The organism is Segetibacter sp. (assembly GCF_025963695.1).
In the GTDB taxonomy this organism is placed as follows: Bacteria; Bacteroidota; Bacteroidia; order Chitinophagales; family Chitinophagaceae; genus Segetibacter.
This window is the reverse complement of sequence record NZ_JAOQAH010000021.1, coordinates 1-90579: the sequence shown is the minus strand read 5'-3', so window position 1 is coordinate 90579 and position 90579 is coordinate 1. Positions and strand designations below refer to the sequence as shown.

Genomic DNA, 90579 nt, shown 5'->3' with positions numbered 1-90579 from the left:
TACCTTTTAGCCTGAAATTTTTCCGCGGCTGCCATGTTGTAGAAAGCCCAACCATATTAGTTTGGTAAGCATCTTTTTCCTGTCCCTGGAAGGCTATATCGACAGCGATATTTTGTGTAAATAAAGGAGAGAACACAGCAGAAGATAATTTGCTTTCTTCAGGAAACAGGTTGAATTTGCTCCTGGAAATATTTGCCAACACCTCAAAAAGCCACTTACTGTTTGGCCGGTAAGTTACCAGCGCCTGCATGTCTGAAGAGGAAGGAATGTAGTTTCCTTTGGTGTCCTGGCTGCTTACCAAATTTCTGTTACTACGGTTGCGGAACCCCACGAGATACGTTACTTTGTCGTTGTTAGCGGTTCCTTCGAAATGCAAACCTTGCTCGAGCAATCCAATATAAGCAGAACCCGAAAATATTCTCGGTCGCTTATAAGTAATGTCAAGCACGCTGCTCATCTTATCACCGTACTTTGCCTGGAAGCCGCCGTTGTAAAATTTTACGTTCTCCGTCATCTCGGGGTTTATAAAACTCAAACCTTCCTGCTGCCCGCTACGGACAAGATATGGGCGAAAGACTTCGAAATCATTTACATAAATAATGTTCTCATCATAACTTCCACCACGCACATTATATTGACTCGTTAATTCATTATTACTGCCGGTAAAGATTTTAATAAGACTTTCAATATTTCCTAAAGGCGAAGGATTAAGTATGGCAACGCTTGGATCAATATTTATTCTTCCAGCTTCGGTTCTGGCCCTGTTATCTTTTACGGTGACACCTTCCAACACATTTTGCTGCAACTGCATTTGTATTGCTATGATTTCATTTTCACCTTCTGATAAGTTGAAGTTTCGTTGTACGTTTTTATAACCGGTAAAAGAAAAAACAAGTGCAATGGGTCTGCCGGGAGTAACTGTTATCGCAAAGCTGCCAGAGTCATTAGTAGTTGTGCCTTTCTCTTTACCTAATATATTAATGTTAACATGAAAGAGGGGTTTGTCGTTTTCGTCGACCACCTTTCCGGAAACAGTAGCGTTCTTACTTTGACCAAAAGCTGAAAAGGTATATAGTATAGAAAGAAGTAGCAGGTGTTTGAATTTCATTATTCCGTCTCGTTAAAAACGCGCTCAAGATACAACTTGGTTTGAATTTAGCTCACGCCACACGAAGAGGCCTGGTGTTGGTTGAAAAAAAATATCAACTGCAATTAGAGTCGCAGAGTAGACATCAACCCGCTTTGAATTTTTCTCGTTTCAATATCTCAAGGACGTCCTTGTAATTTACGGGCAGTTGATTTATTGCTATGTCCCAAATGATTTCGTAGTCTTCCCAAAATATTCATGGGAAATGCGGTTTCGCAAACAGGACATTTCCTCCCAGGGAATATGAATATAACTGTCTTTGACAAGTGTTGGTAAGTTTTTAGAAGCTTCTCCGATAATCTCAAAATTTCGGATGAGAGCAACAACTGTTTTGTGGTCAGATTGGAACGGTGAAAATCAAGATCATATATATATTCCTGCACTCTTTTCATTGAAAGTATAATATCTTCTAAATATAAAACCGGATTTCCTTCGCTGGGTTTCAAACGTACACTTGATTAAGTATTGTTTCTTTGATTCTTTCCTTCAGCGCGTTTATTGTCACTAAATCCACTGGAAGACCCAACGCCTGTTCCAGAAATCTTTCTAATGTAAAAAAAACCCAGCCTGCCGGCTGAGAAAATTAAACAAGCAAGTCCAGGTCACTACTATTAGTTTGCTGTCCGTTCACATAGGAGCTAAAGTAGCCAATCCTGCTAACATGAAATTTATCAACTAGTACAGGTTGTATTTGCTGCAATCTATTTTCTATTTCCGTCTTCGAAAGCATGCCTGGTAATTAATAATTTAAAAATTAGGGCTGTTCTTTTTGTATTAACAAAATAACCGAATGCCTGAGAAAGTAGTCGCACAGTCATTTGATTTCCTTATGGGGTTACCGCTTTTTTTCTATGGTATTTCACAAGGCCGGACGAATAGAAGAAATAATGGTACAAACGTTCTTATTTGCATGACGAAGAAACAATTGTATTAGCATGTAATATGACAGGTGGGCAAATGGCAAGCAAATTCTTTCAGTTCCCAAAAACCGGTTAAAAATAATGGGTCTAAACTTTCCATTTTCGGTTTTCCTCTTTTTAAGGTAGGTTTGCCAGTCTTTTTTAAAAAACCAAAACACAGGTGAATAACAGGTTGCTTTTAAAAGCATAAAACCATTATTCAAAATCTTATTTAAAATTAAAAAAACCAATGAATTTCAACAGGATCAACAACATTGTTGGATGGATTGTTTGTGTTATTGCGTGTACCACATATATTCTTACCGCTGAGGCCGGTGGAAGTCTATGGGACTCGGGCGAATTCGTTAGTAGTGCTTTCAAGTTACAGATCCCGCATCCCCCCGGAGCTCCTTTATTCGTTTTAATGGGCCGGTTTTTTATTATTCTGTTTGGTGATAACCCAATGACTGCTGCTAAGGCTGTGAATGTAATGAGTGCACTCGCCAGTGGTTTTACCATTTTGTTCCTTTTTTGGACGATTACTCACTTTGCACGTAAAGCTGTTCAAAAAGTGGGTGAGGCATTAACTAACAACGAAATTTTTGCAATAATGGGAGCAGGCGCTGTAGGCGCACTTGCATATACATATAGTGACTCATTCTGGTATTCTGCAGTTGAAGGTGAGGTGTATGCCTTAAGTTCTTTTTTCACTGCTATTGTTTTTTGGGCAATATTAAAGTGGGAAAATGCGGTAGATCATGAGGCTGCAACAGGTATTAATGCCGATCGTTGGATTATTTTTATCTTCTTTTTAATGGGTCTCTCCATAGGTGTCCACTTATTAAACCTGCTGACAATTCCTGCGATTGTTATAGTGTATTATTACAAGCGTTATAAAACAACTACAAAAGGCGTTTTATGGGCATTTTTAATTGGTTGCCTTATTACAGGATTTGTACAAAAAGCAGTTATTCAGTACACTATCAATGGCGCAGGTTACCTCGATATTTTTATGGTGAATAGTATGGGCCTGCCATTTTTTAGCGGCTTTGTTATTTTCTTTTTATTACTCGCTGTTGCTATTTGGTATGGTTTAAAAGTAGCACAACGAAACAACTGGGGCTTTCTGCGCCTTGGTTTATGGTCGATTGCTTTTATGCTAATAGGCTATAGCACATACATTACAACAATGATCCGCAGTAATGCCGATCCTGCTGTCGATATGTATAACGTTGATAATCCAATGAGTCTTGTCGGTTATTTGGGCCGCGAGCAATACGGAGACTTTCCTTTGTTGTATGGTCAAAAGTTTACTGCACAGCCCATTGATTACAAAGAGACCTCTACCAAATATATTAAGGCAAACGGTCATTATATAGAAAATGGAAAAGATGGGCATTATGTTTATGAGCCTGACAAGATGATGCTTTTTCCAAGGGTTTGGGATGCCAGCAACGACCAGGGACACGGAGATTATTATGCACAATTCTTAGGCATAGGAAAACAACAGGATGGCACTTACGAAAGAGATCCTGACTTTGGCGATAATATAAAGTTCTTCGTATCATATCAAACTTACTGGATGTACTTCCGCTACTTCATGTGGAATTTCTCCGGTAAACAAAATGATGTGCAGGGAGTATGGAATGGCAATCTGAGAGATGGTAACTGGATAACCGGCATTCCTTTTATTGACAATATCTTATACGGCGATCAAAGCTTGATGCCCGACAGCAGTAAAGAAAATAAAGCACACAACAAGCTGTTTTTGCTTCCTCTCATTCTTGGAATTTTAGGTATTATCTATCAAAACAGAACTGATAAGCGGGACACGTTTATTGTGTTTCTTTTGTTCTTCTTTACCGGGATGGCAATAGTCTTATACTTGAACCAGGCCGGCAATCAACCTCGTGAAAGGGATTATGCTTATGTAGGTTCTTTTTATGCTTTTGCCATCTGGATCGGGTTAGGCGTATTGCAGGTTAGAGAGTGGTTATCTAAATATATAAGCAGAGGTGTTGCAACCAATCTTGCTACAGTTATTTGCCTGCTAGCGGTGCCTGTACTAATGGCAGCACAAGAGTGGGATGATCACGATCGTAGTAAAAAAGTTCTCGCCAGAGACCTGGCAAAAAACTATCTCGAAAGTTGTGCTCCTAACGCGGTATTATTCTCTTTTGGCGACAACGATACATATCCTCTCTGGTATGCGCAGGAAGTAGAAGGCATCAGGCCAGACATCAGGGTAATCAACTATAGCCTGCTCGGTATCGACTGGTACATCAACCAACTTCGCTACCGGGTAAATCAAAGTAACCCTATTGATGTAATCTGGACGGCCGACCAGATACAGGGCCGTAAGAGGGACTACATCAGGTACAATGAAAAATCTGGTTTGCCAACTAACCAGTATTTCGACTTGTATGATTTGATGAAAAATTATGTCGGCAGCGACGATCCAGGTAAAATGGCTTCTTCAGGTGGAAATGATATGATCAATACTTTCCCTGTTAGAAAAGTTTCTGTACCTGTAGATCAAAACATGGTAAGGCAAAATGGCACAGTAGGTATTACCGACAGTATTGTGAGCGAAGTAAGGTTTGAGATTCCGAAAACAACCCTTATGAAAAATGACCTCGCTGTCTTAAACATCATTGCCGCTAACAAATGGCAAAGGCCTATCTACTTCACCTCGGCTTTCGATGAGCTGGGTTTTGGCCCTTATTTGCGTAAAGATGGCTTAAGCTATCGCCTCGTTCCCGTAATGAACCAACAGGTAAATACCGATTGGATGACCGACAAGTTGATGAATAAGTTTGCTTATGGCAATGCAAATGTGCCAGGAGTTTATTTTGATGAAGAAAACCGCCGGCATCTAAATACCATTCGTACTGCGTATGCTGAGTTAGCCTTTGACTTATCTTCAAAAGGCAGAAAAGAAGAAGCACGCAAAGCCCTGCAAAAAGCAGACAAAATGATGCTGCAGGAAAACTTTTCTTATGGCATGATTAGCCGGGGCAATATGCACAATCGTAACAGTATCGCTTTCCTTGAGGCTTGTTATCGTTCTGATGACAAAGCTTTAGCTACTAAAGTGCTTAATTCTGTCAGAAAAGATTTGCAACAACAAGTGAAGTTTTATAATTCGCTGAGTGAGACAAAAGCTGAGTGGATGGCTTATGACAGAAAAACGGCCGAGGACTATTTGCAAGCGTTAGGCAGCCTGGAACAAATGTTTGGAAAAGGAGCTGCTGCTGAGGATGGCAGAAATATAGTAAACCCTGTTGTTCCTACCGATAGGCCCGATGGAACCAGCACCGATACCAACCCTGCAAAAAAGATGGCTCAATAAAGCAATACTTCAATCTAAGTTTTTCCCCGTCACAAGTAAAAGTGGCGGGGATTTTTGTTGTCTCGTATTTATCCCTTTGGTACCAACATTTGTTTTTCATAAACATCATCGTTGCGTCGCATTCCGTTAATCTGTAAATCGTTTGGCAGCTATTCTTAGTCACTATTATTAAGCCCTCGTTCCTAAGATTTCCTCTTGAAAAGAGTGCCTTTTAAAACGATACGCAAAAACTTTTTTAAACCTATCTTCGCGGCCGCTTTCTAAAACCGATTTTCGACGAAGAATACCTTGTCTTAATATTTAAAAATTTAACTGCTGATGAGTTTTACAAAACGGCTTGAAGAAATTTTTGTGGCAGCGGAGGATATACCAAAAGAATTTGCGCTTCCTTCTGAGGTACATCAAAGAACTTATTTGTCTAACGGAAAAATGCATCAGTGGGATGGGGATGTGCACGAAGTGTATTCACCTGTTTGTGTTCGCACAGCGGAAGGACTAAAAAGAAAGCTGATCGGAACTTATCCCGTATGTACTCCTAATGAAGCAATGGCTGCATTAGATGCTGCTGTATCTGCTTACAATAATGGCCGTGGAGAATGGCCAACAATGGGCGTGGCAGATCGGATTGCTTGTGTAGAAAACTTTACAAGGAAAATGATCGAGCAAAAAGACATTGTAGTAAAGCTGATTATGTGGGAGATAGGCAAATCTTATGCAGATTCTATAAAAGAGTTTGACCGTACAGTTGAATACATCTATGCAACTATTGATGCTCTTAAAGATATTGACAGGGATTCTTCCCGTTTCGTGATTGAACAGGGGATTGTAGCGCAGGTGCGTCGGTCTCCGCTTGGTGTAGTACTTTGTATGGGGCCGTTCAACTATCCGTTGAACGAAACATTTACGACGCTTATTCCCGCCATCATTATGGGCAATACTCTTTTGTTTAAACCTCCGAAACATGGTACTTTATTACACTATCCTTTGTTAGAGGCTTTTAGAAGCTGTTTCCCAAAAGGGGTTGTAAATACCATTTACGGTCGTGGCAATGCCATCATTCCCGACTTGATGAAGTCGGGCAAAATAAACGTGCTTACCCTTATTGGTTCAAGTAAAGTGGCAAATGAGCTTAAAAAATTGCATCCAAAAATAAACAGGCTGCGAGCTATCCTCGGCCTTGATGCAAAGAATGCTGCCATCATAACCAGCCACGCCGACATAAAACTAGCAGTGCAGGAAACCGTGCTCGGCTCGCTTTCTTTTAACGGTCAACGATGTACAGCTTTAAAAATCATCTTTGTTCATAAATCTATTGCTGATGAGTTCTTAACACAATTAACAGCGGAAGTATCAAAACTGAAATATGGGATGCCTTGGGAAAAAGGTGTTTCACTTACCCCTTTGCCAGAGCCAAATAAGCCTGCATACTTAAAAGAATGTATTGATGACGCAATACAACATGGAGCTTCGGTAGTAAATGAAAATGGCGGAGCAACGGTTGAGTCTTTTTTTTATCCTGCTATCGTTTATCCAGTCAACAGTAAAATGAAGCTGTATCGTGAAGAGCAGTTTGGTCCTATCATCCCGGTTATTCCTTATGAAAGTATGGAAGAACCAATTGAGTACCTCATAGAATCAACCCACGGTCAGCAGGTCAGCATTTTCAGCAACGATAGCCATGAAGTCGCTTCATCTATTGATATTCTTGTAAACCAGGTTAGCCGGGTCAACATCAATGCACAGTGTCAACGCGGGCCCGATGCATTTCCTTTTACCGGGCGTAAAGATAGTGCTGAAGGCACTTTATCTGTGGTAGATGCATTACGTTCTTTCTCTATCCGTTCGCTGGTAGCCACAAAGTTGAATGATAACAACAAACACCTGTTAAACGAAATTGTCTCCGGTCAAGACTCAAACTTCTTAAGTACTAAGTTTATTTTTTAGGTTAAATAATCATGGTTAAAAACCTGCTCAAAAGGTCATAAATAAATAACCCGAATGCTTTGTTTGGGTTATTTATTTATAACCTTCTGAGCAAATATTTAGAATATTTCAGTTTGCACAAAAACTGCTGAAACGACGAAACTGTACAAATGTGCGACGCAAGAAAAGCCTAATAGTAGTATGTCCGCCGGTTTAACACAATTACTCCTTGTTGTTTTGCTTGACAAAAAAAGGTGCTTTTATATTGAATATTAATGGCCTGCTGGTGCATTGTTTTGTTTTAATAAACCCATGCTTATTTTTACTTTTTATTCTTTTGCTCCATTTAATTAGCGTAATAATTCCTTAACTAACACATGAGGTTGATGGTCCTTGTCATGCTTACTCAGCCGCTGATACTGGCATATCAACAGGACGAGGATTTAGCTCAATACAAATTTCAAAAAACGGTAATGAAGTCTCACAGCTACTCTTACCTCAAAGCGGGCGAAATCTGTGACTAGTACGGCAAATGCTTTGGGATAAACATTACGTGAGCGTTTCTAATCCTTAACAATCGACTTGCTTCATCTTTTGAATTTTATTTTCTTCTAACTTTCTTCGTCAATCATTGTAATCCTACATCGGCCGAAAGAGAAATACTCCTAACGTTTCTCATAAAAAGATATAAATACCAGTGGCAAGCCATTTGTATTTATATAAAAAGCAATCTAAAAATGACAGTTTATTCTACCATTGTTATTCTACAAATATTTACACATGAAAATCGTTATCATAGGAGCAGGTTTTGCAGGTCTTAAATTAGCTCAAAGCTTAGATAATAAAGCAGGGTTTGATGTTCTTTTGATTGATAAATTTAACTTCCACCAATTTCAGCCGCTATTTTACCAGGTAGCGACAGGAGGTTTAGATGCGAGTAATATTTCTTTTCCTTTGCGAAAAGCATTTCATAAAAGTAAGAACGTGAGGATCAGGTTGACTAAAGTACTAGGTGTTGTACCTGCAGAAAATAAGATCACAACAGAAGTAGGAGATATTGAGTATGAACAACTGGTAATTGCAGCGGGAGCAGACACCAACTTTTTTGGGAATCAAAAATTAGTAGAATTTGCTTTTCCCATGAAGTCTACAATTGAGGCGCTACAGTTGCGGCATCGTTTGATAGAGAATTTCGAAAATGTAGTGATTTCGAATAACGAGGAAGAGAAGCAAAAACTGATGACAGTCGTAATCGTAGGGGGTGGACCAACAGGCGTGGAGCTTGGCGGAGCTATTGCAGAAATGAAAAAATACACACTTCCTAGAGATTATCCTGAGATTGATTTCTCTAAAATGAAAATCTTTTTGCTCGAAGGTACGGGGGCAACACTGGGACCAATGAGTAAAAGATCGCAGGAGCAGTCTCAGAAGTACCTAGAAAAGTTAGGGGTAACGGTAGTACTAAATACGGTTTTAAAAGATTATAACGGTGAGATAGCGACCTTAAGTAACGGTGAAACGATAGCGACCGCTACAGTAATCTGGGCTGCAGGAGTTAAAGGAAATGTACCTGAAGGAATTGACCCGTCACTAGTCGTACGAGGAAACCGGATTAAAGTTGACAGATATAATAAAGTATCTGGGCTGGAAAACGTGTATGCATTGGGCGACGTAGCCTATATGGAAACTCCAAACTATCCCAAAGGCCATCCACAGGTAGCCAACGTGGCTATTAACCAGGCAAAAAATTTAGCAAAAAATCTTCTCAGGCTCGAGATGAAGTCGAAGAACGCACAGCTGCTTGAAGAGTTTGAATACAAGGACAAGGGCAGTATGGCGACTGTTGGACGAAACCTGGCAGTTGTAGATATACCAAAACCGAAGCTGCATTTTGGCGGGTTCTTAGCGTGGTTGATTTGGATGTTTTTACACCTTGTTCTAATTCTGGGAGTAAAAAATAAATTACAGGTGTTTATCAACTGGATCTACAATTATGCGACCCACGATCAAAGCCTGCGTTTAATATTTAAGGTTTTCTATCGTCCACGAACTCAACAAAAAGAAATTCAGTATATAAAGACTTAGGACCGTTTTAATGACAGTTTTTTCCAAAATGACTTCAGTTTCTTTTTTTCCTATAATTGATATTATGTTAAGTAGAATGAGAATCTGAAAGCGCTACCGTATGCATCTTCTCTTTAAGAGCTTTAAGCTTTACATCAGCCTTTTTATAAACTTCATAAACCTCTCTCTCACTCTCTTACAGTCCGAAACCAACGCTGTTTGCAAGAGATGTTATCTGTTTTACGATACCGAATCTGTACGGGTTTAAGAAGTCATAAAAAAAGCCATCCAAAATGGATAGCTTTTTTCAACGAATAAGTGAGAGAAATTATTTTGCGAACTTACCGTGCAGACCGTCATAGTATTTGCTCTTAACGTCGTACTTGTCGTAATCTTTTGGATTTGCACCACGGCTTCTGTTTTTCTTATATTCGTACAAATTGTACAAAAGATCTGTTGATTTGCTCAAACAGTTTCTTTCAATATTAGAACGGGCCGCTTTAGAAGACAGCGTTGCGAAAGCCTTTTCTAATGCCTGGATGCTTTTATCTGCAGCGGCATCTGCAACTTTATCTGCCTGGCCCTGCTTTGCTTTTATATCAGCAGTTGTTCCTTTAATTTTCATCCTAGCCTCACTTGCATCTTCAAACATGGTATAGGCAGCTACTCCCGCGTTATAACTTGCTATTCCATTTGCAGTATCAAGCTCGGCAGCTTTTGAAAAAGAATAAAAAGCTTTATTAGTAAACTCGCTTCTTTTAGCAGGTTCTAAGTCTTTAATTTTCTTATTGTTAATGAAGTAATCGCCGTAATCGAGATAATTGCTGGCAGTCATTGATTTTGCAGCATCGTCTGTTTCAAACTTCTTTACAACATCTTCTACGGCCGAATTATCTGTTGTGTTCGCGAAAGCAAGGTCATTCCATAAAGTGTTTTTTGGATAAGCCTCTTTAGCCAAAGCGAGGTACTTGGTAAACTCAGCTTGATTATTTGTATTTAAATAATGCTTCACCAAAAAGTCATAAATACCCTCATAGTCAGCTCCTACAACTTTTCTTTCAGCTATTTTTCCATAATATTTAGCAGCTTCATCATTCTTCTTTGAATTCTGGGCTGTTACTCCAGCGTACAAATATGAGGTTGTATCAAATGCTGATGTTGACCACTTTCGCGTGGTGAAAAGATCGCCCAATTCAGCCACTACTTTAAACTTAGCGTAAGCAGAGTCCCAGTTTTTTGCATTGTAATCTTTTACCCCTGCAGAAAAAAGAGAGCTATAAATGCTATTAACACCAAGGTATTTGTCTTCTTTTAATTTAGCCTCGGTAGGATCCATCTCTAGATACTTTTTGAGCGCCTCGTATCCTTCCACATCAGCGTTTGGGTACTTTGCCTTAAGCGTATTATTTGCTGCTATTGTTCCGTATACCTCCGTTTTTAGCAAGTAGGCTTCGGGATTGCTTTGCGCTTTAGGATCAGCAAGTGCTTTATCCAGCTCTGTTTTTGCCTCTTCAAGCTTCTGATCCCCTCCAGCTCCTACCTGGGCAAGAAGCATTGCATTTCTTACTTTTTTAAAATCCTGTGCGTTTGCTGCTGTTCCAATAAAAATTAGTAGCAGGGCACCAATCGTTATTCTTTTCATGTTATTTGTTTTAATTGTTGTTTAATCGTTATCGTCAAGGGCATCTCCGGGAATTTCACTTTCAGAAGATCCCTGGCTTGTGTCTTTGTCTGTATCGGGAAGCGTTTCGCCTGTTGCCGGTTCAACTTCTTCTTCACCCAGCTTTTCTATTGCTTCTGCTTCGGCCTCTAATGAAGCTTCTGCCAATACAATTGCTTCCTCTTGTTCCTGAATTTTAGAAATGGCTGCAATCTCATCTCCTTCGTCAATTCTAATCAATTTTACCCCTTGCGTCGCCCTACCTGCCTCCCTTATATCTGCCGTACTCGTACGGATTGTTATACCAGACTTACAGGTTATGACAAGATCTTCTTTTCCATTTACGTCCAAGATCCCGACAAGATTACCGGTTTTCTCAGTAACATTAATTGTTTTAACTCCTTTTCCTCCCCTGTTTGTGATCCTGTATTCGTCAATGTTCGTACGCTTTCCAAACCCTTTCTCACTAACTACCAAAATATTTCTGCTGACGTCGTCCTTATTTACACAAACCATACCAATTACTTCATCTTTTTCGTCATCGAGGTCAATGCCGAAAACACCAATTGCACCACGGCCAGTAGCTCTTACCTTATTCTGTGGAAAGCGAATAGCGCGACCGGATTTAATGGCAAGCATAATTTCGCAATCCTGGTCACACAAACGCGCTTCCAACAGCTGATCACCGTCGTTAATATTTATGGCATTTACACCATTTGCGCGAGGACGACTAAAGTCTTCCAAATTAGTCTTCTTAATTATTCCTTTTTTAGTGCAAAGAATGATAAAATGTTTGCTTAAGTACTCCTTATCTGTAAAGTCCTTTATGTCAATGATCGCTCTTACCTTATCATCATTTGGTAATTGCATTAAGTTTTGTATTGCACGCCCTTTGGTGTTTTTATCACCTTCGGGTATTTCATAAACCTTAAGCCAGTAGCATCTTCCCTTTTCAGTAAAGAACATCAGCGTGTGGTGGGTAGAAGCAACAAACAGATGTTCAACGAAATCTTCGTCTCTTGTCTTTGTTCCCATTGATCCGCGTCCGCCCCTTTTCTGCTGACGATATTCATCTGAAGACGTTCTTTTAATGTAACCGTAATGTGAAATAGTAATTACAACATCTTCTTCTTCAATGAGATCTTCAATTCTCATCTCATTTGATAAATAAGAAATCTCTGTCTTTCTTGCATCTCCGAATTTCTCTTTTACCTCCAGCAATTCGGTTTTTATCAGTTCGTATCTTAATGCTTCACTTGCCAGTAACTCCTGCAAGCCTGCAATTATTTTCATTAAACCGTCAAACTCTTCTTTAATCTTCTCGCGCTCCATGCCCGTCAAACGCTGAAGCCTTAATTCAAGAATGGCCTTAGCCTGGATATCATCTAATCCCCATCCGGCAGACATCAGGTTTTCTTTAGCTATATCAGGGGTTGATGAACTTCTTATCAAACGAATTACTTCGTCAAGGTGGTCCAGTGCAATTAAATATCCTTCTAAAATGTGGGCTCGTTCCTGCGCCTTTCTTAGTTCAAATTGGGCTCTACGGATCACCACCTGCATCCTGAAATCAATGAACTCAACTATGAGCTCTTTCAGGTTCATTGTTTTTGGTCGTCCTTTCGTCAGTGCTACGTTGTTTATTCCATAACTAGTCTGAAGTTCTGTAAACTTGTATAACTGGTTAATGATCACATTGGCAACGCCATCTCTCTTTAAGTCAATTACGATTCTTGTGCCTTCCCTTTTGTTACTTTCATTGTTTACATGTGCAATTCCTTCAATGGTCTTGTCATTAACCAGTTGACCAATCTTATCCGTCAACATATCCCTGTTTACCTGGTAGGGTACTTCGGTAATAATAATCTGCTCTCGGCCACTCGGTTTGGTTTCCACCTGGCACCTTCCGCGTAAAACAACCCTGCCCCGGCCTGTCATCAAACCCTGCTTCACTCCTTCCATTCCATAAATAATACCGCCGGTAGGAAAATCAGGAGCTTTTACATGCACCATTAATTCTTCTATTGTAGTCTCCCGGTTTTCAACATAAGCTACACAACCGTCTATTACTTCGCTTAAATTATGAGGAAGCATGTTTGTCGCCATTCCAACAGCAATACCGCTACTTCCATTTACCAGCAATTGAGGAATACGTGTCGGTAGCACAGTAGGTTCGCGCAAGCTGTCGTCGAAGTTGAACTGAAAATCCACCGTATCTTTCTCAATGTCTTCCAACATCATTTCTGCAATCTTCTGCAGACGAACCTCGGTATAACGCATTGCCGCAGGAGGGTCGCCATCCTGGTTTCCAAAATTACCTTGTCCGTCTACCATTATATACCTCATCGTCCAGTCCTGTGCCATCCGCACAAGTGTGTCGTAGATCGACGCGTCTCCGTGCGGGTGATATTTACCCATCACTTCTCCGACTATACGAGCCGACTTTTTATAAGGCCGGTTACTATAATTCGCCAACTCATTCATGGCGTACAGCACGCGACGATGAACCGGTTTAAATCCATCACGTGCGTCAGGTAATGCACGACCTACTATAACCGACATTGAATAATCAATGTATGCGGTCTTCATTTGCTCTTCAATATTTACCAGTATTACCCGGTCATTATCGCTGGTCTGGAGGGGTTGTAAATTGTCTTCCATTTATCTTTTTAAATCCTTTGCGGGAGTAATTTTCTTTACTTTTTTTAAGTGAAATAAAGTGTGGGCAAATGTAACTTTTTTAAGGCAAAAAAAAGGGTTAAAACAATTGATTTTTAAAGGCTTTATCCACAGAAAGGGAGTTAGTACGATGTTATAAATTCAGTCATTTTATTAAATATTTCATTACTGTTTATTATCATGTAATCATTCAATAAATAAATGGTTTCTTTTAGTTTACCGGCTGTATAATTAATGTTTTACATTCTTGCGTCGCACACTTTTACAACAAATCTTTATTGAACTTTTTCCGGCTGTTAACGAAAATTAAAACAGAGTAGTGCCCGTCATTAATTCTATTGTCAGCCATTTATTCGCCCTTTAGTCTTTCTCCTATCTTTGCCATCTTTAATTGTAATAAATGAAGGTTTTCAAGTTTGGAGGTGCAAGTTTAAACAGCGTGGAAAGAATTCAGAACGTAGCAGAAATTCTTAAAACTTACGAAGGTGAGCCTTTGATGCTGGTTATGTCAGCTATGGGAAAAACGACAAATGCGCTCGAAAAAGTTGCTGAAGCATTTTATGCAGGTAACAAAGAAGATGCGCTTAATTTATTCAACCTGGTAAAAGAAAATCATCTTACTACAGCAAAATACCTGCTTGTTACAACTTATAATATAACCTTCGATCTTTTAAACTCATTTTTTACAGAAGTCGAATGGTTACTGCACGACAAGCCAGTTCAGCCTTTCGATTATTATTACGATCAGATAGTGTGTATTGGAGAGTTGCTTAGCAGTTGTATTGTCAGTGCTTACTTAAATGAAAAAGCAATTACGAATAAATGGATGGATGTAAGGGATATTATAAGAACCGATAATAATTTTAGGGAAGCAAACATTTGCTGGGACGATACAATCAAAAATATTAAGCGTGCCGGTATTAATGGCAAAAGTACTATTTACGTAACGCAGGGTTTTATTGGCGCCACTGATCAAAACGAAAGCACAACGCTAGGCCGGGAAGGAAGCGATTTTACTGCTGCCATTTTCGCCAATGTATTGGAAGCTGAAAACCTGACCATTTGGAAAGATGTAGAAGGTGTAATGAGTGCTGATCCGAAAATTTTTCCTGGTGCCTGTTTGATTAGCGAACTAAGTTTTAACGAAGTTATTGAAATGGCTTTTTACGGTGCGCAGGTTATTCATCCAAAAACGATAAAACCGTTGCAAAACAAGAGGATTACGCTACAGGTTAAAAGCTTCCTCGACCCCTCTCTGCCCGGAACAACAATCAGCAATAAAGCAAGCAAAAATTTGCCACCCGTTATTGTGCTTAAAAACAAACAAGTGCTCGTTCAGTTACAAACAATGGATTTTTCGTTTATCGGCGAACGACCAATGAGTTTGCTATATCATTTATTTGCCGAATTAAATATTAAGCCTAATCTCATTCAAACTGCTGCCATTAACGTACAGTTCTGCCTCGATGACAGGGAAGAGAAAATTCAGCAACTGGCAGTTAAGGCAAGCGAAATTTTCGATGTTCAGATAGAAAGAGATCTTACTCTTCTTACCATCCGGCACTACGATGATACTACTTTAGCACAGCTGTTGAAAGGAAAACAAGTTGTGCTAACGCAAAAAACAAAAACGACTTTACAAGCACTCTACCATTAGGAAAACTTTTTGTTAGTGTCAATTATTACTCTGATACTTGTGTGTACGGTAGCTCTAGCCCAACTAGCGCGGTTGTAAACCAGCTTAGCTACTTAACCTGCACTTATTCACATTGTTTTTTGCTGGTTTTTCTTTACCATCAAAGCGAGTATTTTTGTCGCAATGAGTAAGACCAGTGCTGAGACTCCGTTGATGCAGCAACACAAGGCGATTAAACAAAAGTATCCTGATGCTATATTGTTGTTTCGCGTAGGAGATTTTTATGAGACTTTTGGCGAAGATGCCATTATTACCAGTAAAGTGCTTGGTATTACCCTTACAAAAAGAAACAACGGTGCAGCGTTCAGCAGCGAGCTTGCTGGTTTTCCTTACCATGCACTAGATACTTACCTTCATAAATTAGTGAAGGCTGGCTACCGCGTGGCGATCTGCGACCAACTGGAAGATCCCAAACAAGTAAAGGGAATTGTGAAGCGGGGTGTTACAGAAATGGTGACGCCAGGAGTTGCTACGAGTGATAAATTGCTTGAACACAACAGCAACAATTTTTTGGCCGCTGTACATTTTGCAGATGATAAAGCCGGTATTGCCCTGCTTGATATTTCTACCGGCGAGCTTTTTGCCAGCGAAGGAAATTTCGAATACATAGATAAACTTCTCCAAAGCCTCAAACCTGCGGAAGTTATCTTTCAACGCAATTACCAAAAGCATTTTAAAGAAACCTTTGGAAGCAAGTTTTATACTTACACGCTTGACTCCTGGATTTTTGATGAAGCATATGCTACCGAAAGTCTTCTGAAGCATTTTCAAACACATTCCTTAAAAGGATATGGAGTTGAGGCTATGCAGCTGGCAATTATTGCAGCCGGGGCAATCTTCCATTATTTAAAAGATACCGAGCACCCGAACCTACAACATATAACTTCTATACAACGCCTCGAAAGGGAAGACTATCTGTGGATGGACAGGTTTACAATACGTAATCTTGAACTGCTCGGCAGTGGAGTTGAGAATGGACAAACATTGCTTAAGGTGCTGGATAGTACCGTTAGTCCTATGGGTGCAAGATTGTTAAAGCGATGGATCGTTTTACCATATAAAGACCTGGGCAAAATAAATGAGCGGTTGGACTTAGTGGAATTCCTGATAAAGGATGTTGACCTTCGGACGAAGTTGACGCAGCACATTAAACAAGCCGGCGACATAGAAAGACTAGTCAGCAAAATACCCCTTAGAAAAATTAACCCACGTGAAGTTTTACAGATTGCGAGAGGGTTGCAACATGTAGATGCAATTAGAAATGAATGTTTATATGCATCAAATGATTATTTAAAAAGACTCGCTGATGCCCTAAATCCTTGCCTTTATATCCTGGAAAAAATATTAAAGGATATCGTTGAAAACCCACCGGTACTTATTTCGAAAGGAAGCGTGATTAAAGAAGGTGTACATGCTGAACTGGATGAATTGAGAAACATTGCCAGTATGGGCAAGAACTACCTGGTACAGATGCAACAAAAGGAGTGTGAAGCAACCGGTATTTCATCTTTAAAAGTTGGTTTTAATAATGTGTTTGGTTACTACCTCGAAGTGACCAATATGCATAAAAGCAAGGTGCCCGAAACCTGGATGAGGAAGCAGACACTCGCTAACTGCGAGCGCTACATCACCCAGGAATTAAAAACATACGAAGAAAAGATCGTTGGTGCTGAAGACAAAATTCTTGCCATTGAACAGGAACTATATGATAAACTGTTGCTTGAGTTGCAGGACTATATAGCACCAATGCAGATCAATGGCAACGTTCTTGCGATCCTTGATTGTCTTAGTTGTTTTGCTCAGAATGCGTTGCAATACAATTATAAAAAACCCACGCTGCACCAAGGGTTAGAGTTTGACATAAAAGACAGCCGTCACCCGGTCATTGAAAGAAATCTTCCTGTTGGTGAAAATTATATTTCCAATGATATTTCATTAGACCCTTCGGCACAGCAGGTAATTATTTTAACGGGACCGAATATGAGCGGTAAGAGCGCTTTGCTTAGGCAAACTGCACTGATTACCTTAATGGCACATATGGGCAGTTTTGTTCCGGCAAGTGCTGCAACTATTCCGATCACAGATAAGATTTTTACGCGCGTTGGCGCAAGTGACAACCTCAGTGGCGGCGAAAGTACTTTTATGGTCGAGATGAATGAGACTGCCAGCATCATAAATAATCTCACTGCCAGAAGTTTGATCTTATTGGATGAAATCGGTCGCGGTACCAGCACATATGATGGCATTAGTATTGCCTGGAGCATTGTTGAATACCTTCACTCCTCTCCTCATGCGCCAAAAACTTTGTTTGCAACCCACTACCATGAGTTGAACGAATTGGAGAATAAATTGCCAAGGGTTAAAAACTACCACGTCACCAACAAAGAAGTTGGAAACAAAATTATCTTTCTTAGGAAACTGGCACCAGGCGGAAGTACTCATAGCTTTGGTATTCATGTAGCGAAAATGGCGGGGATGCCGCCTAAGTTGATAGACAGGGCAAATGAAGTTTTACTGCAATTGGAAAGCAAGCATGTAGATGAAGACGCTTCTTCGCCAAAGACTGAAGATCTGTCTGCTAATATCAAAAAGCTTTCTGCTCCCAAACTTCAACTAAGCATTTTTGATATGCATTCCGAGACTTTTGACGAAATAAGAACGATGCTAAATGACATCGATATTAATCGGCTAACGCCTGTTGAGGCTTTAATGAAGCTGAATGAGATAAAGCAGAAAGTGAAGTAATCCCTCCCCGAACATCCAACTCTTGGGGAGAAGTACGTAATCTAAAAATTTATTTCTACCTGTAGCATTTTAGTTATCAATCTACCTATTTCAGTAGGTTTTTAAACGTATTGCCTATTGTCCAAACAGTAAGAGAGAACCTGCTTGTTATTGCGGTTAACAATGAAATATTCATTTACTCCAAATGCCTCATACACAGATTTTTTCTTTATTAGGTCTGCGTTTTTATTTCCTGGTGACAATACTTCTATAATTATGTCTGGGGCTGTTAACGGCAAATAGTAGGAATTATGCAAACGGGACAATTAGAATAAAAGAACTAAATAGTTTAAAACTTCTTAGTGAATAATAAATGCTGAAACTCTTGTTGGGTAATGGTGAAAACAGTTCCATGGCGAGCGCCTTTTGGAAAAGTGACCTTATCAGAAATGTCTTGCCAGTTTATAAGATCTGTTGATGAAACAGCGCCGTATTTGGCCATTGTGTATTTATCAAAATACACAAGCCACTCCTCGCCTATTTTCATTGCGGTTGGTCCTTCAGCCCAGTAACCTCCTGTAATTGATTTACCTGGTGTGCTATAAGGGCCAGTTAGTTTTTTAGAAAAAGCGACACGAATATTTTTCTCAACGGGAAAACGTGTTTCATTTTTTAAAAACATCACATAACGGTTATTGTCTTGCTGAATGGTTGCGTCAATAATGCTAAAGGAGGGTTCGATTAGTAGTCTGGTTTTTTTGAACTTTACAAAATCTTTTGTGGTAGTATAATAGATGCGGTGATTGTATTTACTTTCTGCGGCTGTATCGGTTGATACAAATCGTCCTTCAATTGTTGAAGCCCAGTAAACGATGTAACGCTTTTTCCTGGTATCATATGTAATTTCTGGAGCCCAGCTATTTCTTACCTTTTCTTCGTGTGCCATAACGGGAAGAAACTTTTGTTCTGACCAGCTTATGAGATCAGTGGACGATGCATATCCAATACCTTTATCATTCCAGCTAACAGTCCAGACCATATGAAATTTTCCGTCGCCTCCACGTATGATGCATGGATCGCGCATCAACTTATCCTTACTTACGGTAGGTTTTAAAACAGAACTATCGTTGAATAAAGATTTCCAGGTGTAGCCATCGTTGCTGTAGGCTAAATGAAGACCGTCTTGCCCATTGTCTTTAAAATAGCAGAACATATACACCTGGCCAGTATCGGGTTGCGAATAAGTTGTCTGAAAAACAAACAAACAAAGCATTAGAAAGAAAATTTTCTTCATGAATAGAATTTATTGCAAAAAACGAAACAAGCTGATAAAAGATTTGCCGTACAAGGGAGTGACACAAGGATGTTGCTATGAAAAACTACTGGCGGCAACAAATAAAAAGAGCAGTGATTGATATTGCACAATGAACTGCTCCTTTAATATAATTCCAGATTTTATTTGACTTAACGCTCTTTTTAGAAAAGCTTTACTTTAATTTATCTAAAGCATCTTTAATTCGTGAAAAACCTTTTTCAATATTTTCCATGCTGTTAGCAAAGCCAATACGAATGCAATTTGGGCTACCAAAAGCGGAACCAGTTACGGTAGATACGTTAGCTGTATGCAACAGGTACATACATAAATCTTCTGCGTTTTCTATTTTAGTTTCACCATTTGAAGTGCCAAACAAACTGCTGATATCGGGGAAAATGTAGAAAGCACCTTCGGGAACATAACACTTAAAAGAAGGAATGTCGCAAACCAGTTCCTGTACGCGGTTTTTTCTTCTTTCAAACTCTTTAACCATTTCATAGGTAGGATCGAGGCTTGCAGTCAAAGCAACAACCCCTGCCTTTTGAGCGATTGAATTGGGGCCACTTGTAAACTGGCCTTGCAGCTTTTCGCAGGCTTTAGCAATCTCAGCAGAAGCGGCAATATATCCAAGTCTCCAACCGGTCATTGCGAAACCCTTACTTAAGCCATTTACAATAATTACCCTGTCTTTTATTTCATCGAATTGTGCAATGCTTTCGTGTCCACCGACAAAATTTATGTACTCATAAATTTCGTCGCTCATGATGTAGATGTTCGGGTACTTTACAAAAACGTCGGCCAAACCTTCTAACTCTTCTTTGCTGTACACCGCCCCGGATGGATTACATGGTGAAGAGAACATGAACAACCTTGTCTTCTCGGTAATGGTTGCTTCAAGCTGGGCAGGCGTAATTTTATAGTTGCTTTCGATTGTTGTTTCTATTGGAACGACAATGCCTTCGGCGATTTTAACCAGCTCAGAATATGTAACCCAGTAAGGAGTGGGAATAATAACTTCGTCGCCTTTGTCGACCACCGCCAAAATCAGGTTGGCTATGCTTTGCTTAGCACCGGTTGAGGTAACAATATTTTCAGGTTTATAATCAAGATTGTTATCACGTTTAAGCTTGTGGCAAACGGCTTCTTTTAAATCTAAATAACCACCAACAGGAGTATAATGTGAGTAATTGTCGTTAATGGCCTGGATAGCAGCCTGCTTAATGTGGACAGGGGTATCAAAATCAGGTTCTCCAAGACTAAGGTCAACAACATCTTTTCCCTCGCTTCTAAGTTGACGGCCGAGTTTAGCCATTTTAAGAGTTTCTGGTTCGGCAAAGCGATCTAAAATACTTGATAAAGGCATGAGGTTTTTTATTTTGAAGCGCAAATGTAGGGAAAAAGCTGTGAGGTATTAGCTGCGGGCTGCGAGCTAATTTTCCCGCTTCGAACTGGCGGACTTCGAATTTACACTGCACCCTTCGCTTCGCGCTTTCCTTAGCTCACCATCTTCACCACCATCTCTTTCATGAGGTCAGCATCTGAAGTGCCTGCATCGTGAATGCCAATGCTCCTTAAATTATATTGGTGCAGGAGCAACAGTATTTTTTCTACACCGGAAATCCCGAAAGTTTTGGCGGTGGCAAGTGCATCTTTTGCCGCGTAAAAGTTATTGCTAAAAAGACCTTTTACGCCATTTTCGCTTTTATCGTCCATTCCAAAAATGCAGTAAACTTTGCTGAAGTAGGAATAGACAGCCGGAAGTATTAATTGAATGGGTGCAGCTTTTGGATTGGCCTTGAAATACTGGATGATGCGAATAGCCTTCGCCAAATCTTTTTTGCCAATAGCAGCCTGTAACTCGAATGCATTAAACTCCTTACTGATACCTACGTACTTTTCAATCGCACTCTCATCAATTGTTTTGGTGTTACCGAGGTTTATCCAAACTTTTTCAACCTCGTTCTCTAGCCTGTTCAGGTCGTTGCCGATGTTGTCAATTAGTAGTTGTAATGCCTGTGGTGTAATATCATATCCTTTAGATTGAATCATACCCCGCGTCCAGTCCGGCAACTGATTTTCAAAGATTTTTTTACTTTGAAACAGTTCGCCGTTTTTTTTAATAACCTTCGAAAAGTTGGTTCGGCCGTCCATCTTTTTATCCTTATAGGCTACCACAAAAATGGTAGAAGAAAGTGGTTTACTCACATATCCTTCCAGCTTTTCAATGTCTTTCATATGCTGGGCTTCCTTAAGCAATACTACCTGCCGGTCGGAAAACATCGGGTATCGACGGCAGGCATTTACAACAGCAGTCCAATCAGCATCCCGACCATAAAAAACAGTGAGGTTAAAGCCTGCTTCGCTTTCATTTAAAATTTTGTGTTCTGCATGGTCCACGATTTTATCAATAAAATAAGGCTCCTCTCCTTCCAGCCAATAGATAGGTTTGTATGCACCGATCTTCCACTCAGATAGTATTTTTTCTACAGACATGCTTTTTAAATATACAGGAAACGCAAGATAAGGCTGATGAAGGAAATTTATGAAAACTGCTACCGCTGGCCAGAAAGTACGATTAGACCAAAAATGTAAACCACAATCTGAAGAACAAATTTTACTGACCGGACAAGCATCTATTTGCAGCTCGACTCAGTCTTTATTATTTATTCTACCTTATATGATTCTGAACGCAATTATATTTTTCCTGTCATTCCTATTATTTATATTAATAGTAATCACTCTCCGATCGATGTTTGAAAAGTTCTTTGAAGAAGACTAAGCAATTGTCTTTATTACATCAGCTCTATTACCATTGCACTAGCTCCGCCACCGCCGTTACAAACTGCCGCGGCACCATATGTACCGCCGTTTTGTTTTAAAACGTTTATCAACGTAACCAGTATTCTTGCTCCGCTACATCCAAGCGGATGACCAAGAGATACTGCACCTCCGTGTACATTTACTTTGGCAATATCCAGCTTCATTCGTCGGATGTTTTCAATTCCAACAACAGAAAAAGCCTCATTCAATTCAATGAAATCGATATCTTCCATTTGCAAACCTGCTCTTTCAACCGCCTTGGGTAAAGCAAGTGACGGTGTTGTGGTAAACCACTTAGGATCTTGTTCTGCATCTGCATAACTTAATATTTTTGCAAGGGGTTGCAGACCCAGTTCTTCCATTTTGCCTTTGCTTATTAAGACCAATGCGGCAGCTCCATCGTTCATAGTAGAGGCATTTGCGGCAGTTACCGTTCCCTCTTTACTAAAAGCAGGACGCAATTCGGGTATTTTATCAAACTTTACATTAAATGGTTCATCGTCTTTATTTACCAACAGCGGCTCTCCTTTACGCTGAGGAATTTCTACGGTAACCACTTCATCAGAGAACTTTCCTTCATTCCAGGCAGCCTGGCTGCGTTTATAGCTTTCTATTGCAAATTCATCCTGTTCTTGGCGGCTAATGCCACATTCCTTCGCGCAGAAGTCGGCCGCATTACCCATTGCCAAACCATCATATACATCAGTTAAACCGTCCTTCGCGATGCCATCAATCAGCACACTATTTCCATACTTATTACCCCATCGCATATTTTCTACATAAAAAGGCACGTTGCTCATGCTTTCCATTCCTCCAGCTACAACAATGTCGGCTTCCCCCAAAGCAATACTTGCCGCTCCTTGCGAAACTGCTTTCATCCCGCTTGCGCAAACTTTATTTACAGTTGTACAAATAACTTTATCGGGCAGCGCCGACGCCTTACATGCTTGTCTTGCCGGTGCTTGTCCAAGGCCCGCCTGAAGGACGCTCCCCATTAATAATTCATCCACCTGCCGGGGCATAATTCCTGCTTTTGCAACAGCACCATCAATTGCAATGGCACCGAGTTTAGTAGCGCTTACCTCTTTTAGCGACCCGCCGAAACTTCCGATGGGTGTACGTACTGCAGAAACGATATAGACTTCTCTTGTATTCATAATTTCACAATCGTATGGTAAATTAAAACGGCTTCAAAGATAAGGGGTAAGTGAAGCGGGGGAAAGATGAATTCGTTGCAGGCAAATAGTTTAACAGGTTTATATTAAGCCAGCCGCCGGGCTTTATTCAACATCCTTGCGTCGCACCCTGGTGCTTTTTATTCATGCCCAGCTTTGTGTGTTGTTACTTTAAGAATCATCGGGCAATTTCGTTTTAGCTTGGCGCTGGTTTATACCCGCAACTCTCAAAGTTCCTTCTTAAGGAGCCAATCTGTTTGAGGATCTCTTCCAACCATAAAAACGTGTTCACCAAATTTTGTAAAGCAAAACCTGTCGTAAAAGTTGATGGCTTTCTTATTATGTTCCCAAACCCCCAGGTAAACTGTTTTTTTATTGAGCTGCTTTGCAAAAGAAATGGCAAATTCCAGTAGCGCTTTACCCACACCACTTCCCAGCTTTTCTTTCACCACATAAATTCTTGCTATTTCTAAAACTTCCCCATCAATTTCATCAGATACTGCAGTGGAAAGTTTTAAATACCCCACTATTAAATCAGCCTCTTTTGCAAAAAAGAAATGATTGTCCGGCTCAGACATTTCCTCTCGCAACTTTTCAGGATTTAAGGAACTTTTCAGAAAAAGGTCCATATCCTCCTTTTTATTCTGCCCGCTAAAAGTATCGTAGAAAGTTTCGCGGCTTATTTTTACCAGGTCGTTTAAATCCTCCCTTCCTACCCGTTCAATTTTTAATGACATTAGTGCAATTATAAAAACAACTCCCGATACTTTTTATTTTTCACTTCCCAAAACTCTTTACCATCTGATGCTTTCGTTAATTGAATAGTTACAGTTTTGTACGGCATCTCAAATTCTCGCACTTCCATCGACCGCTATTGGCGGCCGGCTCACCCCGAAGGGATAAACCACATCTGTTGTCGCGCGGGCAGCAGTGACAATTTGCTATCACCCACTTCAACTGAAGACTCTAATTTTATTTTCTATTCTTTATATTTGGCTTCTTACTATCATCTAACTATTAACGCTATGCGAAAATTCCTGCTTGTCACTTCACTGTTTTTTTCCTTTTATTGTTCGGCCCAGGATTTTTATTTGCTTGTTGGAACTTATACGCAAAAAGGCAGTAAAGGAATTTATGTTTACCGCTTCAATACCTCAACAGGCAAAGCAGAGTTGATCAGCAATACCGACAGTGCGGCAAATCCATCTTTCATTGCCATTGCCCCTGATAAAAAACATTTGTATGCTGTAAGTGAAACAGGCGGAAAAACTCCCTCTAAGGTTAGTTCATATGCTTTTGATAAAACTACCGGCAAATTATCGTTGATAAATCAACAACCGGCAGGTGGCGACGGACCTTGTCATGTAGCTGTTAGTAAAAATAATAAATGGGTAACCGTGGCAAATTACAGTGGTGGAAGTTTGGCCGTATTTTCAGTTAATAATGATGGTTCGTTAAATCCATATAGTCAGTTAATACAGCACGAGGGGAGCAGTGTAAATAAACAACGCCAGGATAAGCCTCATGTTCATCAAACGGTCTTCAGCCCTGCGCAAGATTATTTATTTGCACCCGATTTAGGAACCGACAAAGTAGTGGCTTACCAGTTTAATTCAGCTTCTTCAAAACCGCTTAGCCCGGCATCCACGCCGTTTGTTAAAGCTAACCCGGGTAATGGCCCTCGTCACATCACCTTCCATCCCAACGGTAAGTTTGCTTACGTAATAGAGGAAATGAGCGGAACAGTTGGCGCTTATAGCTACAGTAAAGGCAGACTAACCTCACTGCAGAACGTAGCCACACATCCTGATGACTTTAAAGGGCAACCAGGAAGTGCGGAGGTAGACCTATCTCCTGATGGTAAATTTTTATATGCCTCTAACCGTGGCCAGGAAAATAATATCGCTATTTTTTCGGTTAATCCTGCAAACGGAAAATTGCAGTTAAAAGGGTATCAATCTACGCTGGGCAAAGCTCCCCGTCATTTTATTATTGACCCTTCGGGAAATTATTTGCTTGCAGCAAACCAGGATAGCGACAACATTGTAATTTTTAAAAGAAATAAACAAACCGGAATGCTTCAGGAAACAGGTGAGCAAATCAAAGTGTCAATGCCTGTTTGCCTGCAATTACTTAAGTAAAAGGTTTTAATTAGCTTAACCTACTTTAATGGAGAACAAAGAAGAAATTTTAGAATTGGTTCGTCAGTACCTTAAAAAATTCCGGGATGAAGACAGCGATGTCCACCCACTTATTCAATTTTTAAAAGACCATGAAGGAGAAGCCCTTATCAACAGGAAAAACTTCTCGGGGCACATAACTACCAGCGCTTTTATCATAAATGAAAGTGCCTCACATCTTTTATTACTAAACCATAAATCATTAAACCGCTGGCTTCAACCCGGCGGGCATGTTGATATTACAGATCCTTCACTCCATGCATCTGCGATCCGCGAAGCATGTGAAGAAACCGGCCTGGCGGCGGAAAACTTGGTACTACTTTCAAGGGAGGTTTTCGATATAGACAGCCATCACATTCCTGAAAATTACAAAAAGCAGGAGCCAGCGCACACGCATCACGATATACGATTCCTTTTTAAATGTTCTAATGCACAATCGCTTAATATTTCATTAGAAGAGTCAACTGATAGCGAATGGGTTCCTTTCTCCGAATTAAAAACCAATCATGATTTTTTTTGGGTTGACGAAAAGATAAAAAGTTTTGAATAAATTTTTTGTTTCAGGCATTTGTTCTCCGTTTTACATTGTTGTGTCACTCACTTCAACGGTAAATCTTTGAGCATCTTTTTTCGCATATGATTTTTCATTCAGTATAAATAATAGCCGAGGTGATAGGTATAACTTTTGAACTGTTAAGGCATGAGATTGCCACCACCATTTATAGAAGGAACTAATCATATTAATGCAATTGTAGAAACCCCAAAAGGAAGTTGCAACAAGTATGTTTACGAAGAAGCACATGATATAATCAAGCTAAAGAGGGCCTTACCAGCAGGCATGGTATTTCCTTTTGATTTTGGCTTTATTCCTTCTACCATTGCCGAAGATGGCGATCCAATGGATGTGCTTGTTCTCACTGACGCACCAACTTTTCCAGGATGCCTGGTAGAAAGTAAAGTACTTGGGATAATAAAAGTAGAGCAGGAAGAAGATGGCGAAAGAGTACGAAACGACAGGGTAGTTGCAGTACAACTACAGTCCAGAATGTATGCTTCCGCTAACAACATTGATGATCTTCCGGAAGGACTGGTAAAAGAGATCGTAAATTTTTTCGCTTCTTATAACCAGGTAAGTGAAGATGTGTTCAATCCCCTTGGGAACGACGGTCCCGACGTAGCCGTAAAACTTATTCATACGAGTATAAAGAAAGCATCCCAAAACAATAATTCTTGAACCACAAAAAAGGAAAGGCGATGGCGTTAGGTGAAGATTTACAGAAAAAATTATCTAAAAAGTTTGAACCCTCGTCGCTTGTTGAAATGAAATACAAAGGCTACGACCTTTCATTTAAAACAGATGATGAAGGAAATGCTATACTGCTATTTATAGGTAAAAAAACAGAACAAGGCACAATCAAGGGAGAACGGTATGGACGGACCTTAAAAAAAGACCGCGAAGGCAAGATCTTCAAAGATCACTGGGAGCTAAAAGGGAAAGCAACGTAAGCAAAGCTGCCAGCTGTTCGTTTCAAGCTGCGAGCTTTTATGTTTTGCTATATAAGTAGTATTTGACAAATTGACTAAACTCGCTTTAATAAGCTGGCAGCTTATAGCTAACGGCTCGCAGCTTACTTCCCCAACTTATCCAGCTCCATTTCAAATCTTTGCTTAGGTATCTGCTCGCCGAAGAACTGGTAATATTTTGTAGCGTTATTTACAAATATAGAAGCTGGAATTGCTCCTTTCCATTTGGGTTCAATAGTAGCAATGTATTTATCCGCATCTGTTTCATCAAGGTATAATACTTCGCCTTTGTACCCACGCTTCTTCACAAAAGCCGCCAATTTCGAATATTCCGATTTATAGTCAAGGCTAACTAAAACAAGTTTAACGGTAGAGTTTTTCTCAGTCATAATACTATCAAACCACGGGATCTCTCTAATACACGGTCCGCACCAGGTGGCCCAGAAATTTACAATCATAGGCCCCGTACTATTGTCGATCATTTTTTTAACTTCCTTCGCAGACACCTTTTTAATGGCAGTAGAGGAACCAGACTGGGCGCAAGCGTTTATAGATAAAATGCTGACCATTAAAGCCGCTAAAACAAATACTTTTTTCATATAATTAGTGTTGTTCCTTTTCAGCAACGTCCTGTTGTTTGAGCCCCCATTCGTTAAAAAGCTTGTGCATTCTGTCGTTTGACAAATGTTGTTTTTGATAATGACCCGCTTTCTCTTTCTGCCTGTAAGCCTCGTACAGGCTTACAGCACAGGCCACAGAAATGTTTAGACTTTGTACCATTCCCATCTGAGGAATTACAAAATTCCCGTCCGACATAGCTCTAACCTCCTCACTCACTCCAAACCACTCGTTGCCAAAAACCAATGCAATGCTTTGGGTAAAATCAATATCGTATACACTTACGGAATTTGTGCCAAGGTGAGTCGTTAATATCTTACTATACCTGTTTTTCAATTCCTTAAAGCATTCTTCGGCATTAGTGAAATCGTGAACTGTAAGCCACTTCTTGGCACTGCCGCCACTTCTGAAACCCACTGCCCTTTTGGGTGGCTTCCTGTTATTTATAATAAAAATGTCTTGTATGCCTACCGAGTCGCACGTACGCATTACTGCAGACTCGTTGTGCGGGTCCAAAACGTTTTCCAATACTACGGTTAAATTATTTTGTCGTTTCTGTAGAACAGTCAATAATTTGTCTTCACGTTCAGGTGTCATGCAGATTTAAAGGGGCAAGTTGTCTAGTACTTTAATACCATTTAAAAATATTTTTTCCGGTCGTTGTAACTGTAACCACCCACGGGCGGGGCGTCAATAAAAAACCTCCCCGGTACAAAGGAAGGTTCGTGTATTACTTCAGTTAAATCAAATTCAAATTATTTTCCACCTTGCTTTTGTGGCTCACCCGACTTACCACCACCGACTCTTGAACCCGAACCTTGTCCATGAATGCCACTTGCCGAGGTGCTATCGCCCATAACGCTATTTAGTGCCGATGTGTCGCCGGTCTGTTGTACACTATCAAAAGCCTTTTGCGCACTATCTCCTCCTACAGTACCGGATTCACTATTTCCACCTCCGCAAGCTGTTAAACTTGCTGCTATTATAACAATTGACAATACCTTTTTCATTTACTAGTATTTAAATAAGTGGGATAAATAATATTAGAATTATTAGCAATTCTTTTGCCACCTACTTTTTCCTGAAGAAGATTCTGATTGGTACACCGGTAAACTTAAAGTTCTGCCTTAGTTGATTTTCAAGGTAGTTTTTATAAGGCGCCCGTATATCATCAGGGTAATTTGTAAAAAATGCAAACGACGGAACGTGTGTTGGAAGTTGCGTAACATACTTTATCGTAACAGCATTTCCTCTAACAACCGGCGCATGGTAAGCTTCCACGGCTTTCAGCATAATATCATTAAGCTTCGAAGTAGCCACTTTTTGTGTCTTATTTTCATACACCTCAAGTGCAACTTCCATCGCCTTCATAATCCTGGTTTTTTCTTTTACCGATATAAAAAGGATCGGCACATCAGTAAACGGAGCAAGTTTCTCTTTTAACCTTTTCTCGTAGTCCCGGGCAGTGTTCGTTTCTTTTTCTACCAGGTCCCATTTATTCACCAGCACCACCACTCCTTTACCTTTCTTAACAGCAAGGCTAAAAATGTTTAGGTCCTGGGCAGTGATACCATTTGAAGCATCGAGTATTAACAAGCAAACATCGGCTTCATCCATTGCTCTTATCGCACGAATTACCGAATAAAATTCCAGGTCTTCACTCACCTTAGTCTTGCGGCGGATACCGGCTGTATCAATAAGGATAAACTCCTTTTGAAACATGTTATAATGCGTATGTATCGTATCGCGGGTTGTACCGGCAATATCACTTACAATTGTTCGCTCCTGCCCTACCAATGCATTTAGCAAAGAAGATTTTCCAACGTTTGGTTGACCGATAATTGCAAACTTAGGTAAGTCGTTATTCTCTAATGCATCCTCAGATGATTCGGGAGTTATTAACTCAGCAACAGCATCCAAAATTTCGCCCGACCCGCTACCACTGATGCTGCTTACAAAAAATATTTTTTCAAAACCAAGGCTGTAAAACTCTGTGGCCTCTAACATCCTTTGGCTATTATCTACCTTATTAACGCACAAAAAAACCGGCTTTGTACTGCGTCGTAAAAGGTCCGCCACAGACTGATCAAGGTCAGTTATACCGGTAGTTACATCTACCATAAAAATGATAGCGTTTGCCTCTTCTATCGCGATTTTTACCTGTTTGCGAATTTCTGTCTCAAAAACGTCAGAGGTATTGGGTACAAAGCCACCTGTGTCAATTACGTTAAATGCTTTACCGATCCACTCAGTTACTCCATATTGACGGTCGCGGGTTACACCGCTAATATCATCAACAATTGCCTTTCTCTGCTCGAGAAGGCGATTAAAAAATGTACTCTTGCCCACATTTGGGCGTCCAACTATTGCTACTGTAAATACCATAAGACCCTAAACCCCTCAAAGGGCTGTTTGTTTTTTAATTCTAACCCAAACGGGAAAGATTGTGTTATTAATTTTTTTGGTACAAGCACCTGTTCTTTTATCCACATCGTTGTGTCACTCACTTGTACCTGTGGAGAACAATGAACAATTAAGAACTAAAAATGAACAATTAATAATAAAAGCTCGCTGCGCATTATTCATTATTTCTTGTTCCTTATCACGAATTATACCCATATTCCTTCAACTTAAAATCATCATCCCGCCACTTGTTTTTCACCTTCACAAATAATTCCAGGAAAATCTTTTGTCCCAAAAACTCTTCAATATCCTTTCTCGCGAGACTTCCCACTTGTTTTATCATTTTTCCACCTTCACCTAAAATAATCGCCTTTTGACTTTCACGCTGAACAATGATATCTGCCTGTATTTTTACAAGGCTTGACTTCTCTTTGAATTCATTTACCATTACCGTAGTATCGTAGGGAATCTCCTGCTCAAACAATTCAAAGATTTTTTCCCTTACAATTTCGCCTACAAAAAACTTCGTTGGCAGATCCGTCAAGTCTTCTTCATCGTAAAATGGCTGTCCTTCTTTCAAATACTTCAATATCAATTCCAGCAATTTGTCTACATTTCTTCCCGCTGTAACCGATATTCCAATCCATTCTTTGCAATAGGATTTAGCTGAGAAAAAAGCTTTCGCCTCTTCCTCCCGGTTATCTTTTGCCAAATCCGTTTTTGAGGTGATGACAATACATGGAACTTTAAGCCTCAACGACGAAAAAATTTTGTCAGCCTCTTCCCAGTTGTCATTCACTTCAACAAGTAACAGTGCAACATCTGCATCTTCAAGGCTGCTTTTTACAGCTTTCATCATTTTTTCGTGCAGCTTATATTTTGGCTCAATAATGCCTGGAGTGTCTGAGAAAATAATCTGGTATTCCCATTCTTTGTTTAAAAAAGCCTTAATGCGATGTCGGGTAGTTTGTACCTTATGACTAACTATAGCCATTTTTTCACCAACCAGAGCATTTAACAAGGTGCTTTTGCCTGCATTTGGCTTTCCGAATATGTTAACAAAACCTACTTTCATGAATTGTGTGATAAGTAAAAAGCCGTGTAGAAATACATTTTCTTACTTTAATTAATCCGCAAAAGTATGTCTTTAAAAACTAAGCCATTTTAAAAATGGGGCTATAAAACCTTTTGAAAGGCAAAAGTGATTAGTTTAACAGAAAAAGACGATGTTAAAAACATTGAAGCGGGGTTTACTATGATTTGCCCTTTCGGTAATATGCCGTTAGCACCTTAAATTTGCAAATCTTTTTCAAATTATACTTATCCCGGAACATAAATAGTATATCGGGCCTAGCGATTACTTCGCCAACATTTTTCATTGCCTAATGTTTGTTAGCATCGGCTTCGAAAAAAGCATACAAATGATTTGCCGTAGAAGTGAGTGACACAACGATGTTGCAGCACATTCAATAGCAGGAAACAAAACAAATCATAAACAAGTACCTAACTTATAAACACGACATGAATTTATTTGAACAACAGGCAAGGGAATTTCAGGAAAGGCACATTGGACCGAGTGAACAAGAGACAGTAGAAATGCTGGAAACGATAGGGGTAGGATCGCTGAATGAGCTGATAGAAAAAACCGTTCCGCAGGATATTCGTCTTGAAAAGACGTTAGATGTGGCAGGCCCGGTTAGCGAATATGAATATTTGAAAGAGCTACGGAAAACTGCGTCAAAAAATAAAGTATTCAAAAGCTATATTGGCCAGGGGTACTACGATACGATTACACCAACAGTCATCCTTCGAAACCTTTTTGAAAATCCGGGATGGTACACTCAATACACCCCCTACCAGGCAGAAATTGCACAGGGGCGTTTAGAAAGTTTGTTGAACTTTCAAACAATGGTTAGCGATCTCACTGCACTGCCTATTGCCAACGCTTCGCTGCTTGATGAGGGAACTGCTGCTGCCGAAGCGATGGCAATGCTTTTTAATAACAAGAACAAGGGTGAAAAAATAACTGCTCCTAAATTTTTTGTGGATGAAAACGTTTTTGCCCAAACAAAAGACGTGCTTTTGACAAGGGCAACTCCAATTAAGGTAGAATTAGTGATTGGGGATTTTAAAACCGCAGAACTTGACGAGACATACTTTGGTGTAATTGTACAATATCCCAAAAGCGATGGGGCCGTTGAAGATTACCGAAGCTTTTTTGAAAAAGCACGGGCTGTAGATGCAAAAGTGGTGACTGCTACCGATCTGCTTGCACTTATATTATTAACTCCGCCGGGAGAATTGGGTGCTGATGTGGCAATAGGTTCAAGCCAACGTTTTGGTGTGCCAATGGGATTTGGCGGACCACATGCTGCTTTTTTTGCTACTAAGGATGAATTTAAGCGCGTAATTCCGGGACGTATTATTGGGGTAAGCATTGACACGCAGGGTAACCGCGCTTTACGCATGGCTTTACAAACACGTGAGCAACACATTCGTCGTGAAAAAGCAACGAGCAACATTTGTACTGCCCAGGCTTTACTTGCTAATATGGCTGCCATGTATGCTGTGTATCACGGTTCGGCAGGCTTGAAAAATATTGCTACTCGCGTTAGTCTTCTTGCGCATTCTTTAAGCAAAGAGCTGAAAGAAATGGGTTTTGAACAGGTAAATCAATATTACTTTGACACTATAAAAGTGAAGGTAGATGATGTTGCAGGGCTGCGTAAACTGGCTGAAGCGCAACAAATTAACTTTCATTATTTTCAGGAAGGCTTTGTTGGAATATCGATAGATGAAACAACAGCGCAATGTGACGTGCTTGATATACTTCATTTGTTTGCCGAGATAAAAGGCATGGGTGATGCAGGTGTAATGTTTGAATATGACACCAACCTTGATAATATTCCAGCTTCATTAACCAGAACTTCTGCATTTCTTTTGCATCCTGTCTTTAATACACACCACAGTGAAACAGAAATGATGCGTTACCTGAAGTTTTTAGAGAACAAAGACCTTAGTCTTGACAACTCTATGATTCCTTTAGGTAGCTGTACCATGAAGCTTAATTCTGCAACGGAACTTATTCCCGTAAGCTGGGCCGAGTTTTCAAAAATGCATCCTTTTGCACCGACTGACCAGTGGCAGGGTTATCATCAGATAGTGGTTGAATTGGAACAATGGCTCAGTAACATTACAGGTTTTGCTACCACCTCTTTGCAACCAAACAGTGGTGCACAGGGGGAGTATGCAGGTTTGCTTGCAATAAAAGGTTACCATGAAGACAGGAATGAAGCACACAGAAATGTGATTCTCATTCCAATATCTGCCCATGGAACAAACCCTGCAAGTGCGGTAATGGCCGGATTTAAAGTCGTAGTTACTAAATGTGACGAAGCGGGAAATATTGATGTGGAAGATCTGAGAAAGAATGCTGAAAAATATAAAGACGTGCTTGCGGGATTAATGGTTACGTACCCCAGTACGCACGGTGTGTTTGAGGAAAGTATCAGGGAAATTTGTAACACCGTTCACGAACACGGTGGTATGGTTTACATGGACGGAGCTAATATGAATGCGCAGGTGGGTTTAACTGCTCCTGGGTTTATTGGCGCTGATGTATGTCACCTTAACCTGCACAAAACCTTTGCAATACCGCATGGCGGTGGCGGACCAGGTATGGGACCGATTTGCGTCAATGAGAAACTGGCACCTTTTTTACCAGGACATGTAAATATCAACAAAGGAAATGTTGCGAATGCGGTAAGTGCAGCTCCTTATGGCTCTGCAAGCATTTTGCTGATTAGTTATGCTTACATCAAATTGTTAGGTGCAGAAGGATTGAGAAAGGCAACGGAGTATGCTATTCTTAACGCTAATTACATGAAGGCAAGGCTTGAAGGCCATTACAAAATTTTGTACAGTGGAAAGAACAATACGTGCGCCCATGAGTTTATTGTTGACTTGCGCCCTTTCAAAAACCTTGGTGTTGAAGCGGAAGATGTTGCAAAGCGTTTAATGGATTATGGCTTCCACGCACCAACTTTAAGTTTTCCGGTTGCAGGAACTATTATGATTGAGCCTACTGAAAGTGAACCTAAAACTGAGCTTGATCGTTTTTGTGACGCATTAATAAATATACATGAAGAGATTGTAGCCATTGAAAATGGAAAGGCCGATAGGGTTGATAATGTATTGAAAAACGCACCTCATAGCTTACAGGTAATAACCGCTGATGATTGGGATCATTCTTATAGCCGATCACAAGCTGCATTTCCTCTTGATTATTTACGGCACAGCAAATTTTGGCCGGCTATCAGTCGTGTAAACAACACTTATGGCGACAGAAATTTGATTTGCACATGTGAACCAATCGAAGCATACCAGGAAATGGGGGTGAATTAGTAGAAAGAATAACTTAAAAAAAAAGGGTATAGCAGATTTAATAAATGCTATACCCTTTTTTTGCTTTGCTAAATATTTAAAAGAGAACAATTAATTTGACGACTCTAAGATCTCAGAGCACTGTTCCACTATAGCTTTAGAAATGGAAGCATTTAAAGCATATAAATCAGAATGCGAGCGATTATAAGTATCGAAATTGACTGACTTGTTTTGAATGTAAAATGGAAGAGAATGCCCGAACTGCTTTTCCAACACATCGTCCTTAATTAGCACTTCCAATTTATTATCTCCTTGTTTCGCCAGCCCCGCGTTGTAAGTAGAACCGTGAAAATTGAAATGAATATTCATATTAGAAGGTTTTATAGATGGATAAAAAAAGGATAAGCAAAGATAAATCGTATAAATTTTTTGTTCAAACACTTTAGATAAAATTTTAATTAAAATTAAGCAATAGCATTAAAACATGATTCCTGTGCCGACTCACCTATTTACCGGAGGCAAAGTAACTGGTAGAAAAATTAGGAGTGCTTGTAGAGTGATCGTAAATATTAGCAGGCACTACATACCTTGGTGGCCTAAAACAGCAAGAACCGCAAAAGCGGCTCTTACTACACTATCTATTACAAAAGAAAAACAAAAACCTTTTTTATCCGATTGCCACCTTTTTGGCTGAAGGAGGCGTGTCTGCTAACCCTCTAAAGTCTACCGGCACTAATTTACTTACACCCGGCTCTTGCATAGTCACCCCGTAAATAACGTCAACCGTACTCATCGTTTGCTTGTTGTGTGTAACTATTATAAACTGACTGTTCTCACTGAATTGCTGGATCATTTTTGTAAACTTTCCAACGTTCGCGTCATCAAGCGGTGCGTCTACCTCGTCTAAAATACAGAAAGGAGCTGGTTTAATCAAGTAAATTGAAAATAATAGTGCAGTTGCCGTTAAAGTTTTTTCTCCGCCGCTTAATTGACCTATGCTGCTCGGGCGTTTGCCTTTCGGTTTTGCGATAATGTCAATTCCACTTTCCGCAAGATTTGTAGGGTCAACCAGGATCAAATCTCCCTGGTCCTCTTCTGTAAATAGAGTTTTAAATACTTTTTGAAAATTCTCCCGCACCTGGTTGAAAGTATCTAAAAACTTTTGGTTGGCCGTTGTCTCCACTTCCTGGATGGTTTGCATGAGACTCTCCTTTGCATCTACCAGGTCATTTTTTTGCTCTACAATAAAATCATATCGCTTTTTCATTTCCGTATAAGCCTCAATTGCTGTAGGGTTCACTTCGCCCATATTCTCGAGGCGTTTCTTCATTCTGTCTGAAGCAGCCTGCAAGTCAGCAACAGGTGTGTCAGTATTACGTGCCTGGTCTAATATCTCATTAAGGTCGATCTTAAACTCCACGCTTAACCTTTCCTTCATTCCCGCTAACTGTAGTTTTAGCTCGTTCAGCTTGTCTTTAATTTCCGTGAGAATATGATCAATCAGCTCTTTGCTTTTCACTTTGTGACGCAACTCACTTTCCTTCGCTTGTAAAGTATTGCGGACGTTGTAATATGCCTGGTCAGCTTCATTCAGTTTTTTCTCTTCCTCGTCTTTCATCCGCATCAAATTCACCAGGAACTCATCATTATCGTTTAGAGTGGCTTCGTTGTCGACTATCGTTTCCGTTGCCTGCTTTAGCTGAACCTTATTGTTTTCAATTTGTTGGGTCAGGTCATTTAACTGGTTTCGTTTGAAGTTCAACTCGGTCTTCAATGCCGAGATCTTGCTTTGCTGACGAGTTAGTTGGAGATTGCTTTCGTTGAACAACCTGTTCACTTCGTTGTAATCCTGCTCGGCAAGTTTATAATCCTGCTCCTGCATTTTCATGTTGTCTGAAGCGGCCTGCAATTGCTCGTTCAAACCAATCAATTCCTCCCTTACATCTGCGATTGAGTCCTGGTTGGCTTCCAGGTTGCCTTCCAGTTCATCCAACCTTTTCTGACTGCTGTTTTGCATAGCAGTCAAATTTTCAAGCTTATTCTGCAACGCGAATACCTGGTTTGTCAGGTTGTTTATTTCCTGCTGGGTTTGCCGGATGACATTCTCTTTCAACTGGTCATTGTACGCAATTACTTCGTTATGCTTCGCCTGGATCTCAGCTTTTATGCGGTTTACTACGGCTTCCTGGGCTTCGATTTGGCTAAATAATTTTTCAAGATTTTTTGCACGACCAATTTTCTTTCCTTCAAATAATCCCACACTGCCACCACTTAAAGAGAATTTGCCTTTTACAAATTTTCCATGTTTTTCAAGCACTACTCCCCCATCACTGTCCAACATTGCTGCTTCATCATCAGCTATATAGACATTGCAAAGCAGGTACTCGGCAAGACGCTTGTATTTCTCTTCAACCTCAATCACATCCAACGCCTTGATTGTATTCGCCGGCTGATGCTCTTCGGTTTTTTTATAGTTATTAATCCTGTCGAGCAGAAAGAAGTTTGCTTTGCCTTTTTGGTTAGCATCTAACAAGTGAACTGCCTGCATACCCTCCTCAAGGTCGTTTACAACATAATAATTTAGATACGGCTCCAAAACATTTTCGACCGCGGCCCTGTATTCTTCCTTTACGTAAATGGTATCAGACAAAATAGGAGCGGTATGGTTCCAGTTTTTATTTTTATGTAAAAACTTTACACTCTCCGGGTAGCCCTCCATGCTATCAATCAAACTTTTGAGCAAGGCGTATTCATTGCGCTTGCTGTCAAGTTTACGACTTTCCTCTGCTAACCGGTTACGCAACCCCTCCATCTTCTGTTGAGCCTCCAAGATGCGCTGTTTTGTGGCTTCGTGCTGTTCCTGCAACTGGCGAAGCTCTACCCTTTTTTCCTCCAGTTCCTGTTCTTTATCTAAGCGCTGTTCTTCGAGTTGCTTTAACTGGCTTTCGCGCTGCTGTCTTTCATCCTGTAATTGTGTAAGAGCCCGTTGAAGGTTTTGAATAGAGGAATCAGCAACGGCAACTTTCTTCTCAGCATCAAACTGCTTCCGCTGAACCTCCTGGTACTGGCGCCGCAGTTGATCTACTGTTCCCCGTTTGTCGTCGAACACCTGGCGCTTTGCCGCCACATCCATTTTCATCTCATCTAACTGCTGCTGAAGGTTGCCTAGCTTTCCTTCCTCCTCACCTAATTGCAGTGTCGTAAACTCTATCGATTTATCTATACCGCTTACCTGACCTTCTGCCCTATCAAGGAATGCTTTAATACTGCCTTCCTTTTCTTTGAGGTATTGCAGCTTTTGGGTAGCCAGTTTCTTTTCGTTTTCATGCGTTCTCAGCTTTTGCACCAGGTCGTTAAACTCGTGCTGCATGCTTTGCAACGACCTTTCCTTCTCTATAAATCCCACCTTCTCCTGCTCAATTACCGCCTCTTCTGTAGCGACTTCCGCTTCAAGACGAATTTTTTTGTCAGTCTCTGTCTCCTGCTTCTCGTTAAGCTCCCGGTAAGTGTCGTTAAACCCCTCCAAAGATGCTTTGGCCAACTCAACCGAGATTTCTTTATAGTCCTTTTTGATTTCGTAATATTTCTCTGCCTTTTTCGCCTGGTTCTCCAGCGTCTTCAACTGGTTGTTGATTTCGAACAACAAGTCCTCAATTCGGTTCAGGTCACCTTCGGTGGCATCCAGTTTCGCCTTTGCCTCTTTCTTGCGGGTTTTGTAAATGGTGATTCCTGCAGCTTGCTCCAACATACGCCGGCGGCTGTTTTCCTTATCACGAATAATATCATCTACCATTCCCAGTTCAATAATCGCATAGCTGTCGGTACTGATACCGGTATCCATAAACAAGTTGTGGATGTCTTTCATCCGGCAGCTGACATCGTTCAGTCGATACTCACTCTCACCGTTCTTATAAAACTTACGGGTAACGGTCACGGTGCTGAACTCAGTAGGCAACAAATTCTTAGTATTCTCGAAAGTCAGGCTCACCTCTGCAAGACCACTCGCACTACGTGTACGGCTACCGTTAAAAACCAACGCCTCCAGGTTCTCACTGCGCAACGCACTAATTTTTTGTTCACCAATCACCCAGCGGATACTGTCAATAATATTACTCTTGCCGCAACCGTTTGGCCCAATGATGCCGGTAATACCTTCATCGAAGTTGAGCACGGTTTTGTCGGCAAAACTTTTAAAACCCTTGATTTCTAAACTCTTTAATCTCATTCTAATAATTCAAAATGGAAAATTGAAAATTCTAAACCCACCATTCAAAGCCTTTGTAGTATTTCTTACAGCTCAAAACTACCACTTTCAACTTTCTTCTGCCTGCGAACATACATTAAAAGCCGTAAAGCAAGCAGTGGTGCGGAAAGGATGTGCATTGCCTGTGGAAAGGTTAAGTTTTAAAGGGGAAAAGTGGCTTTTTATTGTGAAATGCCGTTTTTTAGTTTCGTGCTTCAGCTTGGTTACCCCTTTTGTAGGAGATGGAACCCAGGGAGCGTCAGAAAGGAGAATAAAATGGATGGCCGACAAGCGTTGATAAAAATAAGAATGGAAGATTTTTGGCTATTGGAAGCGGTTGTTGCAAAACAGAATTGATCAGGAGAAGAAGTTACCCTAACAAAAGACGACAAAATAAATATGACAAAATAAATGGCTGGGGAGGGGCTGGCTCCGGTAAGACAAAAACACTGCTGCAGAAATTGGTTTAGCTGACGGTCACCTTTAGAACTTTTCACAGCTTTTGCTATAGCATATTACGTATTTATCGAGTGAACGAGTTTGATATAATTTTAGGGGTACTTAACTTTTGTTAAACAATTAGACTCTCAGTAAACCGCGGAAACCCCGCGAGCCGTAGTAAGACTCTGCCCCGTTGTGATACACGAACACCCGGTTGTAGCGCCGATCGCAAAAGAGGGCGCCACCTAATTCCCTAATCGCAGCAGGTGTTTTTACCCAGCTCGACGTTTTCGTATCAAAGTTTCCCAATTGCTGCAGATCCCGGTATTGTTCTTCGGTTAAAAGTTCCAGGCCCATGTAAGCAGCCAAATCAATGGCGCTATTTTTCGGTTTATGCTCTTTCCTTGACTTCAGTGCTTCGCCATCATAACAAACACTTCTACGGTCTTTAGGGCTTTCGGCAGCACAGTCATAAAAAAAGTACTGATCGGTCTTTTCATCATAACCGACGACATCTGGTTCACCACCGGTTCTTTCCATTTCATTAAGCGACCACAGTTTTTCTGTATTGGCTTCCACCTTTGCTTGTATTGTAGACCATTCAAGACCTTTATGGTAGTCCATATTTTTCTCGAAACGGGCTTTCAATACTTTTAGTAGTTCTTCGCGTTGTTCTGCAGGCAACCCCTTATTAGTGCTTTTCATGTTATTAATAATTTTTGTTTCGGTGTATAAATGGTGCGTATGACACTGCAGAAACAGAAAGAATTGTTATATCGAACCTTTATATCTGTATGAAGTGCGCTGAAAGTGCTGCATTAAAGGCAAAAGCTGCACAGCGTGATGCTGATAAAGTGATTGCGACGCAACTATGAAGCCATGAAAAACGAATGCAGGTACCACAAATTAAAATCGGCACATCTTCTAATTCTTGTACGTTGTTGTTAGGTAATTTTCAGGTTTTTCTGCATTTTAATTCAATCCTTCATCGGCTTTAAAACATTAACCACCGTTTCAAATAATTCAGTTGTTTTAAACAGCATCCTCATTCCATCAAAGTTTCCTTCTCTTTAGGATTAAAAGTAATTGTAGCAACATACCTGGAATAAAAGTGCTGAAACACATCCCATCCTGGTGCGAAGAATTTAGGCCAGGGTCAGAAGTGTTCGTATAATTCTGTTTGTCAACAATATTATCAAGTTGAAAAACAGCACAGTCGGCAACTCCCGCAAATGCCAATGCACAGGCAGCGTTCTACCTAATCCTATTCCTTTTAGCACCCTTGTAACGCTGTTATTTAAACACCAAATATCTCATTTAATAATCCTGCAAGCCGCACACCACCTTTTAACAGCTGCTCGTTCAGCGTCTGTAAATGAGAAAAATTATATTGATAACTCAGTTTTTGATCAGGTTTTTTCAATTCTTCATGAAGCACTTCGCTTACCTGGTAGGAGTCGAAAAACCAGCTACTCACCGGCATAGCCTGCCATTTATTTCGCTGGGTGCCAGTAGTAAAATTTATGGCCCGGGTGTATTCTGTATAGCTTAGTTGCTGTAACTCTATCAGTTGTTCATCCCAAAGCCTGTGCGCATTTGATGGTTGGTTAAACCAGGTAAGCTTAATATCATTTCCTCCTCTATCGCCTTTGGCACTTACATGAAATGGCTGGTGTATATCTCCCACAATATGTATCAGCAAACGCAAATACATCAACTTCTCATTTTGAGGAAGGCTTTTATTTTTAAGTTGAGCAATAAGAAAATTAAGGCGGCTATATGCATTAACGCCAGTGTCGTTTTGTAGTGCGGCCGCCATTTGTTCGGCGTTTAATCCTTTATCTACATTTACATAGTGCCATTCATTCAGGTAGCTGAAACTTGTATCAGACTTTACAAAATCGGCCCAGTTGCTAGACATTGCAATACTCTCATTTCCTAAGATTTTTTTTATCTCCCTGCTTGCTTTCGGGTTTAAATAGCTACCGGCTATTTCACCTACAATACGATGGCCCGACATTCCCCAGGCAAAAGTTTCCGCTGGCAGGAAAAGCAATGAAACGATAAAAAACGCAGCAACATGAAACAAGTTGTTTAAAAATTTCACTCTCATTATTTAATTGACTTTTGTGTTGCAAAAGTATTGTTTATCCACTTTTAAATAACAGGTATATCGTCTCCTGTAGCAGTTAAAGTAATTAGTTAGGACTGAGCAATTAACAACTGTCACTTCTACATCAACAGAATATTAGCTACTCTTAATCTATATGCAAAAGTTGCTCTAACTGCAGAAGTAGTATGGTTATGCTTGTTAATATTTGTACAACTCTATATCCTTATCATAATAGATTTATAAAACTTTTCTCACATGTGTAGTATTGGCATTTCATTAAAAGACTCTCTCGCTCCTTTAATGTTATTTACATTAAATTTTACAAACCACAATGAAGACATTTCTCATAGCGCTAACAACAATTTTTATTCTATCTATCACTTCTTGTAAAAAAGAAATAGTACAAGAGCCTACTGCTACAACTAGCCCAACTACCACCGTAGCTTCCCAGTCGGACTTGCTGAAAGACTCACTCTACCTGTACACGAAAGAGATTTATTTGTGGCCAGATGTAATTCCTTCCTACGACATCTTTAATCCACGCCAGTACAACGGAGCGACTGACGAGGCTGCTGCAACAGCGGAAATGAATGCTATCCGCGCACTGCAACCCCTCGACAGGTTTAGTTTCGTTACAACTAAGGAAGAGTCAAGTGCGCTTCAAACCGGAGTGGCTGTAGATTATGGTTTTTTTATAAAAGCTGCCGCTGCTGACAGGGTTGAACCAATAGACTCAGTGCGGTGGTACGTTGAGTACGCTTTTGATAAGTCTGCTGCAGGTACGGCGGGAGTGAACAGAGGTTGGTATATTAACAAGATCAATAATGCAAACCTGACTTATTCTCAATCCAGCATTGATCTTTTAAACCAAACATTTTTCGGATCGGCCAATAGCGCTTCTTTCGAATTTGTAAAACCTGATGGTAGCATAGCCACCTTCAATCTAAGTAAGACAAGTTTTACATCAAACGCAGTATTGCATAAAAGTGTTATAAATACCGGCGGAAGAAAGGTGGGCTATTTTGTTTTTAAACAATTTTTTGGGGCACCTTCTATTACGGAGTTAAATACCGTATTTAATGACTTTAAAGCACAAGGCATTAATGAACTGATAGTGGATTTACGTTACAACCCCGGAGGATCTACTGCTACACAAAATGCATTGGCAAACCTAATTGCACCCGCAGCTGCCAATAATAAAGTGATGTATAAATATATCTTTAACTCTAATTTGCAGCAAGGCAAGTTTCCTTTGTTGCAGAAGAAGTCAGGTTATGGCGCTACCTCTTTCGCGGAGCAAAACAACACCGAAAACTTTTCAAATACTGGTACGCTTAGTTTAAGCCAGGTGTTTTTTATAGTTGGTAGTGGAACTGCATCGGCCAGTGAATTATTAATTAATAACCTGAAGCCTTATATGAATGTGAAGTTAATCGGCGACACAACCTATGGTAAGCCTGTAGGTTTTTTTCCTGTTGATATTTACAATTATTCAATTTATCCAATATCGTTTAAAACCGTTAACAGCGCCGGTAGTGCCGATTACTATACAGGTTTTGCTCCTGACAAAGCAGCCCCCGACGGGGTTAATAAGGTGTGGGGTGATGTTACCGAACCCTCCCTTGCAAGCGCTTTAAGATATATTACCGCCGGTGTTTTCCGTACCACTGAGGCTGGCGAACAACAATATAGAAGCCAGATGAGAGTACAACAAGAGCTCGAGCCTTTTAACCGCGAACTTGAAAAAAATAAGTTTTCCGGCATGTTTATAGAAAAACATTAAGGACAGCACTAGCATAAAAAGGTCCATACAAAAAACTGTATGGACCTTTTTTTATGTACCCCGCTATAGAATTGCTATTAATCTTTTGTTGCGTCGCACAGCGTGTACGGGTTAACCTGTTGCAGCTTTTTTCATGCTATCTACTATTTTAAAAATATCTTCATCCCCTTCTGCTTTATAAAGCTCAGCTTGTCTTTACGCAACTCTTCTTGACATGCTTGCGTTTACTATTCACCTTTTCCGAATTAGCCTTCTTCGTTTGTGCCTTACCCACCGAATTCTCAAGCAACTCAGGTTTCGATAATAATTGCTTTTGCTGAATTTCTTTTTCAAGGCGTTTATCAGCTTTTATCTCTTGTTGCTCCCAAGGTCGCGAAGATGGTTGCTTTTTATTATCCTGGCTATAACCAATAGAAAAAGCGAAAAAACAAGCTCCTGTAAAACACAAAACTCTTTTCATCATTCTTTTTATCTAGGACTGCTGTGAGGAAGTAAAGATTAAGACAGGGGTATTTTTTGCATAACATTTATAACACGTACAACTACAATTTCTGAATGCACCATGTTGTCATACACCTCACATTTTGAACATTGGTAGTTTTAATTGGTTCGAAAAGTTGTGCGTTTAATCTTGCCGTATAATTTAAAAGCATTTGTTGATTTACCAAAAAACGATCTGAGCCATCTGGCAGGCGAAATCTACCATTTCCTATATTCATTACCAGGTGCTCAATGCCAATATCAGAAGCTAATCTTGCAAATAAAAACCCTCCGGGTTTCATAACCCTCCAAATCGATCGTACCATTTCATTAAAGTGATCTGTATCTTTTGCAAAGTGGAGGACAGCGCTACAAATAACAAGATCAAAAAAATCATCATCAAATGGAAGATCTTCAACAAGCGCAACGCTGAAGTTGCTTATAGGGTTAGTGATCTGTACCTCTTTCGAAAGTCTTTGAACTTCTAAAATGGCCTCCTCGTTTTGGTCAATCCCATACACTTCGAAACCATTTTTTAAAAAGTACACCAAATTTCTTCCGTACCCGCAACCTATATCGCCCACTTTTTTACAATCATCGAACCGCCCTTTTAATAGCTGGTCAAATAAATAGATATCTATGTTTCCAAATGCCTGCTGTAAATTTTCTCTGCCCATAGCTTTCAATAATTAAGATAAATATAACGGCAAATACCAGATAAGATAACAGGGGCATGGCAATAGTCGCACCTCAATGAAGACTAGTTAGCGGTCAGGCGCACCGGCGGTGTTGGTCGCTTACCAACAGTGCCAACAAACAACAACTTGTTTTATCAACGCAAGAAAAAGCAATTTGGAATATTAAAAGCGTGGAGAATACCTTTGTCGACGAAATTAAAATTACCCTATGGAGTTTTTACAGCAATTGTTTCAGAACCAATCTTACGATCCGAAAAACTTTTTTTTGATTGCAGGACCTTGTGTTGTAGAAAGTGAAGAGTTAGTAATGGAAGTTGCCAATGGTGTGTATACTATTTGCAAAAAACTAGGTATTCCATATGTTTTTAAAGCCTCTTACCGAAAAGCCAATCGAACCAGCGCTTCATCGTTTACCGGTATTGGAGATGAAGCTGCCATGCAACTTGTAAAAAAGGTAGGCGACCAGTTTGGTCTTCCCACCACTTCTGATATTCATGCGCACGAAGAAGCTGCACTGGCTGCTAAATACATCGACATTCTACAGATACCCGCGTTCTTATGCAGGCAAACGGATTTATTAGTAGCTGCTGCAGAAACGGGCAAAATAGTTAATGTAAAAAAAGGACAATTTGTAAGCGGTGATGCAATGAAGTTCGCGGTAGATAAAATACGCAAAGCAGGAAACGACAAAGTGATGCTAACAGAGAGAGGTACTACTTTTGGCTACCAGGATCTTATTGTTGATTATAGAAATATCCCTATTATGTCGGCCCATAATGTTCCTGTTGTAATGGATTGCACCCATAGCTTGCAACAACCTAATCAATCCACAGGCGTAACCGGGGGGAATCCACAATTAATAGGAACCATTGCAAAAGCTGCAATAGCGACGGGTGCACACGGATTATTTATAGAGACCCATCCTAACCCGTCTTGTGCAAAAAGCGACGGAGCAAACATGCTGCATTTAAACAAGCTGGAAGAATTACTTGTTCAGCTAGTAAAAATCAGGAAAGCGGTAGTAGACTAGTTTCGATTAAAGCATGAAGCGTTCATGCATCCAGTTCACAACTGTATCCCAACCTTTAGCACCAGGCGGCGGTATTTGTAATTATAGTACCCGGCAGTATTTTCAAAACCGGTAATTGCCGGGTTCCAGGTTGGAAATGTTGTCTTTCCTTTGTCCTGCTTTGCGGTATAGCCCGCGCTCAACAAAAAACCCCGCTTGTTCTTACCTCTCAACTTCCATCCCAGGCCTACATCGTAATAAGCACCGGGAGCCATTGTTGAATTAGGCCTCTGCTCTTTTTGGATAAAGTTTAGCCAGGGAAAATAAATGCCGCCATCAGCATATAAAAACAGTGCATTTTTGCCATTTGTAAGATCTCTTCTTATATCAATAAATAGCGGTACTCCTCTTTCTACATAAAAATCAATTCCTGCTCCAAATCCGGCAAACCATTTGTCTTTTTTTATTCCATTGATTAATTGAATCGTTGCCGATTCTCCACTTTCACCAACCAAAAGTCCGAACTGACTTATTGAACTCAATTTTACCTTTTTCTCTGACAAGCTATCCTGCCCGGAAGTTATTGAAAGAATAAAGAACGACAGAACAATGCCCATTACTGATTTCATCTTATTTTATTTGTTGAATGAAATTCTGCTGATTTGTTGAACCTTGCTCCTGTCGGTATAATTGTATTCGTACAAGCCATCTTTGGCAGAAACAATCGCTATTCCATTAAAGGCAATAACATCGTACGCGTCTATTCCGTCTAATGTTTGCAACAGCTTAATATTGTTCTGGTCTGCTGCATCAAACACTTTTAAACCGGCAGCTCCGTCGCAAATAAATAAGGTATTGCCGTCTTTACTTAGGCCGTGTGGATTTGTAAGAGGATAACTTTTTACAAGTTTCGGGCTTTGTAGGTTCTGAATATTTACCACATCCAACTGGTTAATAAATCCGGCGCATCTTGACCCTGAGCTAAGTGTTACATACGCATAATTATCATCGGCAATAACAGGATCGCACACACGGGCATGAGTAAAGCTTCCAGCTTGTACGGGCTGTGCAGGATTAGCCGTTCCATATATCAACATGCCTGTTTGTGAACCAATAAACAAATTGCTTTTAAAAGGATAGATGGTTTCTATACCAAAAGGCAAATTGATTTTATTACTGAAAACAGGGTTTTGAGGGTGAGAGATATTAAAGACATTTAAAGCATTTTCGGTAACAGTGTACAAATAATTGTCGAGCAGGGTAAACCTGGCCATAGAACCGCTGATACCAACGGCAGCTTTATTTGCAGAAGAACCTGGGCGTGCGACTGCAAACACACTAGCATCGACAAGAAAATTTCCATTTGTAGTCATATTTACATCCTCGGTAACGGTAGTATCCTTCTTTGTCCAGTCTGTAATAATCTTTGTATTATTAGCAACAAAGCCCCCTGAGTACAGTCTGTTAGGAAAAACATTTTCCGTAATCTTTTTCACTTGTACTAAAGAGGGATTGCTAATGTCGAGTGTTACCAGGTCAGTATAAAGATCTGCATACAAAGTAGTGCCTGTTACAGCAAGATCAATGTTGCCAGGTATTGCAATAAAATATTTGTTGACCGGGTTAGCGGGATTTGAATTATCGATAACATGAATGCCTTTATCAATTTCATTTAAAAAAATATAATTACTTAACACAAACATTTTTCCTGGATTTGATACCGGAAGAGCAGCATCATTTTTAATATTTGCCCTTACTTCTGCTGTAGTCTTATAAACCGGCTTGTACATGGTATACGTTTTTGAGACAGTATCCTTCACACAACTTTGAAAATTGATTGCTAAAAACATAAGCAAAGCCGTCATCTTACCAATAGATAATGTAGGTGTCATATGAGTAGTTTAAAATTTTTTACTTAAAAACGATGTTGGCTTTTATACCTGTGAATAATAAATGTTGAGAGGTGCTTATAGCAGTTTTACTAAAAGAATTTAAATTATATGTTAATGTCGGCCCTACGCTGAACTGGTAATTTACTTTACTACTTATAGTATACTGCAACTCACTTTGACCGAAGAGCAAGAAATGGCTAAACTGATTTTGTTCACGGTAATACGCGTTGGCGCCCCGGTTTAAATACAACGCTTTTGAGGCAATAAGAAGTGAAGGTGATAACCCTAAGGAAACGTGGAGTGGGTGATCGATACTATTATTTACCTGGAGCTGTAAATTAATCGGAAGTTGAATAATGTGATATTTGTTATTATACGAGGTTGTTTGTCCAGCCAGATAAAAAGGCCTTGCATTGGGTGATATTTGGAGTACACTATCGTAGCTATGTATAGTAGAATCTATTTTATCACCTATGACGGAATTAGTTGACATGAAATGATAAGCAACTCCCGCGGAAACGGCCAACTTTTTTGTGAGCGCTTTTATATGATAAACACCACCGCCAAAAGAAGCCGCGCTTTTATGTTGCAACCCCGAAGCAGCGAGTGTACCGGCCGTTACTGAAGATGGTGTTGTTGATTGGGAACCCGAATTTTGCCGATCAGAGAAGAACAGGCTTTTTTCCGAACCAATTCCAAGTCCACTTATATTGTCTGATAATCCTCCAAACAAAGTAAATCCCCATGCCCGCTTTTTCAGGTCTTTTTGCTTACCTGGTTTTATGTCATCATTCTTTTTTAATACCATTAAGGTGTCGCCTGTCACAGGTTTATTATCTACCGGTGCTGTTACTTTTGCCACCGTATCACCGTTTGATTTTTCGGCAATTTGCGAAAGCAAATATTTATGTGGAGGCAATGCAGTTTTTCCTTCCAACCTCCTTTCTGTTACAGGTAGTTTAACGCTATTGTTACCCCCTTTTTTATCGTTCCAAATTTCGCTTCGGTTACTTATAGGATAGACAGTCTCTTTCTTTACTTTAACTAAAGGTTTCGATAGTTCGGTAGTTGTTAAGGAAGCAGTACGAGATCTGTTGCTTCGAATGTCGTTTCTAATATCTTGAGCAGGAAAGGCTGATCTTTCATTTTTCGATTTTGAAATTTGTATTGATGTGTTTCTTTTCGCAGTACTAACATCTACTTTTTTAGACGGATCTATTATTGATTTTTCTATACCAGAATTTTTACCTGGAGAACGGTATGTTGAGAACGGTTGATTTCTAACGCTAAAAAAGTATATCCCCCCCGTTATTCCTATAATAAGAAGCCCGGCAAACAGCCAAAAGAAAAGGCGGCGTTTGCCTTTTTCTTTTTTAATTCTTGGCTCCACCTGCCGCCAAACTTCTCCATTCGGAACAAGTGTAAATTCCTCCATTTGCAGTCGAACACGCTTCTCAAATTCATTTTCTTGCATACACCTTATTTTTATTTCCGGATGTATTTGTAATCCAGCTAATGAGTAAATGTCTCGCACGCATGTATTGAGAGCGTGAAGTGTTTTCGTTAATGCCAAGCATTTGTCCAATCTCTACATGCGAAAAACCTTCTATAGCATGCAGGTTAAAAATTGCCTGGTAGGGTGTTGGCAATTGCCTGATCAGTTCTGCCAATTCTTTTGCATGTAATAAAACTTCCGGGTCGTTTGATGAAACCGCTGCTAGCTGTGTTTTGTCGAATAACAAATCGTGCTGGTATTTCTGACTTTTCTTTAAATAATTTAAAGCCGTGTTCACCATAATCCTTCTTATCCACGCGCCTAATTCACCTTCTCCGTTATATTGATTAAGAAATGTAAACACCCTTACAAATCCTTCCTGCAGTACATCTTCAGCATCCTGGGTGCTTTTGGTATACCGGTAGCAAACGCCAAGCATAGTTGGGGCAAATTTGTCGTAGAGCTGCTTTTGTGCAGGTGCTTTTCCTTTTAAACAATTTTTTACTAATGCTAAATGATCTGTCATTTCTTCAATTCAGCAGGTTGACATCGTTTTATTTGTCGCCGTTGCACTAGTAAGAAAATAAATAACAAAAAAGGAACTTCAAAGCGAAGGTTTTTAAAGATGCGGTGACATACGAGAATAATGTTCTTGCTGTTGGTGCCAGACCGCCAACTGGTTTAGGGTGCGACAATCTACATGCAACTGAATGGAAGTAGAAAAGAGTGTAAACGTGATTCTTAATTTTCGACTAACCTTTGTTGCTACCTATTTTCAACCAACTGCTTCAGGTTATCTAACGACTTTTCCATGCCCGGGCTCATTATCTTATCTGAAGCTATTGAAGCAAACTTCTCCCACGGGTACCATTCTACATGTTGGGTAAAATGCCATTGCACGGTAATATGGCTGCCGCTATCCTGTTTAAAAATATTAAACTCACCATTTAAGGTTTTGCTACCTGAAATCCAGGCAGTTTTTATTTTGTCAGGCTTGCTGTCTATGATCGTAATCGTCGTGTTATTAATAGTGATAGACGCACCAGGACCAACGAATTTTTCAGAAATAGTGGTCTGAGAAGAATCATAATTAGCAAACCAACTTTTCCATTTTGCCATGTTGTTGATGTTTGCGCGAACAGAATCAACAGGTGCATTGATGTTAATAGCTCTCGAAATATTAATGGTAGATGGCAACAACAAAGAAATGGCTGTTACTACTAAAAAAAGAAAAACAATACTAATTAATCCAAGCTTTATAACTCTCATATTATTCCCACTTAAAAACCTTTATAGCTACGGCATACACAACAACAGCCCAAAGGGCGAGGATGCCAATTTGAGTAAGGCAATCACTTAAATGAGCGCCTTCGAAAGCAATCTTTCGCATAGCGTCATTGAAGTGTGTTAGAGGAAGTATTTTACAAATAGGTTGAAGCCAAGAAGGAAATACATCTATTGAAAAAAAAGTTCCTGCAAGCAAAAACTGCGGTAGGGTAACAATGTTTGCCAAGGGTGGAATAGTACTTTCTGTTTTAGCAATTCCGCTAACAATAAATCCAAAACCCATAAACAGAATTAAGGATATAAAGCTTAAAACCATTATCTCTAAAAATGTTTCTATCCCATGCACAAGAGTGTAATGAAAAGCGAAACGTCCAATTAGAATGATGATGACAGCAGTAGACAACTGGAAAATGACACGGCTTAAACCTTCCCCCAGAATGATGTAAGAACGTTGTATTGGAGTGGCGTAAAATCTTTTTAATACCAATTGCTGCCGGAGGTTAAAGAAAAGAAAAGCTACGCCAAACACACCAGCACTCAGCAACGAAAAACCAAGTTGTCCGGGTAAAATAAAGTCAATGGTGCGGTAAGTTCTGCCGGGAATTTTTTGAATATTTTCATTAATGGCAGCAAAGGTTGGCGTGTTAGGATAAATTTTTTGGTCAACGTTACTTATTATAGAACTGATTATAGATTTTAATACTTGCAAGTTTTGAGGATTAACTGACTCTGAACTTTTAAGGTGAATGATATATGGAGGATTTTGGGCCTTGTTTTTTTCGATATTAACGATAGCTGTCAGTCTGCCTTTCTCCAGATCTTCCTTTAATTCTACGTCCGGCTTGTTTACAATCTTTATCCCTGAAATATTTTTTAAAGCCGAAAAAACAAGATTGGCGGTGTCAGCATTTTTATCGATAGCAATGCTGAAGGAAACTTTACCTCCGCCACCAATAAAACCAAAAACCAGTATAAAGATTAAAGGAAAAGCAAGACTGAAAATAACCGTTGAAGGACTTCGTAAGATGGCTTTTAAACTTGCCTTGGTAATTGCCAGCATTGCCGTAAGCTGGTTGTATTCTACTTTCATAAGTCTTTTGAGAGCGCAAATCTATCTTAATATCTTCAACTGATCGTTGAACATTTGAGGAGGTGAAACTCTAGTTATTACCTGATTGTTAGTTCGAAAGGCAGCCTGGTTTGGGGAACAGAAACCATATTCCGAATATTTTTGAGCTGTTTAAGAATGATATACTGCTCCTCGCCTATCTCTTCTTTAATGGCTTTCACCTTAACATCCTCTGTTGTTTTATTTAGAAATTTTTCGAGCATGGTTTTGCTTTCAGGATATTCTTTCAACTGGTAAGAAGTTAATTTTGCCATTCGTGCTGCACACTTCACCGCATCGTTAATATTCCCAAGGCGGTCAACAAGCCCAATTGTCAATGCTCTTTGTCCCGTCCAAACCCGGCCTTGTGCTATACTATCTACCATCTCAACAGATAATTTTCGGCCCTCTGCTACCCTGCCCTTAAATGTGGAATAAATAGTGTCTACTGCACTTTGGATGAATTGTTTTTCTGCCGCATTGAGTGGCCTTACTGCAGAAGGCATGTCGGCAAAAGGGCCAGTCTTTACTCCATCGAAAGTAACCCCAAGCTTATTATTCATAAACTTTTTCATGTTGGGAACAATGCCAAAAACACCTATTGAACCGGTTATCGTATTGGGCTCTGCAAAAATGCTGTCCGCACTACAAGAAATATAATACCCCCCAGATGCAGCAACGTCACCCAAACTAACAACGACTGGTTTAGCTTTTTTTGCAAGTGTAATCTCTCTCCAAATTTCTTCGCTCGCCAATGCGCTGCCGCCAGGAGAATTGACCCGGAAAACAATAGCCTTGATATTTTTGTCCAGTCTTGCTTTTCTTATCAGGTTACGATATGCGTCTGAACCTATTTGACCGTCGGTTCCTTTTCCATCATTTATTTCACCTTCAGCATAAATAATTGCAACCCGGCTTCCTTCGTTTGGTGAAAAATCAACTGCTTTTGCATATTTGCCTAAACTGATAAAATTAATTTTACGCGTAGGGTCAATTTGAATGTGTTGTATGATTTCGGCTTTTACTTCGTCATCATATTTTACTCCGTCAATCAATTTATATCTGACTGCTTCAGATGCCGTTTGTATGGCGCCCGTATTTGCTAACTGATGTAACTGTGCTGTATCCAGGTTGCTTTTATCCCGGGCTGATAATAAGATATGGCTGTACAAATCATTCAGGTAAACAGAAGTCTGTAATTTATTAGGCTCGGTCATTTGATACGCTCGTAAAGGTTCGGTAGCGCTTTTGAACTTTCCCGCGTAAAAAATCTGTGGTTCAATTTCCAGCTTATCAAGCGCTCCCTTCAGAAAAAATAAAGTTGTTTCCAGCCCTCGCCAGTCAACTGTTCCTTTTGGGTTACAATACAATTTATGAGCAACGCTTGCTACGTAATATGCTTTTTGGCTGATTACATCACCAAAGGCGATTACAAACTTTCCGCTTTTTTTAAAATCAATCAGTGCATTTCTCAACTCTTCACTTGCAGCAAAACCGTTTGCATTTTCTTCGGCCTTTATGTAAATACCTTTTATCGCGCTATCGCTTTTAGCGTACTCAATCATGCGAACCACATCGTGTAAACCTGGAACGTTTTCATCTGCATTTCCGCTTACAAAGTTCAGCGCATCCTCTTCTTTTTGCTCCTTGTACTGTTTAGTTAAGTCAACAACCAACACTGCTTTACTTCCTACTTCCGGTTTGTCGCCCGATGTTGCACTTGCAACGATCCCTATTACGATCAACGCTCCAATAAACATAAAGACGATCAGCGCAAGTAATGAAGCAAAAAATATCTTGAAAAAACTTCTCATTATTAAATCGTGATTAAGGACACAATTTAAAGATATTTGAACAGCTCAATCAATGAGATTTTATGAATGACAATTATTTGTTGACAGGCGGAAATGTCGGAAATCGCTTGCACTACCTGCAAAAAGCTTACGAATTGATCGAAAGCAAGGTTGACGCTATTGTAAAAAAATCTTCCATATATCAAACAGCCCCCTGGGGTTTCACCCAGCAACAGCCGTTTTTAAACCAGGTTCTTTGTATTACCACTACGCTTGAACCGGCAGCACTGCTAAATCAACTGTTAAGTATCGAACTGCAACTAGGCAGGCAACGCATGGAAAAAATGGGGCCAAGAGTAATAGATATTGACATTCTGTTTTATGGCAATAAAGTCGTTTCAACCCCTGATTTAGTTATACCTCATCCGCGAATTACAGAACGTCGTTTTGTGCTGACGCCACTTAATGAAATTGCGCCCGATTTTATTCATCCAGTTTTCAATAAAACCATAAGGGAGTTGTTGCTGGATTGTTCGGATGAACTGGAGGTGAAGATTTATTAGCTCGACTTATAAGAATTATTTTAATTGCCAGCATCGCAGGGAGAGATGTAGACCAGGCCGCAGGCTAGCGGTTGGTGTAAAGTAAGGGTGAAAATTCATTCGTCACCTTGGCAGGCATTCCAAAACCTTTGTCCTTGACGGTTGTCAGAACACTATTTTCGTTCTTGGTGCTGGTTATAGAGGCAGCAGGTTGACGGTTCCATTTAATTGTGCTTTTTTTTTTATTTGCGTTGATATTGATACAACAAATAGGCATAAAATTCTTGAGATACTTGCAGATGTAATTTCACAACTATAATTTGAGAAAACTTTACTACTGACTTATGAAGCATTTGAACCTCGCGGGGCTTTTTAAATTATTATTAAGCTGGTCCGAGGTTTGGGCGTTATTAATACCATTATCTATATTATATATATATAGAAAAAAGCAACCCATCTATCTAAAGCCTGTCATTGCATATTTATGGCTAGCTCTTGTAATGAATGTGTTGGCTGATATTATAGGTGATTTTAAGATGTACCTGCCAGCGTGGGCCCAAAGTAATAATCCGTTATATAATATTCATTCGGTTGTAAGATTTGGCTGCTTTAGTTACTTTTTTATAACTCTCCGTAAACCGACGGCAACTGGATTTAGAAAAGTGGTTCTTTTGATTTTTGCTGTTTTCATAATCGCGAACTTTTTTATTTATGAAGACTTTTTTAATCCTCACCATTTAAGTGGAAGCTTATTAGCTGTAGAGGCCTATCTTTTACTTATTTGCTGTATGCAGTATTATCTATGGCAATTAAATCAGAAAGAGGGACGCATCTCGGATGAAGCGGACTTTTGGGTAGTGACAGCACTGGGTATTTTTGTGGTAATTAATTTTTTCCTCTTTCTGTTTTACGTGCCGATGATTACTGAAAATCCTGCTCTGTCAGTTAAAATGTGGAATATTCATAATGTTGCTTATATCATTTTTTGTATTTTAATAGCTAAAGCTTTTTATGTACCTGATAGCAATTGATCTTGAGTACAGGGTTATAATCGGCATCTCCGGTATGGTGATATTGTTCGCAAGTTTCATTATATCTTTTGTAATAAGCCAGCGTAAGAAACTTCAATACCACAAAGATTTGCATGTGCTGCACGACGAACAGCAGCGGATGTTAACGGAGCAGAATGAATTATTAGAGAAAGGTGTGCAACAAAGAACAGCCGAATTATCTAAACAAAAAGAGGAACTGGAAAAGACTATTTCTCATCTTAAATTAACGCAAGCACAATTAGTACAAGCAGAAAAAATGGCATCACTGGGCCAACTAACCGCAGGCATTGCACATGAAATACAGAACCCGCTGAACTTTGTAAATAATTTTTCTGAAGTAAGCACAGAATTGCTTGATGAAATGGAAGAAGCATTAAAAAAGGATCATAAGGAAGAAGCCATAACAATTGCCACAGACCTTAAAGATAATCTCAGAAAAATAACGCATCATGGCAAACGTGCTGAAGGTATCGTAAAGGGAATGCTTCGGCATACACAGACAAGTGCAGGCAAAAAAGAGCTGATAAGAATTAATGCGTTAGCAAGTGAATATTTGAAAATAACACATTATGGTGTTTCATTAAAGGATAAAACATTTACTGCAGTTATAGAAACCGACTTTGATGAAAGCATAGGAAAAATTGAAGTTGTGCCACAAGATATTGGCAGCGTTTTGCTAAACTTATTTAATAATGCCTTTTATGCTGTGAACGAAAAAAAGAGACAGCTGAATGGAAGCTTTCAGCCCACAGTCACACTAACTACCAGGTTGAATAAGTCGCCGGCAACAGGCGAGGGCGAAACAGTTGCAATTATTGTTAGAGACAACGGTTTTGGCATTTCTTCTAAAGTTGTTAACAAAATATTTCAACCATTTTTTACAACGAAGCCAGCAGGCCAAGGAACAGGATTGGGACTGTCGTTGAGTTACGACATAATAAAAGCTCATGGAGGAGAATTGAATGTTGAAACAAAGGAAGGCGAATATTCCTCGTTTGAAATCATATTGCCAATTTAAGCTCCTCATCTGCTCCGTCTTATCTTAATTCTTTTACTATAATTATATTTACGCACTTTATGAATTCTATAAATATTTAAATTAGTTATAATGGCAGGTCAGAAGGATCAAAATGCATTTTCTACAACACCGTTGGTCGGAATAATCATGGGTAGCGACAGTGATCTTTCAGTAATGAAAGCTGCTGCGGATGTTTTAAAAGATTTCGAAATCGCTTTTGAGCTAACCGTAGTATCTGCACATAGAACGCCATTGCGGATGGTTGAGTACGCAAGGACAGCAAAAGAACGAGGATTGAAAGTGATCATTGCAGGAGCGGGAGGCGCTGCTCATTTGCCGGGAATGGTAGCGGCCATCACCCCCCTTCCAGTTATCGGGGTTCCTGTAAAATCTTCAAATAGTATTGACGGTTGGGATTCAATTTTATCAATCTTGCAAATGCCAAACGGGGTGCCAGTGGCAACTGTTGCATTAAACGCATCAAAGAATGCAGGAATTTTAGCTGCGAAAATGATCGCTATGAGCGATGAAGCTGTATCAGAAAAACTAGTTGGTTTCATGCAAGCACAGGAGAAGGCAGTTGAGGAAAAAATAAAAGGTCTTTTAGATGAAGGTTGGCCGAATGAATTTGATAGATACTGATTGCAGCCGTAGTACAATTAATACGCATTGCAGCTTTAAAATTTCGACACAAAAATATTCTTCCATTAAAAAGCCGCTTCAGTCGAAGCGGCCTTTTAAAAAGTGTTTGTTATTCTTGAGGTTGTTTGTCTCGTAGCTTGCTCTCTTCTACATAATGCCGGTGGCCCTTTTTATCTACCCAGTAATACTTCGACTCATTGGTTATATAAACGGTTTCACCACCAGGCCCTGCTTTTCCTTCGTAGGTTTTATCAACAATTTCTGACTGGCCTTTAGACGCAACTTCAGCAGCTTTTCCCCCAGCTGCGTTAGCCCCTTTTGAAACTGCCCGTCCTGTCGCTTTAGCACTTTTCTTTATAAAACGACCTGTCGCTTTAGCATCTTTTGCTATTTCTTTTCGTACGCTTTTGTCTTCTTCCTGCGCATTTGCCAAAGAAAAAGAAAGTACGAATAATGCAACAAATATTTTTTTCATGATTACAAGATTTAATGATTGTACGAGTTGTTATTGGCCAAAATTATACCAGCTCTCACGCTCGTGATAAATTGAGTTTGTTAGCTCGGAAGTTAAAAAGCTTGAAATGCCAGTTTGGGGGTGTCATTTTTGTAACAGGGTCGAAAGTTATTCTCATCTTCTTCATTTAATATTTATCTTAGTATCAACTTATTGTGATTAATACTAACCTACTTATATGAAAAATTTATTTCAACCTGAAGCACTTGAAGAGATAAAACAACGCATGCAAAAACTACAACCTAACTCAGCGAGATTATGGGGTAAAATGGAAGTGGCCCAGATGCTTGCGCATTGCAGTGCAGCGATGGAAGTTGCCGTAGGTGAAAAGCATCCACCAAGAATGTTTATTGGTCGAATAATTGGGCCCTTCTTGAGGTCGCGTTTTACTAATGAAAAACCTTTCGGAAAAAATACACCAACCGATAAAAGTTTTCTTGTTATTGATCAGCGAAATTTCGAAAAAGAAAAAGCAAAACTGCTGGAATTAATAGATAAGTTTTCTAAAGGAGGTCCTGAAAAAGTAACATTGTACCCCCACTCATTTTTTGGAAAGCTTAGCCCTGTGGAATGGAGCGCCGGAATGTACAAACATCTCGATCACCATTTTAGGCAGTTTGGGGTCTAAGTTCTTCTCTTTAGTTATAAATTTCTTCATAAAAATGCATAAAAAACGCAGGCTGTACGGCCTGCGTTTTTTATGCATTTTTATTACTTCTCCTGTTCACTAGGTTCCTCCTCTTCACTTCCGGGGTCGCGGTCTACTTTTTTTCCCTTCAAATCATCAGTCGTCAATTTATCTTCATCAGCTTTCCGAAGCGTATTATTCTGTTTGTTTTTTTCATCGCTTTGTCCATAATCCTGGTTGTCGTTGGAGAGTGGCATAATAGTAATTTTAATTGTTATATTAGAAATACAAAAACAATTATGCCAAACAAATAGCGGTTGGTGTTTGCTAATCTTCTGTCACCACAAAGTTTTCAATTGAAGGCTTTCCATTGTTTTTCCAATTAATTGCACCGATTTTCTTTACCACCTGCACCATTCCATCAAAATTATTAGGTTTAACTACAAACAAATTAGCGCCTTTCTGAAAGCTGGCTTCAATAATTTTTGAATTTGTAGTGGTCGAATAAATAACAAGCGGGAGTGATAAGAATTCGGGATAACTTCTTATTTCAGCCAGCGCCTCAAGCCCATCTTTATGGGGCATATTAATATCAATAATTACAAGGTCTGGTAAGGGGTTCGTTTTAAGAAACGACAAAAGACTATTGCCGTTGTTGGCCTGTGATAATACAACGTTTAAATGCGAATGTTCGAGGGCCTCATTAAACAAATATGATTCGTCGGAATCATCATCCGCAAATAAAATATGTAGGGGGGAAATATCTTTAGTATTCACTTGTATTGGGGTGGATTGAAGTTTTAACAAGGATATTGGAGAGCAAATTAAATTCATTTTTGCGTAAGCAGGGTAAAAAAGTTTAATAGTGATAAGGAAGGCTATTAAAAACAAAAAAATCAACCTATTTAAAGTACGCAGTATTATAAAGATTTTTCTTTGACGAGGTTAAACCAGTTGAGAAATTCGCGACCGATTCGCTGATAATTAAATTTGTTACGCGTTTGTATCGAAACTGCTATAGGATCAAATGTTTGATGATTACCAATCATTAATAAAATCTTATCTGAAAGGTCTTTTACATTTTCACTTTCTACAAATACACCATTAAAATTGTCTTCAATTAATTCCCTCGTTACTTCCAGATCAGTTACAATTACTGGTAATCCGCAAGCGTTGGCTTCTATTATTACACAACCAAAAGTCTCATGACGGGTAAAAAACACAAACACATCGCTTTGTTGCATTATTGCTGCAACCTCCTTATAATTCCGTTCATTCCAGATAACCGTATTCCGCGATAAGTCTAGCTGATTTACCAAAGAACCGATAGAAGACGGCAAAGGCCCAACAAGATTTAGAATAAAATTTGTTGTTACCTTCTTCACATCTGCAAATGCCTGTAACATCCCTTCCACATTTTTTTGATGCGTCATATTCGATACATGTACAAAAGTTACCGTTTCGTTAGTTAACTCATGATTGTAGTAAAAAAGATCAGAATCAACAATGTTGGGTATCACAACACCTTCTTTATCTATAGCAAGTTTACTTTTTAGTGAATTAGACAGGTAATTTGAAACCGCGTGAAAAGAATCACTTTTTCTAAATACCCACTTAAAAATCTTCTTTTTAACTGCACTCATTTTTTCAAACCTGCCATCCACGTACAATGTAGACTGCTCAGAAACTACATAAGGAACTTTATAAAGCATCTTCAGCAGGAAGCCAATCAAATGATTCTTTTGCAAAACATACAATTGGGCAATACTTATTTTTTCATCGCGGTGTAACGACCGTGCAGTTTGTAAACAGTAATAGTTGTAACACAGAAAAGACAGCAGATTATCAAGCCATTTTATAGAACTTAATGACGGATAATAATAATATAGTTCCGTGAGATTCCCATTTTTAATGGTCACAACATCCCTCTTAATTATTGAGTGATCTTTTACCGGAAACACCACAGATACTCTACAATTCTGAGCAATGGCATGCATGTGTCTTTGAATAAAATCGCCACTCAATTTATCTATTTTGCTCGGATACCATCCCGGAAAAACCACAATATGCATTACTTTGAATTTAAAGAACGATTAGCGATAAGGGAAGTATAGGTTTTTAATTTAAAAACTTCGGTGGTAAAAATATCCCGCCATCCAATTGCTGTTTTTTGCATAAACAGTATCATTGAAACTATAAAAGCGGTTGTATAACCAAGCGAACTTACCAGGGCTGCACCGGTAATGCCCATTTTTTTTATTAGAAATAAATCTCCAATCAACACAACCACCAGGCCAGCCCCGGTACTTATTACATTATAAGAAGGTTTGTTTTTCGCCCCAAAAAAAGCAGCTATAACGGTGTGCATCGACAAGAAAAGAATACCCGGCAGCAGCACAAGAAACGGAACGTACATTTCATCGAATGTTTTACCAAACAACCATATAAAAACCGGGCTACTAAAGAAATACGAAACAATAATGATTAATAGATATAATGGCACAAAGAGCGTAATAATTCGCAAAATGTATTTTCCCATATTTGCGTTTTCCCCTTTTGCTGCCTGTGGATAAACGGCGCTTGCAATAATAGACGGAATAATTAAAAACAACTGCCCCATCTTAGACACTTGCACGTAGTTACCTAACGACTTTGATGAACACCAGGCTTCAACAAAAAGATAATCCACACGGTTGATGAGGTAATAAGCAATATTGGCAAACAAGGCTACTATTGCAAATCTAAAAAGCGTTTTATACTCGGGCAGAGAGGGAAATTGTAATTGCCTTACAGGAGAATAAAGAACGAGATATAAAATAGCCAGTCCTATACCCTGTAGTATGAATTGCAGAAAATAAATATATAGAAACTGCCCCCTGTCTAAACCCATATAACCTTTGGTAAAAAAAGGTATCAAAATAATAACCATTGCATTTATAATACTCATCAGGATATTAGGTACGGCATAGTTCTGCCTGGCATAGAACAGCGATGTAAAAAAATTATTAAGCGATATCCCGAATGTATAAGCAGCGCCTGCAACGAATAAAAACAAATAGTCCGAAGTGATAAAATTACCCCTGATTAAAAAGATAGTACAGGCTATACTTAAAAGCGCTACGATAAAAGGCCAGATGACAGAAATTAAAGCAAGTTTATTGGCGGCAATTCTGTTACTGGCACTAAAATAACTCATGCTCGAATCAAGGCTCAGCCCTCCTATCAATACAACCAGGTAAAAATTATTTGAGATAAAATAAATCCAGCCGCTTTTTGGAGCTTCATAAATCCTGGCGATGGCGACATTTAGGAAAAGTGTTGTGATAAAATAAATTCCGCGCCAAAGAAAGCTATCAAGCAAAGCCTTTTTCATAGCCAAATGTATGGAAAACAGATTTGGGCGCCGGCCATGTTGCACCAATTGTCATCAAACTTCGCAAGATTGTATTTTTCTTTTTGTTGCCACCATCGGTACATTGTGCTTCTTCGTTGTGTCACACTCCTCAGCCGCAAATTTTACAGGAGCAAGAACGCGCATTTGCCCTGCTAATTTATCTTGGTAAACAAAATGCAATGTGCTTAAGTATCTTAGCCAACAAACGCTAAACGCTTGATAATAAAAACCATCTTCGCCGGGTCCTTATCAGATGAAATAGAAAAAGGTTCAGGCATTTCAAAAGAACAGGCAGCGCTTCTTTTCGCATTTTTTAAAAATTGCTCCCTTTTCAGATGGAGCGATGCAAATAATGATTGCGAAGACAGGGCAAATGCAATTTGCATCCTGCTGGATGAATGGAATATTCCTAATTACAAGGGCTGGGTTTTTAGCGGTTACGTTTTTAAAAAGATCGGCTATCTCAAAAACATGTGGAAATATCATGTAGCAGCAGCCATCCCGGTAACGGAAGAAGGTAAATTAATCTGTTATATAATAGATCCGGCTACCTCCGATTCGTTAATAAAAGTAGAAGATTGGGCAAGCAACGTAACAGACAACCCCCATAGCTACCATTTATTAAAAAGTGGTAGGGTTTATATTTTTCCGGCAAAAATCGGGAAAGACAAATGGTACAAGAGAAACATGCGTAATTATAAATGGACGATGCAAGGAGTGTCAGGCATAAACGGTGTGTCAACAAAAGGCAAGGCTCAGCTGCGTTTTAATAAAAGAAAAGTTTTAAGGACAATAACTCTATTCAATGATTTGAGAAAATCAAAGCCATCTTTCTTAAGCTAAAATGAAATTTTTAATAAATTTTAATTAATAGCTGTACGCGGAGAATGTTTTAAGGCTGATTTTACGCAATACTGTAAAAGGGTGCGACGCAACAATTGCTTCATTGAAATACTATTGCTGATACCAAAACGCTTACACTCCTTCTCAAAATTAACAACAGCAAGAACTTAATGGAAATAGCAAATTCGAGTAATAAGCCGTCGCTTAACTTATTTACTTAATAACCCGGTGACTTACCTCCGGTTTCCTTCGTCACGAAAATCACATAATCCTTTAAAATTTTCTTTATCTGGTATTCATACTAGACCTTTGCAGCCGCATCAATAAATTTTATTAAAATGGCTGGAATACTTGATCTCGTTGGTAATACACCGATGGTTGAATTACAAAAAGTTGTTACAAATAAGGCGGTAACCGTTTATGCGAAACTCGAAGGAAACAATCCTGGAGGCAGCGTAAAAGACAGGGCGGCTTATGGAATGATCAAAGGAGCTATTGACCGCGGAGAGATTAAGCCAGGCATTAAACTAATAGAAGCAACAAGTGGCAACACAGGTATAGCGCTTGCAATGATTGCAAGCCTTTTTGAAGTAGAGATCGAAATCGTTATGCCTGAAGATGCAACACGCGAGCGGGTACTGACCATGCAGGCTTTTGGAGCGAAAGTTATCTTAACGCCAAAAGCACAATCAATGGAAGGGGCTATAGATTATGCAACAGCACAGGTTGAAAAAGGTGGGTATGTAATGCTGAACCAGTTTGGAAACCCTGACAATCATGCGATGCATTATAGAACCACAGGACCGGAAATATTTCGCGACACCGATGGTAAAGTAACTCATTTTGTTTCTGCAATGGGCACTACGGGAACCATTATGGGTGTATCAGCATATTTAAAAGAACAGAATAACAATATTCAAATTGTGGGATGTCAACCAAGTGAAGGCTCTCATATTCCAGGCATCCGCAAATGGCAGGAGGCTTACCTGCCGAAGATTTTTAAAAAAGAGAGAATAGACCGGATTATTGAAGTTGATGAAAAAGATGCCCGCATTATGACGAAACGACTTGCCCGCGAAGAAGGTATTTTTGCCGGAATGAGCAGTGGCGGGGCAGTACATGCAGCCATAGAACTTTCTAAAGAACTTACTTCAGGCGTCATAGTTTGCATCATTTGCGACCGTGGCGACCGGTATTTGTCTTCCGACTTGTTTGATTAGAAAGTGTAGAGTTTCGCGTTCTGGGATTAAAATTTTGAGTTTAGGCTTTCAAGAAACTCAAAAGTCAAAACTCAAAAGTCGCCCCTTTTGGCACAATTTTAAAACCTTTCTTTTGCATGAAGGGAACTCAAAAGTTTAAGCTCATTATAATACTAGGCCTTTTATCGGCGATCGGCCCTTTTTCAATTGATATGTATTTGCCTGCGTTTCCTTCTATTGCAGCAGATCTGCATACTACTGTTGCTAAAATCTCGCTCTCACTTTCGAGTTTTTTTATAGGGATTTCGTTTGGCCAAATGTTGTACGGTCCCCTGTTAGATAGATATGGTCGTAAAAAACCTTTATACATTGGGCTGTCAGTGTACCTGGTAGCATCTATAGGTTGTGCTTTAGCAACTTCAGCCGATCAATTAATATGGTTACGATTAATACAGGCGCTTGGAAGCTGTTCGGGAATGGTTGCATCAAGAGCGATGGTGAGAGACCTTTTTCCGGTGAGTGAAAATGCCAAAGTTTTCTCCCTGTTAATGCTTGTTATTGGTGTTTCGCCAATCATCGCTCCTACCCTCGGCGGTTACCTAACCTCGTCATTTGGCTGGCACTATTTATTTGCTGTGCTAGCGATGATGGCAGGTCTGGTACTTTTAGCAGTTCATTTATATTTACCCGAAAGCAGGAAGCCCGATCCAAACTTTTCGCTAAAGCCAAAACCAATTATCAAAGGTTTTTTAAGTGTTGCAAAAGAGCCACAATTTTATACTTATGCTCTTGCCGGGTCAATTGCGTCAGCAGGCTTATATGCTTATATAGCTGGCTCCCCTTCCGTTTTTATGGAAATTTATAAAGTGTCGGAAAAACAATATGGGTGGATCTTTGCGCTCGTTGCAATTGGACTCATTACTTCGAGCCAGCTGAATACACTCATGCTGAGAAAATACAAAAGTGAGCAAATTGTGGTTGTCGCGTTGCTCTGCCAGTCAATTATTGGAATGCTGCTATTAACGGGTACGATCTCTGGATTTTTGGGTTTGTATAGCACAATTATTTTATGTTTTCTTTTTCTAAGCTGCCAGGGTTTTACATTTCCGAACACCTCTGCCCTATCACTTGCGCCCTTTAGTAAAAATGCCGGTAGTGCCTCAGCCCTACTTGGAAGTGTGCAAATGGGAATAGGTGCCGGCACCTCAGCTCTTGTTAGCTATTTAAACAATGGTACTGCAATGCCTATGGCTGGTGTTATGTCTGGCTGCGCTCTAAGCGCTTTTGTATTACTGGTAGTTGGAGGTAAAATTATACGCAGCAAAGCCACTTCGGAAAAAGTACAGGAAGGGTCGGCGGAAATGCTTGTTACCTCTTAAGTACACTTTAGACACCTTTTAGGGTCTTGGTCCTTCCGCCTTTAGCAACCGGAAGCGGGGGTAATAATGAGAATGCGTTGTGATGTAAGTCCGGTTTCCTGTCAAAAGCTTATTTCAAATATTTGCCCGCGTATTTGATAAAAGTCTCCCAGTTTGGCCCGGTTGTATGACCGCCGCTATGTTGGCGAAATGCTACTTCGCCATCGACCAAAGCAGTTTCGATCGGTGGAAATTCTGTTGTGCCGAGATCCTTTTTACCTAAAAGCTTATACACGGGGCCAGCATGAACGCCCGCCAGAAACATTCCTTTAGCATCTACCCACTGACCCTCTACTGTAGGAGAACCAACACTTATAAACACTGGCCGGGGAGCACACATTGCCACCAGTTCGTGTGCATCAACGGGTAAATCGATTGGAGTTAACGGGCCTGTATATTTTATAAAGTTTCCGGCAAACCAATGATATTCTCCTGATGAGGCAAGATTCTCCACTTGCTCGCCAAAAACCCTTCTCAGAATTTTTATACCCCCTGCCCCCGACGATCCTACAAATGCAATGGCAAAACGAGGTTCGTAAGCCATGGCAACAATGGCAGCCTTTCCATATCTTGAAAGCCCCTCAATGCCTAACTTTTTTGTATCAACCGCTTTATCCGTCTCGTAATAATCAATAGCGCGGCTTGCGCCCCATGCCCATGCTTTTAAAGTTCCCCAGTCGTCGGGTTTACGTGGTTGACCTTTATTAACCAATCCAATAATACCCTGGGTTAGTCCTGCACCATTATCTGCCTGGAAACTGGTTGGAACAATTACGGCACAGCCCCAGCCTTTTTCAAGAAGTTGTTCCTGCCAATTTTTAACCACCGCAGTTCCTGCTGGCGGGGGAGGCATTCTAAAGCCGGGAGGAAATACAAAACCAAATTCGGTAATTACCGGAACAGGACCTTTGGCATTTGCGGGTGTAGTTAAGGTGAGCTGTATGTCTACCTTAATTTTTGGATAAGCTGAATTATCTACATGACCTACTAAGTATTTGGTGATCGCTTTTATACTTCCAATAGTTGTATCGGCTGTTCTCGTTACTTCCCAATTTACTTTAGGCGTATTTGCCGGTATGCGGCCATATACTTCGCGGTCAAAATCCTCTGCTATTTCCGGTCTGCGTTGTGACCACCACATTTTTGCTGACGTCACCTTTTTGCCGTTTTTTAATACCAGGGGTTCAGGAAGCGTGGTATAAGGAGTTGCTTTTGATTCATCACTATTAGCAGCATTAGGTGCCTGGGGATTACCTGAAGGACCAGGTCGTGTAGAGGTTATACGCAACTGGTCAAGCATATTTTGATAATCCTGCCCGGTGCTCTTTTGCGTAGCACGCATCATACTATCTCTTCTGATACTGTCGGCGGGCGTACGTTGGGTTTGGGCAGAAGCCAAAGCAACTATAAAAAATGCAATGAGGCAAGTAAGAATTTTCATTTGTTTATTTTCAATATGTAAAAGAATGTTGAAGGGTGCGACGCAAGCAAAGCTTAATAGCAGTACTTCTGCCGGCTACCCCAAAAAAAAAGTTGCTAATTGTCGGTTCTAAAAGGTGATGCAGGTAATCCATCCTTATTGTACAAATTTGCACCGTCAGGATTGTCGGCCCACCCATAACGAACATACACAGGGTTTGAGATACTATCGCACCGGACGACTACTTTATCGCCTTCAATCTTTCCTGTGGCCCAAACAAATTTTTTGTCGGCACCTGCCATTTCAAACCTGTTCAGTTCCTCGCCATCATTTGTCATCAACCCACTTCCAATATTATTGAATGTAAGTATTATTTTATCGCCTTCTATTTCAGACGATCGGTAAATGGGGCCGGAGTATACAACGTCTTTTTCTTTGTAAGCAACTTTTAGTGCCGCCAGTGCTAAACGCTCGCCTACTTCTTTTTTCCTGTCGGGATGAATGTCGTTCCATTCACCCAGATCTATTGCTACCGCCATTCCGGTATTTGGAATAGATAATGCCTGGAGTTGAGCTTCTCTCAAGACAGCCCATTCGCTTTCTGCGGGTTGATACTGCACGTCTTGAAAATTTGGTAGCTGCACATATAAGAAGGGAAGATCTGGCTGTTTCCATTTGTTTCGCCAGTCGGTAATGAGTGCGGGAAGCAGCTTTTTATATTGAGAAGCATTATTTACGTTGGTTTCTCCCTGGTACCAAAGAATACCTTTGATCGTGTAGTTGGTTACCGGCGCCGCCATTGCATTGTATAAAGCGGCAGGTTGGTTTTGTGCAGAAATTCCACTGCTTCCCGCTAATGCGGCTTGGCGGCTATAGACCTCCCCCACTTTATATTGCCAGGTTCCTTTCAAATCGAGTGTATCGTTACCCGCAGCGAGATAATAAGGTTTATCAGGTACAAAACCGCCTTTACCTGTATTGTTAAGGACTCGAATGACGAAGACATTTTTTCCTGCTTTAAGCATGCCGGCAGCTAACATATACCTTCTTTGAGGATACATGTAAGTGGTGTTACCGGCAAGCTTACCATTTACATACAAAAAGTCAGCATCAACAATTCTACCGAGGGCAACTTTTGCCGGTTTACCTGTCATGGATACAGGTACATCAATTTCGCGTCTATACCAAACCGCTCCATCCAGGTCTTTTATACCCTGGTCTTCCCAATAACCAGGGATATTGATGTTATGCCAGCCTATTGAAATATAGTTTGGGTCGTACCATTGCTTGCCTGCTAACAATCCTTTATCCTGCCGGGGCTGCGGCCGCTTTGCATTTGCTGCAAAAGCAATCCTATTCACGCCATTGACATAAGCTGTATCCTTATTTTTTGCTATTGTTGAAATAATTGAGGGAAAGTCTTTAAAGCCCTCTTCACTCGTCCATGCCTCTATAGGAGTACCCCCAACACTTGCATTAATCAGCCCAATCGGTACATGATATTTTTCGTAAACAGCTTTTGCAAAGAAGTAAGCAACAGCAGAAAATTGGAGTACATCGTTTGGATTAGCCGATTTCCAGAAACCTGTTGGTAAATTATCACGAGGACCCTGTAGATCAGTTAAGGTAGGGATCCAAAAATGCCTGATTGCTGAATAATTCGCTTTTGTAATTTCATCGGCGTAACGTTCCCGATGCAGTATCATCTGGTGCACCATGTTCGACTGGCCCGAACAAAACCAAACATCTCCTATCAAAATGTTGCTTAAGATTATATGATTTGTACCGTCGATCTTCATGGTGTACGGACCGCCTGCTTTCACAGGTGCTAGCACGATCTTCCACTTACCATCTTCCCCTGTTTTTGTTTTATATTTTTTACCGGCGAAGCTTACTGTTACCGTTTCGTTTTTGTCTGCCCAGCCCCATATGTTCACTTTGCTATCTCTTTGTAATATCATGCTATCCCCAACCAAGGCCGGAAGTTTGACGGTACAAAAAGCGGAATTATTGACTATTGAAAAAAAGGCTGGCAATACTATACATAACCAAATTGTATTTCTCATATCCATACTTAACACTAATAAGATTGTAAAGTAGGAAGAATTTGATCGCTAATGCAACCGATTGCAGTAATCAAAATAAAAGGCAATACTTTAGCGGCACAATCTGAAGAAGCAAAGCGCATACAGGCATGTTAATCAGTTAATGCCCTCGTGAGGAACTCTTTTTGAAGCAAGTTTATAGTTAAAAATTTATTTAAATAAGTGCTACAAGCGCAATGTATTTATGAAAAAAATTTTGTGTCTGTGTCTATTTTTCTTTTCGGTTTTAGCGGTTAGTGCCGATGACGGTTACCGCCTTTGGCTGCGCTATGAGTTGGTTAGCAGCGCCAAATTACTTGCTAACTATCGTAGCGCTATCACGTCCATCCATTTTCCTGGAACTTCACCTTCTCTAAATGCAGCAAAGGATGAATTGCAGATGGGGTTAGAAGGATTGCTAGGAAAAAAGGTCTCACTTCAAAACAACACAGCGTTCAATCAACTGGTTATCGGTACCGCCAAAAGTAACGCTGTCATTGCTGCTCTTTCGCTAAGTCAGCAACTTACAAAAGCAGGCGATGAAGGGTTCGTTATAGTAACTTCAAAACAAGATCAAAAAAATATCATTGCAATTGCAGCAAATACCGATGTGGGCGTACTGCATGGCGTGTTTCACTTTTTGCGCCTCTTGCAAACGCAACAAAACATTCAAAACCTTTCCATTACATCGGCCCCCAAAATTAAATACCGGTTATTAAATCATTGGGACAATCTCAATCGCTTTGTTGAAAGAGGCTATGCCGGCTTTTCTATCTGGAACTGGCACACTTTGCCCGGTTATATTGACCAGAGATACATTGATTATGCACGGGCAAATGCTTCGATAGGAATAAACGGCGCAGTCATAACAAACGTAAACGCCAATGCACTAATCCTAACGAAAGAATACCTTGAAAAGGTAGCAGCTTTGGCGGATGTTTTTCGCCCGTACGGAATAAAGATATACCTGACGGGACGATTTAGTGCTCCGATAGAAATTGGAAAACTCAAGACTGCAGACCCGCTGAACGCCGACGTAAAGCAATGGTGGAAAAATAAGATAGATGAGATATATACTTACATTCCAGACTTTGGAGGGTTTCTTATCAAAGCAAATTCGGAAGGACAACCCGGTCCGCAAGATTATAAAAGAAGTCATGCAGACGGGGCAAATATGTTTGCTGAAGCACTTGCACCTCACGGTGGAATAGTGATGTGGCGCTCCTTTGTATATAATAATGAAAGCCCTGAAGACCGCCTAAAACAAGCTTATACTGAGTTTAAACCATTGGATGGAAAATTTAATAAAAACGTAGCCATCCAGGTAAAAAATGGTCCGCTTGATTTTCAGCCTAGAGAGCCTTTTTCGCCCCTATTTGGCGCAATGCCTAAAACTCCCCTTTTCATGGAGTACCAACTTACGCAGGAGTATCTTGGTTTTTCTACCCACCTCGTTTATATGGCTCCTTTGTTTAAAGAAGTTTTAAATGCAGATACATATGAAAAAGGAAAGGGGTCAACAGTTGCGAAAGTATTGGATGGATCACTTGGCGGGCACGCTTTATCAGGAATGGCCGGAGTATCTAATATTGGAAACGACATTAATTGGACCGGCCATCCTTTCGGCCAGTCGAACTGGTATACATTAGGCCGCCTTGCCTGGGACCACGAAATATCTTCTGCTCAAATTGCAAACGAATGGATCAGGCAAACATTTGGAAACAGCAGGCAACTGGTGGATACAGTTGAAAAAATAATGTTGAGTTCACGTGAAGCAATGGTAAATTATATGACGCCGCTAGGCCTTCATCACATTATGGGTTATGGGCACCATTACGGTCCGGCGCCTTGGTTCGACAAAGCCTCCCGGGCTGATTGGAACCCTGTTTATTTTCATAAAGCGGATTCTATTGGTATTGGCTTTGACCGCACAGAAAAAGGCACCAATTATTTGTCTCAATATGCGCCGGAACTAAAGAAATTGTACGAAAACATAAACACATGTCCCGAAGAATACCTTCTATGGTTTCATCACGTTGCGTGGGATCACAGAATGAAATCGGGAAGAACCCTATGGAACGAAATATGCTACAGATATAATGTGGGAGTTGTTTCAGTTCGATTAATGCAGAAACAATGGAATAGCATAGAAAAACAAGTGGACAAACAACGATTTAACCAGGTTAAGATGTTGTTGGCGGTGCAGGAAAAAGAAGCTGTATGGTGGAGAAATTCGTGCCTGCTATACTTTCAAACCTTCTCAAAAATGCCGATCCCTTCTTCATATGAAAAACCGGATCATACATTAGAATATTACAAGGACCTGAGTTTTCCATTAGCGCCGGGCAATGGCCGGTAGTTTCATTCATCCGGTATAATTGCCGATTGATGTAAGTATAAGAAAGAACAGAACAATGCAAAAAAGCTTTCTAATTATGCTCCTTTCATTAACTGTCTCTATCACTTTTGGCCAACAAAGGTTATGGAACAACAAGAAATGCGCAGTTTCCTTAACCTACGACGACGCCATAGATGTTGATCTGGATAATGCTATTCCTGCTTTAGATTCATTCGGCCTTAAAGGTTCTTTTTATATATCCGGCTATTCGGCGGCCTTGACAAAAAGGATGGATGAATGGAGGGCGATCGCAAAAAACGGGCACGAACTCGGCAACCACACGCTTTATCACCCGTGCGCCAGCGGGCCCGGAAGAGGGTTTGTGACGGCAGATTATGATCTGAAAACTTATACTTTCAGAAGAATTATCGACGAAATACGAATGACCAATACCTTGCTAAAAGCAATTGATGGTAAAACGAAAAGAACTTTTGCCTATCCATGCGGAGATACTAAAGTGCGCGATTCCTCTTATGTTGATCTTTTAAAAAATGATTTTGTCGCAGCAAGAGGAACAGTTTCAAAAATGCCGGCCATTAACCAAATCGATGTATATAATATAGCATGTTATGTCATAAACGGGGAAACGGGTGATCAATTAATTGCATTGGTTAAAAAGGCCATGGAAACCAATACGCTCCTTGTTTTCCTTTTTCACGGCGTTGGTGGAGGTCATAGTTTAAATGTTTCGTTGCAGGCGCATCGGCAGCTTTTGCAATTTTTAAAACAAAACCAAAAGGATATCTGGAATGCACCAATGATTGACGTGGCGGAGTACGTAAAAACAAACAATAAAAAAGGAAAGTAATTTAAGCTGCGGGAGAGCCCAGTAACAATAAAACAGTAACAATAAATAATTCATTTTGAAAAACAGAATTTTAAGTGCAGCAGTCATTGTTAGCGTCCTTGCTGCCTCGTGCAGCTCCCAAAGGGCTATAACAACAGCAGGCGGAAGTAAAGGATTAAAAGACTACTATAACAATTTTTTTCCGATAGGTGTGGCAGTCGGTCCGCGAAACCTTGCGGGAGATGAAGCCCAGTTAATATTGCGCGAGTTCAATAGCCTTACGGCCGAGAATGCAATGAAGATGGGGCCAATACATCCGCAGGAGGACAATTATTATTGGCGTGATGCAGACTCAATAGTAAGCTTTGCTCAAAATCACGGATTGAAAGTTAGAGGTCATAATCTGTGTTGGCACAGCCAGGCGCCAAGCTGGATGTTTACCGACAAGGAAGGCAAAACAGTGTCGAAAGAAGTTTTGTTACAACGGTTGAAAGATCATATTACCACCGTTGTTAATCGCTACAAAGGAAAGCTGTATGCATGGGATGTGGTAAACGAAGCAATATCCGACAAGCCGGATGAATACTTGCGCAATTCTGATTGGCTGAAGATCATTGGCGAGGAGTACATTGCAAAATCGTTTCAATTTGCTCATGAAGCTGACCCAAATGCAATGCTGTTCTACAACGATTACAATGAAATAAGCCCTGTAAAAAGAGAGAAAATTTACCGATTGGTGAAAGGTTTAAAAGATGCCGGGGTACCTGTTCATGGTATCGGCCTTCAAGGCCATTGGGCAGTTAACGAGCCGTCACGAGGGCAATTAGATAGCACCATTAAAAGATTTGCAGATTTGGGATTGAAAGTGCAGATCACCGAACTTGATATCTCTGTTTATCCCAAAGAACATGATGCACGCCAAAGAAAAAGCGCCGATGCAGACACCACTTTTTCCCCGCAAAAAGAGCAGCAACAACTCGAAGTGTATAAAATGAGTTTTGACGTATTTAGGAAATATAGGAATGTGATCAATGGTGTTACCTTTTGGAACATTTCTGACCGCAACAGTTGGCTCGACAACTTCCCCGTGCGAAACCGAAAGGATTACCCGCTGTTATTCGACCGTCATCTGAAACCTAAAAAGGTATACCAGGAAGTGGTGAAGTTCTAGCTTTTTGGTACGAGCGTTTGTATTTCAAGGCATCATCGTTGCGTCGCATTTCGTTCGTCGGTAAAACATTGTGGAGCTTTTGGCGAAAGAGTAACCAGGCTTTTTTTAAACTGGTATAACTAAAATTATAGCTATGTAGAAAACAGCAGCCAATCATTGTAAAGGGTAGCGAAATAACAGTTATACAAGTTCATCATGCTAATTACATTTCCCTAACCGGTATAGCAAGAGCCTTTGGGGGAGTACAATGATTTACAGTTGGATGCGAAAGCTAATACGGTAGAATTCACTGGCATTTGGAAGAAATAAATGATGCCGGTTTGAACAACTTCAATCCCACTCCACGTAATGAATTGACGCTACAAATGCTATTGGTATCATTTATAAAGCCGGTGAAAAAACAGATAGATTTGTATTTTCACCCGCTTTTATTCGGTTACATTTACAGGCAGACGTAGAAGTTGTGATTGTTGCGGATGATCAGCTTCTTTATTTATCAAGGGTTTTTCCCGGCAGCCTTTATTTGATCTTTCGGTCCCCGTTTATAAATAATCAATCCATCCAGGAAGTTTCTTAGTACCTGGTCGCCTGCGACCACGTAGCTGGGATGGTCTTCGTGCCTGAACAGATCGTTTAGTGCACCTTTCGTCATTTTAAATTGGGCTAACGACAAAATGTGTATCATATCTTCATCACGCAGAGCAAGTGCTATTCTAAGTTTTTTCAGTATGTCATTGTTTGAAAGCATCTTTATATTGTTTGCATGTAAATATAAGTGAAGGAAATTGCAAGGCGAGACGCAGTGTTTTGCACGCTTTAAAATCTGGAGAATTCAGATGAGCAGCGTGAGTATTATTGCACCCGGAAGCTTTGCCGCTGCAGGAGAATACGAAAAATGTCACCATCAAATTTGATAAGAAAGCGGTTTATGAAAGTCTATTTTTAAGACATCACATCCGCTAGCAGCACAATGATAGCCTGTACAACAACAAGGGGGGCCTTCAAACACCCCCCTTGTAATCACCTAACAACAATAATTAAATTTTAATTTGTAAGGAATCTAACTGAGAACCAGAAGTTAAAGCCATCCCTTGCACATAAGACATCTTTGATTTTTTTGAGTCATAAGAAACTTTGTAGTATGCAACTAAAGTTTCTCTACTATCAAATACATTGTGTACACAAACCTCTCTGTACATCGGATTAGAATATTTAGGAAAATTCCTCACACTTCCTTTATCTAACACTTCCTCCCAAACTACCTCTTCCTTGCCATCCACAAGCCGGGAAATAGTAAGGGCAACCTCCGCTTTTTCTTTCTTATAGATCGGAGCAGAATAATCAGTACCTGCAAACACTACAAATCGAACCGTTTTACTCTCTGGCTTTTCAAAAACTATTTGCCTTATTTTTTTGCCGTATAAAGTTGCAGCACCACTAATTAAAAAAACTACCAACATCAAAATACCCTTCTTCATAAACCACATTTTTATTTAAAAAAAATGGCAGCATCATTATTTTAATCCAAATTCAATTTTCAGGATTTGTCTACCATTGACAAAGCACATGCCGTTAATATATGTACCTTCTTTTCCGATTTTCGTGCCCCTTTTGTTATAAATAACGCCTATCTGGCAGAAAGTATTGCCTAAATGTGTTTAAAATTATACGCGCAACAAATAAACAAACGTTCGTTAGTGGAATTATTCCTACTAGTATATTCTCTACGGCTTCAGAGCTGAACCACCTCCTGTTTGATTTGAGTTAGCATTAAAAAAGAGAAACTTGAACAAGCGAAGGTGGCAGCTGACGGCGGCTTCAGCATTCCTCAGTTCTTTTTACTAAACCTTATTAAACTGCTGCTGCCTTCTGTACTTTCTAAATAGGCCTCGTAGCGCTTGCCGCCAACCATAGCAATCATAAAAGCTGTGTTGGGGGGAATAGACCCTAAATTCTCTGCGACCATTACTAACTCATTTGAGTTAGAAAGCTCGATGACCGGCAGCGTTACCACGAAAGGGCTGGCGGTAAGCCGTACATGGGTAAAGATCATTTTATTGTTGAGGTAGAGTGTAATAGAGTCGCCATCAACTTCTGCATTGTCGTAAAATTGCAGTTCGATTGAGTCTCCTTCAATGGGAATTTCTTTAACGAATGTTTTTTTGCGGGTGGTGAATAGTTCGTTGACTGTAGCTGGCTTTGCAGGTTCTGCTTTCTTTCGTATTACCGGCGGCGGTATTGCCTTAACCACAGGAGGTGTATTTGTCACTGGTGGCCTAACTACGGTTGGAACTACAACAGGGTTGGCAGGAGCTCCTTTTTTTGCACCAGCAATGCGGCTAACACTGTCTATGATATATGGATCGTTTCCCCCTTCACTCCAGGTTTCAAGTACCGCGTCCCACTCATCGTGAAAAGACGGATTATTGACTTTGGTAAGGCTGACATTGCCCGTAGGATTACGCGGGTTTTCTTTCCTGGACGATTTGCCATCCAAAAACATTTTGCTTCCGCCGGGACAATTAAAGTCGGCAACCGAAAGGATACTTTGACCGGGATTATCTGCGCTTTTACCTGTTATCAATTCATCATCCCACCATATGACGGAATTGCTATTTTGATCAAAATACCCCTTAATACTGTGCCGCCTAACACTGCCTATAAGACTGCGATAATATGAAGTGCCTGTTAGGCTATCGCCTTTCTGAATGATCTTTAATTCTACTCTTTGGTTATCGATCTTCCCCCTCCACACCCCCGTTATAGCTTGTGCATTACATATTTCCCCAACCAAAATAAATGCTAACAGTATAGAAAAAGGTATGAAGGATTTATTCATGGTTGCGAGTAATTCACTTCAAATTAAAGCGTAATTGTAATGGGCCTTCGCAGTTAAAGAAATGTTTGCAAGAAATTGGCGAATGGCTGTTAGCGCTTTTCCCACGTTGGGAAGATAGCAGGGATAAAGTGTTTTAGAAGCAGCCATCTTTTGAACATGTTTTGCTTTTCTTTCTTTATTCAAAAAGAAACAGAAAAATTAAGACCGCACAAAAAAGGCTAAAAGTTAGTTGAGCAGGTTAAAATAAAACATGTGACAACGCGAGAGTCTAGTTGACCTTTTGCAGGACTTACAGACAAAAACATAAGGCATCAATAACATCTATTTCACTTCTTAACACGCCTAACTTCTTAGCGGCTTTTTTATGAGGTCCCGTTCAGAAAGGGAGAGGTCTGCCGCAGTCACCAAGTGACAGTGAGGTTTAAGAAGAGCTGCATTACGGTTTACAGTACAAGCGTGCGACGCAACAGGAGATTCACTTGATTACTTCGGCTTGGGCAATAAAATTGTTTAGTATCTATTGTAAGCTTAGGTCCTATTGCCGGCCCTTATAAAGCAGGGGTCACCTGTTTGTAGTTGCTGCTGAAAATTTTTTAGCTCAACTCCGGATTACCTTCTGCTATTTTCCAGGGAGTTATAGCTTTTGGTATGAGCGGTTCGCCCATTGGAATTTTATAAGCAGGAAATTGTATACCCTCGGCCGCCAGCAAGGCATAAATTTCAATCATTGCATTACTGCGTATTGCCCCGGCTTCAGTAAGGTCGTATACCCAAAATAAAATTTTTAGCTTAATTGCTAAATCTCCAAATTGTTGTAATACCACGGCCGGCGGCTGCGATTTCAGTATTTTTTCATTGTTTGCCAATGCTTCCTGTATTAGCATGGTAACCTTTTTAATGTCAGCACTGTACGGGATGTCAATTAGAAAGTCTATCTGCTTATTACGGTCTTTCATCGTCCAGTTGATAAGATGCTGACTAAGCAAATCACCGTTTGGTACAATAATGTCTGCACCCTCATTGTTATTTATCTTGCTGCTTCTAACGCCGATCTCTTTTACGACCCCCGTTTTACCGCCCACCTCTATCAGGTCTCCCACTTGTATAGGCCTTTCAAATGCAAGTATTACCCCTGAGACCAGGTTGTTTACTATGTTTTGCAAGCCGAAACCAATGCCTACGCCAAGTGCACCTATCATCAGTGATAGTTTGTCTAACGGAATACCGGCAGCAGCGACCGCGATACAAAAACCGAGCGTCCAGATAGCTAAACGAACCAGCAACATCATTGAGCCAAGCCGGCTTCGGCTGTTTGAATTCTTTATTTTTTGGTTTCCAAAGAAAAAGTTGATGGCTCCTGATATCAAGGAAGAAAGCCAGATGATACAAATAAAAATGGCTACGCTTTTAAATGAAAATACCATGCTTCCGATTGTTCTTGTTTCTGTAAAAAAAGAACCGAGCAACCCAATCATTGCATCATAAAGGGTAAAGTTACGGAACAGTGAAACCGTCCAGGCAGTTATTGCGAGTACCCATAAGATCCTTAAAAATTGAAGTTCAAGTATCTTATAGTTAATAAATTTTGCAAAGCGGCTATCCTGGTAAGCTTCAGACTGAACGTAAATAGCTTCGAGCACCATGGTACAAAATACTTTAAGACTAATGCCGAGTATAAGGCATTGAATAGCGCTTACACCGAATATTTTGGCAAGGGATACCCTTCCGGTGATATTGAAAATAATTGATAAAACTACTTGTGTGAGTGAAAAGATGGCAAGCGCCGTTGTTGCATGAGATTCGGATAGTTTTATGAAATTTGGCTTTTTGCTTACAATTATGTGCACGCAGACTAAGGCCATTACGATGCCTGCGAGAAACAGACCCCATCGTTCACCAAATGCAGACTCAAGCAGAATATTATCCAACGCGTAATATAGCCACAGTAAACTAAGCACTGTCCAGGTACATTTAGCCTGCTTTGAGAGATAGGGTAAGATAAGGAAAGTGAGTGCTGCCAAACGCAATACTTCGCAGGCATGTAGAAATGACATTGGAGGATTGGCAAAGAAGAACGGCAAATACGTAAAAAATGCCATGAGGCACCCAATCAGCACGCTTCTACACAAAAAATGCATGGGCGCTAATACTGCAGTTGCATTTGGCTGTTTTCTTATCCGTCGCATATTCAACAACATCCATGAAAAGGTAAAAATAAATAACATAAGACCGACGGTCAATACATTCCATTTCCCCTTAAGGTAAATTAAGATGATTAACCATGACCTTTGCAAGGCTAAGCTTGTTAGTTCGATAAGTTCGTTTTTGTATTCCTTCCTAGTGGCACTGAATAAAGGAGACTCTTCCTGGTCCCACATTGCCAGCTTAAAAGAAATGGCCAAATAACGCATGTCCAATATAATATCGCTGGTCTGCAACAAATTGACAGAAACTTTATTTCGTAACAGGTTCACCTTTGTAAGGGTTTTCTGTTGCATTGAATCGAGTTCGTGCCCCTCAACGCGTATGTCCTGTAGTTGTTGCAGCAAAACCTGATCTGATACATAAAAATTCAACACCGGATCCTGTAGTATTTTTTTTACTTCGGCATTACTGCGCGTAAGTTCGTTGCTGAAATTTGCCAATACTTTGTGATAAGAATTCAATTTGCCCGAAATCTCCTGCAGCATAATTATCCCGCTGTTTAAACTCCGCAGGTTCATCTCGTTTCCTTTTTTCTTGAGCCTTGACTTAAAGCCTTTCACCCTTCTTTCGATATCCGGTAAGTTGAATGAGATAGGAGTTATATTAAATTTACGCCTGATCAAAAAATCAGTGTGGTCAATTGTAGCTGTATAAGATGCTACTTTCATCATTAGCCCCGGAAGCAGGCTATCGCTTACCATTGTTTTTGCAGAGTCCGCTTTACCTGGGCGAGTCTTTTGCGCAAGAACCGGTTGAACAGTAGACAGCATTACCGCTACAAGAGTAGCCAACAGGTGAATTTTTTTATTATTACAACGGGTAAACAACATGACTTGAATTTTTATTGGCTAGATCAAAAAGCTGTAGCGAAAGCATATAAGTATTTTTGCTTCGCAACGGTGTAAATGAAAGCTATTTATGACCCGTGTGTAAAACAATTGTAAAGGAGTATACGTCTGCCAGAAGCAAATGACACACTTGCCTGTCTAACTATCACTTGCCGAATCCTTACAACTACTATACATGCAACCATATAACGAATCTGCATGTTTTATAGTGTGTTTTAGGCGTAATTGAAGGGTATACGGGAAGATTAACCGTAATAAAAAAGTACAGGAGACAGGCAATAATGCCGCTCCTGTACTTTGATAGGTTTTAAAGCTTTTTATTTTGAAGGAACAATATCAATAATAACGGTTCTATTGTAGAAGCGTTCTTCGGGAAGATTGTTTTCGAAAGGTGCGTTACCTGCGTCCTCGCCAAAGGCAAGAGTTTCAAATTTTACACCTTTCCTGCCGGCTTTTGACAAAGCACTTTCGATGATTTTTTGTGCACTGTTAGCTCTTTCGGAAGACAATGCATTGTTGTATTTCTCATCGCCAATGATATCTGTATGACCATGTATAATAACCGTTCCGTTTTCAGGAATAAGAGGTGTTACAATGTCAGTAAGAAACGTCTCATAAGAAGCAATTGTTTTAGATTTATCAAAATCAAACAGGATGCTGTAACGTAAACCTTCTTGTTTAGGATCATCCATTTTTACCAGGCTAACTGAGCTTTCTTTCGTGAAAGAACGACCGCTTTTGGTTTCTCCCACCATTGCTATTTTATAGTTGCCTTGAGTATTGTTTCCCAAAATGGTTTTTCCTGAAACAGCTCCCTGGTCTTTTGTGTAAGGTCCGTAATGCTGCACATTTCCTTGTTCGTCTGTAACTTCCACTGACCATGACTTCAGTAATTCCTCAGCTCCTGTGGTGTTGAAAAGCACATAGCTATCTAGTGGGTCTTGTTGTACTGCTGTTATTTGTACCGGCTTTAAAAGGGGTGAAGCAACGCCACCAACCTGCATTAATAATTCAGGAGAAGTGCTTACAATATCTACCCTGCGATCTCCTTCACGTAATAAGGCCAGTTCTTTTGTTGCGCCTGGTTGTTCGGAGGGAATAAGTGGCTTGTCTCTGCCTTCGGTGCTTATTCTTGAGGCATTGATACCAAAAACGTTCACTAAATATTGCTTAACATTTTCTGCCATTGATTTACCTTCTGCAGGATTGTTGTCTGATGCGCCGCTTAAACTTATGGTGCTGGATGGATTTGATCTTAAACGATCACCTAGAATATTTAGAATGTTATGATAGACTGCCAACTGTCTTGATGAGCGACCATTATTTAAATTATTTGGCTGGTCTTGCTGCAATTGTGCTTCTTGAAATAAAATTGCCTGTGAACTGCTTAATGCTGTATAACGGTTTGGTATTTCAGTTGAACCCTGGTTAAAAAATATTGAATTACGTAAAGCAAAAGTTTCTTTCACTTTGCGATTTAACGGAACAACTTTGGGCGCTCGTACTGAAAACTGTATTTCTTTTTCAGAAACCGTTACCGGGGCATTAACAGGTTCTGCTACGGTTGTTGTGGCAGTTGTTTTTCGGGCTGATCCAAACTTAAGTGCTATACCAGTACGAACGGTGTATAAAGACCATGATCCTACAGAACGGGGAGCCTGGCCAAGGTTTGTTTGAAAAGATGCAAATGGTGAAAGAGTCCATTGAGTTGCACTTGCTCTTGCTGAAATGGGAATATCGATGCCTGCACCTGCCTGGGCAGAAAATACAGTCTTACGAATATCGCTCCAATCGCCTCTTTTATCGGTTTGTTTGTCTTGCAAATAAGTAAAAGCCTTAGTAATGTTAAAGGCTATAGTTGGGCCTGCAAATACATAAAACGCAGATGAGAACGGGGCTATGCGAATACTTGGTTCAATCGTAATGTAACTAAGATTGGTTGATAAGTTAGCCGGGCAGTTACAAGGTGCCATCACACTGTCGAAACTTCCACCACGGTTGTCGTATGCTACGTTTAGCATACCTCCCAACACTTTATTGGGACGGTATTCAGTTAATAAAGATGCGTAAGGTTTAATGCCGTCTCCTTTATGAAATGCAGCAGGAACTGTTAAGTTACTGTTGAGCATTTGGGTTGTACCCCGGTAAGTATTGAAGTTTGCGCCGGCGGATTCGCCAAACCACCATGTAGGTTGTACCCGCTTCACTTTCTGCGCATTGCCTGCAACGCCGGCAATCATTAAAGAGAGGAATAAGAAAGCAAATTTTTTATTTGCCGTATAGTGTAACATAGTATGCTTTTTATAAATTATTTTATTTTTTGTTAGAAGCTGAAACAAGGGTTGGTTTACCATTTTTTTTGATTTCCTGCCGGTTGTTTTAAAAATGTTGTTTGCTTAAGATCTTGCTTTGGTTGCTGCCTTCGTTACTACCTGTACAAGTGAGTGACACAACAATGCTTGATTGAAAAACCAATGTTTGTATCCAAAACCTTTTCTTAAACAAACAACCTTATTTTATTACTGAGGAACGTTTATAGTTGTATTTACCATGGTAACCGAAGCATTTAGAGATAGGGCTCTGCCGTTTAATACTGTTTGAACAGCATTGCCTGCGGTAGAGAAAGTGACGCCTGCGGAAGCAATGATAGTACCTGTCATTATACCGCCACCGGCTCCGTTAATAACAGCTGCGCTTCCTACATACCAAAATACATTTTTGGCCAGGCCTCCGTTGATCATATTTACACTTTTAGCACCTTGTGGTCCGGCAACACCTACTGTTAACCCAGCAGCGGTTTGAAAAATCCAAACAGCATTTGGATCACCTTTAGCATCGAGTGAAAGATTTCCGTTTGTTATTTTAAATGTGCCGCTGGCTGATTTATAAGTGCCGGGAGCTAAGGTTAATCCACCAAGTTCTCCAGCGCCCGGATCAGTACCGCCTGGCTTAGCAGCAGGTGAAATGCTGAGGTAAGCAATGGTTGCGTCGGACAAACCTTTTGTTGCTGTTGCAAAAGAGGTAGCGTTGCCTGGCGTTGGAGGAGCTGTATAAATTCGGCCTGTCACGTTTCCAACATTTAATGGAGTTTCGGTATAAATGTCGCCGGTAGTTCCGTCGTGAAAGCCGGTAATTAAAGTAGATGCACCGGTTGTTCCAATACTTCCGTTGTTAATGATAGTGTTTAATCCCTGGTTGGTAATTCCTGCACTGCCTCCAAATGCACCATAAAGAGCTGCACTTCCTAATGAAGGTGGAACTATTGCCGGCGCCTGTGTAGTGAAACTCCACACATGGTTTGCTACTAATGTATTTCCTGCAAGGTCTTTAGCACCTGTGGTGATCGTTGCGGTATAAGTAGTATTTGGGTTTAAATTAGCGACAGGTGAAAAAGTTGCTTTGATACCTGAATAACTAACTGTTCCGGCAACAACTGTTGCTCCATTTTTTAATGTGAAAGTTGCTGTTGAAATACTGAATGGATCCATTGCTTCACTGAAATTTGCAGCAATTTTTTTATCAAGCAATACATTAATAGCTGCATTAGCGGGGTCGGTAGAAATGACGGTTGGCCTAACTATATCAGCAGCAGCACCTGTTGTAAAGCTCCATACATAATCGCTGCTAATTGAATTGCCTGCAAGGTCTTTAGCACCTGTGGTTATGGTGGCTGTATAAACTGAATTAGGTAACAAGTTTGCTACCGGTGAAAAAGTTGCAGTTGTACCTACATATGTTACCACGCCCGTAATGGCTGTTGTGCCTTGTTTTAGGGTGAAGGTTGTGGCAGTTATGGTAGACGGGTCCATTGCCTTGCTAAATGTGGCAGAAACCTTTGTATTAAAGGCTACACCGGTGGCTGCATTTGCAGGAACTGTTGAAATTACAGTAGGTGCAGTAACGTCTGCTGAAGCACCTGTTGTAAAGCTCCAGACATAGTTGCTTTTCAGGCTGTTGCCGGTAACGTCTTTAGCGCTGGTACTAATGGTAGCCGTGTACGTGGTATTAGGTAAAAGGTTACCTAAAGGAGAAAAAACCGCAATGGTTCCTGTATAAGTAACACCGCCACTTACTGATGTGCCGCCGTCTGTTGTATTTGTAAGGGTGAAGCCTGATGTGACAGATAAAGAGTCCATCGTTTCGCTGAAAGTAGCTGAGAGGTTTTTGTTTAGTGCAACCCCTGTTGCCGCATTAATAGGGTCAGTAGCAGTAACAGTAGGTGCTGTAATATCAGGACCTGCGCCTGTTGTAAAACTCCATACATAATTACTGATCATTGCATTTGCCGCTACATCTTCTACACCAGCGAACATGGTGGCTGTGTAAGTAGTATTGGGTGCAAGATTGCCGGTTGGAGAAAAAGTTGCAGTTGTACCAGTATAGGTAATTACACCTGCGATTGGGGTAGTGCCTTGCGTTAAAGTAAAGCTTTTGGCGTTGATGGTAGAAGGGTTCATTCCCTCGTTAAACGTAGCGCTTACCTTACTGGTAAGACTTGCACCCTCTGAAATGTCTTTGGGGTCTGCAGAAATAACTATAGGGCAGACGCCTGTAGTGCCCGATTCTTCCATAACCTTTTTACATCCCGCCGCCACAGCAAGGAGAAATAGTAAGAAATACCAATTGTTTTTTAAAATTCTGAAATAGCCTTTACCTCTGCGTAACCTGGTACTCTCTGTAATGAAAGAGATTTGCTTCATAAATTAGGATTGTGAAATGAAATAGTGTGCTTAAAATTTTTTTACACAGTCCTAAAACGCTGAATGATGCTAAATAAGTGTTTTAAAGTGTTACATGATTAGAGTGAAAGGGTTACATCATTCACACATTGCAGGCTATTTAATTACTATTTAGCTTGAATTCGGTGGGAGTTAAACCAGTAACCTTCTTAAATTGGTTTGACAAATGACCTACACTACTGTACTGCAGTTTCCGCGCAATTTGAGTGAGTGTGAGATCAGTGGTTTCGATTAATTCTTTTACCCGTTCAATTTTTTGTGTGATAACATATTGTTGAATCGACATGTTTTCAACTTCTGAAAATAAATTAGCCAGGTAAGTATAGTCGTACTTAAGTACAGAACTGAGGTAGTCTGAAAAATTAGTCGCCAGCTTCTCATGAGAATGGTGGGTTAATTCTAAAACAACATTTTTTATTTTTCCTGTCAACTTCCTTTTCTTGTCTTCAATTAACCCTGCGCCCTGGGTCCGATTCTCCTTTTGTGGAGTGATGTCTTGCATTATGCCAACCACCCTATAGGCTTTTTCACTGTCGTCTCTGAAGATGCTTGCCCGGTTAAATACTCGTGCGGTAGAACCATCAGCCTTTTTAAGACGGTGAGCATGTTGCCAATTAGTATCGGAAGTTTCGATGGCCTGCTGTAAACCTTTTTCGGCAGCTACTTTATCGTCAGGATGAAGGTAGTCGCGCCAATCGTTAATATTGCCGTTATTAACCTGGTTTGTGTAACCTAACAAATCCTCAAAGCCTTCACCCGTGCATACATCATTTGTTAACAGGTTCCAATCCCATAATACATCCAACGGATCCTTCAACGCATCCCCCATATCCTTCTGTTCTTCTAATTTACTTTCGAGTTCCTGCAGCTTGCTTATGTCCTGCAAAGCCCCGATCATTCGTATAGCCTTAAGATTCTCATCTCTTACAATGCTTGCCCTGCAGGTAGTAAATGCCGCAGTACCGTCCTGTCGTTTGAAAGTAAACGAGTCCTTCCAGCTTTTGCTTCGTGAGGCAAGGACTTCATGTAATTTTTTTTCGACAATATCTTTTTCTTCGGGAAAAAGGCAGCGTCTTAAATCTTTAAAATTCACCAGATTGTTTTCCACTTTATACCCAAACACTTCTACAATACTATCTCCTACATAAATTTCACCTGAAGCAATATCCCAGTCCCACATTACATCGTAAGAGTTCTTTGCGATATATTTTATCCATTCGTTATTTTCTGCCAGCCTTACGTCTGACTTGGTTTGTGCAATAATGATATTAGCGGCAACAATATTTTCCTTTTTTGTGTCAATATTTTTTTGCTTTAAAATGCTTTGGCTCAAATCAACAATAGTAGTAATTGCCTTTTCAATACCATTATCCATAAATGTCGCAGAAGTGATTTGACAGGGAAGAATACTACCATCTTTCTTTACCACCGTTACCAAAGCTGTTGAGTGTCCCTCATCCGTTCTTTGCTTTAGCATCTTTTTAAAGCTGCTTTTGTTTTCATCAAAAATATCTCCCCTGCTTATTGTTAACAGTTCTGTTTTTGAGTAGCCCAAAAGGTTACAGGCCGCTATATTGGCTGAAACTATTTTTCCGCTGGATACAGTAAAAATGATGTTTGCTTGTGAAGAATTGTCGAAAGCCAGGTGGTGAAGTGAGTCTTCGGTTGTCTCTTTAGAAATAGTAGTTTGTTTGTTGCTGGTGCCTGTTGATGTTGGATACATTAGAATAAGGATTCGTAACTAAGGTAACTTTAATTGCTAATATGGCCATTAAAGTTGTAGCCGGGGGGTATGTTAGAGCTATAAGCAGATGGAGTAATCGTTCTCTGTACTCACGGTGTGCTGGACAGAAAATCGCTAAATGCATTGACTACACTGCAACCTTTCTTTAAAATTCAAAAAGCCCTAAAAAGAATAAGCATGAAAAAATTTCTGCTGAAGTGGCAGTAGCACCACAGCTTAATCAAAGAACAATGGAAGGAACGCGATGTATATCGTTCCTTTCTTGATTTTTCAAAGCCGGGCACCAAACTGTTGCTAAAGCACATTACAACCGGCAACCGAAAGGATGAGGTAGCTGGCGCGATACTATATTACTATTGTCTCCGAAAAACAATAACCTCCACTCTCCTATTCAACGCCCTTCCTGCAGGAGTTTTATTGAATGCAACCGGTCTTGATCTTCCAAAAGGGTGAACCGCTATCCTGGCATTGGCAACAATGTTATTGCTTATAAGCCATTTCATTACTGCTTCAGAGCGTTGTTGACTTAATCCTATGTTTCTGTCATCTGATCCTACAGAATCAGTATGCCCTTCGATATAGATACTGTCGATCGTTCTCTTATCCACATCATCTTTAAAAAACGTTTCAAGCATTTTGGTTGCATTTCCTTTCAGATCCGCTTTATTAAAATCGAACAATACATCTCCCAGCTTTAAAGTGTCAGGTTTTATCGGTGCAGGGCGCAGCGCTTCAAACCTGGTTAAATTATCTTCTTTGTTCCCTGTTAGTTCTACAGGCAGTTTTCCTTTGGCGTATAATGTATAGTCCATCTCCTTATGGCGGAAATTGTATTCATAAATTTTTTCCTTATTGTCTTTATAAGCACCACAAAATGTTTCCAACGGGTCGGCCGACATCAATGAAAAATTGTCGAGCAGCAGGCTTACTGTTTGTAATCCGGATAATTTTTTACCATTTAACGAATCTTCTGTCACATATGTTCCGAACGTTAGATAATCCTCGTCTCCGGTGGCAATAAAACGATATTCAAATTCAAAAAAAGGCGTTTCTGCAACTTGTTTTATTTGAAGTATACTATCTGGTTTCATTTCTTTCGAAAACGCGCGGCGCGGAACATAAAAATTAGGACCGGTACAAATACCAGGTTTTAATATCAGTTTTGGATCCAGCTTAGCTGATATCCATCCTTTAAAAATGTATTGTTTTCCTTTTTGCAAACTACAGGGCAGTATTGTTCCAATGATTGGTGTAAAATCTTTGTAACCGGCCCAATTGTAGAAAATGGCAAATGAATTTGCACCGCCAACGCCTGTACCCGCTTCGTTATTCATCATCTGAACTTTTACATCTTTCAGATAAAACCATGCTTCAACACCACATTCCGCATTAAACTCTTTACAGTTATTTATATTTTCAAAATCTCCATTTAAAAGAAAATTGGCCTGGCAGGAACCGGGGGACGTTTTGCAGATAAACAGTACAATTAGGAACAAAACCTTACATAGGAATTGGGCTTGAATAAACATGACATAAAGGTAATAACAGTGGCCAGCTTTAAGCGCAGGCTGAAGTTGGAGTGAAGACACATAACGATATACAGTTGCAAGAGTTTTTTGGGACAAGCCTTTTGTACCTTGATTAACATTGTTGTGTCACTCACTTATACTGCAAACCTTTCAGCGCCTTCTTTCAGATTGTTTCAATTCTTCTAAACCTGCAGAAAATCCATTTACTACTCCTGCTTGCGTCCTTTCATACTTACTAGTTCCTGAACTTTAAAAGTTGCTGTAGTATAAACAGCTTTTTTACTGTCTTGTAAAAAGATGCTTGAAAGTATCACCCTCATTCAAAGCTTTATCGCTTCTGTCGGTAAGTCTTATTTATTAATTACACGCAGTGGCTTCAACAGATTTGTTAAAAAGGCCTCGTTTTATATAGTTACTTAATTCGGTAGGTGCTGGCCGTCATTTCTATTCATCTGCAAATAATCATGGTGTTCTCCTTAACATAATTCTGATACCAGGGTTGTTTTTACTGACCACAATCATTATTACAACTGACACCGCTACTCTTTTTTGCTTTGTAACAACAATACTTTTGCTATGTTATATGAATCATTATGGGAAACAATAAAAAAATAACAATAACCACTGATACTAAAGTGAGAGATGTTCAAGCCCAATTTGAAACATGCTATCCATTCCTAAAAATCGAATTTTCAAAAAGTAAGTCTGGAGATTTCACCAGAAGTTCTAAGGTTAACCCCGATAATCTAATAAGTAAAATTTCGAGTTTGCCTGGCACTGTAAGTTTGAATGTGGAAGCTGAAAGAACTATTGCACAAGTGGAAGAAGAATGTCAGAAACTGTTAGGACTATCTATACAAATTTGCAGAAAATCGGGAAACATTTCTAATGCAATTTCTATCACTAACAGTTGGACCTTACAAAGCCAAAATATCGCCGCGGAGTTTATAAGTGCCGAAATGCAGAAGTCTTCGTGATACTTTTACGTTCTGTAGTAACAACCTGGTCTCTGATGTACATTAATAATAACTACAATGATCATAAAAGAAGTAATTGAACAACTTGAAGCAGCTACACACCCTGTAGCAAAGGTGTTGCATAAAGGAGACTATTTTAAAGTGTTGGTAATTGGTTTTAAAAAAGGCATGAAACTAAAAGAACACGTAGCACCCTTACAATCAAAACTAACAGTAATATCAGGAAAGGTGGTTTATGAACAAGGAGAACAGAAAACTGAATTACAGAAATTCGATGAAATAAGTATCCCAGTTAATATCACTCACTCTGTTAAAGCCTTAGATGATAGTTTGTGTTTGCTAACCCAGGGTTAAATACAAGTAGTGAACGAATTTGACGATGCTATTGAACGCTATATTAAAGACAACGGAATAGATATGATGATAATGACTACACATAAAAGAAGCCTTTGGAAAAGTATTTTTAATACTAGTATGACCAAAGAAATGGCATATCATACAAACATACCACTACTCGCAATTCCTGAATAAGTAATTTATAAAGTACTTTTGAGCGTAACCAATTAAAGTAACGTTTTCTCTGCTCTATTTCTTTTGCAGGCTTTTTGTGTTGTAGTGAGGAAAATTTGAACCTGCATATCGCTACTTTTTATTACTTACTTTACAATTATTTCAAATGAAAAAATTCTTAGCTGTTTTCGACGGATATAACGTGTCAAAGAGCACTTTGGCTTATGCAGAAGAACTTAGTATTACCGCCAATGCTCATTTGGTTGGCATTTTCCTGGATGAATTTCTATATCATTCGTATAGCGTTGGAGAAATTTATAAAACGTACCAAAAACCGGAAGAGGTAATAAAACAATTAGATAAAAAAGATAAAAGTAAAAGGGATGAAGCAGTACTACTTTTTCAAAAAAGCTGTGAAAAAGCAAAAATTAGTTTCTCCATTCATCGTGATACAAATATTGCATTGGAGGAACTGAAGCTGGAAAGCATGTTTGCAGACCTTATTATCATAAATGAACAAGAGGATTTTACCCGGCTGAAAGAAAAAGCACCCTCCCGTTTCATGAAGGATTTATTGGCTGACGCACAATGCCCGGTACTGGTGGTACCGCCAAACTATAACCCGATAAACAAAATTGTATTGTTGTACGATGGTGAGCCTTCGTCTGTTTACGCAGTAAAAATGTTCAGCTACCTGTTGAATCCATTTAAAGGGCTACCAGTAGAAGTGTTTACTGTGAAGGATTGGAAAACCGACCTGCACCTCCCTGACAATAAGTTGATGCGGGAATTTATTAAAAGGCATTTTCCCGATGCTACATATTCTGTGACAAAAGGAAATGCGGAAGAGCAAATAAGTAATTATTTGCGCGAGCAAAACCAGGGTGAATTAGTTGTTTTAGGTGCCTACCGGAGAGGCGAAATATCGCGCTGGTTTAAAACCAGTATAGCAGATTTCTTAATGAAAGAATTTGATAAACCTCTTTTTATAGCTCACACTAGTTAAGTTACTTACCCATATAATATTTACTGGTGACTCTGGCATTGTTTCCGCACCTGATATGGCAAAGTTTTCGAACGAAAGAAGCTAATGCTAAAATAAAGATTGCTTGTACAATAGAAAGGAAGCGACAGGACCAAACAAAGGAGCGTGCCAATTAACCCTGCCTCATTATCTATTACAAATCTTTCTTCGCAAACTTTTTTAAAGCTATAAGTATTGGAGAAAAGATCCAGAAGAGCATTACAATACTGATAAATATATAGCCCGTTGCTCCCTCAAAAAACTCTTTAAACACTGCGCCGGTGTAACCCATCATAGCAGAGATATCCATCTTTAACAATACCAGAATTCTGCTTAAATCAATAGGGTTTAATGCGGTTAAGCCAATGGAAACCTTTTCTAAAGGATAATCTGCAAATTGAAAAAGAATGAACAATACCAACCCATCGAAGATGATTGCGAAATAGAACCAGAGTAAAATAGATACGCCGATGCCTTTTGCTTTGTCCCTGGTAATAACACTGGCAAGAATGGCCAGGCCGGTAAATACAGCAGTAAGCAAGGCACCAACAAGTACAAGGGTTAGTCCTACATCAGAACGATCGTAGAGTAATACGGGTACACCAATGCCAACCACAACAGCAAGTATTAAAGAGGTGGTCAGGCCGGCGTAAATACTGCTCAATAAAGTTGTTCTTTTTACTGGTTGCGATACAAGCAGCTCTATAAACTCAGAAGAATTATATACATAGATAGTTGAAAAAATAACACTCAACAACGGAACAATTATCAGCACAATGTTAAGCAAGCTTAATAAACCTTTTGAACTGTTGTCTTCGAGGTTGAAAACACTTAATGAGACAGCCAGCAGAAACAAGGTATATCCTACAATAACTTTGTTTCGAAGAATATCTATTATTACATATTTAACCAGCTTTTTCATATCTATAAATAATACAGTTTTTTAATTACTCCAGGTTTCTTTTTGTCTGATTTAAAAGCCTCTTTAGGGGTTGGAGCTCTTCATCACACGCGCAATTGCTTTCGATAACTGCACTTCTCCTGTATCCTGCTTCAGCTGTTCAAACGACTTATGAAAGTTTAGTTTACCATCCTGCATGTAAATAACCTCTGTTATAATATCATCCAAATCGCTAAGCACATGCGAGCTTATGAGGATGAGCTTTCCATTTAATTTTTCTTTCCTGATTTTTTCTTTTAAGATTTCTGTTGCAATAGGGTCCAGACCTGCAGTCGGTTCATCCAGTATCAGTACGTCTGGCTGAAACATAAAAGCAAGACATGCTCCAACCTTTTGCCGTGTACCTCCAGATAAGGTTCTCATCCGTTTATCCATCATCTTATCCAAACCAAATTGCCCAACCAGCTCTTCATCCAAACCAGTCGTAAAACTTTTACGAATGTCCTTCATCATATCTATCACTTGCGCTATTGTCATGTTCTCAGGAAAGCGGCCTGTCTGGGGCATATATCCAATCCTGCTCCTGTATCTCCAATCCAGTTTTATATTTTGGTTGTTGAAAGTAATGAACCCGCTGTCAGCCACTACCATACCCAACAAGCACTTTATAAATGTTGTTTTGCCCGATCCATTTGGCCCGATGAGTGCAATGCTTTCACCTTTATTACAGGAAAGACTAATCGAATCCAAAGCTGTGAGCTTACCAAATTTCTTCGTCACATTTGTTGCAAGTATCATAGCCGGTAAGGTTTCATTAATGGTTTATCATCTTTCAATTCTATAGGTGTAATACTTGGTATTAACCGTTCCGCTTTATCCATTATTGTTACCATAAAACTTCGAAGCAGTAAAGAAGCAGAAGGTATTTTTTCAACTATCATGCTGTATAAACTAACAGGTTGATAATGTATATCGCCCACGCCATCTTTATTTAAATCGTAGCCTTCATACTTATCCCAATAGTTCTGGTTAAATTTATTTAACTGCAGCGTGCCATTTGTTCCAACATCGAAAGTGTTGCCGAAATAATTATTTTGGGCAATGGTATTGTCCTCGCAGCTTGCCTGCACACGCATTGCCCATCCGTTTGACTTAAACGTGTTTTTAGAAACCATCATCCTGCTGGTTCCTTCCATATAAATACCCACCGTATTTTTTAAAAAGACATTATGCTCAACTGCTCCGCCCT

General features: G+C 40.0%; 74 protein-coding genes and 1 pseudogene. 28 read left to right on the top strand and 47 right to left on the bottom strand.

Translation table 11 applies throughout. The features are described 5' to 3' along the window. From JWR87_RS02645 to JWR87_RS02640, 3 genes and pseudogenes are all read right to left on the bottom strand, one after another. The coding region (locus JWR87_RS02645; protein ID WP_297815241.1) for a carboxypeptidase-like regulatory domain-containing protein at window positions 1-1108 on the bottom strand (1108 nt) is incomplete at its 3' end. Between the two features lie 198 nt (window positions 1109-1306). Then, window positions 1307-1486 (bottom strand): annotated as a pseudogene (locus JWR87_RS20230) (HepT-like ribonuclease domain-containing protein); the annotation flags it as partial. A 244-nt stretch (window positions 1487-1730) separates the two neighbouring features. After that, the gene (locus JWR87_RS02640; protein WP_297815239.1) at window positions 1731-1877 is read right to left on the bottom strand and encodes a hypothetical protein; all 147 of its coding nucleotides are present in this window, start codon (window positions 1875-1877) and stop codon (window positions 1731-1733) included. Window positions 1878-2296: 419 nt separating this feature from the next. Between JWR87_RS02640 and JWR87_RS02635 the strand changes: the two genes are divergently transcribed. From JWR87_RS02635 to JWR87_RS02625, 3 genes are all read left to right on the top strand, one after another. Continuing rightward, window positions 2297-5398, top strand: coding sequence for a DUF2723 domain-containing protein (locus JWR87_RS02635; protein ID WP_297815237.1), 3102 nt, complete (start codon window positions 2297-2299; stop codon window positions 5396-5398). Between the two features lie 318 nt (window positions 5399-5716). Beyond that, a complete protein-coding gene (locus tag JWR87_RS02630) occupies window positions 5717-7342 on the top strand; it encodes an NADP-dependent glyceraldehyde-3-phosphate dehydrogenase (protein ID WP_297815235.1) in 1626 nt (541 codons plus the stop codon). A 759-nt stretch (window positions 7343-8101) separates the two neighbouring features. Continuing rightward, entirely contained in the window at window positions 8102-9406 is a 1305-nt protein-coding gene (locus JWR87_RS02625; RefSeq protein WP_297815232.1) for an NAD(P)/FAD-dependent oxidoreductase, read from the top strand. A 307-nt stretch (window positions 9407-9713) separates the two neighbouring features. Here the strand turns inward: JWR87_RS02625 and JWR87_RS02620 are convergent, their stop codons facing one another. Beyond that, a complete protein-coding gene (locus tag JWR87_RS02620) occupies window positions 9714-11027 on the bottom strand; it encodes a hypothetical protein (RefSeq protein WP_297815229.1) in 1314 nt (437 codons plus the stop codon). Window positions 11028-11048: 21 nt separating this feature from the next. Beyond that, window positions 11049-13706 carry a DNA gyrase subunit A gene (gene gyrA, locus JWR87_RS02615; RefSeq protein ID WP_297815226.1) on the bottom strand — a complete coding sequence of 886 codons (2658 nt, stop codon included), beginning with the start codon at window positions 13704-13706 and terminating at the stop codon, window positions 11049-11051. Between the two features lie 418 nt (window positions 13707-14124). Here gyrA and JWR87_RS02610 point away from each other — a divergent pair, with 418 nt between their 5' ends. Together JWR87_RS02610 and mutS are read left to right on the top strand one after the other, a co-directional pair. Next, the gene (locus JWR87_RS02610) at window positions 14125-15381 is read left to right on the top strand and encodes an aspartate kinase (RefSeq protein ID WP_297815224.1); all 1257 of its coding nucleotides are present in this window, start codon (window positions 14125-14127) and stop codon (window positions 15379-15381) included. 162 nt (window positions 15382-15543) lie between these two features. Continuing rightward, entirely contained in the window at window positions 15544-18165 is a 2622-nt protein-coding gene (gene mutS, locus JWR87_RS02605; RefSeq protein WP_297815221.1) for a DNA mismatch repair protein MutS, read from the top strand. Between the two features lie 101 nt (window positions 18166-18266). Here mutS and JWR87_RS20225 read toward each other — a convergent pair whose 3' ends face one another. From JWR87_RS20225 to JWR87_RS02580, 6 genes are all read right to left on the bottom strand, one after another. Next, window positions 18267-18443: a Uma2 family endonuclease gene (locus JWR87_RS20225; protein ID WP_366090029.1), complete on the bottom strand. Its 177-nt coding sequence runs from the start codon at window positions 18441-18443 to the stop codon at window positions 18267-18269. Window positions 18444-18493: 50 nt separating this feature from the next. Continuing rightward, a complete protein-coding gene (locus tag JWR87_RS02600) occupies window positions 18494-19438 on the bottom strand; it encodes a glycoside hydrolase family 43 protein (RefSeq protein WP_297815219.1) in 945 nt (314 codons plus the stop codon). A gap of 193 nt (window positions 19439-19631) precedes the next feature. After that, complete coding sequence (locus JWR87_RS02595) at window positions 19632-20822, bottom strand: pyridoxal phosphate-dependent aminotransferase (RefSeq protein ID WP_297815216.1); 1191 nt, start codon at window positions 20820-20822, stop codon at window positions 19632-19634. A 131-nt stretch (window positions 20823-20953) separates the two neighbouring features. Beyond that, entirely contained in the window at window positions 20954-21952 is a 999-nt protein-coding gene (gene holA / locus JWR87_RS02590) for a DNA polymerase III subunit delta (RefSeq protein ID WP_297815213.1), read from the bottom strand. Between the two features lie 299 nt (window positions 21953-22251). Then, window positions 22252-23436 carry an acetyl-CoA C-acyltransferase gene (locus JWR87_RS02585; RefSeq protein WP_297815211.1) on the bottom strand — a complete coding sequence of 395 codons (1185 nt, stop codon included), beginning with the start codon at window positions 23434-23436 and terminating at the stop codon, window positions 22252-22254. A gap of 245 nt (window positions 23437-23681) precedes the next feature. After that, window positions 23682-24191 (bottom strand): GNAT family N-acetyltransferase, encoded by a 510-nt coding sequence (locus JWR87_RS02580; protein ID WP_297815208.1) that lies wholly within the window; start codon window positions 24189-24191, stop codon window positions 23682-23684. Window positions 24192-24479: 288 nt separating this feature from the next. Here JWR87_RS02580 and JWR87_RS02575 point away from each other — a divergent pair, with 288 nt between their 5' ends. The 4 genes from JWR87_RS02575 to JWR87_RS02560 all read left to right on the top strand — a co-directional run bounded on the left by JWR87_RS02575 (window position 24480) and on the right by JWR87_RS02560 (window position 27140). Beyond that, a complete protein-coding gene (locus JWR87_RS02575) occupies window positions 24480-25595 on the top strand; it encodes a lactonase family protein (protein ID WP_297815206.1) in 1116 nt (371 codons plus the stop codon). 28 nt (window positions 25596-25623) lie between these two features. Beyond that, the gene (locus JWR87_RS02570) at window positions 25624-26184 is read left to right on the top strand and encodes an NUDIX domain-containing protein (RefSeq protein ID WP_297815203.1); all 561 of its coding nucleotides are present in this window, start codon (window positions 25624-25626) and stop codon (window positions 26182-26184) included. 150 nt (window positions 26185-26334) lie between these two features. Next, on the top strand, window positions 26335-26868 hold the full coding sequence (locus JWR87_RS02565) for an inorganic diphosphatase (RefSeq protein ID WP_297815200.1): 534 nt from the start codon (window positions 26335-26337) through the stop codon (window positions 26866-26868). Further along, on the top strand, window positions 26865-27140 hold the full coding sequence (locus JWR87_RS02560) for a hypothetical protein (protein WP_297815196.1): 276 nt from the start codon (window positions 26865-26867) through the stop codon (window positions 27138-27140). The genes JWR87_RS02565 and JWR87_RS02560 overlap by 4 nt, the downstream gene beginning before the upstream one ends. 122 nt (window positions 27141-27262) lie before the next feature. On the opposite strand, the gene JWR87_RS02555 is transcribed toward JWR87_RS02560, so the two are convergent. The 5 genes from JWR87_RS02555 to era all read right to left on the bottom strand — a co-directional run bounded on the left by JWR87_RS02555 (window position 27263) and on the right by era (window position 31254). Continuing rightward, window positions 27263-27757, bottom strand: a complete 495-nt coding sequence (locus JWR87_RS02555) for a TlpA disulfide reductase family protein (protein WP_297815193.1) — start codon at window positions 27755-27757, stop codon at window positions 27263-27265. Window positions 27758-27761: 4 nt separating this feature from the next. Continuing rightward, complete coding sequence (locus JWR87_RS02550) at window positions 27762-28373, bottom strand: RNA methyltransferase (protein ID WP_297815190.1); 612 nt, start codon at window positions 28371-28373, stop codon at window positions 27762-27764. Window positions 28374-28531: 158 nt separating this feature from the next. Continuing rightward, complete coding sequence (locus JWR87_RS02545) at window positions 28532-28786, bottom strand: hypothetical protein (RefSeq protein ID WP_297815187.1); 255 nt, start codon at window positions 28784-28786, stop codon at window positions 28532-28534. A gap of 61 nt (window positions 28787-28847) precedes the next feature. Then, window positions 28848-30161, bottom strand: a complete 1314-nt coding sequence (der, locus tag JWR87_RS02540) for a ribosome biogenesis GTPase Der (protein WP_297815184.1) — start codon at window positions 30159-30161, stop codon at window positions 28848-28850. Window positions 30162-30378: 217 nt separating this feature from the next. Further along, window positions 30379-31254 (bottom strand): GTPase Era, encoded by an 876-nt coding sequence (era, locus tag JWR87_RS02535; RefSeq protein ID WP_297815181.1) that lies wholly within the window; start codon window positions 31252-31254, stop codon window positions 30379-30381. A 446-nt stretch (window positions 31255-31700) separates the two neighbouring features. On the opposite strand from era, the gene gcvP reads away from it, so the two are divergent. Continuing rightward, on the top strand, window positions 31701-34583 hold the full coding sequence (gene gcvP, locus JWR87_RS02530; RefSeq protein ID WP_297815179.1) for an aminomethyl-transferring glycine dehydrogenase: 2883 nt from the start codon (window positions 31701-31703) through the stop codon (window positions 34581-34583). A 90-nt stretch (window positions 34584-34673) separates the two neighbouring features. Here the strand turns inward: gcvP and JWR87_RS02525 are convergent, their stop codons facing one another. Continuing rightward, window positions 34674-34931 (bottom strand): hypothetical protein, encoded by a 258-nt coding sequence (locus tag JWR87_RS02525; protein ID WP_297815176.1) that lies wholly within the window; start codon window positions 34929-34931, stop codon window positions 34674-34676. A gap of 298 nt (window positions 34932-35229) precedes the next feature. Next, complete coding sequence (gene smc, locus JWR87_RS02520) at window positions 35230-38787, bottom strand: chromosome segregation protein SMC (protein ID WP_297815173.1); 3558 nt, start codon at window positions 38785-38787, stop codon at window positions 35230-35232. 22 nt (window positions 38788-38809) lie between these two features. On the opposite strand from smc, the gene JWR87_RS02515 reads away from it, so the two are divergent. Then, a complete protein-coding gene (locus JWR87_RS02515) occupies window positions 38810-39103 on the top strand; it encodes a hypothetical protein (protein WP_297815170.1) in 294 nt (97 codons plus the stop codon). 281 nt (window positions 39104-39384) lie between these two features. Here JWR87_RS02515 and JWR87_RS02510 read toward each other — a convergent pair whose 3' ends face one another. Next, entirely contained in the window at window positions 39385-39951 is a 567-nt protein-coding gene (locus JWR87_RS02510; protein WP_297815167.1) for a DUF4256 domain-containing protein, read from the bottom strand. Between the two features lie 592 nt (window positions 39952-40543). After that, the gene (locus JWR87_RS02505) at window positions 40544-41359 is read right to left on the bottom strand and encodes a S1/P1 nuclease (RefSeq protein ID WP_297815165.1); all 816 of its coding nucleotides are present in this window, start codon (window positions 41357-41359) and stop codon (window positions 40544-40546) included. Window positions 41360-41690: 331 nt separating this feature from the next. Between JWR87_RS02505 and JWR87_RS02500 the strand changes: the two genes are divergently transcribed. Next, window positions 41691-43142: a S41 family peptidase gene (locus tag JWR87_RS02500; protein WP_297815162.1), complete on the top strand. Its 1452-nt coding sequence runs from the start codon at window positions 41691-41693 to the stop codon at window positions 43140-43142. 184 nt (window positions 43143-43326) lie between these two features. Here the strand turns inward: JWR87_RS02500 and JWR87_RS02495 are convergent, their stop codons facing one another. After that, window positions 43327-43605: a hypothetical protein gene (locus JWR87_RS02495; RefSeq protein WP_297815159.1), complete on the bottom strand. Its 279-nt coding sequence runs from the start codon at window positions 43603-43605 to the stop codon at window positions 43327-43329. A 79-nt stretch (window positions 43606-43684) separates the two neighbouring features. Further along, on the bottom strand, window positions 43685-44299 hold the full coding sequence (locus tag JWR87_RS02490; RefSeq protein WP_297815156.1) for a class I SAM-dependent methyltransferase: 615 nt from the start codon (window positions 44297-44299) through the stop codon (window positions 43685-43687). A gap of 229 nt (window positions 44300-44528) precedes the next feature. Between JWR87_RS02490 and kdsA the strand changes: the two genes are divergently transcribed. Further along, entirely contained in the window at window positions 44529-45350 is an 822-nt protein-coding gene (kdsA, locus tag JWR87_RS02485) for a 3-deoxy-8-phosphooctulonate synthase (RefSeq protein WP_297815154.1), read from the top strand. Window positions 45351-45385: 35 nt separating this feature from the next. On the opposite strand, the gene JWR87_RS02480 is transcribed toward kdsA, so the two are convergent. From JWR87_RS02480 to sppA, 7 genes are all read right to left on the bottom strand, one after another. After that, the gene (locus tag JWR87_RS02480) at window positions 45386-45958 is read right to left on the bottom strand and encodes a hypothetical protein (protein ID WP_297815150.1); all 573 of its coding nucleotides are present in this window, start codon (window positions 45956-45958) and stop codon (window positions 45386-45388) included. 6 nt (window positions 45959-45964) lie between these two features. Beyond that, the gene (locus JWR87_RS02475; RefSeq protein WP_297815147.1) at window positions 45965-47221 is read right to left on the bottom strand and encodes a hypothetical protein; all 1257 of its coding nucleotides are present in this window, start codon (window positions 47219-47221) and stop codon (window positions 45965-45967) included. Window positions 47222-47240: 19 nt separating this feature from the next. Continuing rightward, complete coding sequence (locus JWR87_RS02470; protein ID WP_297815144.1) at window positions 47241-48695, bottom strand: hypothetical protein; 1455 nt, start codon at window positions 48693-48695, stop codon at window positions 47241-47243. Continuing rightward, complete coding sequence (locus tag JWR87_RS02465) at window positions 48682-49242, bottom strand: RNA polymerase sigma factor (RefSeq protein WP_297815142.1); 561 nt, start codon at window positions 49240-49242, stop codon at window positions 48682-48684. The genes JWR87_RS02470 and JWR87_RS02465 overlap by 14 nt, the downstream gene beginning before the upstream one ends. A 239-nt stretch (window positions 49243-49481) precedes the next feature. Continuing rightward, window positions 49482-49985 (bottom strand): SRPBCC family protein, encoded by a 504-nt coding sequence (locus tag JWR87_RS02460; protein ID WP_297815140.1) that lies wholly within the window; start codon window positions 49983-49985, stop codon window positions 49482-49484. A gap of 1 nt (window position 49986) precedes the next feature. Beyond that, window positions 49987-51093 carry an ABC transporter permease gene (locus JWR87_RS02455; protein WP_297815137.1) on the bottom strand — a complete coding sequence of 369 codons (1107 nt, stop codon included), beginning with the start codon at window positions 51091-51093 and terminating at the stop codon, window positions 49987-49989. A 77-nt stretch (window positions 51094-51170) separates the two neighbouring features. Beyond that, window positions 51171-52925 (bottom strand): signal peptide peptidase SppA, encoded by a 1755-nt coding sequence (gene sppA / locus JWR87_RS02450; RefSeq protein WP_297815135.1) that lies wholly within the window; start codon window positions 52923-52925, stop codon window positions 51171-51173. 62 nt (window positions 52926-52987) lie between these two features. On the opposite strand from sppA, the gene folK reads away from it, so the two are divergent. The 4 genes from folK (at window position 52988) to purE (ending at window position 56158) form a co-directional block, all read left to right on the top strand. Further along, entirely contained in the window at window positions 52988-53467 is a 480-nt protein-coding gene (gene folK / locus JWR87_RS02445) for a 2-amino-4-hydroxy-6-hydroxymethyldihydropteridine diphosphokinase (protein WP_297815133.1), read from the top strand. Between the two features lie 323 nt (window positions 53468-53790). Then, window positions 53791-54477, top strand: a complete 687-nt coding sequence (locus JWR87_RS02440; protein WP_297815130.1) for a hypothetical protein — start codon at window positions 53791-53793, stop codon at window positions 54475-54477. Further along, window positions 54458-55516, top strand: coding sequence for an ATP-binding protein (locus tag JWR87_RS02435; RefSeq protein ID WP_297815128.1), 1059 nt, complete (start codon window positions 54458-54460; stop codon window positions 55514-55516). Before JWR87_RS02440 ends, JWR87_RS02435 begins: the two co-directional genes overlap by 20 nt. 90 nt (window positions 55517-55606) lie before the next feature. Then, window positions 55607-56158: a 5-(carboxyamino)imidazole ribonucleotide mutase gene (gene purE / locus JWR87_RS02430; protein WP_297815125.1), complete on the top strand. Its 552-nt coding sequence runs from the start codon at window positions 55607-55609 to the stop codon at window positions 56156-56158. A gap of 109 nt (window positions 56159-56267) precedes the next feature. On the opposite strand, the gene JWR87_RS02425 is transcribed toward purE, so the two are convergent. Continuing rightward, window positions 56268-56633 (bottom strand): hypothetical protein, encoded by a 366-nt coding sequence (locus tag JWR87_RS02425; RefSeq protein WP_297815123.1) that lies wholly within the window; start codon window positions 56631-56633, stop codon window positions 56268-56270. A 217-nt stretch (window positions 56634-56850) separates the two neighbouring features. On the opposite strand from JWR87_RS02425, the gene JWR87_RS02420 reads away from it, so the two are divergent. Continuing rightward, window positions 56851-57300 (top strand): DUF1569 domain-containing protein, encoded by a 450-nt coding sequence (locus JWR87_RS02420; protein ID WP_297815121.1) that lies wholly within the window; start codon window positions 56851-56853, stop codon window positions 57298-57300. Window positions 57301-57383: 83 nt separating this feature from the next. Here JWR87_RS02420 and JWR87_RS02415 read toward each other — a convergent pair whose 3' ends face one another. From JWR87_RS02415 to JWR87_RS02400, 4 genes are all read right to left on the bottom strand, one after another. Then, window positions 57384-57557: a hypothetical protein gene (locus JWR87_RS02415; protein WP_297815118.1), complete on the bottom strand. Its 174-nt coding sequence runs from the start codon at window positions 57555-57557 to the stop codon at window positions 57384-57386. A gap of 70 nt (window positions 57558-57627) precedes the next feature. Then, a complete protein-coding gene (locus tag JWR87_RS02410; protein WP_297815116.1) occupies window positions 57628-58077 on the bottom strand; it encodes a response regulator in 450 nt (149 codons plus the stop codon). Window positions 58078-58220: 143 nt separating this feature from the next. After that, window positions 58221-59372, bottom strand: a complete 1152-nt coding sequence (locus JWR87_RS02405; protein WP_297815114.1) for a glycosyltransferase family 4 protein — start codon at window positions 59370-59372, stop codon at window positions 58221-58223. Next, on the bottom strand, window positions 59372-60673 hold the full coding sequence (locus tag JWR87_RS02400; RefSeq protein WP_297815112.1) for a polysaccharide biosynthesis C-terminal domain-containing protein: 1302 nt from the start codon (window positions 60671-60673) through the stop codon (window positions 59372-59374). The genes JWR87_RS02405 and JWR87_RS02400 overlap by 1 nt, the downstream gene beginning before the upstream one ends. A 237-nt stretch (window positions 60674-60910) precedes the next feature. Between JWR87_RS02400 and JWR87_RS02395 the strand changes: the two genes are divergently transcribed. From JWR87_RS02395 to JWR87_RS02385, 3 genes are all read left to right on the top strand, one after another. Next, window positions 60911-61537: a protein-glutamine glutaminase family protein gene (locus JWR87_RS02395; RefSeq protein WP_297815109.1), complete on the top strand. Its 627-nt coding sequence runs from the start codon at window positions 60911-60913 to the stop codon at window positions 61535-61537. A 338-nt stretch (window positions 61538-61875) separates the two neighbouring features. Further along, entirely contained in the window at window positions 61876-62757 is an 882-nt protein-coding gene (cysM, locus tag JWR87_RS02390) for a cysteine synthase CysM (protein WP_297815106.1), read from the top strand. A 116-nt stretch (window positions 62758-62873) separates the two neighbouring features. Beyond that, window positions 62874-64115 (top strand): multidrug effflux MFS transporter, encoded by a 1242-nt coding sequence (locus JWR87_RS02385; protein ID WP_297815104.1) that lies wholly within the window; start codon window positions 62874-62876, stop codon window positions 64113-64115. A 109-nt stretch (window positions 64116-64224) separates the two neighbouring features. Here JWR87_RS02385 and JWR87_RS02380 read toward each other — a convergent pair whose 3' ends face one another. After that, window positions 64225-65595 carry a hypothetical protein gene (locus tag JWR87_RS02380; protein ID WP_297815101.1) on the bottom strand — a complete coding sequence of 457 codons (1371 nt, stop codon included), beginning with the start codon at window positions 65593-65595 and terminating at the stop codon, window positions 64225-64227. Window positions 65596-65690: 95 nt separating this feature from the next. Further along, a complete protein-coding gene (locus JWR87_RS02375; protein WP_297815098.1) occupies window positions 65691-67640 on the bottom strand; it encodes a sialate O-acetylesterase in 1950 nt (649 codons plus the stop codon). Window positions 67641-67863: 223 nt separating this feature from the next. Between JWR87_RS02375 and JWR87_RS02370 the strand changes: the two genes are divergently transcribed. The 3 genes from JWR87_RS02370 to JWR87_RS02360 are packed head-to-tail and all read left to right on the top strand — an operon-like array spanning window position 67864 to window position 72014. Next, window positions 67864-70017 carry an alpha-glucuronidase family glycosyl hydrolase gene (locus JWR87_RS02370; RefSeq protein WP_297815096.1) on the top strand — a complete coding sequence of 718 codons (2154 nt, stop codon included), beginning with the start codon at window positions 67864-67866 and terminating at the stop codon, window positions 70015-70017. A 55-nt stretch (window positions 70018-70072) separates the two neighbouring features. After that, window positions 70073-70864: a polysaccharide deacetylase family protein gene (locus JWR87_RS02365; protein WP_297815092.1), complete on the top strand. Its 792-nt coding sequence runs from the start codon at window positions 70073-70075 to the stop codon at window positions 70862-70864. Between the two features lie 55 nt (window positions 70865-70919). Continuing rightward, window positions 70920-72014, top strand: a complete 1095-nt coding sequence (locus tag JWR87_RS02360; protein ID WP_297815089.1) for an endo-1,4-beta-xylanase — start codon at window positions 70920-70922, stop codon at window positions 72012-72014. A 496-nt stretch (window positions 72015-72510) separates the two neighbouring features. On the opposite strand, the gene JWR87_RS02355 is transcribed toward JWR87_RS02360, so the two are convergent. The 8 genes from JWR87_RS02355 to JWR87_RS02320 form a co-directional block, all read right to left on the bottom strand. Then, on the bottom strand, window positions 72511-72762 hold the full coding sequence (locus tag JWR87_RS02355; RefSeq protein ID WP_297815086.1) for a DUF1456 family protein: 252 nt from the start codon (window positions 72760-72762) through the stop codon (window positions 72511-72513). Window positions 72763-73051: 289 nt separating this feature from the next. Next, window positions 73052-73492: a hypothetical protein gene (locus JWR87_RS02350; RefSeq protein WP_297815083.1), complete on the bottom strand. Its 441-nt coding sequence runs from the start codon at window positions 73490-73492 to the stop codon at window positions 73052-73054. A gap of 350 nt (window positions 73493-73842) precedes the next feature. Continuing rightward, window positions 73843-74853 carry a hypothetical protein gene (locus JWR87_RS02345; protein ID WP_297815080.1) on the bottom strand — a complete coding sequence of 337 codons (1011 nt, stop codon included), beginning with the start codon at window positions 74851-74853 and terminating at the stop codon, window positions 73843-73845. Between the two features lie 593 nt (window positions 74854-75446). Continuing rightward, window positions 75447-77888 (bottom strand): mechanosensitive ion channel domain-containing protein, encoded by a 2442-nt coding sequence (locus JWR87_RS02340; protein WP_297815077.1) that lies wholly within the window; start codon window positions 77886-77888, stop codon window positions 75447-75449. 335 nt (window positions 77889-78223) lie between these two features. Next, complete coding sequence (locus JWR87_RS02335) at window positions 78224-80197, bottom strand: OmpA family protein (protein ID WP_297815074.1); 1974 nt, start codon at window positions 80195-80197, stop codon at window positions 78224-78226. A gap of 228 nt (window positions 80198-80425) precedes the next feature. Then, the gene (locus JWR87_RS02330) at window positions 80426-82606 is read right to left on the bottom strand and encodes an Ig-like domain-containing protein (RefSeq protein ID WP_297815071.1); all 2181 of its coding nucleotides are present in this window, start codon (window positions 82604-82606) and stop codon (window positions 80426-80428) included. 139 nt (window positions 82607-82745) lie between these two features. Further along, on the bottom strand, window positions 82746-84368 hold the full coding sequence (locus tag JWR87_RS02325) for a PAS domain-containing protein (protein ID WP_297815068.1): 1623 nt from the start codon (window positions 84366-84368) through the stop codon (window positions 82746-82748). Between the two features lie 374 nt (window positions 84369-84742). After that, complete coding sequence (locus JWR87_RS02320; protein ID WP_297815065.1) at window positions 84743-85885, bottom strand: OmpA family protein; 1143 nt, start codon at window positions 85883-85885, stop codon at window positions 84743-84745. Between the two features lie 626 nt (window positions 85886-86511). Between JWR87_RS02320 and JWR87_RS02315 the strand changes: the two genes are divergently transcribed. The 4 genes from JWR87_RS02315 (at window position 86512) to JWR87_RS02300 (ending at window position 88411) form a co-directional block, all read left to right on the top strand. Further along, complete coding sequence (locus JWR87_RS02315; RefSeq protein ID WP_297815062.1) at window positions 86512-86895, top strand: hypothetical protein; 384 nt, start codon at window positions 86512-86514, stop codon at window positions 86893-86895. Window positions 86896-86952: 57 nt separating this feature from the next. Then, entirely contained in the window at window positions 86953-87249 is a 297-nt protein-coding gene (locus JWR87_RS02310; protein WP_297815059.1) for a hypothetical protein, read from the top strand. 9 nt (window positions 87250-87258) lie between these two features. Further along, window positions 87259-87426 carry a universal stress protein gene (locus JWR87_RS02305; protein WP_297815056.1) on the top strand — a complete coding sequence of 56 codons (168 nt, stop codon included), beginning with the start codon at window positions 87259-87261 and terminating at the stop codon, window positions 87424-87426. Between the two features lie 145 nt (window positions 87427-87571). Further along, complete coding sequence (locus JWR87_RS02300) at window positions 87572-88411, top strand: universal stress protein (protein ID WP_297815053.1); 840 nt, start codon at window positions 87572-87574, stop codon at window positions 88409-88411. A 172-nt stretch (window positions 88412-88583) separates the two neighbouring features. On the opposite strand, the gene JWR87_RS02295 is transcribed toward JWR87_RS02300, so the two are convergent. From JWR87_RS02295 to JWR87_RS02285, 3 genes are all read right to left on the bottom strand, one after another. Then, entirely contained in the window at window positions 88584-89351 is a 768-nt protein-coding gene (locus JWR87_RS02295; RefSeq protein WP_297815050.1) for an ABC transporter permease subunit, read from the bottom strand. A 63-nt stretch (window positions 89352-89414) separates the two neighbouring features. Further along, a complete protein-coding gene (locus JWR87_RS02290) occupies window positions 89415-90128 on the bottom strand; it encodes an ABC transporter ATP-binding protein (RefSeq protein WP_297815047.1) in 714 nt (237 codons plus the stop codon). Then, the coding region (locus JWR87_RS02285) for a NosD domain-containing protein (RefSeq protein ID WP_297815045.1) at window positions 90125-90579 on the bottom strand (455 nt) is incomplete at its 5' end. The genes JWR87_RS02290 and JWR87_RS02285, both read right to left, overlap by 4 nt.

Bases quoted from the DNA above. Each gene is read 5' to 3' on its own strand.
- JWR87_RS02640 (WP_297815239.1), bottom strand. From the start codon at position 1,877: ATGCTTTCGAAGACGGAAATAGAAAATAGATTGCAGCAAATACAACCT.
- JWR87_RS02635 (WP_297815237.1), top strand. From the start codon at position 2,297: ATGAATTTCAACAGGATCAACAACATTGTTGGATGGATTGTTTGTGTT.
- JWR87_RS02630 (WP_297815235.1), top strand. From the start codon at position 5,717: ATGAGTTTTACAAAACGGCTTGAAGAAATTTTTGTGGCAGCGGAGGAT.
- JWR87_RS02625 (WP_297815232.1), top strand. From the start codon at position 8,102: ATGAAAATCGTTATCATAGGAGCAGGTTTTGCAGGTCTTAAATTAGCT.
- JWR87_RS02620 (WP_297815229.1), bottom strand. From the start codon at position 11,027: ATGAAAAGAATAACGATTGGTGCCCTGCTACTAATTTTTATTGGAACA.
- gyrA (WP_297815226.1), bottom strand. From the start codon at position 13,706: ATGGAAGACAATTTACAACCCCTCCAGACCAGCGATAATGACCGGGTA.
- JWR87_RS02610 (WP_297815224.1), top strand. From the start codon at position 14,125: ATGAAGGTTTTCAAGTTTGGAGGTGCAAGTTTAAACAGCGTGGAAAGA.
- mutS (WP_297815221.1), top strand. From the start codon at position 15,544: ATGAGTAAGACCAGTGCTGAGACTCCGTTGATGCAGCAACACAAGGCG.
- JWR87_RS02600 (WP_297815219.1), bottom strand. From the start codon at position 19,438: ATGAAGAAAATTTTCTTTCTAATGCTTTGTTTGTTTGTTTTTCAGACA.
- JWR87_RS02595 (WP_297815216.1), bottom strand. From the start codon at position 20,822: ATGCCTTTATCAAGTATTTTAGATCGCTTTGCCGAACCAGAAACTCTT.
- holA (WP_297815213.1), bottom strand. From the start codon at position 21,952: ATGTCTGTAGAAAAAATACTATCTGAGTGGAAGATCGGTGCATACAAA.
- JWR87_RS02585 (WP_297815211.1), bottom strand. From the start codon at position 23,436: ATGAATACAAGAGAAGTCTATATCGTTTCTGCAGTACGTACACCCATC.
- JWR87_RS02580 (WP_297815208.1), bottom strand. From the start codon at position 24,191: ATGTCATTAAAAATTGAACGGGTAGGAAGGGAGGATTTAAACGACCTG.
- JWR87_RS02575 (WP_297815206.1), top strand. From the start codon at position 24,480: ATGCGAAAATTCCTGCTTGTCACTTCACTGTTTTTTTCCTTTTATTGT.
- JWR87_RS02570 (WP_297815203.1), top strand. From the start codon at position 25,624: ATGGAGAACAAAGAAGAAATTTTAGAATTGGTTCGTCAGTACCTTAAA.
- JWR87_RS02565 (WP_297815200.1), top strand. From the start codon at position 26,335: ATGAGATTGCCACCACCATTTATAGAAGGAACTAATCATATTAATGCA.
- JWR87_RS02555 (WP_297815193.1), bottom strand. From the start codon at position 27,757: ATGAAAAAAGTATTTGTTTTAGCGGCTTTAATGGTCAGCATTTTATCT.
- JWR87_RS02550 (WP_297815190.1), bottom strand. From the start codon at position 28,373: ATGACACCTGAACGTGAAGACAAATTATTGACTGTTCTACAGAAACGA.
- JWR87_RS02545 (WP_297815187.1), bottom strand. From the start codon at position 28,786: ATGAAAAAGGTATTGTCAATTGTTATAATAGCAGCAAGTTTAACAGCT.
- der (WP_297815184.1), bottom strand. From the start codon at position 30,161: ATGGTATTTACAGTAGCAATAGTTGGACGCCCAAATGTGGGCAAGAGT.
- era (WP_297815181.1), bottom strand. From the start codon at position 31,254: ATGAAAGTAGGTTTTGTTAACATATTCGGAAAGCCAAATGCAGGCAAA.
- gcvP (WP_297815179.1), top strand. From the start codon at position 31,701: ATGAATTTATTTGAACAACAGGCAAGGGAATTTCAGGAAAGGCACATT.
- JWR87_RS02525 (WP_297815176.1), bottom strand. From the start codon at position 34,931: ATGAATATTCATTTCAATTTTCACGGTTCTACTTACAACGCGGGGCTG.
- smc (WP_297815173.1), bottom strand. From the start codon at position 38,787: ATGAGATTAAAGAGTTTAGAAATCAAGGGTTTTAAAAGTTTTGCCGAC.
- JWR87_RS02510 (WP_297815167.1), bottom strand. From the start codon at position 39,951: ATGAAAAGCACTAATAAGGGGTTGCCTGCAGAACAACGCGAAGAACTA.
- JWR87_RS02505 (WP_297815165.1), bottom strand. From the start codon at position 41,359: ATGAGAGTGAAATTTTTAAACAACTTGTTTCATGTTGCTGCGTTTTTT.
- JWR87_RS02500 (WP_297815162.1), top strand. From the start codon at position 41,691: ATGAAGACATTTCTCATAGCGCTAACAACAATTTTTATTCTATCTATC.
- JWR87_RS02495 (WP_297815159.1), bottom strand. From the start codon at position 43,605: ATGATGAAAAGAGTTTTGTGTTTTACAGGAGCTTGTTTTTTCGCTTTT.
- JWR87_RS02490 (WP_297815156.1), bottom strand. From the start codon at position 44,299: ATGGGCAGAGAAAATTTACAGCAGGCATTTGGAAACATAGATATCTAT.
- kdsA (WP_297815154.1), top strand. From the start codon at position 44,529: ATGGAGTTTTTACAGCAATTGTTTCAGAACCAATCTTACGATCCGAAA.
- JWR87_RS02480 (WP_297815150.1), bottom strand. From the start codon at position 45,958: ATGAAATCAGTAATGGGCATTGTTCTGTCGTTCTTTATTCTTTCAATA.
- JWR87_RS02475 (WP_297815147.1), bottom strand. From the start codon at position 47,221: ATGACACCTACATTATCTATTGGTAAGATGACGGCTTTGCTTATGTTT.
- JWR87_RS02470 (WP_297815144.1), bottom strand. From the start codon at position 48,695: ATGCAAGAAAATGAATTTGAGAAGCGTGTTCGACTGCAAATGGAGGAA.
- JWR87_RS02465 (WP_297815142.1), bottom strand. From the start codon at position 49,242: ATGACAGATCATTTAGCATTAGTAAAAAATTGTTTAAAAGGAAAAGCA.
- JWR87_RS02460 (WP_297815140.1), bottom strand. From the start codon at position 49,985: ATGAGAGTTATAAAGCTTGGATTAATTAGTATTGTTTTTCTTTTTTTA.
- JWR87_RS02455 (WP_297815137.1), bottom strand. From the start codon at position 51,093: ATGAAAGTAGAATACAACCAGCTTACGGCAATGCTGGCAATTACCAAG.
- sppA (WP_297815135.1), bottom strand. From the start codon at position 52,925: ATGAGAAGTTTTTTCAAGATATTTTTTGCTTCATTACTTGCGCTGATC.
- folK (WP_297815133.1), top strand. From the start codon at position 52,988: ATGAATGACAATTATTTGTTGACAGGCGGAAATGTCGGAAATCGCTTG.
- JWR87_RS02440 (WP_297815130.1), top strand. From the start codon at position 53,791: ATGAAGCATTTGAACCTCGCGGGGCTTTTTAAATTATTATTAAGCTGG.
- JWR87_RS02435 (WP_297815128.1), top strand. From the start codon at position 54,458: ATGTACCTGATAGCAATTGATCTTGAGTACAGGGTTATAATCGGCATC.
- purE (WP_297815125.1), top strand. From the start codon at position 55,607: ATGGCAGGTCAGAAGGATCAAAATGCATTTTCTACAACACCGTTGGTC.
- JWR87_RS02425 (WP_297815123.1), bottom strand. From the start codon at position 56,633: ATGAAAAAAATATTTGTTGCATTATTCGTACTTTCTTTTTCTTTGGCA.
- JWR87_RS02420 (WP_297815121.1), top strand. From the start codon at position 56,851: ATGAAAAATTTATTTCAACCTGAAGCACTTGAAGAGATAAAACAACGC.
- JWR87_RS02415 (WP_297815118.1), bottom strand. From the start codon at position 57,557: ATGCCACTCTCCAACGACAACCAGGATTATGGACAAAGCGATGAAAAA.
- JWR87_RS02405 (WP_297815114.1), bottom strand. From the start codon at position 59,372: ATGCATATTGTGGTTTTTCCGGGATGGTATCCGAGCAAAATAGATAAA.
- JWR87_RS02400 (WP_297815112.1), bottom strand. From the start codon at position 60,673: ATGAAAAAGGCTTTGCTTGATAGCTTTCTTTGGCGCGGAATTTATTTT.
- cysM (WP_297815106.1), top strand. From the start codon at position 61,876: ATGGCTGGAATACTTGATCTCGTTGGTAATACACCGATGGTTGAATTA.
- JWR87_RS02385 (WP_297815104.1), top strand. From the start codon at position 62,874: ATGAAGGGAACTCAAAAGTTTAAGCTCATTATAATACTAGGCCTTTTA.
- JWR87_RS02380 (WP_297815101.1), bottom strand. From the start codon at position 65,595: ATGAAAATTCTTACTTGCCTCATTGCATTTTTTATAGTTGCTTTGGCT.
- JWR87_RS02375 (WP_297815098.1), bottom strand. From the start codon at position 67,640: ATGAGAAATACAATTTGGTTATGTATAGTATTGCCAGCCTTTTTTTCA.
- JWR87_RS02370 (WP_297815096.1), top strand. From the start codon at position 67,864: ATGAAAAAAATTTTGTGTCTGTGTCTATTTTTCTTTTCGGTTTTAGCG.
- JWR87_RS02365 (WP_297815092.1), top strand. From the start codon at position 70,073: ATGCAAAAAAGCTTTCTAATTATGCTCCTTTCATTAACTGTCTCTATC.
- JWR87_RS02355 (WP_297815086.1), bottom strand. From the start codon at position 72,762: ATGCTTTCAAACAATGACATACTGAAAAAACTTAGAATAGCACTTGCT.
- JWR87_RS02350 (WP_297815083.1), bottom strand. From the start codon at position 73,492: ATGAAGAAGGGTATTTTGATGTTGGTAGTTTTTTTAATTAGTGGTGCT.
- JWR87_RS02345 (WP_297815080.1), bottom strand. From the start codon at position 74,853: ATGAATAAATCCTTCATACCTTTTTCTATACTGTTAGCATTTATTTTG.
- JWR87_RS02340 (WP_297815077.1), bottom strand. From the start codon at position 77,888: ATGTTGTTTACCCGTTGTAATAATAAAAAAATTCACCTGTTGGCTACT.
- JWR87_RS02335 (WP_297815074.1), bottom strand. From the start codon at position 80,197: ATGTTACACTATACGGCAAATAAAAAATTTGCTTTCTTATTCCTCTCT.
- JWR87_RS02330 (WP_297815071.1), bottom strand. From the start codon at position 82,606: ATGAAGCAAATCTCTTTCATTACAGAGAGTACCAGGTTACGCAGAGGT.
- JWR87_RS02325 (WP_297815068.1), bottom strand. From the start codon at position 84,368: ATGTATCCAACATCAACAGGCACCAGCAACAAACAAACTACTATTTCT.
- JWR87_RS02315 (WP_297815062.1), top strand. From the start codon at position 86,512: ATGGGAAACAATAAAAAAATAACAATAACCACTGATACTAAAGTGAGA.
- JWR87_RS02310 (WP_297815059.1), top strand. From the start codon at position 86,953: ATGATCATAAAAGAAGTAATTGAACAACTTGAAGCAGCTACACACCCT.
- JWR87_RS02300 (WP_297815053.1), top strand. From the start codon at position 87,572: ATGAAAAAATTCTTAGCTGTTTTCGACGGATATAACGTGTCAAAGAGC.
- JWR87_RS02295 (WP_297815050.1), bottom strand. From the start codon at position 89,351: ATGAAAAAGCTGGTTAAATATGTAATAATAGATATTCTTCGAAACAAA.
- JWR87_RS02290 (WP_297815047.1), bottom strand. From the start codon at position 90,128: ATGATACTTGCAACAAATGTGACGAAGAAATTTGGTAAGCTCACAGCT.